Raw genomic sequence first — 113,095 nt, 5'->3', positions numbered from 1 at the left:
GCGCGGACTGAACGCGGCCGGGCCGCGCAGAACCCGGCCGGGTGGTGCACCGTCGCCCCGTGCCCGGCCATCACGTCCGGGGGACGTCTACTCGCATAGGGATTTCTGAGGGAACTCTGATCAGGCCCAGACCCATTCGTGATCTTGGCTTGATTCACTTGCTTCTCGGAAGCGCGCTCCCCGGCGCCTTCCGGCGACGAGGAAAGGCTCAGCCTCGTCAGACCTGTGCCTGAAGCCGGCTGAGGTGCCGATGGACATCGTCCAGCGCTCCCTGCCGACGCCCCGGAACGCGCAGGCGCAGGTCGGCCAGCGCGGGCCCGAGCTCACGGGCCCGCGCGGAGTCGCCGATACGGCCCCACTGGTGATGCGCCCGGTCCACGGCCGCCTCGACACCGGGTGCGCCCGGGTCCTGCCCCGCGGCCAGCCGTACGTCGGCCACCGCCAGCCAGATCCGGCAGCTGAGCTCCGCGTCCTCCGCGAACATGGCCAGATCCGCCCGTACTTCCATCCAGTGCACGACCTCGTCGGCGCCGGGACCGTGCGTCCTCAGCGCTTCCCGCTCCTGCCGCCCGGCCAGCTCCGCGGCCTCGGCGTGCCTGCCACTCTCGACGGCTGCGGTGATCTCGGCGTGGGGGTCGGAGGGCGGGGGCGGAGTCGGAGGAACCACGGGGGAGGCGGGGGCCGGCACGGATGCCGGTAGGGACATCGGGACGGGCACGGGCACGGGTACGGGAGGGGGCGCGGGCTGGAACCCCGGTACGGGCCGCAGGGGCGGCTGTGCGGGCTGTGCGTGCTGTGAGGGCTGTGTGGGGTCGACCGCCAGCACGATGTCCCGGCGGGCTGCCTCCGGGTCCTCGCCCGCCGCCCGTGTCAGCGCCTGCTGGTGGAGGTGCGCGAGCGGGGGACGGTGGCCGCTGCGGAGGATCGTGGCCACGGACTTCATGTACGTGGGCGACGCCACCGCGCGTCGCGGGGGAGGCGGGGCGACGCGGCCGTACAGCAGGGCGCCCGGTCCCACGGTGAGCGGCTGGGTGGCCAGGTGCTGCCAGGTCTCCGCGTCCGTGTGCAGGTCGACGACGACCGTCGTACTGCCCGGTGCGCGCAGCCGGAGTTCCTCGCGGATCCAGTGCCAGGGGAACCCGGTGTAGCGGACGGTCGCGGGGGTCGTACGGGCCAGCGCGAGGTGCGGAAGCCGTTGGCGGCGGTCGAGCTGGAGCTGGCCGGTGAGGAAGACCGTGAGCGGGCCGGGGGCCGTCGCGGCGGCACGCAGACGGGTGAGGACGGCCTGCGGTTCCAGGGGGTCGGCCAGCTCGACGACGTTCGCCGTGTCCGTGCCGGAGAGCACGTCGGGGGCGACGGCGGCGAGTATGGGGAGTACGGAGGCTGCGTCGACGAGGCAGCTCTTGCCTGTCGGCGACGCTGCGAGCAGCAATACGGTTCCTGGCATCGCCGTTGTCTCCTGCCCTTGGATCACCACGGTCTGCACGGTAACCGGTGCGGGTGCAAAGGGTGTTGGGGTGGGGGCGATAGGGGGTGGGTGGTGGGGGTTTGTTCGGCCTCCGCGGGTGCGTGGGGGCTGGTCGCGCAGTTCCCCGCGCCCCCTAGGGGGCGGCTCCGCCTGCCCTCACCGCGAAGATCGTCGTGTCGTCCGCCACGTGATCCGTGTGGTGGAGGGTGCCTTCGCGGACCAGCTCGACGAGGCGGTGGGGGTGGGCGGTCGTGGGGTCGGTGGAGACGGCGAGGGTCACGCGTTCGTGGAGGGGGAAGAAGACGCCGTCGGCGTCGCGGGCCTCGGTGACACCGTCGGTGACGAGGAGGAGGGTCTCGTCGGCGGCCAGGGGGACCCTGCGGACGGGCGGGACGCCCGCGCCTGACCCCGCCAGGCCGGAGAGACCGAGCGGCAGGCCGTCGCCCGGCGGCAGGACGCGTACGCCGCGCGGGCCCGCCACCAGCGGGGGTTCGTGGCCGAAGTTGACGACCTCGATGTGGCCCGTGGGGGAGCCCGGGGGCGGGAAGGCGACCAGGACCGCGGTCGCGAAGCGCTCCACGCCCCGTGCCGGGTCGCCTTCCAGGTCCTCGCCGAGGTCCGTGACGTACTGGCGGTGGCGGCCCATCCGTACCTCCAGCCGTTCGGCGACGACGGTCAGGGAGGCCTCGTGGTACGCGGACTCGCGGAACGTGCCGAGCAGGGCGGCGGCCGCCGCGACCGCGGGCAGGCCCTTGCCCTGGACGTCCCCGAGGAGGACCCGGGTGCCGTGCGGGCCGGGCTGGATGTCGTAGAAGTCGCCGCCGACGCGGGCCTCGCTGTCGGCGGCCAGATACACGGCCGCGTGGTCGAGCCCGCCCCACGGGGTGGGAAGGGGGCGCAGCACGGTTCGGCGGGTCGTGTCGGCCACGTCCCGCATGTGCAGCATCCGCCGCTCCTCCCGGACCCGTACGGCACACGCCAGGGTCGCCAGGACGCCGCCCATGGCGACCAGGATGAAGTCCGGCAGGCCGGTCTGGTCCTGATGCGGCCAGGAGGCGTCCACCTCGATGTACGTGAGGAGTGCGAGCACGGCGAAGGCGGCCGTTCCCCGGACGCCGCAGATCGCCGCGGCGATGCCGGGGACGAGGACGATCCAGGAGATGACCCTGAACTCGCCCGAGGTGTTCCAGTCGACCACCGCGATGGCGATGAGCAGGAGGAGGGGTGGTACCCAGGCCACGCTGCGGCCGCGTACCCGGAGAAGCTGCTGCCGCCGGGCGCGGCTGCCCGGATCCGCGCCGCTCACGTGCCCAGCGAAGCACGACCGGGTGCTTGGCGCACGCCGACTTCCTTACTTGCCTGCACCTTGGCTGGCGCCGGCTCGTTTTCGGGTGCGGGTGGGTGGGGGCTGGTCGCGCAGTTCCCCGCGCCCCTGAAAGCGGGGCTGCGCCCCTGGCTTTTGTCTTTCAGGGGCGCGGGGAACTGCGCGCTCAGCCCAAACGAACCCGCACCCGACACACCACGCCGAACCCCCACCCGCACCCGCACCCGCACCCGCACACGACTTGCCAGGGGCCTCCCCCGGGTGTGCTCTGGAAGGCAGGGGCGAAAGAGAGGAGTGCCCGATGACTCACGCGGCACCCGCACCACGTCGCACACCCACCGCCACAAGACCGGCGGTCTCCGCGAAACTCGCGATCCCAGCGATCGGCGGCATCGTCTACGGCTTCTGGACGTCCGGCATCGACCGCCACTCGGGCCCGATCACCGGCTGGAACGTCCTCCTGGGCGTGGTCTCGGCGGTCGTGTTCGCCGCGGTCGCCCACGGCATCCACACCGTCGCCCCACGCCTCCCCCGGGAGGCCCGGGCCCTCGCGTGGGCGGTGTTCGCGGGCATCGCTTTCGGGTTCCTCTACAGCCTCACGGACGCCAGCATCCTCAAGTCCGCGGGCCACTCCCTCGTGATCGCCGCAGGCGTGTTCGCGGTGGTGTTCTACCGCTACTACACGACCGAGGACTGAAGCGGCGCACGACGAACACGACGTACACCGGCCTGTGCCCGAGGGCACAGGCCGGTGTACGTGCGCGGGTGGCCCGGGCCTCACCCACATCTCCCCGTCCCGGGCCACCCGTTCTCCTCGGACTCACCGCTCGCCGGGCACCCACTCCCAGCCCGAGCCCGAGGCGTCCCAGGAGCCGGAGAAACTCCAGCTCCACGAACCGGACGCGCTCCAGGAGCCGGAGGAGCTCCAGGAACCGTCGTCGCAGCCGTTGCAGCCCCCCGAACCGTCGTGCCACCGGTCCTTCCAGGCCCCCTCGCAGGGGTCGGAGCACCGCGGCACCCCCGCCCCGCCGATGTCCACGAACGCGGCGCTCGCCCAGGCACGCGCCCCGACGAGCCAGTACCAGTGCGGGTTGCCGAACACGTGCGTACCCCTCGCCACGCAGGCGACGCGGTCCTGGCTGCCGGGCGAGAGCCGCCCGAGCACGGCCGAGCCGGTGTCGGGATGGGCCCGCAGATTCAGGTCGCCGCGGGAGACGACGGTGCCCCAGACCGGGTCCTCGGAGCCCCCGCTCCCGGAACTGCCCGCGGTCGAACCGCCGGAGGTCGTACCGCCCGCCGTCGCCGTACCGGCAGAAGCCGTACCGGTGGCGGCCACCGTCAGCACACCGCCGCTGACCAGGGCGATCGCAAGGGTCCGCAGGGCCGGAGTGATGCCCATGATCGGCCTCCTTCTCCCCCTCCGTCCCCAGAACCAGGAAACACCCGTTCGGGTGAACCCTCCACTGGAGCCCGGGGAGAACCGCGGAGAGCCATGGAGACCCGGCCCGGATCCGTCGCCCGCGGACCACGTGAAAATCTCCCGCCCCCGCACCGATGAGTTTTCGTGCGTCGCAGGGTCTGCATCTCGAGACCGATCGAGGACTGCGTCGACAGACCGATGCTCTTCGAGGCCGGCGGACGCACCCTTGAAGAGCTACGGAAGCGACGCGAGAGCACCCGAAGACTCGAAGACCTCGAACACCACGAGCAAACCGAGAGAACGACGCGGATGGGCGGACCGACATGACGAGCAAGAACCGCACCGGCCAATGGGCCGGGCCGGCCATCGAGACCGCGGGTCTGGTGAAGACCTTCGGGGACAACCGCGCCGTCGACGGTGTGGACCTGCGCATCGAGACCGGCACGGTGTACGGCCTGCTCGGTCCCAACGGAGCCGGCAAGACCACGACCGTGCGCATGCTGGCGACCCTGCTGCGCCCCGACGGCGGCGAGGCCCACGTCTTCGGCCACGACGTCGTACGGGAGGCGGACGCCGTACGGACCAGGGTGAGCCTCACCGGGCAGTACGCCTCGGTGGACGAGGACCTGACGGGCACGGAGAACCTCGTGCTGCTGGCGCGGCTGACGGGCCACAGCAAGAAGGCCTCGTACGACCGGGCGGCCCAACTCCTCGACGCCTTCGGCCTGTCGGAGGCGGCGGCCCGCCAGGTGAAGAACTACTCGGGCGGTATGCGGCGCCGTATCGACATCGCCGCGTCCATTCTCAACACCCCCGACCTGCTGTTCCTGGACGAGCCGACGACGGGCCTGGACCCGCGCAGCCGCAACCAGGTGTGGGAGATCGTCCGGGCGGTCGTCGCCCAGGGGACCACGGTGCTGCTCACGACCCAGTACCTGGACGAGGCCGACCAGTTGGCGTCCCGGATCGCCGTGATCGACAAGGGCAAGGTCATCGCCGAGGGCACCAAGGGCGAGCTGAAGGCGTCGGTGGGCGCGGGAGCCGTGCACGTACGGCTGCGGGACGCACACCAGCGCCCTGACGCCGAGCGGCTGCTGCGGCAGGCTCTCGACGCGGACGTACAGCTGGAGCCGGACCCGGTGGCGCTGACCGCCCGGGTCGGGAACGGCTCGTCGAACGGGGCCGGGGCCGCCGAGAAGGCTTCCCGTGCCCTCGTCGAGCTGGCCCACGCGGGCATCACCGTCGACAACTTCTCCCTGGGCCAGCCGAGTCTGGACGAGGTGTTCCTGGCGCTCACCGGCAAGTCCGACCACGTGGAGACGTCATCGCAGTCGCAGACGAAGCAGCAGACGAAAGAGGCCACGGCATGAGCACCGCGACCCAGACCACCGAAACCGCCGACCTCGCGCCGGTCAGTACCGAGAGCCTGGCCGCGCTGCTCGTCGCCACCGAGCGCCCGCCGCGGCCGAACGCGATCCAGACGTCCCTCACCTTCGGCTGGCGGGCGATGCTCAAGATCAAGCACGTGCCCGAGCAGCTGTTCGACGTGACGGCGTTCCCGATCATGCTGGTGCTGATGTACACGTATCTGTTCGGCGGCGCCCTGGCGGGCTCCCCGAGGGAGTACATCCAGTACCTGCTGCCCGGCATCCTCGTCATGTCCGTCACCATGATCACGATGTACACGGGCCTCGCGGTCAACATCGACATCGAGAAGGGTGTCTTCGACCGCTTCCGCTCGCTGCCCATCTGGCGTCCCTCTACGCTGGTCGGCTATCTGCTCGGGGACGCCCTGCGCTACGCGATGGCGTCGGTCGTGATGCTGTCGGTGGGCCTGATCATGGGCTTTCGCCCGGACGGCGGATTCCAGGGGGTGCTCGGCGGGGTGGTCCTCCTGCTGATCTTCTCCTTCGCCTTCTCCTGGGTGTGGACCATGTTCGGCCTGCTGCTGCGCACGGAGAAGTCGGTGATGGGCGTCAGCATGATGATCCTGTTCCCGCTGACCTTCCTGAGCGACATCTTCGTCCGCCCCGAGACGATGCCGGGCTGGCTGCAGGCCTTCGTCAACAACAACCCGATCACGCATCTGGCCTCGGCGGTGCGCGGTCTGATGGACGGCTCCTGGCCGAGCGCGGAGATCGCGTGGTCGCTGGGCTGGGCCGGACTGTTCGTCGCGGTCTTCGGCCCGGTCACGATGCGGCTCTACAACCGCAAGTAGCGCGGTTGCGCCACAGCACGCGCTCTCCGGGGGCCCTGTGTCCCCCGGAAGAACGCAATCCAGGCCCGGATGCAGTCACCCCGGCCGTGCCCCGATGGCGGGGGGCACGGCCGGGGTTCTTGCTTGAGGGGTGCGGAAAGTCCTCTCGGCGCTGCTGATCGTGCTCGCCTGCGTCCTCGTGCCGCTGGGCGGGCTTTCGGCATGGGCGAAGTACGAGATCGGCGACACCGGACGGTACGTCGACACGATGGCGCCCCTCGCCGCCGGGCCCGACGTACAGAGCGCGATCGCCGACTCGGTCACCGACGGGGTCATGAACCAGATCGAGGTCGGGCCGCTGGAGGGCGAGGTCCGCGCGTACGTACGCAGGGCGGTGCGGTCGTTCACCGGTACGGAGGCCTTCCGCGCGGCCTGGAACACGGCGAACCGGGCCGCGCACGACGCCGTCCTGCGGGCCCTGCGCAGCGGTCGCGAGGGTGCCGTCACGCTCGACCTGGCACCCGTCACCCAGCAGCTGAAGTCCCAGCTGTCCTACGACCGGGTGCCGTTGGCGAACCGCATCCCCGTCGAGCACACCGAGATCACGGTCCTTGAGGCTCAGGAGCTGAGCACGCTCCGAAAGGGGTTCCACGTGCTGGAGATCGCAGGCTTCTGGCTCCCTCTGGCGGCGGTCGCCCTGGCCGTCGGCGGCATCCTGCTGGCCGTACGCCGACGCCAGGCCGTCACGGCCACGGCACTCGGCATGGCCCTGGGCGCCGCCCTGCTGGCCCTCGCCACGGTCATCGGCCGCGCCCTGACGCTCGCCGACCTCCCCACCCATGTCTCCCGGGCGGCGGCCGGCACCGTCTACGACGCGCTGACCTCGACCCTTCGCACGGCCACCTGGTTCATCCTGGCCCTCGGCCTCACCGTCGCCGCCGCGACCTGGCTCATGGACCATCACGCGCGACGTCGCGCAGCGTCCGCAGCGCCTGTCCCAGCACCGGCACCGGAACCGACGCGAGCCCGAGCCTGACGGCGTCCGGCGCCCCGTGCGCCCCCACCGCGAAGGCGGACCCCGGCGTGACCGCGATCCCGCGCGCCGCCGCGGCCGCCGTGAAGGTGTCCGCGCGCCACGGCGACGGCAGCTCCCACCAGGCGTAGTACGCGGACGGGTCGGCGCGTACGGCGAATCCGTCGAGCAGTTCCGCGACGACCCGCTGCCGCCGGGCGGCGTCCGCACGCCGGTCGGCGACCAGCCGGTCCACGACCCCGTTCTGGATCCACCGCGTCCCCGCCTCCAGCGCGAACCGTCCCGCCGTCCACCCGCCCGACCGCAGCGCCCCCGCCGCCGCCTCGGCTCGCCCCTCGGGCACGACGAGAAAACCGACGGTCAGCCCGGGCGCGACCCGCTTGGACAGCCCGTCGACGACATGGACGCGCTCGGGGGCGTACGCGGCGAACGGCACACCCTCCTCATGGAGGAACGACCAGATCCGGTCCTCCACGACCGGCAGCTCCGACTCCCGCACCACATCGGCGAGTTCACGCTTGCGCGCGTCCCCCATCGTGGCCGAGGTGGGATTGTGCAGGGTCGGCTGGACGTACAGGGCGGAGAGCGGCGCGGAGTGGTGCGCGGCCGCGACAGCCCCGGGCAGCAGCCCTTCCCCATCCGTCTCCAGCGGTACGAGCACGCATCCGATCCGCGCCGCGATCTCCTTGACCAGCGGATACGTCAGCGCCTCGACCCCGACGCGCCCGCCGGGCCGTACCAGCGAGGCGAGCGCGCCCGCGATGGCCTGCCGCGCGTTCCCGGCGAAGAGCAGCTGCTCCGGGTGGGGCCGCCACCCCGATCCGGCCAGCAGCCCGGCGACGGCCTCGCGCGCGGCGGCGGTCCCGGTGGCGGGCACCGTACGGGTCGCCTCGCCCAGCACATCGGCCCGCAGCAACGGCACGAGCCCTTCGGCCAGCAGCTCCGACTGCCCTTCCACGGACGGGTAGTTGAGCTCCAGGTTGACCGCCGCCGTGGTCGCCGGTTCGGCGAGGGCCCGCCCCGACGGCACCGGCGCCGCCCGTACGAAGGTGCCGCGCCCGACCTCCCCGACGACGAGGCCGCGCCGCACCAGCTCCCCGTACACGCGCCCGGCGGTGGACCCCGCGATGCGGCGCCGCCGGGCGAACACCCGCTGCGGCGGCAGCCGTTCACCGGCCTTCAGCCGCCCCGTGAGGATCTCCTCGGCCAGCCGGTCGGCGATACGCCGATAGTCCTCCACGCCCACCCCTCCCTGGATTGCACCGAGGGCAAAGATCTTATTGCACCGAGGAGTTCCCGGAATCTAGGGTCCTGAACATGGCTCCCTTCCTCCTGTACGAGGACAAAGGCGCGCATGCCTCAACCTCCGTGCCCCTTGTCCTGATCCACGGCCACCCCTTCGACCGCACCATGTGGGCCCCGCAGGTGGCCGCCTTCTCCCCGGACCGCCGGGTGATCGCCCCCGACCTGCGCGGCTACGGCAGGTCCCCGGTGGTGCCCGGGGTGACTCCGCTCGCCACGTTCGCCGAGGACATCGCGGCCCTCCTCGACGACCTGGGCGTACGCGAGTTCGCGCTCGCCGGGCTGTCGATGGGCGGCCAGATCGTCATGGAGTGCTACCGGCAGTTCCCCGAGCGCATCCGGGCGCTGGTCCTGGCTGACACGTTCCCCGCGGCCGAGACCCCGGCCGGCAAGAAGTCCCGCAACGACATGGCCGACCGCCTGCTCCGCGAGGGTATGCGCCCGTACGCCGACGAGGTCCTCCACAGGATGGTCGCCCCGTACGCCCACCCGGACGTGGCGGCCCACGTGCACCGCATGATGACGGCCACGTCCCCCGAGGGCGCGGCGGCCGCCCTGCGGGGGCGGGCGGAACGCCCCGACTATCGCGAGCTCCTGACCCGCGTCACGGTTCCGACGCTGGTGGTGGTCGGCGAGGACGACGAGTACACGCCGGTGGCGGACGCGCGGGCCATGCACGCGGCGATCCCGGGCTCCGCCCTGGAGGTCGTCCCGCGATCGGCCCACATGCCGAACCTGGAACAGTCGGAGCAGTTCAATGCGGCCCTGTCGGCCCTCCTGGGCCGCCTCTGAACAGGCCGTATGTCGACTGCGGGCCGGTGGGGGCTGGTCGCGCAGTTCCCCGCGCCCCTAAAAGCGGGGCTGCGCCCCTGGCTTTTGTGTCTTTAGGGGCGCGGGGAACTGCGCGACCAGCCACGACGGACCCTCACCCGGCAGCAGCCCTCAACCGTCCCCCCACATCCCCCGTCTTTGAGAGAGGATCCAGCAAACGGAAGGGGGCGAATTTGCGCAACGCGACGGCTGAGGCGGACGAGTGGACGGATGACGTCCCCGTGGCGCGCCATGGCGGAACCCGGGCCGGCGCCTGGTTCGCCGCACTGCTGCTCGCCGGCGTGAGCACGGTCGTCGGGTGCCGCATCGCGGACACCGACGGCATCACCCCCGTACCCCAGCTGCTCGCGTTCCTGCCCTGGCTCCTCGCCCCCACCTCCGTCGCCCTCCTCTTCGCCGCCCTCTCCCGCTGGCGTCTCGGCCTCGTCTGGAGCGTGGCCGTGCTCGCCGCGCTCGCCTGGTACATCGAGCCGTACGGAAAGACCTCGCAGCCCAGCGGCACCCCGGTCGCCGAACTCCGCGTACTCACCTCGAACGTCGAGTTCGGCCAGGCCACGGACGACCTGATCGACGCGATCAGGGACCAGCGCCCCGACCTCGTCTTCGTCCAGGAATGCGAGTACACGTGCGAGGAGAAGCTGGAGCAGGCCTTCGGGAAGGACACGGGGGACAAGGGGAGCAAGGAAGGCGGAGGGGACGCGGAGGACAGTGGGAGCGGTGCCGTGGGCGAGGGCTCCTATCCCTATCGGCAGGCGGTCGAAGGCGCGGGCTCCGACGGTTCGGTGATCCTCAGCCGCCATCCCCTCAAGCCGGCCGCGGGCATCCCCGCCACCATGGGCATGCCCGGCGCCACGGCCGACGTGAGGGGCAACGAGATCCGGCTCCAGCTCGCCCATCCGATGCCGCCGCTCCCGGCCCACCTGTCCACCTGGCGCGAGGAGCTGTCCGACCTGCGCGACTACGCGGCCGCGAACCGCACCCGGCCCACCGTCCTCGCGGGCGACTTCAACGCCTCCCAGGACCACGCGGTCTTCCGCCGCGTCCTGGACGCCGGCTTCGGGGACGCCGCCCGCCTCACCGGCGACGCCCGCACGCCGAGCTGGCCGGCCATAACCGCCCCGCCCCTCGGCGCCCAGATCGACCACGTCCTGGTGTCCCGGGACTTCTCGGCGAACAGAAGCCGCTTCCTGGACCTCGGCAACACGGACCACCGGGCGCTCGTCGTCGACCTGACCCTCTTCAAGAGGACGTAGGGGGCAGGGGCGGAAGAAGAGGCGGAGGCAGGAGTGAAAAGGCGACGCGGGCCGCCCCTGTGCAGGAGGGACGGCCCACGCCAGTGGGGGGTGGGGTGGTACATCCAGGGGGACCTACCGGTCCTGGTTCACCTTCGCCAGCGCCTTCGCGAGACCGTTGACCCACAGCTGGTCGACGCGGGCCCGCTCGGCCGCGTTCGGGTTCGCGTTCGTGCAGGACGTGCCGGGGCCGCCGCCGGACATCAGCTCGCTGCACGGCCCGCTGTAGTGGTCGGGCAGCCCGAGCACGTGCCCGGTCTCGTGGGCGGTCACGCGCGTGGAGTCGTACTGCTCGTTCTGCGCGTAGTCGAGGAAGATGTAGCCGCTGCCGTGCCCGTCCGTGGAGGCGTACGAACCGCGTGAGTCGTTGCCCTCGCGGTACGTGAAGTCGGCGTTGGAGCCGGACTGGAGCTTCACGTTCGAGACGGAGCTGTTCCAGATCTGGGTGCTGCGGGCTATCTCGGCGCTGAAGGAGGGCGCGGAGGAGGCGTTGTAGACGACGGTGACGGCGGCGGCCTTCGGGTTCGCGGCGCGCTTCTCGGCCACGGACTTCAGTACCGCGTCGAAGAACGCCTTGTTGGCCTTGGCCTCCTCGCCGGAACCGTTGTAACCCGCGAAGGGAGCGGCCGGGGCAACGGGCGCGGGCGCCGCGGAGGCCGGGACGGCCCCGAGCACGGCGGCCGTGAGACCGAGCCCGACCGCGGCCGAGAGAACGGGTGTGGACAGACGTGTGGACAGTCGCATCGATGACTCCTTGAGTGGGGGGTGAAGTCGTCATCGGTGAGTGTCTGCGCCTGTGGGACGGCTGTGATGATGGCAATCGGAGATAGGACGCAGCTATCACCCGGTCAGAAACGATCATCAACAGTCGACTACTGATCATTTACCGATCGTGATCCAACCCAACTCGCCCCCTTCGGTCGGGGTTTGTGCGTCTGGTGCGGCTCGTGTGACCGTCCTAGGCTCACCGCATGGAGCTCGAGGTGAGGCACCTCCGCGCGCTGTGCGCCATCGCCGACACCGGCAGCCTGCACCGGGCGGCCCGGCAACTCGGCGTGGCCCAGCCCTCGTTGAGCACTCAGCTCAAGCGCATCGAGCAGGAGCTCGGCGGCCCGCTCTTCCTCCGCGAACGCACCGGCTGCCGGCCGACCCAGCTCGGCCGTATCGTCCTCGGCCGTGCCCGCCCGCTGGTGGCCGAAATGCGTGCCCTGGTCGCGGAGGCGCGGGCCGCCGCGAAGGACGACGACGGCCCTCAGCTCCGGATCGGCTCCACCGCGAGCCGCGCCCTCGCGGGCTGGCTGCGGCGGCTGCGCGCGCGGCAGCGGGAGCCGGTCCTCCAGATGGACGTCTCCCCGAACGCGCTGCTGCGCATGCTCGCCGACGGCCGGCTCGACGTCGCCTACGTGCACGAGGTGGAGGGCTGTCCGCTGCGGGTTCCCGAGGGGCTCGCCCTGCGCGTCCTGGTCGAACGCGAACCGCAGTTCGTCTCCCTGCCCGCCGACCATCCGGCGGCCGCCCGCGCCGAGGTCCGGCTCTCCGACCTGGCCGAGGACCGTTGGATGATCGATCCCACGGTGGACGGCGAGTGGGACGCGGTGCATCGGATGCTGCGGGCGGAGGGGCTCAACCCCCGCGTGCTGCACGGGGATTACCACACGGCCGCGTCACTGGTCGCGACCGGCGAGGTCGTCACGGTGTGCCAGCCGACGTGCCAGCCCGGGCCGGAGATGGCGGTGCGGCGGATTCAGGGGGATCCGCTGGGTGTGCGGCTGTTGCTCGCGGCGCGTACGGAGGGGGAGTTGGACTTCGTGTTTCCCGGGCTGTGGGAGGCGTACTCGGAGGTTGCCCGGGAGGCGCCGGGGTATCGGGAGTGGCTGGATCGAGTGGGTGTGTAGGTGCGGGTCGTGTGTCGAGTGCGGCGCCGTGGGGCTGGTCGCGCCCACGCGGCGGAGCCGCAAATCGATACAGCCCCGCGCCCCTGAGAGCAAAGGACCAGGGGTGCCCTCCTCCGAGGAAGGCACCCCCTGTCACCGTCGTTCTACATCACACGCCGATGTCGCAGCCGTCCTTGCGCCAGACCGCTACCACTGCCGGGCGGACGATCTTTCCGGGGCCGTCGGGCCAGACGCTCGCGGGGTTCTCGACGGTCGCCCCGGTGATCTCCCCGGGGTGCTGGACCGCCACGAGGACGCGGCGGTCCTGGACGATGGGGCCGCAGGTCTCGGCGCCCTTCGGCACGGTCAGGAACTGCTTCAGCTCACCGCGCCGGTCGCCCTTCGTCGCCACGCCGAACAGGCCGTCGTGGGAGCCGAGCTGGGCGCCGTCGGTGGAGATCCACAGGTTGCCGTGCGGGTCGAAGGCCACGTTGTCCGGGCAGGAGATCTGGCTGACCCTGTCCTTCGGGAAGCCCGCGAAGTACGTGGCCGGGTCCTTCGGGTCGCCCGCGACGAGGAACAGCGACCAGGCGAAGGTCGTGGCGTCGGCGCGGTTGCGGCGCTCGCTGAGCTCCAGGATGTGCCCGTGCTTGTTGGCGTTGCGCGGGTTGGCCTCGTCCGCCTTGGCGTTGGAGCCGACACCGCGGTTGGTGTTGTTGGTGAGGGCGACGTAGACCTTGCCGGTGTGCGGCGAGGGCTGGATGTCCTCGGGGCGGTCCATCTTCGTGGCGCCGACCTTGTCACCGGCGAGGCGCGTGAAGACGTACACCTCCTCGGCGGTCATGCCCTCGACGTGTGAGACGGCGCCCTTGGCGGTGGCGGTGGCCAGCGGGATCCATGTACCGCTGCCGTCGAACTCGCCGTCCGCCGGGAGCTTGCCCGTGCCGTCGATCTCGGTCGCCGGGGAGTCGCCGGTGAGCTTGGCGACGTACAGGGTGCCCTCGTCGAGGAGGGTCAGGTTGTGCTCGCGGGCGGAGCGGCTGTTGCCGTGGCGCATCCGCTTGCTGCCGACGAACTTGTACATGTAGTCGAAGCGCTCGTCGTCACCGGAGTAGGCGACCGGGCGGCCGTCGTCCGTGAGACGTATGGTCGCGCCCTCGTGCTTGAACCGGCCGAGCGCGGTGCGCTTGCGGGGCGTCGAGGTGGGGTCGTACGGGTCCAGCTCGACGATGTAGCCGAAGCGGTGCACCTCGTTCGGCTCCTGGGCGACGTCGAAGCGCTTGTCGAAACGCTCCCACTTGCGCTCGGTGGCGCCGGTGCCGATGCCGTAGCGGGCGTCCGTCGTCCGGCTCGCGTTGGCGAAGTACTGGTTGAAGTTCTCCTCGCCGTGCAGCGTCGTGCCCCAGGGGGTCTCGCCGCCGGCGCAGTTGTTGAGCGTGCCGAGGACCTTCTTGCCCGTCGGGTCGGCGGAGGTCTTGAGGAGGCTGGAGCCGGCCGCCGGACCGGTCACCCGGAACTCGGTGGTCGCGGTGACGCGGCGGTTGAGGTGGTGACGGGGTACGGCGGTGAGCCTGCCGCTCTTGCGGTCCTCCTCGACCACGACGACGCCCAAGCCGTGGGCGGCCCAGGCGATCTCCGCCTGCTCGCGGGTGGGGTTGGCGGCGTCGTAGCCCTTGAACATCAGGATTTCGTCCGTGTACTCGTGGTTCGCCACGAGCAGCTGGCGGCCGCGCTCGCCCGGCAGCGGGAGCAGGGCGAGGAAGTCGCAGTTGTAGCCGAACTGGCCCGCCTGCGCCTTGGCGGTCTGCTTGTCCGGGTCGAAGGCGGGGGCGCCGCGCAGGATGGGCTCGCCCCAGCGGATGACCACGTTCTGGCCGTAGCCGGCGGGGACGGTCACGGCGTCGGCGGTGTTCGGCGCGACGGGCGTGAAGCGGAGGCCGCGGGCGGCCCTGCCGCCGGTGAAGGCGGCGGGCGTGCCCTCGGGCGCCTGGGCGGCGGCCGGGGTCGTGCCCGCGCCGACGACCGCGCCCCCGGCTGCAGCCGTGACGGTCACGGCCGCCGCCGCGCGCATCATGGAACGGCGGCTGAGCGCTCCGGCGATGACGTCGCCGACGTATTCGTTGGCGCTGGTGTTGGGCGCCGGGTGAAAGCAGGCGTCACCGCAGCGGTACCGACAGGTCATCTCTGAACGGCCGCCCGGGTGTGAGCCGGTCGAGCCGATCAACGGCAGCAGGTTGCGCACGTTCCCTCCCCTATGTCTGTGTCCGGCGTGACGCTATGGGCACGCCGGTGCGGGGGCGCAGCCGCGAGATGAACGAGGGGTGAACCCCCGCCGTCCGCAGAGGGGCCGAGGCAAAGGGAAGGTAAGGGAAACCTAACTTGGAGGGCATAATCGACCCTGCCCAAGATCTCCAAATCCTGCGGCTAACCTTACGTGTCCGTCCTGGCCAGGGATTGACGGAACCAACTCATGCGAAGGGTTGCGCACATGGGCATTCTCACCCGCCTGCGGAATGCGTTCGGAAAGTCACGCAAGGGGGACGCTGCCGCTGCTGCCGCCACCCCTGCCGCCGAGCCGAGCGTGCCGGCGGCCCGACAGGAGACGGCTCCCGAGCCGGCGCCTGCGGCTCCCGAGCCGGAGGCCACAGTGCCGGCCCCCGCCACCGAGCCCAAGGCATCAGTGGTGGAGGACCTGGTTTCGGCGGCCTTCGACAATGTGACGGTCCCGAAGCAGTCGTCTCCGACGGCTGAACAGGAAACCAAGGCTGAGCCGACCAAAAAGGCCAAGGCCAAGCCGGTCGCAGAGGCCAAGGCAGAGGCCAAGCCTGCGGTCGAGGCTGAGCCGGTGGCCGAGCCGGCCGTCGAGACCAAGCCTGAGCCGGTGGCAGAGGCCGAGCCGGTCGTGGAAACCGAGCCCGAGCCGGTCGTCGAGGCCAAGGCCGAGCCCGTGGTCGAGCCTGAGCCGGTCGTGGAAGCCAAGGCCGAGCCCGTCGTCGAGCCCGAGCCCGTCGTCGAGCCCGAGCCGGTCGTGGAAGCCAAGGCCGAGCCCGTCGTCGAGCCCGAGCCCGTCGTCGAGCCCGAGCCGGTCGTGGAAGCCAAGGCCGAGCCCGTCGTCGAGCCCGAGCAGGTCGCCGAGCCCGAGGCCGAGGTGAAGCCCGAGCCCGTCGTGGAGGCGGAGGCGGAGCCCGAAGCCAAGGCCGAGCCCGTGGTCGCCGCCGAGCCGGAGGCCAAGGTCGAGGCCGAGGCCGAGGTGAAGCCCGAGCCCGTCGTCGAACCGGAGCCCGTTGTCGCCGACGTGACCCCGGAGCCCGAGCCGGTCGTCGAGCCCGAACCCGAGCCCGTGGTTGCCGAAGCCGTCCCCGAGGCCGAGCCCGTGGTTGCCGAGGTCGCCCCCGAGGCCGAGCCCGTCACCGCGCAGGTGGACGAGCCCGTGGCCGCCGACGGCGATGAGGCCCCACAGGGGCCACCGGCAGCCGACGACGAAAGCGTCACGGGCGGTGCGGGTGGGAAGACGGACGCGGACGAAGGCGAAGCCGAGTCCGAGGAGGTGGCCCCCGCCACCACCCTCGCCAAGGTCAAGGCCCACGCCCCCGGCCTCCTCACCGCCTACAAGGCCGCGACCTCCACGCTCGAAAAGCACAACCTCGCCGGCACGCGGGCCAAGGTCTACCTCGTCCTCGACCGCTCCGCGAGCATGCGCCCGTACTACAAGGACGGCTCCGCCCAGGCCCTCGGCGAGCAGACCCTCGCCCTGGCCGCCCACCTGGACCCCGCCGCCACGGTCCACGTCGTCTTCTTCTCCACCGAACTGGACGGCACCGGCGAACTCGCCCTCCCCGACCACGAGAACAAGATCGACGAACTCCACGCGGGCCTCGGCCGCATGGGACGTACGAGCTACCACGCCGCCGTACAGGAAGTGCTCACCCACCACGAGAAGTCGGACACCCCCACGGCCCCGGCCCTCGTGATCTTCCAGACGGACGGCGCCCCGGACGCCAAGACCCCCGCGACCCAGTCCCTCACGGACGCGGCGAAGAACCACCCCGGCGTCTTCTTCTCCTTCGTCGCGTTCGGCGAGCAGGACAACAAGGCCTTCGACTACCTCCGCAAGCTCAAGACGGACAACACCGCCTTCTTCCACGCGGGCCCGACCCCGCGCGAGCTCACGGACACGGAGGTCTACGAGGGCGTACTGGCGAACTGGCGCCCGTAGAACCACGTAGACCCGCAGGGAACAACACACAGGAACGACCCACAGGAACAACCCCCGGGCCGCCCGCCTCCCACCCCTTAAAAGGGGGAGCGGGCGGCCCACCCGTGTCGGCTACGATTTCAAGGTTCGTAAGACGGTCGACGATCGAAGCATCACCCACCGAACCGTCACCCCACGTAACGACCCGGGAGCAGCCCGCAATGGCTCGACACCTCATCACCAGCGCCCTTCCGTACATCAACGGGATCAAGCACCTGGGCAACATGGTGGGGTCCATGCTCCCGGCGGACGTGTACGCCAGGTACCTCCGCCAGCGCGGCCACGACGTGCTCTACATCTGCGCGACGGACGAGCACGGCACCCCGGCCGAACTGGCGGCGAAGGAGCAGGGCCTGCCGGTCGACGAGTTCTGCGCGCAGGCCCACGACGCCCAGAAGGCGGTCTACGACGGCTTCGAGCTGGCCTTCGACTACTTCGGCCGCAGCTCCAGCCCGCAGAACCGCGAGATCACCCAGCACTTCGCCCGCCGCCTGAACGAGAACGGCTTCATCGAAGAGCGCGCGATCCGCCAGGTGTACTCGCCGACCGACGGCCGCTTCCTCCCGGACCGTTACGTCGAGGGCACCTGCCCCCACTGCGGCTACGACAAGGCCCGCGGCGACCAGTGCGAGAACTGCACCCGTGTCCTGGACCCGACCGACCTGATCAACCCCCGCTCGGCGATCTCCGGTTCGACGGAGCTGGAGGTCCGGGAGACGAAGCACCTCTTCCTCCTCCAGTCGAAGCTCCAGCACGAGGTCGAGGAGTGGGTCGCCCGCCATGAGGAGGAGTGGCCGCAGCTGGCCTCCTCCATCGCCCGCAAGTGGCTGAACGAAGGCCTGCACGACCGCGCGATCACCCGTGACCTCGACTGGGGCGTCCCGGTCCCGGCGGACACCTGGCCGGAGCTGGCCGCCGAGGGCAAGGTCTTCTACGTCTGGTTCGACGCCCCGATCGAGTACATCGGCGCGACGAAGGAGTGGTCGGACAAGGACCCGGAGAACCGCGACTGGAAGTCCTGGTGGTACGAGTCCGACCAGGGCGAAAACCCCGTCCGCTACACGGAGTTCATGGCAAAGGACAACGTCCCGTTCCACACGGTGATGTTCCCCGCCACCGAGCTCGGCATCCGCGAGCCGTGGAAGAAGGTCGACTACGTCAAGGCCTTCAACTGGCTGACGTACTACGGCGGAAAGTTCTCCACGTCCCAGAAGCGCGGCGTCTTCACCGACCACGCCCTGGAGATCCTCCCCGCCGACTACTGGCGCTACTTCCTCATCGCCAACGCCCCGGAGTCGGACGACTCGTCCTTCACGTGGGAGCACTTCACGTCCACGGTGAACAAGGACCTGGCGGACACCCTCGGCAACTTCGTCAACCGGGTCCTCTCCTTCTCCAAGAAGCGCTTCGGCGAGGAGGTCCCGGCGGGCGCGGAGGCGGGCGAGCCCGAGACGAAGCTGGGCGAGGAGATCGCGGCCCTTCTCTCGGAGTACGAGACCCAGATGGAGGCCCTCCAGTTCCGCAAGGCCGCGGCCGCCCTGCGCGCCCTGTGGTCGGCCGGCAACTCCTACCTGGAGGAGAAGGCCCCCTGGCTGGAGATCAAGACCAACCCGGACGGCGCGGCCCTCACCCTCCGCGTCGCGATGAACCTCATCCACCTCTACTCGGTGATCTCCGAACCCTTCATCCCGGCCTCCTCCAAGGCGATGCGCTCGGCGTTCGCCCTGCCCGACGACACGGCGACCTGGGTGACGGCGGCCGAGGCGAAGTCCCTGGACTTCCTCCCCGCGGGCACCCCCTTCACGGTCCCCCCGGTCCTCTTCGCCAAGATCACGGACGAGGACCTGGAAACGTACAAGGAGCGCTTCGGCGGCGCCCCGGAGTAACCACAGCACGCACTCGGGAGGCGGGGAGAGACGCGCACGACGTCCCTCCCCGCCTCCTGCGTTCCTCCTACGCAGTCGACGTCAGGACACGGACGTCAGTACGCCGATCTTGTCGATGCGGTGTTCGGGATTGCCTCGGTCGTCGCGCCAGAAGTTCCCGGCCGCGTTGTCCTCGGGGGTCGCGCACGTGGAGATGGTGATCATGGCCTGGGTGGGGCTCCGGCCCGGGAGGCCCGGTACCGCCGCGCGCTGTTCGGCGAGCGAGCGCTCGGAGCGGAAGGAGGTCTCCCTGGTGCCGGTGATCTCGTACTCGTACACCGTGCCGCCGGACGTGACGACGACCGAGTCGTCCTTGTCGAGGGACGGGAGGTCGCGCAGCGGGCCGCCGGCCGAGAGCCGGTGGGCCGTCACGAGGTAGTTGCCGACCTCACCGGGCCCGACCCCACCACGACTCCCGTACGGGCTGGCTCCGACGCCGGTGTTCTGTAGCCGGGTGCCCGGCCAGTCGTCGGTCGTCCCCTCGTACGGGACCACGCGCAGGTCCTTGAGTCCGATCGCCGGGATGGCGAGCCGGGCGGTCCGGGCCCGGGCGTCGCTCTTCTGTGGTGGCGGACTCACGGAGGACGGACTCTCGGAGGACGGGGTGGCGGGAGCCGGAGTGGCGGGAGCCGTCGGTGCCTGGGCCGTCGCGGGGGTGGTGTCCCTTGGGGGCTTGGCAGAAGTGCCCGTCGGAACCGTCTCACTGGAACACCCCAGGAGCAGCGCGACGACCGCGCCCGTGAGCGCGCCGGAAAGTGCTCGGGAACGGGACATGGCACTCGGGATCGATAGCCGGGTTCGGGTCGTGCCGCCACGCGTGGCGGCTGCCCGACTCAACAACAAGAACGCCCGGACCCGCCCGGGCGTTCCCGCGTGACGCGACAGCAGAACGCCCTGGCCCGCTACTGGCCCACTGCGACGGAGATGTGCGGCGCCAGTGCGCCCAGGAGGTCGGAGGCGTCGAAGATCTCCCCCGCGGAGGCGACGCCGACCGTGCGGGTCCGGCCGGTGAGGATGCGGTGGACCGCTTCCACCGCGAGGGGTGCGGTGACGGCGTAGATGTCCTGGCCTCGCGCCACGGCGCGCCGTTCGCTGTCGCCCGAGCGGACGACGACGTCGACGAGGAAGGTCTGGTCGGAGCGGCCGTGCTCGTCGACCGCGGACGGTGCCGGGGTGTCCGGGGCGGCCAGGTCCCCGGCCGCCTCGACCGTCATGTAGGTGCGTACCTCGGGGATGGTCAGGTGACTGGGGACGGTGACGACGTCGGCCATCGTGAACTCCCCGATGACCGCCCGGGTGCCCATCGGGTCGGGGAAGGGCCACTTCAGGGTGGGCAGGGCGTCGTTGTGGTACTCCAGCTGCCCGTTCGTGTAGCGGACGCGTCGGCCGCGGCGCCGTTCCCCGGAGATCCGGCCCGCCTCGCGGGTCCCGGGCGTGGGGTGCCAGCTGTTCAGGCCGTACGCGATGTGTGCCTCGTCGGCCGTCGTCCAGTCGCCCATCGCCGCGGTGACCAGCAGGTCGCCGAGGCCGCCGTAGAAGGCCATCGCCGGGACGATCACCGCTCCGGCGGCGCGGGCGCGGTCCGTGAAGTGGGCGAACGTGTCGGCGTTGGCCTCGATCTCCGCCGCGACGTCCACGTACGGGATCCCGGCGCGCAGGGCCGCCTCGATCACGGGAGCGGCGGTCGTGGCGAAGGGCCCGGCACAGTTGATCACCGCCGCCGTACCGGCCAGGGCCCGGTCGAGCGCGTCCGCGTCGTCGACCGACGCCGGCCGGACGTCGAGCCCGGGACCGGACACCGCCGCCAGCTCCCTGAGCCGGCCGGCGTCACGGCCGGAGAGAACCGGGACGAACCCGCGCTCCAGCAACTGCGCCACCACGAACCGCCCGGTGTGCCCGTACGCACCGAACACCGCCACCGTCTGCCCCGACCCCGCCTCTGATCTCATACGGACATCCTGTCGGGGGCGGGCACCCCACCGTGAGTGTCCGGAACGCCACGCCCCATACAATTACGGACATGAACACGGTCAGGGGCACGGGCATGAGCACTGTCGCGCTGGCCGTCACCGACGGGATGCTGCACTTCGAACTGTCCGTGGCGTACGAGGTGTTCGACGCCGCGCCGGTCGGCGTGGCCGGTCCCTGGTACGACGTGGCCGTCTGCGGATCGGACGCCGTACGGGTCGGACGGTTCCGGCTGGAGCCCGACCAAGGGCTCGACCGGCTCCGTCGCGCCGACACCGTGATCGTCCCCGCCTGGGCGGACGTCGACGAGGGCCCGCCCGCCGACCTGATCGACGCGGTACGCGCCGCCCACGAGGCCGGCGCGCGCGTGGCCTCCCTCTGCACGGGCGCGTTCGTACTGGCCGCGGCCGGCCTGCTGGACGGGCGGCGCGCGACCACGCACTGGGCGCACACCGACGTCCTGGCCGCCCGCTACCCAGAGGTGGAGGTCGACCCGGACGTGCTCTACGTGGACAACGGCAGCGTGCTCACCTCCGCGGGCAAGGCCGCCGCGCTGGACCTGTGCCTGCACCTCGTGCGCCTCGACCGCGGCTCGGCGGTGGCCAACGCCGTCGCCCGCCGCCTGGTCGTGCCGCCGCACCGGGCCGGCGGCCAGGCCCAGTTCGTCGCCGCCCCGGTGCCCGCCCGGGACGACCACCCGCTCACCGACCTGCTCCCCTGGGCCGTGGACCGCCTCGACCGCCCACTGACCGTTGAGGACCTGGCCCGCCAGGCACGCATGAGCTCCCGCAACCTGGGCCGCCACTTCAGAGCGGCAACCGGCACCACCCCGCTCCAGTGGCTCCTCACCCAACGCATCCGCCGCGCCCAGGAACTCCTGGAAAACACCGACAACAGCATCGACACCATCGCCACAGCCACCGGAATGGGCACCGCCACCACCCTGCGCCGCCACTTCAACCGCACGATCGGCGTCCCCCCGGACACATACCGCCGCACGTTCCGCTCGCGCTCCTGACCCGTCGCAGCACGAACGGGGCCCGGGACATCGACAAGTCCCGGGCCCCTCTGAGCTGTTCAAGTCCTCAAGGTGAGGTCGAGGTCAGGAAAGAACCCCCGCGCCCGTCGTCTTCAGCAGCTCCGCCGGCAGGCTGTTCGCCGAGGTCTGGAGGCCCGCCGTCAGGGTCGGCTTCCAGTTGACGGTCGTCTTCAGCTTCTTCGAGTTCGCCGAGTTGTACGCGGCGACGATGTCGGTGGACTTGCCGTTGACGAGGTTGCCGGTGCCGGCGACGGAGCCCGTGCCGTCGCCGCTCAGGAGCTTGGCGACCTTCGCGCCGGACGGGAGCGTCCAGGAGTTGTGCTCGGCGACGACCTGGGCCTTGGCGCGGGAGTCGAGGCTGTACTTGGGGGCGTACCCGTTGAGGGTCGTCGTGTCGTAGACGTTGTTGTAGAGGTGGATCTGGCCGATGCGGGCCAGCGGGGCCCGCTGGGTGATGCCCTTCCACACGTTGTGGTGGATGGAGACGCGCAGCTTGCCGACGCTGTCGGTGTCGCTGCTGCCGATCAGCATCGTCTTGTCGTGGTTGGTGAACTGGTTGCGCTCGACGGTCACCAGGTCCGAGCCGTTGGTGATGTCGAGGGCACCGTCGTGGATCTGGTACTTGCGGCCGAAGTACGTCTTCTCGGACGAGTCGAAGAACGGCGCGTCGCTGAACGTGTTGTGGTCCGCCCACACATGGGTCGCCCCGCGCAGCGTCACCGAGTCGTAGTTGGAGTTCCACTCGCCCGAGGAACCGTCCGTCGGGTCCCACTGCGGGAAGCAGTCCTCGGTGGCGGTGAGGGAGAGGTTGCGGATGATGACGTTGTCGACGTCCTGCACCTGCAGACTGCCGCCGGTGATCCCGGCCTTGGTGCCCGGGACGCCCACGACGGTGGTGTTGGCCGGGACCCGGAAGACGATGTTCTTCTTCTGCTTGGTCTGGGCGGCCGCGCGCGCCTTCTCCTGCGTGCCCGAGGGCGCCTTCTTGCCGTACGTCGCCGGATCGAACGCCTTCAGGTACGCGGACAGCGAATAGCCCGTACCGGAGGCGTAGTCGGCGCAGGTCAGCTTCTTGCCCGCGTCGTCCGTGTTGGCGTCGATCGTGCCCTTGATCTTGATGATCTTCGGGGTGGAATCGGTGGCCGAGCCGAGCGCCTTCACCAGCTGGGCGCGGGTGCTGACGGTGAAGGTGTGCGCGGAGTCGGCCTTCGAACCGCCGGTCGTGCCCGAACCGGACGCCGCCCAGCCGTCCTTGGCGGGCAGAGCCTGGTGCGCCAGGTCGACGGCGCCCGCATTCGCGTTCATCACGAAGGGGACGGCGCCGAGACCCGCGGCCGCCACGGCAGCGGCGGAGAGGAGAGCGGTGCGCCGCTTACGGAGGGACCTGCGGTGGGAGGGGGATGCCACGGATGAGTCCTTACGTGGTTCTTGTGGGGCTCGTGCGTTGTGTGGAGCCCCTGTGAACGGGGTTCCGACTCATCTGTGGTCGCGGGGATCGGAAAGGTTGCCCTCTTCTTGCACGGCACCTTTCCGGACACCCTCCAGGACCCCCTCCAGGACCCCCCTCCAGGACCCCCTTCAGGGCACCTCCCCGTGCACTCCCGGTGCACCCCTCAGGACACGGCCGGCCCCGTGACGAACCGTCCCTTGGAGTCGTACGGCCAGACGTTGGGCTTGCAGCCGAGCATGCCCTTGATCTGCTGCATCATCGCCGGGGCCGGCTTCCCCGCCCCGGGGCAGGTCACATGACCGTGGCCGAGGAAGTGGCCGACCTCGTGGTTGATGATCAGCGCGCGGTAGGCGTCCACGTCGGCGGCGTACACCGGAGTCGCCAGCAGCCACCGCTTGAGGTTGACCACGACGTCCTTGCCCACGTTGCAGTTGACCTCGCCGCGCGTGTTCAGGCCGTACCTGCCGCAGATGGCGTCCACCGTTCCCGGCGTGGCGAGCCGTACGACGAAGTCGGCCGTACCGCTGGAGACGCGCCGGAAGCCCGAGCGGCCGTCGGCCGTCCAGCCGCGCGGGTCGGCGAGTATGCCCTCGACCTGCTCGGCGACATCCGCCGCCGACTGCGTGAGTCCGTCCTCGACGACGACCTTGTAGCTCAGGACCCGGCCGCCCTTCCCGACGGTCCCGCTCCCGCCGCCCGCGGTGGCGAACGTGCCGGGGCCCGAGGCCGGGATCTCGGGCGCGGAGGAGGAGGAAGCCGAGGGGCTGCCCTTTCCGGACGGCTCGCTGTCGCCCTTCCCACCGGCCTTCTCGCCGGGCTTCCCACTCGCCCCGGCCGACTCCGTCCCGCCGCTCGGTTCCGGTGTCCGGTCCGGCGCCGGACCGGACGGCGACGAGGAGGCGGATCCGTCCGCGGCGTCGGAGGACGGGGACGTCGTCCAGTTCACGGCCACGGCGGCGGCGATCACCAATGCGACCAGCGCCGCCAGGCCGCCGAGTAACGGGCCCTTGCTCTTCCGGCCACGTCCGCCGGACCGTCTGCCGGACCGCCCCGGACCACCGGACTGCGCGGATCCTCTGCGACGACGCCGGGACTGTCGGGAGGCGGAGGACTCCCTGGCCGAGGACGGCTTCGTGCGACGGGCAGTCGTGTTCATGGTCATCAAGAGTGAGTACGGCATGTGATGGGATATCGCTCAGTCGATAACGAAGAGATAACGGTCGATCACCCGTCCGGCCTATGTGATCGTCCCGTAACAGTTCCCCCACCGACGCCGGTGCCTGCCTCAACTCCCCTGAGCCGTACGGATACTGAGCACATGCCACGCGTCCTGCTGATCGAAGACGACCGCGCCGTACGGGAGGGCGTCCGGCTCGCACTGCGCCGCCAGGGGCACGACGTCACCGCCGCCGGAACCGGTGAGGAGGGACTTGCCCTGCTGCGGTCCTTCCGGCCGGACGTCGTCGTGCTCGACCTGATGCTGCCCGGCCTCAGCGGTCTCGAGGTGTGCCGCCGGATCCGTACCGAGGACCAGGTGCCGATCGTCATGGCTACCGCCCGGGGCGACGACACGGACATCGTGGTCGGGCTGGAGGCCGGGGCGGACGACTACGTGGTCAAGCCGGTGCAGGCACGCGTACTCGAAGCCCGTATCCGCGCGGTCCTGCGCCGGGTCGGCGGCGCACCGAACGCCGAGGGCATACCGAAGATCGAGACCCACGGCGACGACGGCGAACTGACCATCGACCGGGCCGGGTTGGCCATCACCCGGCGGGGTGCGCCGGTCGCCCTCGCCCCTTCCGAACTACGGCTCCTGCTGACCCTCTCCGCCTCGCCCGGCCAGGTGTTCTCCCGGCAGCAGCTGCTGGAGGCGGTCTGGGAGCACAGCTACCACGGCGACTCCCGGCTGGTGGACGCGTGCGTCAAGCGGCTGCGCACCAAGATGGGCGAGCCCGCGGGGCAGCCGCGCTACATCCAGACCGTGCGCGGCTTCGGCTACCGGTTCCAGTCCCGGTGAAGCGACCGCTGCGCGGTCTGCGCAGCCGGCTGCTCGTCGCCTTCGTGCTCGTCACCGCCGTCGCCACCCTCACCACGGGCGCCCTCACCTTCCGGGAGGCCCGCATCGCCGTGCTCCAGCAGAGCCAGGACACCATCATCAAAAGGCTGCGGGCACACGTCGACGGCCTGGCGCCCGGCATCTCCTACCCGCCGACCCAGAGCGACCTGGAGTCGGTCGCCCAGGAGGTGGCCGCCGCCGAACCGGCGCAGAACTGGCGGGTCCTGGCCACCTACCGCGATCTGCGGGCCACCTCCCGGCCACAGGACACGTTCACCGAGCTGACGGCCGGCATGCGGTCGGCCGTGGGCTCCCGGCGGGCCGCCGTCTTCCAGCGGGTGACGACGGACGGCCGCTCCTCGCTCGTCGTCGGCCTGCCGGTCACCTTCAGCGAGCCCGCCGAACGCCCCGCCTCCGGGGTCTCGGTCTTCCTGACGGTGCCGCAGACCGGCGAACAGGGATACGTCGACGCCCTGGTCACCGCCATAGGACGCGCCGTCGTACCCGCCCTCGGCCTCGCCGTCCTGCTCGCCCTGCTGGCCGCCCGCGGAGTACTGCGCCCGGTACGCGAACTGCGCCGCGGCACCCGGAGCATCGCCGAGGGCCGTCTGGACACCCGGCTCGCGGTCAACGGCTCCGACGAACTCGCCGACCTGTCGCACACGTTCAACGAGACCGCCGCCGCGCTGGAGGAGTCGGTCGCGGAGCTGCGCCGCATGGAGGCCCGTGCCCGCCGTTTCGTCGCGGACGTGTCGCACGAGCTGCGCACCCCGCTGGCCGCGATGTCGGCCGTCACCGACCTGCTCGACGAGGACGCGGCCCGGCTCGACCCGGACACCGCGACGGCCGTACGGCTCATCAGCGGGGAGACCGTGAAGCTGGCCCGGCTCGTGAACGACCTGATGGAGATCTCCCGCTTCGACGCGGGCGCGGCGGGCCTGCAACTGGACGACCTCGACCTCGCGGAGTCCCTGCGGCGCACCCTCGCCGCCCGCGGCTGGCAGGACACGGTGGACACCAGGCTCCCCGGGCCCGGCGAACTGCGTGGCCGGGTCGACCCCCGCCGCCTCGACGTGGCCGTCGCGAACCTGGTCGGCAACGCACTGCGGCACGGCGCACGCCCCGTACAACTGCGCCTGTACGCACGGGAGATGCCGGATGCCGCCGACGAAAGGGTGTGGGCCGTCATCGAGGTGACGGACAGCGGGCCCGGTATTCCCGCGGACGTCCTGCCGCAGGTCTTCGACCGCTTCTACAAGTCGGACACCGCCAGGACCCGGTCGGAGGGCAGCGGCCTCGGACTCTCGATCGCGGCGGAGAACGTCCGGTTGCACGGCGGTACGGTCCGGGCGGCGAACCGTGCGGAGGGCGAAGGGGCGGTGTTCACGGTCGAGATCCCCCTGGGCCAGGAGGAGAAGGAAGAAGGAGAGAAAGAGGAAGAGGTACGAGAGACATGAGACGGCTGCTCACGAGGCGCGGGCAGCGGGCGGTGCGGTCCGGGCTTTCGCTCACGGCCGCCGCGTTGCTGCTCTCCTCCTGCGGGATTCCCTCGACCGGTGTGGTGGAGGCGGGAGAACCGGCCACCGGCATACGGCCGGCCTACGTCCTCTACTTCGTCAGGCAGGACACCCTGCTCGGCGTACGCAGCCAGGTCCCCGGCACCTTCGACATCGGCACGGCGGTGGAGCTGCTGTTCCGGGGGCCGGACGCCCTGCTCGGCCGCAAGGCCCTGACCACGGAACTTCCGCGGCTGGCGTCCCCGGTGACCCTCCGGGCGAGCGGGGCGCGGGTGTCGGTCACGCTGCCCCCGGGCACCGAGCCCCTGAGCGGAACGGCCCTCGCCCAGCTGACGTGCACGATCGCCGATGCCCGTCTCGTCGTGTCCGCGGGCTCCGGAAGCGAGGGCGGTGGCGGAAGCTGGAGCGGGAACGACACGGCGTCGTCGACGAAGGTGACCGTGACGATCCCCGGCGTCCGGCAGGCCGAGGGCTCCGGCGAGATGTGCCCCGGGTCCGCGACGGCGGAGTGACGGGCAGGCTGCCCAAAGGGCAGCGGGTGCCGGGGTGCCGCGCGCGCCGGCTGTAGCCATTGCGCGCGCGGCGAACCGGGCTGGTGTCAGGGTCAGGAACCCTGCGCACCTGTCGGGACACGGTTGGGGTTAGCCAACCGGCGTCACCTGCTCGCCCTTCTCGCGGGTCGCGAGGTCGTCCTCCCGCGGCGTCTCCAGCTTCACCCAGTCGCTCCAGTTGAACTCGTCGCTGTCGCCCGGCCTGTTGCCCTCGGACTCATAGACGCGGCCGTTCTTGGTCAGCACCTTGACCGTGGCTTCCTGCCCGTTGTTCGAGACGACGATGGAGATAGCGCAGGCGTTCTTGGGGTAGTTGCTCTCGTCGCTGATCTCCTTCCACTCGTAGTCGTCGTCTGCCGGCGCCTCTCGCACTCCGGCGAACGCGTTACCACCGGTGAGCACGGCGCTGAGCTCCCAGTTCCCGGAGTTCGACCTCGCCGAGTCGATGTCCGAGCACTCCTGCTTGTCGCGGTCCCGGTCCTCGCACTTTTCGTGAAGCGGTCCGCCGGGGGTCTGAGCCTTCCCCTCCGGCTGGTACTTCTCGTGGTGCCCGTTCTCCTTCTTGCAGTCGTCGGTCGACGGGTCCGCCACGACGCTGTCGGCGGCCGGGGTGACCGAGGCCGACGCGGGAGTCGCGACGCCCGCGAACACGAGGGCGAGGGAGGCGACAGCGCCGCCGGTCAGCCACGCGCCACGGGTGGCAAGCGGGCTCAGAGAGGACTTGGCCCTGAGTACAGGACTCATGCATTGCTCCTTTGATCCGAATGTACAGGTGTGCGAGAGCACCGGAAGCGAGTTCGAGCTTCCCCTGCAAACATCGGGTCGCAGACGCAACGACTGAAGGACTTCTCCATACGATCAACACATCAGCCGACACGCGAAACTCCAATGGGTTCCTGCGCGAAAGCGAATCGGAAACCGGGTACCGGGCAAGCCGCGTCAAGGCGGACGGGGTCGCCCGCGGACGGTCTCCCGGGTCGAGTCGCCAGGAGTGGTGTTGCCGTGAAGCCGCCGATCTGCCTCGGCGCGATCGTGAGGCAAAACCATCGGAAACGAGTCGAACAAGGCGAACGTCTCGAACACACTTTGCATCTGCCCGGAGTCCGACCGGAGTCCGAGGGCTGTTACGGTGGCCCCGCCTGTGGCATGTCCACGATTCATCCGTATGGTTTCGCCATGGCAGTCCCCGAGGTCATCCCGATCGCCTACGAGCCGCGCCACCGCACCGAGGCCATCGGTCACTACGCGGAGGGGCAGTTCCTGGGGTCGATCACGTACGCGTTCCCCGAGGGGTACCGGCCCGACGACGGCTGGGAAGAGCACAAACGTCTCTACGCGGTGCTCCACACCTTCGACGCCGAGGGCCGTTACCAGGACTCGGACATCTGGTGCGCCGGCACCTGGGCCGAACAGCAGCGCGCCCCGGAGGGCCAGGACTCGGTCCTCGCCCGGGCCCAGGCCCACCTGGCCAAACTCCTCAGGAGCCTCCCCCGGCGCCGCTACACGGACATCGCGGTCCGCCCCTTCCGGCTCACCGTCGACGGCGTGCTGTTCGGCATGCTGACCGGCGAGGACGAAGGGGAGCCCTGGGCCGAGCTCTACCCGGAGCGGCTGGGCTTCGGCCCGCCCTGGGACGGGCTGTACGAGACCTGATCCGCCTGACGGGCGATGGCCCTAGCTCATCTGCGCCTTGACGTGGTCGATGACCTCGTTGAACTCCTTCGTCGGCGAGAAGTCGACGTACTCGCAGTCCTCGAGCGCCTCCGGTACGTGGCCGGGCGCCCAGTAGAAGGCCTGCCCCGCCTCGTAGACCTGGCTCCCGGCCTTGGTGCGCATCCTGAGCCGCCCCTTGAGGAGGTATCCCCAGTGGGGGCACTGGCACTGGTCGTCGGGAAGGCCCTTCACCGCCGGTCCCATGTCCGTGCCCTCGGGGAAGCTCGCGAAGGCGACGCTCATGCCTCCGCCGACTTCCTGCATGCGCAGTTCCACACCGTTGCCCTCGATCGCGACGGGTGTGTCGTTCCGCGTGGCTGCCGTCATGATTCCTCCATGGCCGGTCCGCTGCGGGGTATCGGGATCCGCGTCTCGGGAATCTCCGCTCATGGGATTCTCGGCGTCTCGGGAATCTCCGCCTCCTTCCAGTCTGACCCCGGGGGCTGCGGAGTGCGACAGGTCGCCTATCGCCGGCCGCCCCCGAAGCCTCCCTCCGGCGCCTCGCCCGCCGTCACCGTGGCGATGCGCTCGGCCGAGCCGAGGGTGCCCGAGGCCGCCAGACCGCCCGTACCGGTACCCGACTTCGTGCCGCCCGAGTAGATCTCGTACTTCTCGCCGCTCTTCACCGCGGAGGACGAGTACACGACGTTCTGGATCGACTTCGAGGTGACGTACGTGGCGACCACCTTGCCGTCGGAGTCGACGACCAGGGTGCCGCCGGTGACGGTCAGCTTGTACTCACCGACGCTCTCACCGCCGCCTCCGCCACCCGGGCCTCCGCCGAAGCCGCCTCCGCCCCCTCCGGAAGAACTCGTACCGCCCGCCGCGTTGATCCCGTCGTCGCTGGAACGGATGTCCACCGTGCCGCCGTTCACGGAGATGTCGGCGCCCTCGACACCCTCGACGCGGTGACCTTCAACGTCCCCTTGTCGACGGTCAGATCGCCCTCCGCGTGGACCCCGTCGTCGCCGCTCGCGGCCGTAATCCTCGCCCGACCGCTCACGCCCTCACCGGAATCGGACGCGGGCAGTTCGCCGATGCGGGCCGCGGTGTCGCCGGTCTGGGGGCAGACCCAGACCGCGTCCCCCGTAGAGCATGACCCGGCTTCGGCTCATCGCCATGCTTGCGGATGTCCGGCTGTACGGGGCACTGCGCGCGCAGGTCTCGCAGGACGGCTTTGAGGGCGTACGTGAACTCCTCGTGGTCGTCCACGGTCAGGGACGGTTGGCCCGGAGGTGATGGAGGAGGGCGGCGAGGCCGGTGGGGGTGGCGGAGAGTATTCGGGCGGGGTCATCGCTTTCACGGAGAAGCAACAAGCCGTCTCCGGGGGCGAGTTCAACGCACTCGTTGCCGTCTCCGCCACCGGAGAATGAGGACTTCTGCCACTGGATCACGGCTCACAGCTCCTTCGTCAGTCGGCTGATGTAGTCCCGGGACTGGGCAGGTGTCAGGGCTGCCGACTCCACCCTACGGAAGAGTGTTCGCATGGCCAGCAGTCGAGCAGAGGCGTCCAGGAACACCGAGCCGTACGGGGCGTCCCGCTGCACGGTGTCCAACGCCGGTACTCGGCCACCGGCGTAGAGCATCATCGCGCCCGCCCCGGCAAACCCATCGGCGTCGAACGGGATCACCCGCACGCTTACGTTCGACCGCTCCGACTGGCTCAGCAACTCGTCGAGTTGAGCACGGGCACCCCGGCGATCGGCAACGCGCGTACGCAGTACGGACTCGTGGAGCACCGCCTCGTAGGGGACTCCGGAGAGGATCTGCCGACGGCGCATCCGGTGCTCCACACGCAACTCCACCTCGTTCTCGGGAAGTTCCGGCACCACGTACGCGAACACCGCCCGCGCGTACTCCTCGGTCTGAAGCAGTCCGGGCACGTGGACGGTACCGACCACCCGCATGAAGGTGGCGTGGTGTTCCAGCTCCGCCAAGTCCTGGAAGACGGCGGGCAGCACACCTCGGTACTCCTCCCACCAACCGCGCGTACGGTCTGTCGCCATCTCCACCAGGGCGTCGATCAACTCGGTGTCGGAGCAGTCGTACTGCACCCCGAGCTTGCGCACACGTTCGCCGCTGACTCCCGCGTTGCCCGCTTCGATCTGACTCATCTGAGCCGGGTTGGTCCCCAGCAGCGCGGCCGCCTGCCGGGAGGTCAGCCCCGCCGCCTCCCGCAGTTTCCGCAGCTCAGCACCGAGGCGTACTTGCCGAGCGGTCGGCTGAATCCTCGCGGGCACACTGCCCCCACTTCCTGAACAACACGGTCCTCAGACGGGGTTGAACGTCCCCGATCGGGTGTCAGGGTACGCGAACGACTTGCCTGGGCGAAACATTTGGCCCTACCGTCGGTGACGCGACGCACACACTGCGGAACCACCGGGACCCCGGAAGCGCACCGCCCCGCCATGCCACGACGGGAGCGACACAGCCACCGCCCGACGACCGCGCCCCTCCCTCCCTGACCAGGAGTTCGTCATGCCCGCACCCGCATCCGAAGACCCGTTCGGCGAACCATGGCAGTACACCCTCTCCCTGCCCAACGACCCCCGGGCGGTGACAATCTGTCGCCGCACCCTCCGCCTGATCCTCACCCTCCACGGCCTGCCCCACCTCACGGAGGTGGCCGAGCTGGTCGCGACGGAACTCGTGGCCAACGCCGTACAGCACACGAAGGGCCCGGCGGCCATAAGGCTTCGCTGGGTGGCGCCGGTCCTCCGTATCGGCGTATGGGACACGGACCCCAGACCTCCCGCACCCCCAGCCCTGGCGACCACGCCGAACCCGGCCCTCGAATCGGGCCGCGGCCTCACCCTCGTGGAGGAGTGCACGGACAAGTGGGGTTGGTACTCCCTGGGCGCCGCCGCCCAACTACCCCACACCAACGGCAAGTTCGTGTGGTGCGAATTGGCTCAGACGGCGTGAACGCCCCGCTCACCCCCGACAAACGACTCGGCGCGTACTTCTGTGGATGGCTTCTACGTAGATTCAAACTACGTACTACGTCCGGACCTGATCTCTCTGGTGTCGGCGTTGGCCCGGGGACGGCATCCCCACGGACGGCAGGCTCGAGGGCGGGGCGATGCCCAACGCCCTGCGCGCCGCGCGGACATGGTGCATGCCCTCCAGAGCCGTTCGCGTCACCACCGCGTACTCGGCGGGGGTGTGGGCGGTGGCCAGTTGGTGGCGGGCGGTGCGGTGGCGTTCGGCGGCGGCCGAGAGTTCGCGGGCCGCGGTCCGGTCGGCGCGCGCCCCGGCGGTGAAGGCGGACAGGCTGCCGCCCAGCCGGACCACCCAGCGGTTGGCCTCGGCCTCCGCGTCCAGGTCGGACATGGCGCCCGCGCCGTTCGACCGCCGCTGTACGACGACCGCGGCCACCGCCCCGACGATCAGCAGCAGTGCGAGCGGCACGGCGAATCCCATGATCTCCTCCGGTGGTCTCCTCCGGCACTGCCGGTCTCCTGCGGGAGGTTCTCATCCCGCGGGACCCATGAGACTCCCTGCCGCTGTGCGTCTCCGACGAGAATCCTGTGCGCCACCTGATCAGATGCCCCCGGATTGCCGGTTCATGGCAGCCGAGCGGATGTCAGCGTGCCTCGCCGGTCGCCACCTGGCCCTTCACCAGGGCGGGACCGTCCGAACCGGAGCCCGACCCGGTCTCCGTACCGCCGCCGCTCCTACGGATCAGGGCCACCCCGATCACCGCGAGCACCGACGCCGCCGACAGCGTGTAGAGGCCGCCGTTCGTGCTGCCCGTCGAGTCCTTGAGGTAGCCGAAGAGGGTCGGGGAGACGAAACCGCCCAGGTTTCCGATGGAGTTGACCACGGCCAGACCAGGCGCCGCGATCTTGAGGTCGAGGCCGGACTGCGCCATCGGCCAGAACAGTGTGGCCGCGCACTTCCCGCCGACAGCGGCGAGCGTGATGGCGGCGAGCCCGAACCACGGGGAGCCCAGGGTGGCGAGGTACGTACCCGTCGCCGACAGGACCAGGGCCGCGGCGAGATACGGGCGCCGGTCCCGGGCCCGGTCGGTGAAGTGGGCCATCGAGTACATGGCGATCACGGCACAGATCCACGGGATCGCCGACAGCAGCCCCACCTGGAAGGGCGAGAGGCCGCCGATGTCGTCGACCAGGCTCGGCAGCCAGAACGTGATCGCGTACCCGGTGAGTGCCATCGCGAAGAAGACGGCGGTCAGCACGGCGACCTGGGGGTGCAGGATCAGCCTGATCCGCGACACCTTCGGCGCCCGGCTGCGGGCCTCCTCGTCACGCGCCACCGCCGCGCTCAGCGCGTCCTTCTCCTCCCGCGTGAGCCAGCGGGCGTCCTCGATACGGGAGACGAGGAAGAAACCGGCAACGATCCCGACGACGATCGAGAAGGCGCCTTCGAGCGCGAACATCCAGCGCCAGCCGGCGAATCCGCCCGCCCCGTGCAGCTCCAGCAGGGCACCGGTGATCGGACCCGTCACGATGTACGCCGTCGCCGAGCCGCCCAGGAAGATCGCGCTCGCCCGGCCACGGCTGGAATCCGGCAGCCACTGGGTGAAGTAGAGGAGCACACCGGGGAAGAACCCGGCCTCCGCGACCCCCAGCAGGAAACGCAGCGCGTAGAACATCGTCACGTTGTGGATGAAGCACATCGCCACGATCACCGCGCCCCAGGTGATCATGATCCGGGTGAGCCAGACCCGGGCGCCGAACCGCTCCAGGAGCATGTTGCTCGGCACCTCGAACAGGGCGTACCCGATGAAGAACAGGCCCGCGCCGAGCCCGTACGCGGTGGCGCTCACCCCGACGTCGGCCCGTAGCTCGTCCTGGACGAAGCCCACGTTCGTCCGGTCCATCTGATTGATCAGCAGCATCAGGACCAGGATGGGCAGCATGCGGCGCAGGAATTTGCTGACCGCACGGCGCTCGGCATCGGGTATCGCGACTTCCGACATCGTTGTCTCCCTCAGGTCGCACATGTACGTGAACCACAATCACGTACGCGGGAACCTGGGGAACGTAGCGGAAGCAAAACTTCCGGGTCAATGGGTTGTACTTGTAATCACGTATATGAACTCATACGAGAGGGAGGGGCGGGCCCGGCGTCCCGACTTTTCCGGGCCCGCCCTGCCGTCAGCTCGCCGAAGTGGACTCCGAGGCCGAGGCCGACGTGGTCGCCGACGCACCCGGCTGCACGGCGTCGTCCGTGCCCTCGTGGGTCGCGTCCGGGTCGACGCCCATGGTGATGGTGCCGATGACGCCCTTCGCGATGCCGTTCTTCTTGTACTTGAGCTTGAGGAGACCGCCGGCCGTGCCTGACTGGTCGTAGATGGTGTCCTCGGTGAGCGTGGTCCGCTCGGTGGTGCTCGTGGAGTACGGCTCGACCTCCGCCGAGGCGAGGACGGACTCCTCGTCGAAGAAGAACTGGCCGGTGTGGCAGGTGTTGCCACCCTCGTAACCGGCGTCCGTCCAGGTGCCGCTGACGTGCACCTTGGTGTGGATGTGGACGCAGCGGCCCTGGTACCAGCCCGGGAAGACCGTCTTGAAGGTGACGAAACCCTGCTTGTCCGTCCTCCACGTGCCGCGCAGGTAGCGCTTGTCGTCGGTGGGCTCCTGGTGGCCGCCACCGCCGCCGCCCGCGGGCGGGGAGCCGGTGGGGGTGCCGGACGGAACGTCGGTCGGCGTTCCGCTGGGCGGGGTGCCGCCACCGCCGCCACCGGAGGAGAGGTCCTCGTAGCCGGAGTACAGACCCAGCGCGTCACAGTGCCAGATGTCGACGGCCGCGTTTCTGACGGGCTTGCAGGTCTCGTTGTCGATCACCTTGAGGCGGAGGGTCAGCGGGATGCCTTCCCGGTCCTCGGTGATGTCCTGGCGAAGCTTGTCCGCGTCGATGTAGTACGGGCCCTCGGTGGTCTCCGACGTGAGCTTGTAGCACGTCTCCGAGGAGGTGGAGGAGGCGGTCGGCGAGGCGCCCTTCTTCGTCTGGCCGGCGTTCGCGGTCGCGGCGATCGTGCCGCCCACGCCCACCGCGGCGACTGCCGCGCCACCTGCCACGACGACCTTGCGACGCGTCACGTTCCGCTTGTGTTTCGGACCTTGGGCTGTCTGGTTTCCTTGGATTCCCGTCATGGACAGGGAAGTTAGGTAAGAAGACTGTCAAGGGCGTGGGCACGGACTGTGGGTTGCTGTGTCCATGAAGAACCTGGCGCGAATCGATCGAGACCTTGCGGCTCACGGCCGGAACTCAGCGGCTGCCGCGGGTACCGGGCGACCAGCCCCAACGAACGCGCGGACGAAACAGCGCACTCCAGCGGAGCGCTCGGCGGGCCCGGCCCAAGAGCCGGACCCGCAGGGCCCTACTTCGGCTGCGGCTTGCGCACCGAGAGGTGCAGCTCACGCAGTCGCGTCTCGTCCAGCTCCGTCGGCGCACCCATCATCAGGTCCTGCGCGTTGCCGTTCAGCGGGAACGCGATGGTCTCCCGGATGTTCGGCTCGTCGGCGAGGAGCATCACGATGCGGTCGACGCCCGGGGCGATACCGCCGTGCGGCGGGGCGCCGAAGCGGAAGGCGCGGAGCATGCCCGCGAACTGCGCCTCGACGGTCTCACGGTCGTAGCCCGCGATCTCGAAGGCCTTGAGCATGATGTCCGGCTCGTGGTTCCGGATGGCGCCGGAGGACAGCTCGACGCCGTTGCAGACGATGTCGTACTGCCAGCCGAGGATGTCCAGCGGGTCCTGGGTCTCCAGGGCCTCCAGGCCGCCCTGCGGCATCGAGAACGGGTTGTGCGAGAAGTCGATCTTCCCGGTCTCCTCGTCCTTCTCGTACATCGGGAAGTCGACGATCCAGCAGAACCGGAAGACGCCCTCCTCGAAGTGCCCGGCGCGCTTGGCGGCCTCGACGCGGACCGCGCCCATGATCTTCGAGACCTCGTCGAACTCGCCCGCACCGAAGAAGACGGCGTGGCCGGCCGCGAGCGACAGGCGCTTCGTCAGCTCGGCGACGTTCTCCTCGGTCAGGAACTTCGCGATCGGGCCGGTCAGCGAACCGTCCTCGGCCACCCGCACCCAGGCCAGGCCCTTCGCGCCCTGCGAGACCGCGTAGTCACCGAGCTGGTCGAAGAACTTGCGGGACTGCGCGGCCACGTCCGGCACCGCCAGGGCGCGTACGTGTTTGCCCGCGAAGGCCTTGAACTCCGAGCCCTCGAAGACGTCGGTGATGTCGGTGAGCTCCAGCTGGGCGCGCAGGTCCGGCTTGTCCGAGCCGTACTTCAGCATCGCCTCGCGGAACGGGATGCGCGGGAACGGGGACGTCACATTGCGGCCGTTGCCGAACTCCTCGAACAGCTCGGTCATGAGCTTCTCGATGGGCTGGAAGACGTCCTCCTGCTCGACGAAGGACATCTCCACGTCGAGCTGGTAGAACTCGCCCGGCGAGCGGTCGGCGCGCGCGTCCTCGTCACGGAAGCAGGGCGCGATCTGGAAGTACCGGTCGAAGCCCGAGATCATCAGCAGCTGCTTGAACTGCTGCGGCGCCTGGGGGAGGGCGTAGAACCTGCCCGGGTTCAGGCGGGACGGGACCACGAAGTCGCGCGCGCCCTCGGGAGAGGTGGCGCTGAGGATCGGGGTCGCCATCTCGTTGAAGCCCAGCGCCGTCATCTTGTGACGGATGGCCGAGATGACCGACGTACGCAGCAGGATGTTGCGGTGCATGCGCTCGCGGCGCAGGTCGAGGAAGCGGTACTCCAGACGCCGCTCCTCGTTCACACCGTCCTCGGCGTTGATCGTGAAGGGCAGCGGGGCGGCCGCGCCGAGCAGCTCGACCTCGCCCACCTCGACCTCGATCTCGCCGGTCGGCAGCTCCGCGTTCACGTTCTCCGTGCCACGCGAGACGACCTTGCCGTCGATGCGGACCGTGGACTCCTTGGAGAGCTTGTCCAGGGCCTCGTACGCGGGGGTGCCGGGGCGGGCGACGAGCTGCGTGATGCCGTAGTGGTCGCGCAGATCGATGAAGAGGATGCCGCCCAGGTCTCGGCGATTGTGCAGCCAGCCGCTCAGCCGGACGTCGCTGCCGACGTCAGAGGCGCGGAGCTCGCCGCAGGTGTGGGACCTGTACCGATGCATCGTCGTTTCATCCAGTCTTCGCGGTCGGGGGCGTTGTTTCACGTGAAACACCGCCAGCCTACCGGCCGCCCCAAGATCGCTGTTCGCAATAGTTCCGCCACTCGCCGGATCCGGGCGCTCACCCCGCGTCCCACCTGCCTCGGTGGCAGCCTTCGTTCTCCTCTTCATACAGTGGGGCAATGCGCATCGGTGATCCCCTTCCCTCAGTGGGGGACGTCCTCGCCACCCTCGCCACCGGCCTGTGGAGGTGGGACGACGCCGCCGGGAAGGTCACCCTCGACGCCGAGGCCTCCCGGCTCCTCGGCCTGCCCGCGGAGCCGACCGTGCTCACGGAGGCAGGTGTACGCGCCCGTTTCCACCCCGTCGACTGGAACGAGGTCAACGGGGTCGTCCAGCTGGCCGCCGCCGAGGGCACACTCGCCGAGCTGCGGCTGAGGGTCATGGACGAGCAGGGCCATGTGATCCGTACCGTACGCAGCCGTTCCAAGCCGTCGATCGACCCGAGCACCCGTTCGTACCAGCTGATCGGCACCATGCAGGAGGTCACCGAACCGCAGCCCGGCGCCGCCGCGCGTACGCCGGTCACGGGCGACTGGAGACGCTCACGCGAGGCGTTCCTGCTGGACGCGGGGCGGGCGCTGGCCGAGGCGCGGTCCACGGCGGAGGTGCTGCGGGTCGCGGCGGGCCTGTCGATGCCCGGTTTCTCACCGGACGGGCTCGCGGTCTTCGGCGCGGAGGGCGACCGGCTGACGGTCATCGGCCACCACGGGCACAACCCCGGGGACGAGGAGCCGTTCACCCAGATGCCGCTGGACACGGACTATCCGGCCGCGGAGGTCGTCCGCACCGGCCGTGCCGTCTATCTCTCCTCGCCCGACCGCTACCGCGACCGCTATCCGGCCGCCTGGCCGCTCGCCCAGCACTTCGACCGCCAGTCCTGGGCGTTCCTGCCGCTCACGTTCGCGGGCCGCACGATGGGCGCGTGGATGGCGGCCTTCACGTACCCCGTCACGTTCACGCCCGACGAGCGTTCCGTGCTGACGACGGTGGCGCGGATGCTGGCGCAGGCCCTCTCGCGGGCCGGGGTCGCCGAGTCCGAGCGGGAGCTCACGGACGGCCTCCAGCGCTCGATGCTGCCCACCCTGGGGCCGAAGATCCCGGGCATGAGCGTCGCGGCCCGGTATGTGCCCACCGGCGGCGGGCTCCAGGTGGGTGGCGACTGGTACGACATGATCCCGCTGCCCGGCGGCACCTCGCGGACGAGCCCCGGGGGCGGCCGCTTCGCCCTCGTCATCGGCGACGTCCAGGGCCATGACGTACGCGCCGCCGGACTGATGGGCCAGCTCCGGATCGCGCTGCGGGCGTACGCCTCCGAGGGACACCGCCCGGACGCGGTTCTCTCGCGTGCCTCACGCTTCCTGTACGGGATCACGTACGACGAGGAGGTCGCGGACCTGCGCTTCGCGACCTGCCTGTACGTGGAGGTCGATCCGGAGAGCGGGGTCCTGGAGATAGCCAGGGCCGGGCATCCGGACCCGGCGATACGCATGGCCGACGGGACCGTGCTGACCCGGCCGACCGCGGGCGGGCTGCCGCTCGGCATCGATCCGGACGCCGACTATCCGACGACACGGCTCGTCCTGGAGCCCGGCGAGACCATGCTGATCTGCACGGACGGGCTCATCGAGACCGGCGGACACGACCTGGACACCGGCTGGCGGCGGATCCGCAAGATCCTGGAGAGCCACGACGGCGACATGGAGGCGCTCGCCGACGCGCTGGTCCAAGCCGTGCACGGGCCATCCTCGCACCACACGACCGGGCCGCTGGTGGACCGCCGCGAGGACGACATAGCGGTGCTGCTGCTGAGCAGGGCGGGGGAGCACAGCGAGCTCGGCGGCACCCCGACCGAGCGGGCCTCCGTACGCCGGACCATGGTGACCGTCGCGCAGGCCGAGCACCAGCGGGTCGCGGGAGCCCGGCAGCAGCTGAGGGAGTTCCTGCACGACTGGGCCTCCGCCGACCAGGTCGACTCGGCGGTCCTGCTGGTCTCCGAGATGGTCACGAACGTCCTCGTCCACACCGACGCGGACGCGCTGCTCGTCGCCGAGATGACGGGCGTGGCCGGTGCCCGTCGGATACGGATCCAGGTGACGGACGGGAGCGACGACCTGCCCCACAAGCGGCATCCCGGCGAACTGGCGTCCTCCGGGCGGGGCCTGATGCTGATGGAGCTGCTCGCGGACGCGTGGGGGGTGGACCCGCGGGGCGAGGGCAAGAGCATCTGGTTCGAACTCTATGAGGAGGGGCCGGGTGAGGAGGAGCCGGGCGGCGAGGCCGAGCCCGGGGTTCCCGGCTTTTCCGGGGTCACCGATGTCACCGAGGTCTCCGGAGACGCGTAACGTCCCCGCAGTTCCGCGATCACGCCGAACGCCGCCGCGGTCAGGGGCACCGCCAGCAGCATTCCGAGGATGCCCGCCACCGACGCGCCCGCGGTGATCGCCAGCATGACGACGGCGGGGTGCATCTGCACGGTCCGGCTCTGGATCATCGGCTGGAGCACATGTCCCTCAAGGACCTGCACGGCCAGGACGACGCCCAGCGCCCACAGCGCGATCACGAAACCGCGGTCCGCGAGGGCCACCAGAATCGCCACAGCACCGGAGAGAAAAGCTCCCAGGTAGGGGATGTACGCGCCGACGAACACGAGCGCGCCCAGCCCGACGGCCCCCGGCACCCGCAGCACGAGCAGGCCCACGGTGATGCAGATCGCGTCGATGAGCGCGATGAACGTCGTCCCGCGCATGAACCCCTCGACGGCCTGGTACGCCCGCCGCGCCATCGCCTCGGTCATGTCGCCCGAACCCTGCGGCACCAGCGAACGCAGGGTCCCGGCCGCCCGGTGCGAGTCCCGCAGGAAGAAGAAGACGAGCAGCAGCGCGAGGACGGCCATGGCGATGGCCTCGCCCACGACGCTGATCCCGCTGATCACCCCGGACGCCGCCGTCCCGCCGAACTTGCCCAGCAATTCCTTGGCGTTGGATGCGAGGTCGTCGAGCGAGGTGCCGGCCGCCCCGAAGTGCTCGGACAGCGACTCGGCGGCCTGCTTGAGCGAGGCGATGATCTCGTCACCGGTGTCGATCAGCGCGGCCACCACGATGTACGTGGCCCCGCCGACGACGGCGAGCACCGCGGCGCAGGTCACGCCGGCCGCGATCGACCGGTTCACCTTCGCCCGCACCAGCCGCCGGTACATCGGCCCGAGCAGCGCGGTCCCGAGCAGCGCGAGCAGCACCGGCACCACAGCGGTCTTGAACTCGACGCACAGCCGCACCCCGACGACCACGACCCCGGTGACCAGCAGCGCGACGACGCACCAGGCGGCCACACGGCGCACGGGTTCGGGCAGGAGCCGGGCGGGTTCCGGAAGCAGGGGCTGCACGGCTCCACCTGACCATGCGTCAGGCGGGGTGGCGCTCCGTGAGGGCCGAAAGGGGGATCTGCCGGGGGACCCGTGCGCAATGATGCGAACCATGGCCGCCATCACTGAGATACCAGGACCCAAAGGCCTTCCCCTGCTCGGCTCGGCACTCGACCTCCGGCGCGACTCGCTGGACGTCTTCCTGCGGGCCCGGCGGGACCACGGCGACGTGGTGCGTCTCTCCGCGGGCCCGCCGGGAGTCCGCACTGTGCTGCACTGCGTCTTCTCCGCGGAGGGCGTGCAGCAGGTCCTGGCCTCGCAGGCGGCCAACTTCCGCAAGGACAACCACTTCTACGAGGAGCTGAGGCAGTCCGCCGGCAACGGCCTGCTCACCGCGCAGGACGCCGACTATCTGCGCCAACGCCGTCTGATCCAGCCGCTGTTCACGAAACGGCAGGTGGACACCTATGCCACGGCGGTGACGCTGGAGGCCGACGGCACGGTCGAGCGCTGGCGGGACGCGGCCGACGGCGTCGTCGACGTCGTGCAGGAGATGGACCGGCTCGCGCTGCGCACGGTCTCCCGCATCCTGTTCGGCGCGGACGTCGAGGCCGCGGTCGACGTCATCCACGACAACTTCCCCGTTATCAGCGAGTACGTGACGCGGCGCGGCTTCTCCCCCGTCAACCCGCCGCGCTCCTGGCCCCTCCCGTCCAACCGCCGGGCCGAGGCGGCGTCCCAGGCGGTGTACGCGGTCTGCGACCTGATCATCGCGGAGCGCAGGACGGCCGGCGCGACAGCCAAAACCGCCTCCTCCTCCGCCTCCTCCGCCGCGGGCGACGACCTGCTCTCCCTTCTCTCCCGGGCGAGCAGCGAGGAGGACGGCAGCCTCGACGCCGCCGAACTCCGCGACCAGGTGCTGGTCTTCCTGATCGCCGGCCACGAGACGACCGCGACGTCCATGGCCTTCGCGCTCCATCTCCTGGCCCGCGACCCGGAGGCCCAGAAGCGGGCCCAGGTGGAGGTGGACCGACTGCCGTCCGGGCGAGCGCCCTCGGCCGCCGACCTCGACGAACTCCCGTACCTGACAAGGGTGCTGAAGGAGTCCATGCGGCTGTACCCGGCCGCTCCGGTGGTCGGCCGCCGGTCCGTCGAGGCCGCGGAGGTCGACGGACACCTGATCCCGGCGGGCGCGGACGTCCTGGTCCTGCCCTGGGTCACCCACCGCCACCCCGACCTGTGGGACGACCCGGAACGCTTCGACCCCGACCGCTTCACCCCCGAGCGAGAGGCGGCCCGCCACCGCTACGCCTGGTTCCCCTTCGGCGGCGGCCCCCGCGCCTGCATCGGCCAGCACTTCTCGATGCTGGAGTCCGTACTGGCCCTGGCGGCCCTGCTCCGCTCGTACGAACTGGAGGCCATGGACACAGAGATCCCACTGACAGCGGGAATCACCCTCCAGGCAACGGGTCCCGCACGAGTACGGCTGCGGGCCCGCGGCTGACGGCACGCGGTGCCTCTGGGAGACCGACGGCAGAATCGATACCCCTCCCCCCTATCGGGTGAACATCCTTGCTGTGGACATGAGTTGCGCCTCCACCTGCCTACTTTCCGAGGCGGAGGTGATGCTCGATGTACGAGCAGAACAACATGCGGCCGGACAGTACGGCGGTGCGGGCCCAGGATGCGATCGAGATCAACGACTTCGTGTACGCGGCGACAGGAGCGCGAGTGCGGCGGCTGACGCTGCCGGACGGCTCGCACTGGTTTCCCGCGGTCGATGTGTGCAGGGAGCTGGGCTACATCCACACGGGCTCTGCTCTGCGCAATGTCGCGGACGAAGCCAACTTCGGAAGTGCCGAGAGTGTGCTCGGGAGGCACACTCTCAGCATTCCCGCAGGTCGAGAGTGGCGACGAGACATGAATCTCGTGAACCTTGAAGGGCTGATCCGACTCGTCAACGGCTGTACGAAACAGCAGTCTCAGCCGTTCAAGGCCTGGGTGGCCACCGTCATCGCATCAATCCAGCGCGACGGTTCCTACTCCCTGGAACCAGCCCCCGTCCAGCCCACGCCCGACGTCGCCACCGCATACGTCATGCCCCAGCAGATCGCCGACGCCATCGTGCGGCTCGAAGAACGGAACATCCGGGCGGACGAGTTGCTGCTCGCCTTCCAGGAGGAGCGCGGCGAACTGCTGCGGCAGATCAGCCGCAGCCAGACCGTGATGGCCGAGGCGCTGCAGCAGATCGCCGAGTCTCTCGGCCGCCCTCACGACCGCCCCCGGCCCACCGCGCCGTCGCCGGAGCCCGAGTTGACGCCCCAGGAACTGCTCGCCACCTGGAAGGCGAAGAATCTCGTCGTCACCGGGGACGTCCACGCGGTGGCGGCCTACCTGGCCCCGGCGCTTCTGCGTGGTGGTGCCCGTTACCGGCTGGAGGAGATCGCCACCCGTACGGGGCTGCCGCAGAAGCGCGTCCACGACTGCGTGCGAATGCTGCTCAAGCGGGGGTGTGTCCGGCAGACGGGCTGCGCGCCGGACGGAGCCCCGCTCTACGTGCTGCCGTAGTGCCGTTGTCCCGTAGTGCTGTACCAGGGACACAATGAAACAGGCCCGAAGTCGCAAAATGAAGTTGCGGCTTCGGGCCTTTCCATACCGTACCGGACCCAGCGACTGATCGCGGACCCGGCGTCAAACGGCGCCTACAGCCCACCCTCGCTCATCCCGTGAACCGCCGGAATCGTGCCCAGCCGGCCCTTCTGGAAGTCGTCGAAGGCCTGCTGGAGCTCCTCGCGGGTGTTCATCACGAACGGGCCGTAGTGGGCCATCGGCTCACGGATCGGCTGTCCGCCCAGGATGACGACCTCCAGGTCCGGGGTGTTCGAGTCCTGCTGCTCGTCCGCGCGGACGGTCAGCGACGAACCCGCGCCGAAGACGGTCGTCTGCCCGGTGTGGACCGGGCGACGGTCCGTACCGACACTGCCGCGGCCGGCCATCACGTACGCGAGGGCGTTGAAGTCCTCGCGCCACGGGAGCGTGAGCTCGGCGCCGGGCGCCACGGTCGCGTGGATCATGGTGATCGGCGTGTGCGTGATGCCGGGACCCTGGTGACCGTCCAGCTCACCTGCGATGACGCGCAGGAGCGCGCCGCCGTCGGGCGTGCTGAGCAGCTGGACCGAGCCGCCACGGATGTCCTGGTAGCGCGGCGCCATCATCTTGTCCTTGGCCGGCAGGTTCACCCACAGCTGGAGCCCGTGGAAGAGACCGCCCGACATGACGAGCGCCTCCGGCGGGGCCTCGATGTGCAGGAGGCCCGAGCCCGCGGTCATCCACTGGGTGTCGCCGTTGGTGATGGTGCCGCCGCCACCGTTCGAGTCCTGGTGGTCGAAGACGCCGTCGATGATGTAGGTCACGGTCTCGAAGCCGCGGTGGGGGTGCCAGGGGGTGCCCTTGGGCTCGCCCGGCGCGTACTCCACCTCACCCATCTGGTCCATCATGATGAACGGGTCGAGATGGCGGTAGTTGATCCCGGCGAACGCGCGGCGGACCGGGAAGCCCTCACCCTCGAATCCGCTCGGTGCGGTGGTCACGGTGAGCACAGGGCGTGCCACGGCCTCGGTCGACGCGGCCACACGGGGCAGGGTCAGCGGGTTCTCGACGGTCACTGCAGGCATGTCGGTACCTCCTTGTGCTCGAAGTTTAGTTGAATCTCGAACTTTCTGCCACCTGGAACGCAGAACGCCCGGAGGGCATTCCCTCCGGGCGTCACTCGCAGAGCCGGTCGTACGGGGCGGTCGTACGGAGCAGTACGCGCTTGCCGTCTGCGTGCGGCTCTACCGTCGGCCGTCCGTGGAGCAGACGCGGTCAGCCGTACATCCGGCGCATGGCGAAGTCGACCATCTGCTCGACCGCCTTCGCATCGAAGACGATGCGGTGCTCGCCCTCCATGTCGAGGACGAAGCCGTAGCCGGTGGGGAGCAGGTCGATCACCTCGGCACCGATGACCACGAAGTACTTGGACTCCTTGCCGGCGTACCGGCGCAGTTCCTTGAGCGAGGTGAACATCGGGATCACGGGCTGCTGGGTGTTGTGCAGCGCCAGGAAACCGGGGTTGTCACCGCGCGGGCAGTAGACCTTGGAGGTGGCGAAGACCTGCTGGAAGTCCTCGGGGGTCAGCGACCCCGTGGTGAACGCGCGCACCGCGTCCGCGAGCGACGGCGGCGACGGTTCGGGGTAGAGCGGCGGCTGCTGGCCGTATCCGCCGACCCCGCCGACACCACCGGGCATCTGCTGCTGCGGCGGCGGCTGGGACTGCGCGTACTGCTGCTGCCCCGGTCCCACGTTCTGGTCGTAGCCGTACATGAGGGCAAGAGTACTGGCGGGGCGGGCCGCCCGGTCGTCCCCGGCGGATTTCCTCGAACAGGTGGCGGAGCCGTGCACTCGCACCCGATGGTGGACCCCGAAATGTAGACCCTGCTCACACTTGGGCAATCAGGGGTTGATTCTTATTACCGACGGGTAGCATCATCGTAGCTACTAGTTGGTACGTGAACCAGATGCGCACCAGACTCGAACCAGGTACGAGGCCTCGTCACCGAGGACTCAACCACCTCCCCGATCTTTAACGGAGCCGTCGCCATGGGGCACTACAAGTCGAATCTCCGCGACATCGAGTTCAACCTCTTCGAGGTGCTCGGGCGCGACAAGCTGTACGGCACCGGCCCGTTCGCGGAGATGGACACCGAAACCGCCAAGAGCATCCTCGAAGAGCTGACCCGCCTCTCGGAGAACGAGCTGGCGGAGTCCTTCGCGGACGCCGACCGCAACCCTCCGGTCTTCGACCCCGAGACCAACACGGCGCCCGTCCCGGCGTCCTTCAAGAAGTCCTACCAGGCCTTCATGGACTCCGAGTACTGGCGGCTCGGCCTGCCCGAGGAGATCGGCGGCACCACCGCCCCCCGCTCCCTGATCTGGGCGTACGCGGAGCTGATCCTCGGCGCGAACCCGGCGGTCTGGATGTACTGCTCGGGCCCCGCGTTCGCGGGCATCCTCTTCGAAGAGGGCAACGAGGTCCAGAAGCACATCGCGAAGATCGCCGTGGACAAGCAGTGGGGCTCCACCATGGTCCTCACCGAGCCGGACGCCGGTTCGGACGTGGGCGCGGGCCGCACCAAGGCGGTCGAGCAGGAGGACGGCTCCTGGCACATCGAGGGCGTGAAGCGGTTCATCACGTCCGGTGAGCACGACATGTCGGAGAACATCCTTCATTACGTACTCGCCCGCCCCGAGGGTGCCGGCCCCGGCACCAAGGGCCTGTCCCTCTTCCTCGTCCCGAAGTACGAGTTCGACTTCGAGACCGGCGAGCTGGGCGAGCGCAACGGCGCCTACGCGACGAACGTCGAGCACAAGATGGGCCTCAAGGCGTCCAACACCTGCGAGATGACGTTCGGCGACCGCCACCCCGCCAAGGGCTGGCTCATCGGCGACAAGCACGACGGCATCCGCCAGATGTTCCGCATCATCGAGTTCGCCCGCATGATGGTCGGCACGAAGGCCATCTCGACGCTGTCGACGGGCTACCTCAACGCCCTTGAGTACGCCAAGGAGCGCGTCCAGGGCCCCGACCTCGCGCAGTTCATGGACAAGACCGCGCCCAAGGTCACCATCACGCACCACCCGGACGTGCGCCGCTCACTGATGACACAGAAGGCGTACGCGGAGGGCATGCGCGCCCTGGTGCTGCACACCGCCGCGCTCCAGGACGAGATCCAGGTCAAGGAGGCCGAGGGCGAGGACGCGTCCGCCCTCGAAGCGCTGAACGACCTGCTCCTGCCGATCGTGAAGGGCTACGGCTCCGAGAAGGGCTACGAGCAGCTCGCGCAGTCGCTCCAGACCTTCGGCGGCTCGGGCTTCCTCCAGGAGTACCCGATCGAGCAGTACATCCGGGACGCCAAGATCGACACCCTGTACGAGGGCACGACGGCGATCCAGGGTCAGGACTTCTTCTTCCGGAAGATCGTCCGCAACCAGGGCGCCGCGCTGAACTCGCTCGCCGAGGACATCAAGAAGTTCCTGGCGCTCGGCACCGGCGGCGAGGAGCTGTCCGGCGCCCGTGAGCACCTCGCCAAGGCGGCCGTCGAGCTGGAGGCCATCGTCGGCCTGATGCTCACCGACCTCGCGGCGACCGAGCAGGACGTCAAGAACATCTACAAGGTCGGGCTGAACAGCACCCGCCTGCTGATGGCCTCCGGTGACGTCGTCGTCGGCTACCTGCTCCTGAAGGGTGCCGCCGTCGCCGCCGAGAAGCTGGAGACGGCCTCGGCGAAGGACCGGCCCTTCTACACCGGCAAGATCGCCGCGGCGAAGTTCTTCGCGGCGAACGTCCTGCCGGGCGTCACCGGTGCGCGCAAGCTCGCCGAGGGCGTCGAGCTGGACCTGATGGAGCTGGACGAGTCGGCGTTCTGATGAAAGGCGGGGCGCGGCCCCCGCCTTTCATCAGGGGCGCGGGGAACTGCGCGACCAGCCCCCACGCACCCGCAGGGTCGGCGCTCAGGCCGTGAGCCGTCGCGTTCGCGCCGAACGTCCGGACCCGTCCCACTGTCTGTACACACCCCTCACGAAGGCCCGTTCCCATCCCCGGGAGCGGGCCTTCGTACGTCGTTAAGGTGAACCCATGCGCACACCCCCACGCTTCGACCGCGGACACACCGACGACCTCATGTCCTTCCTGGCGGCGAGCCCGTCCCCGTACCACGCCGTGGCGAACGCCGCCGAGCGGCTGGAGAAGGCGGGCTTCCGGCAGGTCGCGGAGACCGACGCGTGGGACGGGACGAGCGGTGGAAAGTACGTGCTGCGCGGGGGAGCGATCGTCGCCTGGTACGTGCCGGAGGGCGCCGAGCCGCACACCGCCTTCCGGATCGTCGGGGCGCACACCGACTCCCCCAACCTGCGGGTGAAACCACGCCCGGACAGCGGTGCGCACGGGTGGCGCCAGGTCGCGGTCGAGGTCTACGGCGGCCCGCTGCTCAACTCCTGGCTCGACCGGGACCTGGGCCTCGCCGGACGCCTTTCGCTCAGGGACGGCTCGACGCGGCTGGTGAACATCGACCGGCCGCTGCTGCGGGTGCCCCAGCTCGCCATCCACCTGGACCGTTCCGTCACCTCGGACGGCCTCAAGCTCGACAAGCAGCGGCATCTGCAGCCCATCTGGGGCCTGGGCAACGACGTGCGCGACGGCGACCTGATCCGCTTCCTGGAGGAGGAGTCGGGGCTCCCCGAGGGCGAGACCACCGGCTGGGACCTGATGGTGCACTCCATCGAACCGCCCGCCTACCTGGGCCGCGACAAGGAGCTGCTGGCGGGTCCGCGCATGGACAACCTGCTGTCCGTGCACGCCGGTACGGCGGCGCTGACGGGTGTGGCGACGGCCGACGAGTCCCTCTCCTACATCCCGGTCCTCGCGGCGTTCGACCACGAGGAGAACGGCTCGCAGTCGGACACCGGAGCGGACGGGCCGCTGCTCGGCAGCGTGCTGGAGCGTTCGGTGTTCGCGCGCGGCGGCTCGTACGAGGACAGGGCCCGCGCCTTCGCCGGTACGGTCTGTCTCTCTTCCGACACGGGTCACGCCGTGCACCCGAACTACGCCGAGCGGCACGACCCGACGCACCACCCGCGCGCGGGCGGCGGCCCCATCCTCAAGGTGAACGTCAACAACCGCTACGCGACGGACGGTTCGGGCCGCGCCGTGTGGGCCGCCGCCTGCGAGCGGGCCGACGTGCCCTTCCAGACCTTCGTCTCCAACAACTCCATGCCCTGCGGCACCACCATCGGCCCCATCACCGCCGCCCGCCACGGCATCAAGACGGTCGACATCGGCGTGGCCATCCTCTCGATGCACAGCGCCCGCGAACTCTGCGGCGCCACCGACCCGTTCCTGCTGGCGAACTCACTGGTGGGGTTCCTGGAGGGATAGGGATGCCTCAGGGGCCCCAATTTTGAACCTGTTCATGACAGACCCCTCCGGCATACGATGCCGTCTTGATCAATCACCTCGGTCAATCACCTGGTGAAACACCTTGGTCAATCATCTTGCCCACGGGGGGACTTGATATGAGACGGCGTTCCATGCTGCTCGCCTGCGCGTCGGTCGCGGCCGGGCTGCTGCTGGGGCCGGCGCCGACGGCGTCCGCCGCGACGACGGCACCCGAGCTGGTGATCGCGGGCGGCACCGGCGAACAGTCCACCGGGCTGGTCTCGGTCACCGCACGCTCGGACAGCGCGATCACCTCGATCACCGCTCATCTCTTTGCCGACGGAGGCTCCGAAGAGGTCGCCACCGTCAGCGAGTTCGCCCTCGGCTCGGGGAGCGAGTCGGACGGCCGCTGGACGGCGACCACCCCGCTGCGCCTCGCCGAGCTGGGCACCTACCGCGTCGTCGTCGACCTGACCGACGCCGACGGGGACACCTCCACGACACAGAGCGCCGCCGGATTCGACTACTGGCGCACGGCCGACCTGCACGACTTCGAGGTCACGCCGGAGCAGCCCGACTTCAGCCACCAGCAGGTGTCCGTGTCCGGCCGGTACACGATCACGGACCCGCGGACCGGGGAGACGACTCCCGCCGCGAACAGCGCGGTCGAGATCGCGACGTCGAACGTCGGCGAGACCGTCTCGGCGAGCACGGACGCCGACGGCCGGTTCTCCACCGCGTACACGCACACGTACGACGGCGGGGGCAGCGTCTCTCCGTGGCTCCAACTGGCCGCACCGGGGTCGCAGGACGGCGCGACGGTCTACGTGTCGCCGGTCAGGTCGGACACCCGGGTACTGCTCGACACCGACGAGCTGAGCACCGTCGAGGGCGACCCCGTGACGGTCTCGGGCCGCGCCGAGGTGTGGATCGACGACGACTGGCGGCCACTTGCCGGGGCCACGGTCCGCGCGCTGTGGAGCACCGACTCGGGAGCCGCCGCGGTGCGGCCCGTCACCGACACCGAGGGCCGGTTCTCCGGTGAGCTGTTGATGCCGCGCTCCGGCACCGTGCAGGTCAACGTCCTCCCGGGCACGTACCTCAACGCGAGCGCGGAGGAGCCCCTGAAGGTCGGGGTCGCCCGCGCCACCTCCATCGGTTCCTTCTCCGTGACCGCCGGCACGAACTCCTGGCTCACCGCCCAAGGACGCCTCTACACCGGTGAGAGCACACCCCCGGAGGACGTCCACAAGGTGCAGATCCAGTACTCGGCCGACGGCGCCACCGGCTGGACCACGGTGACGACGGTCGTACCCGGCTTCGGCGACCCGGAGGAAGGCTCCCTGTTCCAGGGCACGTTCACCGCTCCCGCCGGACAGGGCCACTACCGGGCGTACTTCGCGGGAGGCGCCGACTGGCAGGCCGCGTACAGCGAGCCGGTCTTCGTCCAACTCCCCTGACCCGTCTCCCTGATCGGTCTCCCGGGCCGGTCTCCCTGATCCGCCCCGCCTCATCCGCCCGCGGAGACCTCCCCTGCATGGAGGGGCCGGGTCCGGGTACTCGCCCCGGACCCGGGAACCGCACGGTCTCCGGGCCCGGAACGAACTGTGTTTCAAACAGGAGGCGACACCCATGGGCCTGGGCGGGTGCATCATTCTGATCGCCACAGGAGCGATCCTCACGTTCGCGACCGACTGGGACATGCAGGGGGTCAACCTCGACCTGGTCGGCATCATCTTCATGATCGTCGGTCTGATCGGTGTGGCGACGTTCAGCAGCATCGCCAAGCGGCGCCGGGTCGTGGTGCGGCCGGGTGCTCCGGTGGTCGACGAGGAGCAGCGCAACCGCAGCGGGTACAGCGACGGTTACGGCGTCTGACCGCCGACGCTCACGGCATCCGACCGCCGTACGGATCAGCTGTTCAACACATGCCCGGTGGTGGCGTCCACATGGTCGGGGACCTCCTCATGGCGGTCCCCGACCGTCAGCGTGCCGGTGGGTTCGATGAGGAGGATCGCGGCGCCGGAGGGTGAACTCGGCTTGTGCTCGGTGCCGCGCGGGACCGTGAAGAGCGAGCCCTTGGGCAGGACCACCGTGCGCTCGCCGCCCGCCTCGCGCAGGGCGATGCGCAGTTCGCCCTCCACGACCAGGAAGAACTCGTCCGTGTGGTCGTGGGTGTGCCAGAGGTGCTCGCCCTCGACCTTCGCGACGCGTACGTCGTAGTCGTTGACGGCGGTGACGATGCGCGGGCTCCACAGGTCGTCGAAGGAGGCGAGCGCGGCGGCGAGGGAGACGGGTTCACTGTTCTGGGCCATGGGTTCATCGTGCGGCGGGACGGCACGCGCGCACGAGTGCTAGAAATCGCACATGCCGCAAGGATCCTCGCAGCACGCGTCTCCGTCTCCGACCCTGCCTCCGAATCCGAATCCGAATCCGCGTCCGGCTTCATCTCCGGGACGCCGGACGCACCGCGTCGCGGTGATCGTCGACGAGGGCACCAACCCCTTCGAGGTCGGCGTGGCGACCGAACTGTTCGGACTGCCCCGGCCCGAACTGGGCCTCCCTGAGCCCCTGTACGAGCTGACGCTGTGCACCCCCACCCCCGGGGTCCGGATGAACCACGGCTTCTTCACGCTGAGCGGGGTGCCCGGGCTCGACGCGGTGGACGGCGCGGACACCCTCGTCGTCCCCGGCCGCCCCGACAACGTCGTGCCGCGCGGCGAGGCGGTACTCGACGCCGTCCGGCGCACCCACACCCGCGGGGCCCGCGTGGTGAGCCTGTGCACCGGAAGCTTCGCGCTCGCCGAGGCCGGAATCCTGGACGGGCGCCGGGCCACCACCCACTGGCGCTGGGCCGACCTCTTCCGGGAGCTCCACCCGAAGGTCCTGCTGGAGCCGGACGTGCTCTTCGTGGACGAAGGGGACGTGCTGACCGCGGCCGGCAGTGCGGCCGCGCTCGACCTCGGGCTGCACATCGTGCGCCGCGATCACGGAGCGGAGATCGCGAACGCCGTGTCCCGGCGGCTCGTCTTCGCCGCCCATCGCGACGGCGGGCAGCGGCAGTTCGTCGAACGCCCCCTGCCCGACGTACCGGACGAGTCGCTGGCGCCGCTGCTGGCCTGGGCGCGGGCCCGGATCGGCGAACCGCTGACGGTCGCGGACCTCGCGACGCATGCGGCCGTGTCGCCCGCCACGCTCCACCGCCGCTTCCGTGCCCAGCTGGGCACGACCCCACTGGCGTGGCTGACGGGCGAACGGGTGACGCTGGCCTGCCGGCTCATCGAACGCGGCGAGGAACGACTGGACGTCGTCGCTGAACGCAGCGGTCTCGGCACCGCCGCCAACCTGCGGGCGCGGCTGCGCCGCGAGACCGGACTCAGCCCGTCGGCCTACCGACGGCGTTTCGGACCGGCTGCCGGGGAACCGCTAGGAGCATGAAATTCCTCGTACGCGACCGACTCCTGGGCATCGGTGACGACTACTGGATCGAGGACGAGCACGGCCGGAAGGCCTTCCTCGTCGACGGCAAGGCGATGCGGCTGCGGGACACCTTCGAGCTGAAGGATCCGCAGGGGCGGGTGCTGATCGACATCCACAAGAAGATGCTCGCCCTGCGGGACACGATGGTCGTCGAGCGGGGCGGTGAGCCGCTGGCGACCATCCGCCGCAAGCGGCTGTCGCTGCTCCGCAACCACTACCGTGTGGCCCTCGCCGACGGGACCGAGCTCGACGTCAGCGGCAAGATCCTCGACCGGGAGTTCGTCGTCGAGTACGACGGCGAACTCCTCGCCCACATCTCCCGCCGATGGCTGCGGGTCCGCGAGACCTACGGCGTCGAGGTCGTACGCGACGACGCGGACCCGGCCCTGCTGATCGCGGTGACGGTATGCGTGATCCACCTGGCGGAGAGGGAACGGGACTCGGACTGACGTCATCCACTCACCCCCGCTGAAAATCAGCCCCTCCGGCGTTTGAGGAGCGGGGGTTCGGGGGCTGGCCCCCGAGTAGCGACGGGAATGGGTAGGGGCGGCGGGGGCTAAAAGGCCCCGGCGCCACCCCCCGGCGGACGGTTCACCGACGAGGCCGCTCAACCCCCAGCACCCGGTCCTTCAGCACCGGGAACTGCCCCCGAGTCGCACCCACCTTCGCGGGATCGAACTCCACGGAGAGGACCTCCTCACCCGAACCCGCCTCCGCAAGCACCTCACCCCACGGATCGACCACGATCGAGTGACCGGCCTGCGGAACCCCCGCGTGCGTACCGGCCGTCCCACACGCGAGCACGAACACCTGGTTCTCGACCGCCCGCGCCTGGGCCAGCAGCGTCCAGTGCGCCCTGCGACGCTCCGGCCAGCCCGCCGGGATCACCAGGGTCTCGGCGCCCACGTCGACGAGCCCACGGAACAGCTCGGGAAAGCGAAGGTCGTAACAGGTGGCGAGCCCGAGCACGGTCTCGGGCAACCGAACGGTGACCAGCTCCGCCCCGGCCCCCATCAACACGGCCTCACCCTTGTCGAAGCCGAACCGATGGATCTTCCGATAGGCGGCGGCCAGTTCACCGGCGGGGGAGAAGACGAGGGAGGTGTTGTAGAGCGGCCCCTCAGGATCCCGCTCGGGAATCGAACCCGCGTGCAACCACACACCCGCGTCACTGGCCGCCTTGGCCATCACCTCGTACGTGGGCCCTACGAGCGGCTCCGCCTCGACACCGAACGACTCGAAGGCGAAGGCCCCCGTCGTCCACAGTTCGGGCAGCACGACCAGGTCGGCACCGGCCTGTTCCCGTACCAGCGAGGCGACACGCTCCCTGCGGGAGTCGATCGATTCGCCCTCGTCCACGGCGATCTGGAGCAGAGAGGCGCGCACACTACCACCGTCCTGGCATTCGAGCCTTTGATACAGGCCTACGATCGTCACACCAAAGCACTGCCGGGGTGCCTCACAGCAGCGTAACTTAGCGTCCCAAGACACCCGCTGACTGTGCACTGCCCGCGTCCAACCGCCCGAGGGGTCCCGTTCCGTGAGTCTGCATCCCAGCCTTCAGTCCTACGCCGACGCCTGGACCCACTCCATCGACGCGATATCCGAGTTGGTGTCGCCGCTGGTGGAGGGGGAATGGAACCGGCGGACTCCCTGCCCAGGCTGGTCGGTGCGCGACCTCGTCTCGCATGTCATCGGCCTCGACTGCGAGATGCTGGGCGACCCCCGGCCGATCCACACGCTCCCCCGCGACCTGTACCACGTGACGAACGAACACCAGCGGTACATGGAGATGCAGGTCGACGTACGCCGTCACCACACCGCCCCGGAGATGACCTCCGAGCTGGAGTACACGATCATCCGCCGCAACCGCCAGCTGCGGAACGAGTCGCGGCAGCCCGACGCGCTCGTGCGCGCCCCGCTCAGCACCGAGGTCACGCTCGAAGAGGCCATGCGCAACCGGTCGTTCGACCTCTGGGTGCACGAGCAGGACCTGCGCACCGCCCTCGGCCGGCCGGGCAACCTCGACTCCCCCGGCGCGTACGTCGCCCGTGACGTGCTGCTCAGCAGGCTCCCGAAGGTCGTCGCCAAGGACGCCGGCGCCCCGCCGAACTCGGCGGTCGTCTTCGACGTACACGGCCCTCTCGAATTCCTGCGCACGGTCCGCGTCGACGCGGAGGGCGTCGGTTCGATAGACGGCGCCCCCTCCCTCGGCCCGGCCGCCACCCTCACCCTCGACTGGGAAACCTACTTCCGCCTGGCCTGCGGCCGAGTAACCCCGGAGGCGGTGGCAGACCGCCTCAAGACAGAGGGCGACCCGGAACTGACAGCGGCAATCCTGAGGAACTTCGCGGTAACGCCCTGACTTCAGCCCCTCCGGCGTTTGAGGAGCGGGGTCTGGGGCGGAGCCCCAGGTTCGGGACGGGAAGGGGCGGCGGGGGCGAGAAAACCCACCCCGCCCCACCCCCGCCGGGCCAGGCCAGGCCGGCCTACGCCGGAACGTGCACCGTCTCCACCCGGCTCGCCACGAGCCGCTCCCGCTCCCGCCGAGCCGCCTGCTTCCTCAACCGCAATATCTGACTCACCCCGAGCGCCTGCAGAACAAACACCACGGAGAACGCGACGGAGTAGTCACCCCCGGTGGCATCCAGCAGCACCCCGATCGCGAACAACGTCGTCATGGAGGCGACGAAACCACCCATGTTGGTGATGCCGGACGCCGTCCCCTGACGCTCCGGCGGATTCGCGGGCCGCGCGAAGTCGAACCCGAGCATCGACGCGGGCCCACACGCACCGAGGACCACGCACAACGCGATCAGCAGCCACATCGGCGCATGATCGGCGGGATAGGCAAGCGTCGCGCCCCACACGACGGCCGTCGACAGCACCGTACCGAGCGCCAGCGGCAGCCGCGCCGCATGGTGCCGGGCGACGATCTGCCCGTACACGAGGCCGATGAGCATGTTGGAGAGCACGACCAGCGTGAGGAGTTCACCGGCCGCGGCCCGCGACAGGCCCTGGGCCTCGACGAGGAACGGCAGCCCCCACAGCAGCAGGAACACCATCGCCGGGAACTGTGTCGTGAAGTGCACCCACAGCCCGAGCCGGGTTCCGGGCTCCCGCCAGGACGCCACGATCTGGCGGCGGACGTACGCGGCTCCGCGATGGGGGAAGGGCTCCGGCTCGTGTCCTTCGGGGTGGTCCTTCAGGAACAGCAGCATCAGGACGAGGACGACCACGCCGGCGACCGAGCTGCCCGCGAAGGCGGCCGTCCAGCCGACGCCGTGCAGCAGCCTGGCGATGACGAGCGTCGAGACGAGGTTGCCCGCCATGCCGACGAGCCCCGCGAGCTGCGCGACCATCGGCCCGCGCCGGGCCGGGAACCAGCGCGAGCCGAGACGCAGCACGCTGATGAACGTCATCGCGTCACCGCACCCGAGCAGCGCGCGCGAGGCCAGCGCCATCCCGTACGAGGGCGAGAGCGCGAAGCCCAGCTGCCCGATCGTGAACAGGACGACGCCGAGGGTCAGCACCTTCTTGGTGCCGAGCCGGTCGACCATCAGGCCGACGGGTATCTGCATGCCCGCGTAGACGAGGAGCTGCAGGATCGAGAAGGTCGAGAGCGCGGAGGCGTTGACGTGGAAGCGGTCGGCGGCGTCGAGGCCGGCCACCCCCAGCGACGTACGGAAGATGACCGCGACGAAGTAGACGGAGACGCCGACCGACCAGACCGTGACCGCGCGACGGCCGCCGGGCGGATCACCGGGGAGGGTGAGCGCCGAGGAGGAGGACGAGCTCATCGGACGTCCCCCCGCGCCAGGTTGGAGAACCAGCTGACGTGGCGGTGGACCAGGGAGACGGCCGCCTCCGCGTCGCCGGAGCGCAGCGCGTCGAGGATCTCCTGGTGCTCGGTGAGCGTCTTGGTGATCCGGTCGGGGTGGGCGTGCATCACGGCGACGCCCATCCTCAACTGGCGGTCGCGCAGCTGGTCGTAGAGGCGGGAGAGGATCTCGTTGCCCCCGCTGCGGACGATCTCGGCGTGGAAGCAGCGGTCGGTGACGGCGGCTCCGGACAGATCGCCGGCGGCGGCCTGCTCCTTCTGCTTCGCCAGGAGTTCGGTGAGGCGCTCGATCAGCGCGGGGGAGGCCGGGACCGCCTTGCGGATGGCGTGCTCCTCGACGAGCTGCCTGGTCTCCACCACGTCCGCGATCTCCTGCGCGGAGACGGGCAGCACGAGGGCACCCTTCTTCGGGTAGAGCCGGATCAGGCCCTCGACCTCCAGCTTGAGCAGCGCCTCGCGCACGGGAGTCCGCGAGACCCCGACCGCGTCGGCCAGTTCGCCCTCGGTGAGCAGGGTCCCGCCCTCGTAACGACGGTCCAGCACAGCCTGCTTGACGTGCGCGTAGACGCGTTCGGCGGCGGGGGGTTGCTTCACTGCCAAAGACATGGCGACATCATAGATACAACACGTACGCATGGTCGCGGGCCGTCCAGGATTCGGACGAGGCGGAAAGCCGGGCGAGGGGTCGAGTGACGGGCCGGGCAAGTGACGGGTAAAAAAGGGCACCCCAGTTCAGGAACCGCACATCCTTTTGTGCTACTCACATGTCACACAAGAAGGCGCCACTCTCAAGTGGCCGTCATACTGGGGTATTTGGCACTCTTCGGTGCTTTCAACCTAATCGGGGTAATCGACTTGATAACCGTCATAAAGGGCGCACGGATTCGCAGAGCTGCCGCAGTGGTCGTCACCACCGGAGCCGTGCTCGCGACCGGAGCCCTCACAGCGGCGCCCGCGCAGGCCCTCGCCACCCCCACGGTCGTCGCCAAGGGCGGCTACGTGATGAACAACGGCACGGCCAAGACGCTCTACACGAAGGCCGCGGACACCCGCCGTTCCACCGGCTCCACGACGAAGATCATGACCGCGAAGGTCGTGCTGTCGCAGCCGAACCTCAACCTGGACAGCAAGGTCACCATCCAGAAGGCGTACAGCGACTACATCGTCCGCAACAACGCCTCGTCGGCCCGCCTGATCGTCGGCGACAAGGTCACCGTCCGCCAGCTGCTGTACGGGCTGATGCTGCCGTCCGGCTGCGACGCCGCGTACGCGCTCGCCGACAAGTTCGGCGCCGGCTCGACGCGTGCCGCCCGTGTGAAGTCGTTCATCGGCAAGATGAACAAGCAGGCCAAGGACCTCGGTCTGACGAACACGAAGTTCGACTCGTTCGACGGCATCGGCAACGGCTCGAACTACTCGACGCCGCGCGATCTGACGAAGATCGCCAGCAGCGCGATGAAGAACAGCAACTTCCGCGCGATCGTGAAGACGAAGAAATACACGGCGAAGACCGTGACGAAGACCGGCGGCACCCGCACGATGGCTGCCTGGAACAACACCAACGGTCTGCTCAGCAGCTACAGCGGCGCCATCGGCCTGAAGACCGGCTCCGGCCCCGAGGCCAAGTACTGCCTGGTCTTCGCCGCGACCCGCAACGGGAAGACGGTGATCGGCACCGTGCTTGCCTCGTCGTCGATCTCGGCCCGCGAGTCCGACGCGAAGAAGCTGATGGACTACGCCTTCAAGAAGTAGGCGGGCCGCTCCGCGGAGGTGTTCGTCCGCGGGCTGTGTGTGGCTGATTGCGCGGTTCCCCGCGCCCCTGAAAAGGGGCGCGGGGAACCGCGCAATCTTTTGCTTTCAGGGGTGCGGGGAACTGCGCGGCCAGGCCCCCACCGCCCCGCAGCCAAGCCACTACCCCCAAGTAATCAACCGCTTGGGCTGCTCCAGGATCGCCGCCACATCCGCGAGCACCTTGGAGCCGAGCTCCCCGTCGACCAGCCGATGGTCGAAGGACAACGCCAACGTCGTCACCTGACGGGGCTTGACCTTCCCCTTGTGGACCCACGGCTGAAGCTTGATCGAGCCGACGGCGAGAATCGCGGACTCGCCGGGGTTGAGAATCGGCGTGCCCGTGTCGACGCCGAACACTCCGACGTTCGTGATCGTCACCGTGCCGCCCTGCATCGCCGCCGGTGACGTCTTGCCGTCGCGGGCGGTGGCGACCAGTTCCCCGAGCGATTCGGCGAGCTGGGGCAGGGTCTTGGCGTGGGCGTCCTTGATGTTCGGGACGATCAGGCCGCGGGGCGTGGCGGCGGCGATGCCCAGGTTCACGTAGTGCTTCTGGACGATCTCCTGGTTGGCCTCGTCCCACGAGGCGTTGACCTCCGGGTGGCGCTTGATGGCGACCAGCAGGGCCTTGGCGATCAGCAGCAGCGGATTGACCCGCAGCCCCTGGAGCCCGTATGTGTCGGGGGCCCGCTTGATCTCCTCGACCAGCTTCATCGTGCGCGTCACGTCCACCGTGACGAACTCGGTGACATGCGGCGCGGTGAACGCCGAGCCCACCATCGCCTGAGCCGTGGCCTTGCGGACACCCTTGACCGGGATACGGGTCTCCCTGGCGCCGTCGTACGTGGCGACCGGGGCCGGGGCCCGGACGGGAGCGGGCGCCGACACGGGCGCTGCCGCGGCCGGGGTCTCCTGAACGGGAGCGGCCGGGGCCACCGCCGCGTGCACGTCCTCGCGCGTGATGATCCCGTCGGGACCTGACGGCGTGACCGTCGCCAGGTCGACACCGAGATCCTTGGCCAGCTTGCGCACCGGCGGCTTGGCGAGCGGGCGTGCCGCCGGAGCCGCGTGCCCGTGTCCGTTCAGCTCGCTCTGGACGGCCAGCGCCGCCGCGGCGGCCTCGGGCTGCTGGGCCGGAACCCCCCTGCGGGGGCGGCGCTTCGTGGAGGACTCCGCGACCCCGTACCCGACGAGGACCGGGGTGCGGCCCACGGGCTTGGGCTTCTCCTCGGAAGCCGCAGGCTTCTCCGGAGGAGCTTCGGTCCGCTCGGCGGGAGCCGCCGGAGCGGACGGAGTTGCCGGAGCCGACGCGGCCGGGGCCTGCGCCTCGGCCGGCGGCGCGGCCGGAGCGGCTCCGCCGTCCACGTCCACCGCGATGATCACCTGGCCGACGTCCACCGTCGTCCCCTCGGGGAAGCGCAGCTCGTGCACCACCCCGTCGAAGGGAATCGGCAGCTCGACGGCGGCCTTGGCGGTCTCGACCTCGCACACCACCTGGCCGTCGGTGACCGTGTCACCGGCCTTCACGTACCACTTGAGGATCTCGGCCTCGGTCAGACCCTCGCCCACGTCGGGCATCTTGAACTCGCGAAGTCCCGAGGCAGTCTCAGTCATCGTCGTCACGACCCTCTCCTCAGTACGCCAGCGAGCGGTCGACGGCGTCGAGCACCCGGTCCAGGCCAGGCAGGTACTCCTCCTCCAGCCGTGCCGGCGGATACGGGGCGTGATAGCCGCCGACCCTCAGCACGGGCGCCTCCAGGTGGTAGAAGCACCGCTCCGTGATCCGGGCCGCGATCTCCGCGCCCGTCCCCAGGAACACCGGTGCCTCGTGGACCACGACCAGGCGGCGGGTCTTCTCGACCGAGGCCTGGATGGAGTCGAAGTCGATGGGGGACATGGACCGCAGGTCCACCACCTCGAGGGACTTGCCCTCCTCCTGGGCGGCGGCCGCGACCTCCTGGCAGACCTTCACCATCGGGCCGTACGCGGCCAGTGTGAGGTCGCTGCCCTCGCGCACCACGCGCGCCTTGTGCAGCGGGCCGGGGATCGCCTCGCGGTTCACCTCGGACTTGTCCCAGTAGCGCCGCTTCGGCTCGAAGAAGATCACCGGGTCGTCGCTCTGGATGGCCTGCTGCATCATCCAGTACGCGTCGGAGGCGTTCGAGGGCGAGACCACCTTGAGGCCCGCGACGTGCGCGAACAGGGCCTCCGGGGATTCGGAGTGGTGCTCGACCGCGCCGATGCCGCCGCCGTACGGAATGCGGATCACTACGGGAAGCTTGATCTTGCCGAGCGCCCGCGCGTGCATCTTCGCGAGCTGCGTGACGATCTGGTCGTACGCCGGGAAGACGAAGCCGTCGAACTGGATCTCCACCACCGGGCGGTAGCCACGCAGTGCGAGGCCGATCGCCGTGCCGACGATGCCCGACTCGGCGAGCGGGGTGTCGATGACCCGCTCCTCGCCGAAGTCCTTCTGCAGACCGTCGGTCACGCGGAACACACCGCCCAGCTTGCCGACGTCCTCGCCCATGATCAGGACCTTGGGGTCGGCGTCGAGGGCCGTGCGCAGCGATTCGTTGATCGCCTTGGCCAATGCCATCTTTTCCGCGGTCATCGCTACTTGCCCTCCCCTTCATCGGCGAACGACGCCTGGTAGGCGGCGAACTGGGCCCGCTCCTCGTCGACGAGCGCGTGCCCGTCCGCGTACACGTTCTCGAAGATGGCGAAGTGGTCCGGGTCCGGCATGGCGCGGACCACTTCGCGCACTCGCTTTCCCAACGCCTCGCTCTCGGCTTCGAGTTCCGCGAAGAATCCCTCGTCCGCGTGGTTTGAAGCCTCCAGGTACGTGCGCAGGCGCTGGATCGGGTCCTTCGCCTCCCACGCCTCGCGCTCCTCGTCGGCCCGGTACTTGGTCGGGTCGTCGGAGGTGGTGTGGGCGCCCATGCGGTACGTGTACGCCTCGACGAGGGTGGGCCCCTCGCCCCGGCGGGCGCGCTCCAGGGCCCACTTGGTGACGGCGAGGCAGGCGAGGACGTCGTTGCCGTCGACACGGACGCCCGGGAAGCCGTAGCCCTGCGCGCGCTGGTAGAGCGGCACGCGGCTCTGGCGCTCGGTGGGCTCGGAGATGGCCCACTGGTTGTTCTGGCAGAAGAACACGACGGGAGCGTTGTAGACCGCGGAGAAGGTGAACGATTCAGCGACGTCGCCCTGGCTGGAGGCGCCGTCTCCGAAGTACGCGATCACGGCCGAGTCGGCGCCGTCCTTGGCCACACCCATGGCGTAGCCGGTGGCGTGCAGCGTCTGCGAGCCGATGACGATCGTGTAGAGGTGGAAGTTGTTGCTGTTCGGGTCCCAGCCGCCGTTGTTCACGCCGCGGAACATGCCGAGGAGGTTGGTCGGGTCGACCCCGCGGCACCAGGCCACGCCGTGCTCACGGTAGGTCGGGAAGACGTAGTCGTCCTCGCGGGTGGCCCGTCCGGAGCCGATCTGGGCGGCCTCCTGGCCGAGCAGCGAGGCCCACAGGCCCAGCTCGCCCTGGCGCTGCAGGGAGGTGGCCTCGGCGTCGAAGCGGCGGGTGAGCACCATGTCGCGGTACAGGCCGCGGAGCTCTTCGGGGGTGATGTCGGCTACGTACGCGTCATATTCGCCATTCTTGACGCGCTTGCCCTCGGGCGTCAGCAGCTGTACGAGCTCGGGCTGGGCGCCCGGCGGCTTCTTCGCAGCGGTGCGCTTGGTACCGGCGCTGCGTCGCGGCTTGCGCGCGGCAGTGCTCTCCACGGTCACGTGTGCTCCTCCGTCGGTCCGGCCCCCGGGGTTGCCGGGTGGCCAGTGCGGCTCGCCTGATCTCCGTACCCGCGCACGGGGTGGGTGCACTCGGCCGGGAACAGGCGTGACAGGTGCCCCGGCGAGCGCCCTGCACATAGCACGTTACCCAGTGCTCCACATTTCTGTGAAACCCTTCCTGACCTGCGTTTTTGCTTGGATTTCCGAGTACTTTCCACTCGGACTCCCAAGTACTTCGCACACATCGGGAACAGCCGCTGGTCACAGCACTGGTTACAGCCTGGCAGGGGGCCGGAACACCGGCACGTTATCCCGGTCACCCCGGGGACGGGAAGAGTCCGACCGGGGCGGTCGGAAAGATCGTGTGTGAGACTGGCTCCGTGCGCGAAGAAGGAAAAATCACTGTATTTCTCCTCGACGACCATGAGGTGGTCCGCCGGGGTGTGCACGAGTTGCTCTCGGTGGAGGACGACTTCGAAGTGGTCGGCGAAGCCGGTACGGCAGCCGACGCGCTGGTGCGAATTCCGGCCACGCACCCGGACGTCGCCGTCCTGGACGTACGGCTGCCGGACGGCAGCGGGGTCGAGGTGTGCCGCGAGATCCGCTCCCGGGACGAAAGCATCAAATGCCTGATGCTGACGTCCTACGCCGACGACGAGGCCCTCTTCGACGCGATCATGGCGGGCGCCTCGGGCTACGTCCTCAAGGCGATCCGCGGCGACGAGCTGCTCTCGGCGGTCCGTGACGTCGCCGCCGGCAAGTCCCTGCTCGACCCGGAGGCCACCGCCCGCGTCCTGGAGCGGCTGCGCGACGGAGGCGGCGCCAAGGGCGACACCCGGCTCGCGAGCCTCACCGACCAGGAGCGCAGGATCCTCGACCTGATCGGCGAGGGGCTCACCAATCGCGTGATCGGCGAGCGGCTCCATCTCGCCGAGAAGACGATCAAGAACTACGTGTCCAGTCTGCTGTCCAAGCTCGGCATGGAACGGCGTGCGCAGGCGGCCGCCTATGTGGCCCGGATGCAGGCGGAGAAGCAGCGCTGAGTCTTCCGTGCTCTCCGTGGGGCCGTGTTGAGTTTTCCGTGCCCTCCGTAGAGGCCGATCAGCGCTCCGTGGACGCAGTCCAGCTCTCCGTAGAGGCCGCTTATTCGGGACTTATGTCCCGCCGTGGAGGGTCGGGCGCCCCTTTCTCCGTCTCCCGCGGTGCCGCACATTGAGAGGCATGCCGACCGACGAACAGCTCGCCGCCGGACTGCTCGGCCGCGTCGAGCACGGCCGCCTGGCGGCCAGCATGCGCGCGCTGCCCTTCCTGACCACGGCCCGCCACATCGTGGTGGGCGGCCGTGTCCTGCTGCGGATGCACAAGGGATACGGCCACCATCGGGCGTGCGCGGGAAGCGTCGTCGCGTACGGAGCGGACAGCCTGGGCTCCCCGCGCGCGGGCGAGGGCCACTGGTCCGTCCAGGTCGTCGGCGTGTGCGAGACCGTCGAGCCGACCTCCGCCCAGCTCGCGCTCTTTGGCCCGGCCCCGCGCCACGTGGACGACGCACCCTTCGAGCCCGTGTACCTGAAGGTCACGCCGGAGTTCGTCACCGTGCACTCGACGGACGGTGGCCTGGAGCTTGCACATCGGCACTGTCCGTGACAAGCCCGAGGTCAACGGCCTCTCCGGTGCCCTAACATCTGGCGCGTGCCGCGCTCATCTGTTTCGCCCGCCCTCTCCCCCGCACCCCCTCTGGGCGCCCTGCTGCGGCGATACGCCGCCGGGTCCCCGCTGGCCTGCGAACCCGTCGACGAGGGGCTGCTCAACCGCGGCTACCGCCTCGCCACCACCCGGGGCCGGTACTTCCTCAAGCACCATTTCGACCCCGAGACCGCCGATCCCGACGCGATCGCCCGCCAGCACCGCGCGACCCAGCGCCTGGCCGACCTCGGTGTCCCGGTGGCCCCGCCGCTGACCGGAACCGACGGCCGAACGGTCGCCGTCATCGGCGGCCACGCGTACGCCCTGCACCCCTGGATCGACGGACGCCACCGCAGCGGCGCCCAGCTCACCACCGAGCAGTGCCGACGCCTGGGGGCGCTCCTGGGCGTCGTACACGCGTCCCTGGAGCGGGTGATGCCGCCGCGGCGGTCCGAGGAGCGTGCGGAGAGCGCCGACCCCGCCGACACCTTCGCGCTCATCGACGACCTGCTCGCCCGGGTACGCCGCCACCACCCCGCCGACGCCTTCGACGAACTGGCCCGCCACCGCCTCCTGGAGCGCCGCACCCTCCTGGAACGGCACGCGGACCGACGGCCCCCGCAGGGCGGCTCGGTGGGCTGGGTGCACGGGGACTTCCACCCCTTCAACGTGCTCTACCGGGGAGACACCCCCGCCGCGATCGTCGACTGGGACCGGCTCGGAGTCCAGCCACAGGCCGAGGAGGCGGTGCGCGCCGCGGTGATCTTCTTCGTACGCCCCGCCGGCACGCTCGACCTGACGAGGGTACGGGCCTACGCGCGCGCGTATCGGCGCTCCGCGCGGGCCACCCCCTCCGAGCTCTCGGCCGCAGTGCACCGCGTGTGGTGGGAGCGGCTCAACGACTTCTGGATACTGCGCTGGCACTACGAGCGCGGGGACACCCGCGCCGACCCGCAGTTCCCCGCGGCCTCCGCGCTGGCCGTGTGGTGGACACGGGAGTACGACGCGGTGTGCGAGGCGTTCGTGGGGTGAAGCCGAGCCGACTCGACCGCCTCAGCCGTCTCACTCGACTCGGTCGTCCCAGCCGTGGGCCCCGTGAAACGGCACGCGCGCGTGGAGCCCGATTCCGGGTTCCACGCGCGCGTGAAGGATCGTTCGGAGGGTCCGGGTCAGCCGCCGGTCCCGCCTTCCGCGTCACCGACTTCGCCCGTCGGCTCGCCCGACGGCGTCCCTTCGTCCGTCGGAGTCGTCTCCGTGTCCGTCGGCGTCTCTTCGTCCGTCGGAGTCGTCTCCGGGTCCGTCGGCTCGCTCTTCGTGGGAGATGGGGTGTTGCTCGGCGATGGTGTGTACGACGGCGAGTAGTCCGGGTCACCGCCCGTGCCGGTGTCCTGGTCCGTGGGCTCGTCCGTGGGTTCGTCGGACGTGCTCTCGCTCGGTGTCGTTTCCTTCTCGGTCTGCGAGGTGGTCGGCGTCTCCTTCGTGCCGCCCCCGCCGCCGTCGCCGTTGCCGTTCTGCAGCGCCAGCGCGACCCCCGCCGCGATCGCGACCACCGCGAGGACCGCGAGGATCCACAGCTTGCCGCGGCCGCTGCCCCGGTTGCCGTGTCCCTCGAAACCTCCGTCGTCGCCGCCTCCGCCACGGCCGGGCGGCAGCATCGGTGACGGGATCTGCGTGGTGCCCGAGTCGCCGGGGTGCGGCAGCCCCGCGGAGCCCGCGAGGCCCATCGCGGGGGTGTTCACGGCCTCGTGCATCTCCACGGGACCGGTGTTCCAGGTCCCGGTGTGGCCGCCCTGGTCGTACAGCATCTGCAGGCCGTACTGGGTGAGCCCGCGCATCTCCTCCGCGGTCTGGAACCGGTCGTCCGGCTCCTTCGCGAGGGAGCGCATGACCAGGCCGTCCAGCTCCGGCGGCGCCGCGTCCGAGACCTCGGAAGGGGGCACCGGGATGTCCTGGACGTGCTGGTAGACCACCGACAGCGGGGTCTCACCGGTGAACGGCGGCCGCAGCGCGAGGAGTTCGTAGAGGAGGCAGCCCGTCGCGTACAGGTCGCTCCGGTGGTCGACCGCCTTGCCGAGCGCCTGCTCCGGCGAGAGGTACTGGGGCGTGCCCATGACCATGCCGGTCTGAGTCATTGTCGACTGGGCGCCGTGCAGCGCCCGCGCGATGCCGAAGTCCATCACCTTGACCGCACCGGTGTTGGTGATGATCACGTTCGCGGGCTTGATGTCGCGGTGCACGATGCCGTGCTGATGCGAATAAGCGAGCGCTTCCAGCACTCCGGAGACGATGATGAGTGCCTGCTCGGGCCCGGGCGCCTCGGCGTTGAGCAGCAGGTCACGGATCGTGCGGCCCTCGACGAGCTCCATCACGATGTACGGGACGACCTGGTGTCCGACCACGTCCTCGCCGGAGTCGTAGACCGCCACCACCGCATGGTGGTTGAGCCCGGCCACCGACTGCGCCTCGCGCGTGAACCGCGCCTTGGACACGGGGTCCTCGGCCAGGTCGGAGCGGAGCAGCTTGACCGCGACCGTGCGCCCCAGCCGGACGTCCTCGGCGGCGAACACCTCGGCCATGCCGCCCCGGCCGAGTCTGTGGGTCATCCGATACCGGCCGTCGCCGACCAGCCCGCCGTTACCCCAAAACTCCGGCGCATCTGACATACCGCCGCCAGTCGCCTCGGGGTCGGACGGGCCCTGAGCGCGCTGCTGTGCCATCAGTCCTCGCCGTCGTTTCTGTCCGCACCGGTCGAAGGTACGCGCGGTGATTGTTACGGTCTCCGTCGGGCCACGCTACAGCCTCCGCGTGAGAGGCCGACCCGAGATGGACCGGCCATGAAACCCGCAGCCGGTCCGCGGGTGCAAATTCTGTGTACCGGCCGTACGGCACCTGTAACGCTTCCGCGACTCTTCTTTCGCGTACGGTCACGGAACGGGCACCGAGCTTGACGTGTCAGTGGCCTCCGGCAGACTTGGCCGGGAATAACACTAAGGATCACCGCCGCGGGAGCCACACCAGCAGCTTCGGCCCGCGTGACGGCGCACGCCGATGGGGGACGCAGAGACATGAGCCAGGACGGCGGACACGGCCGGTACGCGGGGCGTTCGGTCGCCGGCGGGCGCTACCAACTGCGCGACCTGCTCGGCGAGGGCGGTATGGCCTCGGTCCATCTCGCGTACGACTCGGTGCTCGACCGACAGGTCGCGATCAAGACACTGCACACCGAGCTCGGCCGTGAGCAGGCCTTCCGCGAGCGCTTCCGCCGCGAGGCCCAGTCGGTGGCCAAGCTCACGCACACGAACATCGTCTCGGTCTTCGACACCGGCGAGGACGACCTGGACGGCGTGACGACTCCGTACATCGTCATGGAGTACGTGGAGGGCCGCCCGCTCGGCTCGGTCCTCGACCAGGACATCACCCAGTACGGCGCCATGCCCGCCGACAAGGCCCTGAAGATCACCGCGGATGTACTGGCGGCGCTGGAGATCAGCCACGAGATGGGCCTGGTCCACCGCGACATCAAGCCGGGCAACGTGATGATGACGAAGCGGAACGTCGTCAAGGTGATGGACTTCGGCATCGCCCGCGCCATGCAGTCCGGTGTCACGTCGATGACGCAGACCGGCATGGTCGTCGGCACCCCGCAGTACCTCTCCCCGGAGCAGGCCCTCGGCCGGGGCGTGGACGCCCGCTCGGACCTGTACTCGGTCGGCATCATGCTGTTCCAGCTGGTCACCGGGCGGCTGCCGTTCGAGGCGGACTCGCCGCTGGCCATAGCGTATGCGCACGTCCAGGAGGAGCCCGTCCTGGCCTCCTCGGTCAACCGCTCGCTGCCGCCGGCCGTGGACGCGCTGATCACCCGCGCACTGAAGAAGAACCCCAACGAGCGTTTCCTGAGCGCCGAGTCGATGCGCGACGAGTGCCTGCGCGTGGCCCAGTCGTTCCAGGCCGCACCGCCGAGCATCGTGCCGGGCGCCCAGACGTCGAGCGGCGCCGGTGTCGGCTCCGCGGTGTTCCCGCCGGTCGACCAGTCGGCCCAGGCTCCGCAGGGGAACGTACAGACGCCGTACCAGCCGGGCGCCTACGGCCCGCCGACCCCGGCGCACACGTCCACGCCCGCCCAGTCGTACGGCTATCCGCAGCAGGGCGGCTACCAGACGCCGGCCCAGACCGCCGCGTACTCCCCGCAGCAGGGCTACTCGACCCCGCCGCCGTACACGATCACCCCGCAGCAGTCCTCTGCGCCCGCCTCCGGTGGCGGCCGCAAGAGCAACATGCCGGTGATCGTGGGCTCGATCGTCGTCGCGCTGGCCGCCGTCGGCGGTCTGATCGCCGCGCTGCAGCTGGGCGGCGGGGGCGACGACGACAAGGGCGGCGGCACCGAGTCCAGCGCGTCGTCGTCCGCGGTGGCCGGGCACAAGGGGCCGGACACGACGAAGAAGATCGAGAAGACCGAGTGCACGGAGCCCGACGAGTCGTACAACGACGCCGACAAGATCAAGGTCCCGGACTTCAAGTTCAAGAACATGGACTCGGTGAAGGCCTGCCTGCAGGCCGCGGGCTGGCAGTACGAGAGCCAGCCGGTCGACGAGAACGCCTACGGCGAGGACACGGTCATGAGCCAGATCCCCGCCGCGGACTCGGACGTCGACCCCGAGAGCATGCCCAAGATCCAGCTCTATGTGTCGACGGGCAATCCCGCCTGATTGCTTGACCGTTCGGACACGCGAAGGGGCCCGGCATTTCTGCCGGGCCCCTTTCGTCCGCGCACTGTTCGGAGTGATGGGAGTCGTCGGAGTTACGGGTGCAGGTTCGGGTACGGACCGCAGTTACAGGTACGGACCCCCGACACGGCCGCCCGCACGCGGATCGTCGTCGTCCTCGCCGCCGCCCACGCCCGGCGGGAGCGCCCGGCGCATCGACTCCAGCTGGGCGCGGGCCGCCATCTGCTGGGCGAACAGGGTGGTCTGGATCCCGTGGAAGAGCCCCTCCAGCCAGCCGACCAACTGGGCCTGCGCGATCCGCAGTTCGGCGTCCGAGGGGATGCCGTCGTCCGTGAACGGCAGGGACAGCCGCTCCAGCTCATCGACGAGATCGGGAGCGAGCCCGTCCTCCAGCTCCTTGACCGAGCTGGCGTGGATCTCCTTGAGCCTGACCCGGCTCGCCTCGTCCAGAGGTGCCGCACGCACCTCCTCCAGCAGCTGCTTGATCATGCTCCCGATGCGCATGACCTTGGCGGGCTGCTCCACCATCTCCGTCACCGGGACCTCACGGGAGTCCTCGTCTCCTCCGCCACCGAGAGCCATCCCGTCCTGGCCAACGACCAGGATCTGGGGGTTCTCCGGCGACCTTTCGTTCCTCGGCATCTCCATGCCGCCATTCTCTCGCACCCGCACACTTCATCACCCTGGTGCCCCCTCCCGGGCGTGATCCACCATCTACGCACCGGTATGTACGTACGGGAGCCGAGCGTCAGACCGGCGGCTGCGGCGGATCCGTGGCAGCCGCCTCCGCGAGCCGCAGCAGCCGGGCCTCACAGTGGTCGAGCCACCGCATCTCGGCCTCCGCGCGGAAGACCAGGTGCTCCAGGACGAGCAGCCGGGCCACCTCGTCCCGGTGCCCGGGGCCCTCCGCGAGCGCCTGGGCCCGCAGCCGGGTGTACGTGTGCATCGCCTCCGACAGATACCGCCGCTGCGTCTCCACGATCGCCCGGATGTCGGCCCCCGGCGCCCCGACCGCCATGGCCAGCTTGATCGCCAGTTCGTCGCGCGGCAGGTTCGTGCGCTCCACGGGACGCGTGAACCAGGACCGCAGCTCGGCCCGGCCCTCGTCCGTCAGCGCGTACAACACGTGACCGGCCTCGTCCGCGCCCTGCTGAACGACCAGACCGTCCCGCTCCAGCCGGCCCAGCGTCGTGTAGACCTGGCCGATGTTCAGCGGCCAGGTGGAGCCGGTGCGCGCCTCGAACTCGGTGCGCAGCCGCGAACCGTAGCGGGGTCCACGCTCCAGAAGTGCCAGCAGACCGTGACGTATCGACATAACCCGTATCTGTACCCCGTACATCTGTGCACGCCAAGGGTGTCACTGAGGGTGACCGCGTCGGCACCGGACGATCGAGATGCCGGTACGGGCCCCCCGTGTGACTCTGGTGCCGTCGATCTTGGTTCCTTCGCACCAGGAGGGGGTCACCGACGTGGCTCCATGGCTCCGCCCCCTGCGCGTGACCGGCCTGCTGCTGGTCCTGCTGGCAGGCCCCGCACCGATGTCGTACGCCGTCCCCTGCGTCTCCTCGTACGAACCCGCGCCCGGCGAGTCACGGGCCGGCAGCCGGGCCGGAGAGGGACGCGAGCGGCCTGGCCGGCCCGCGCCGACGGAGGAGACAGAGGAAGAGGAAGCGGACGAGGAAGCGCAGTACGAGGCACAGGACGGGACTCGGGAAGAAGCGCGGGAGGAGGACGCCGGGGTCGGTCACCCGGACGGTCCAGCGGACAGCGAACAGTCGGAGGGCGCTGTCGCCCCCGAGACGCCCGGGAACACCGCGCCGGGGTCCCACCCGCCTGCCGACGCCGAGCAGGCCGCCGGCCGCCATGTACGCGCCTCGGAACCCGTCCTGCGGGTCCTGCCCCTCGGCAGCGGACTGGTCCTCATCGGTCTGGGCCTCGGCCTCGCGTTCGTCGCACTGCGCGTACGGCGGGGCTGAGGCGGGGCCGGCCCGCGGCCCGCCTCAGCCGTCGAGTCCTACGGGAGCGTGAGCAGCACCTTCCCGATGTTCCCGCTCTCCTCCAGCACCCGGTGCGCCGCGGCCGCGTCGCTCATCGGCAGCTCGCGGTCGACCACCGGACGTACGTGACCTGCGGAGACCAGCGGCCAGACATGCTCCCGTACGGCCGCGACGATCGCCGCCTTCTCCCCGGCGGGACGGGCGCGCAGCGAGGTCGCGGTGACGGCACCGCGCTTGCCCAGGAGCGTCGCGATGTTCAGCTCACCCTTGATGCCGCCCTGCATGCCGATGATCGCGAGCCGTCCGTTGACCGCGAGGGCCTTGACGTTGCGGTCCAGGTACTTGGCGCCCATGTTGTCGAGGATGACGTCGGCGCCCGCCCCGTCGGTGGCCGCCTTGATCTCCTCGACGAAGTCCTGCTCGCGGTAGTTGATCAGTACGTCCGCGCCGAGCTCGGCGCAGAAGTCCAGCTTCTCCTTGCTGCCCGCGGTGACGGCGACCTTCGCGCCGACGGCCTTGGCCAGCTGGATCGCCATGGTTCCGATGCCGCTCGCCCCGCCGTGCACCAGGAGCGTCTCGCCGGGCCGGAGGTGGGCGATCATGAAGACGTTGGACCAGACCGTGCAGGTCACCTCGGGCAGCGCGGCCGCCTTGTCGAGCCCGACCCCCTCGGGCACCGGCAGCAGCTGCCCGGCCGGCACGGCCACCTTCTCGGCGTACCCGCCGCCCGAGAGCAGCGCGCACACCTCGTCCCCGACGGCCCACCCCGAGACACCCGCACCGAGCGCCGCGATCCGCCCGGAGCATTCGAGGCCGGGGTACGGGGACGCACCGGGCGGCGGATCGTAGAACCCCTGCCGCTGCAGCAGATCGGCACGGTTCACGGCGCTCGCCGCCACCTCGACCAGTACTTCGCCCTCTCCGGGTACCGGATCCGGGACCTCGTCCCACACCAGCGCCTCGGGCCCACCAGGTTCAGGAATAGTGATCGCTCGCATGGTGGCGAGGCTACTCCGGGCCTCCGGGCCTGCCGCTAGTCCTGCCTCAGTGGCCTCATGTCCGGTGCGACCTGGGTGTGCGGGGTGACCCGAACGATGGTGATCAGGCGGTCCGTCAACTGCAGCTTCCCGACGGCCTGATCGTCGTATCCGAGCACGCGGTGTCCTCGTACGACGCTCACCACCAGGTCCTCGGTCTCGCGGACGCCCTTGCCCACCTCGGCCTTTATGACGGGCCGTTCGACGATGTCGAGGCCGCTGCCCTGCTGGATGAGGTCCTCCATGACCATGCCCGCGCTGGGGCTGAGCACGGAGAGACCGAGGAGGCGGCCGGCCGCGCTGGCGCTGGTGATGACGGCGTCGGCGCCGGACTGCTTCAGCAGCGGCGCGTTCTCCTCCTCGCGCACGGCGGCCACGATCTTCGCCCCGCGGTTGAGCTGCCGGGCCGTCAGCGTGACGAGCACTGCGGTGTCGTCGCGCTGGGTCGCGATGATGATCTGCCGGGCCCGCTGGACCTCGGCACGGATCAGTACGTCACTGCGGGTGGCGTCGCCGACCACGCCCGCGTACCCGTCCGCCGTCGCCGCGTCGATCACCTTCGAGTTGGGATCGACGACCACGACCTGCTCCTTCTTCAGCCCCGTCGCACACACGGTCTGAATCGCCGAGCGGCCTTTCGTGCCGAACCCGATGACAACGGTGTGCTCCCTCAAAGCGGTCCTCCAGCGGTTCAGTCGCCACTCCTCCCGGGTGCGTTCGGTGAGGACCTCGAGAGTGGTGCCGACCAGGATGATCAGGAACATCACGCGCAAGGGCGTGATCACGAAGATATTGGTGAACCGGGCGGCGTCACTGACGGGGGTGATGTCGCCGTATCCGGTGGTGGAGAGCGTGACGGTCGCGTAGTAGAAGGCGTCGAGCAGGTCGACCGAACCGTCGGAGTTGTCGTTGTAGCCGTCGTGGTCGACGTAGACGATGAGGGCGGTGCCGACCAGCACGAGCAGTGCGATGGTGACCCGTTTGGCGACCTGCCTCAACGGATGTTCCACCCGTCGGCGAGGCAGGTTCACCCGACGGGTGATGAGGCGTTCGTCCGCCTGACGGGCGATCGCGTCATGGCCCGGAAGTTTCACGTGAAACACACCCCGATCCCGGCCGTGGCCCAGGGCAGGTCGAGAATCTCCAGCTCCTGGCCGGGGCGCGCCCCGCCGGGCGGCACGACCGCCAGCGCGTCGGCCACGGCGATGCCCCGCAGCATGGCCGGTCCGTTGTAGTGCAGCGGCACGGCCCGGTCCTCGCGCAGGACGACGGGGATCAGCCTGGTGTCGTACGGGTGGCCGTGCACGGTCTCCTTCAGGGGCAGCGTGTATGTCTCCGGGGCCGCGCGTCCCGCGAGGGCGCGCAGCAGGGGTTCGGCGAGCGTGAGCAGGCCGGAGACGGCGGCGAGTGGGTTGCCGGGGAGCCCGACGAGGTGCTGGTTCTCCTTGGTGCGGGCCAGGAGCATGGGGTGGCCGGGGCGCACCTTGACGCCGTCCACCAGGAGCTCGGCGCCGATGCGGCGCAGGGTTGGGTGCACATGGTCGACGGGGCCCGCGGCGGTGCCGCCGGTCGTGACGACGAGGTCGGCGTCGGAGTTCTTCAGGGCCTTGCGGAGGGCTTCGGCGTCGTCACCGAGCCTGCGCACGGCGATGACGTCCGCGCCGAGCGCGCGCAGCCAGGACGGCAGCATCGGGCCGAGCGCGTCCCGGATCAGTCCGTCGTGGGGCAGGCCCTCGGTGAGCAACTCGTCCCCGAGGACGAGGACTTCGGCGCGGGGCCGGGGGAGGGCCGAGACGGTGTCGTATCCGGCGGCCGCGGCGAGCCCGAGCACGGCCGGGGTGACCACCGTGCCGCGCTGCAGCAGGGGATCGCCTGAGCGGCACTCCTGGCCCCGGGGACGGATGTCCTGCCCGGGCACGACCTCCCGGGTCGCGTGTAGCCGTTCCTTCTCGTCGGTGCGGCCGTGCTCGCTGCGGATCACCGCGGTGACGTCCTGCGGGATCCGCGCCCCGGTCGCGATACGGACGGCCTCGCCGTCGGTGAGGCGCTCGGGTTCGGCGTGGCCCGCGAGGACTCCGTCGGCCCGGACGTCCCAGGGGCCCGGCCCGGCGACCGCCCAGCCGTCCATCGCGGAGGTGTCGAACGACGGGAGGTCCGTGAGGGCGGTGAGGGGAGCGGCGAGGACGAGGCCCAGCGCGGCGTCGAGGGAGACGGAGACGGGGGTGTCCGGCCGACGGGGGGCCCGCCCGGCGAGGGCACGGGCCTCGGGCCATGGAGTGGCCCTGTGGTGGCCGTGCTTGGCCGTGTGGGCCCGGGATGTCCCGTCGGCGGTTCCCGCGGCGGTTCCGTCGGCGGCGTTTTCCCCGTGCTCACGGCTGCCGCCCCGTGGTGACGGCTGGGGCACGGCGGGAGAACCTTCAGTGGCTCCGGAGCCGTCGGGCACCTGGGCACCGCCTTCCTTGGCCAGGGCGAGGGCCTCCTCGACGTCGAGGTCGTCGAGGTCGACCTCCTCGTACCGCCCCGGGGCGGTCATCCGGCGTCCGGACGGGGGTCGGGAGCGGCGGTTCCGGTCCCGCTGTTGGTGCCGGGCCCGCTGCCGGTGCCGGTCTCGCTGCCGGTCTCGGTCCCGGCGCCTGTCCCGCTGCCGGTGCCGGACGGGGCCGTCGGAGGTGGTGCGGTGCCGTCGTCCGCCTCCGCCGCCCAGCGCAGCGCCAGTGCCGTCGCCTTGCGGGCGGCCTCCGCGACCGCCTCGGGGCCCCCCTCGGCCTGCGCCGCCGCGTACCCCACGAGGAACGTGGTCAGCGGCGCTGCCGGGCGGGCCACGCCGTGCGCGGCGTCGCGAGCGAGGTCGAGCAGGATGCCGGTGTCGACGTCCAGGTCGATGCCCAACTCGTCCTTGACTGCGGTAATCCATTCATCCAACACGTGCCCATGCTCCCTGATACGTGCCCGGGCGGCGGCGATGTCGTCCCAGGTGTCGCAGTCGAAGGACGCGACGGGGTCGGTGATACGGGTGAGTTCGAGCGCACCGGTGAGCCGGCGCAGCGGCAGCCCGGTCAGTTCGCCGTGCTCGGCACGGAGGGCCGCCAGCTCGCGGCGCAGCGCCGCACTCCGGTACGCGGCCACCAGCGGCTGGTCGCGGCCCCCGGAGTCGGTGAGCAACACGCCCTCCGTGTCTGCCTCTTGAAGAGCGGTCAGCAACTGCTGGACCGTGCCCTCGTCCAGGAACGGCAGGTCGGCGGAGAGCACCACGACGTACGCGGCGGCGGTGTGCCGGAGGCCGGCGTCGAGGGCGGCCAGCGGGCCCGCGCCGGGCGGGTCCTCGCGCGCCCACTCCACCGCGCGCGCGGTGGGCCGGGGCTCCGCGACGACCACGGTGACGGCCGCGCCGGAGCAGGCGGCCAGGACGCGGTCGAGCAGCGCGCGGCCGCCCACGCGAACGCCGGGCTTGTCCGCCCCGCCGAGGCGGCGGGCGGCGCCGCCCGCGAGCACGACGGCGTCATGGCTGTCCGTGTCCCGGCCGTCCGCACCGGGTGCGCCGGAAGAACCGGATGCGCTGGAGAAACCGGGTGCGCCGACGGAACCGGGTGCGCTGGGACGCTCGTACGCGGTCACCCCCCGAGTATGAGCGCCCGATGGATCATTTCCACCCCCGCGCACAGCATGTGGACGGGGGTGGTGACGAGGCCGTACGGGCCGAGGGGTTACAGGGTCCGCAACAGGACCGCCGGCTGTTCCACACAGTCCGCCACATACCGGAGGAATCCGCCCGCCGTGCCGCCGTCGCACACCCGGTGGTCGAAGGTGAGCGAGAGCTGCACGACCTGCCGCACCGCCAGCTCGCCCTCGTGCACCCAGGGCTTGGGGATGATCCGGCCGACGCCGAGCATGGCCGCCTCGGGGTGGTTGATGATCGGTGTGGAGCCGTCGACGCCGAACACTCCGTAGTTGTTCAACGTGAAGGTCCCGCCGGTGAGTTCCGCCGGTGTGAGCGTGCCGGTCCGGGCCGCCTCGGTGAGCCGGGCGAACTCCGCGCTGAGGGACTCCGCGTCCCGCGTGTGCGCGTCCTTCACCACCGGTACGACGAGCCCGCGCTCGGTCTGCGCGGCGAACCCGAGGTGCACCGCGTCGAGCCGGACGATCTCCCGGGCATCCATGTCGACCGTCGAGTTGAGCTCGGGGAAACGGGCCAGCGCGGCGGTGCAGATACGGGCGAGGAGGGCGAGGAGGGAGATCTTCGGCCCGCCGGCCTCGTTCATCCGCACGCGCGCGTGCATCAGTTCCGTGGCGTCGGCGTCGACCCAGCAGGTCGCGTCGGGGATCTCGCGCCGGCTCCGGGAGAGCTTGTCGGCGACGGCACCTCGGACTCCCTTGAGCGGGACACGGGTGCCACGCGCGTGCGTGGACGTGGACGTCGGGGCCGGTTGGGGCGCGGCGGCCGCGGCCTGTGCCGGCCGCGCGGCGGTCGGGGCGGACGCGGCGGCCCGCGCGGCGTGCTCGACGTCCGCGCGCGTGATCAGCCCGTCGGGACCCGAGCCCGCGAGCTCGCGCAGGTCGAGCCCGTTCTCCCGGGCCAGCCGGCGCACGAGCGGGGAGATCACCGGCACGGGGCCGTAGGCCCGGCGCCCCGCATCGGCACCGGTCCCGTCCGCGACCGGCTCCTCGTCCCGTACGGGACGACGGGAGGCCGCTCCGGATCCGGCGGGTCCGGCGGCCGGCGCAGCGGGCGCCGCCGCGACGGTCATGTCGGCGTCCGGGAGCCCTCCACGACGGCTTCCAGCCGATCCGGCTCCCGCTCCTGCCCCATCGGCATTGCCGAGCCGGTCAGGGCCCGGCCCGCCGACGGACGACGAATCCGGTGACCGTCGCCCGGGAGCCGCCCCGGCCCCAGGCGGCCGCAGCCTTCCGCGCCGCGCCGGAGGCGCCTGCGTGCCGTAGCCCACGAGCACGTTCCCGGAGCCCTCGTCCTCGGAGTCGGAAGCAAGCGGGCCGGAAGCAATCGGGCCGGAAGCCAGTGCGCCGGAGGCGGGTGCTCCCACCGCGACCGTCAACAGCGGGGAGCCGACGGGCAGTTCGGTGCCCTCTTCGCCGTAGCGGGCCGTGACCACGCCGCCGTACGGGCAGGGGACCTCGACCATCGCCTTGGCCGTCTCGACCTCGACGACGGGCTGGTCGACGGCGACGACATCACCGACCTGGACGAGCCAGCGGACGATCTCGGCCTCGGTGAGCCCCTCACCGAGGTCGGGCAGCTTGAATTCCAGGACCTGGGCCATCAGCTCTGTGCCTCCCACTGCAGCCGGGCCACCGCGTCCAGGATCCGGTCGACTCCCGGCAGATGGTGGCGCTCCAGCATCGGCGGCGGATACGGGATGTCGAACCCGGCCACGCGCAGCACCGGCGCCTCCAGGTAGTGGAAGCACCGCTCGGTGACCCGCGCGGCGATCTCCCCGCCGGGCCCGCCGAAGCCGCCCGACTCGTGCACGACGACGGCCCGCCCGGTGCGTCGTACGGACGCGGAGACCGTCTCGTCGTCGAACGGCACCAGGGAGCGCAGGTCGACGACTTCGAGGTCCCAGCCCTCGGCCCGCGCCGCTTCGGCCGCCTCCATGCAGACGGGCACCGACGGCCCGTACGTGATGAGCGTGGCGCTGCGGCCGTGGCGCCGCACGACCGCGCGGCCGATCGGGTCGACGGCCTGCGGCTCGTCGGGGTTCCAGGTGTCCTTCGACCAGTACAGGCGCTTGGGTTCGAGGAAGACGACCGGGTCGTCGGAGGCGATGGCGGCGCGCAGCAGCCCGTACGCGTCGGCGACCGTCGCGGGCGTGACGACATGGAGGCCCGGGGTCGCGATGTAGTACGCCTCGGAGGAGTCGCTGTGGTGCTCGACGCCGCCGATGCCGCCCCCGTAGGGCACGCGCACGGTGATGGGCAGCGGCATCGCCCCGCGCGTGCGGTTGCGCATACGGGCCACGTGCGAGATCAGCTGCTCGAAGGCCGGGTAGGCGAAGGCGTCGAACTGCATCTCTACGACCGGCCTGAGCCCGTACATGGCCATGCCGACGGCCGTGCCGAGGATGCCCGCCTCGGCGAGCGGCGTGTCCGTGACGCGGTCCTCGCCGAACTCCTTGGCGAGCCCGTCGGTGACGCGGAAGACGCCGCCGAGTGTGCCGACGTCCTCGCCCATGACGTGCACGGTCGGGTCGTCGGCCATGGCGTCCCGCAGGGCGCGCCCGAGGGCCTGCGCCATGGTGGCCGGCTTCACCGCGACGGTGGTCATCGGGCCGTCCCTTCCGTCTCGTGCTCGCCCTCGTGGTGGCGCGCCTCGGCGTCCAGCTCGGCCCGCAACTGTGCCTCCTGTTCCAGGAGTTGCGTCGTGGGCTGGGCGTAGACGTGCGCGAAGAGGTCCATGGGGTCGAGCGAGGGGTCCTGGTTCATGCGCTCGCGCAGGTCCGCGGCCATCGCGTCGGCGTCCTCGCGCGCGGCGCGCATCCCGGCCTCGTCGAGCAGTCCGCGCTCGGTCAGCTCGTGCTCCAGGAGGGCGATCGGGTCGTGCGCGCGCCAGGCCTCGACCTCGGAGTCGCCGCGGTAGCGCTTGTCGTCGTCGGCGTTCGTGTGCGCCTCCATGCGGTACGTGACCGCCTCCACGAGCGTCGGACCGCCACCCGCGCGCGCGTGGGCGATGGCGTCGCCGAGGACCTCGTGCACGGCGGCGACGTCGTTGCCGTCGACCAGGCGGCCGGGCATCCCGTAGCCGACGGCCTTGTGGGCCAGCGAAGGGGCCGCGGTCTGCTTGGCGAGCGGGACGGAGATCGCGAAGCCGTTGTTCTGTACGAGGAAGACGACCGGGGCCTGCCAGACGGCGGCGAAGTTCAGCGCCTCGTGGAAGTCGCCCTCGCTGGTGCCGCCGTCGCCGACCAGGGCGAGCGCGACCACGTCGTCTCCCTTGAGGTGGGCGGCGTGCGCGAGGCCCACGGCGTGCGGGAGCTGCGTCGCGAGCGGCGTGCACAGGGGGGCGATCCGGTGCTCGTGCGGGTCGTAGCCGGTGTGCCAGTCACCGCGCAGCAGGGTCAGCGCCTGGACGGGGTCGAGGCCTCGGGCGACGGCTGCGAGCGTGTCGCGGTAGCTGGGGAAGAGCCAGTCGCGCTCTTCGAGGACCAGCGCGGCGGCGACCTCGCAGGCCTCCTGGCCGGTGGAGGAGGGGTAGACGGCGAGGCGGCCCTGCTTGGTGAGGGCCGTGGCCTGCGCGTTGTAACGGCGGCCTCGCACCAGCTCCGCGTACAGCCGGCGCAGGAGCTCCGGGTCGACCCGCTCGGCCGCCTCGGTGCCGAGGACGCGGTGGGGCAGCGCGTCGGGCAGCAGCGGCGCGGGGTCGGTGCGGGGCTGCCAGGCGGGCGGCGGGGTCGGCCGGTATGCGCCTCGCTGCTCCATGACCGTCATGTCGGCACCTCCTCGTGGGGGCGGCTTCGAGAGGCGTGCCGAGAGTGACGCGCCTCACCTACCGATTGTTCGGTCGTCGGCACATTTTGGCTACAGGCACCTCCAGGCTGTGGACAAACGGTTCTCCACAGCCTGAGATGGACGCAGTACGTCCATGGTAGGGAGGCGGGGGGACATGGCACCTGAACAAATGGCCGAAGGGCCGGAGGCCGGATCCTCCCTGCCGCCGCCGCGCCCGCTGGACGCCATCGATCAGGACATCCTCCAGATGCTCCAGGCGGACGGCCGCGCCTCGATACGGTCCGTGGCCGAGCGCGTCCACGTGTCGCGCGCGAACGCCTACGCGCGCATCAACCGCCTCATCGAGGACGGCGTGATCCGTGGCTTCGGTGCCCGCGTCAACCACGAGCGCGCGGGGCACAGCACCTCGGCGTACATCACCCTCAAGATCGTGCAGAACTCCTGGCGCACGGTGCGCGAGCAGTTGAGGGCGCTCCCGGGTGCCTCCCACATCGCGCTGGTGGGCGGGGACTTCGACGTCCTGCTCCTGGTGCACACGCCCGACAACAGGGCGCTGCGCGAGCTGGTGCTCACCCGGCTCCAGGCCATCCCCGAGGTGCTCAGCACACGGACGCTGCTGGTGTTCGAGGAGGAGGACCTGGAGCCGCAGGGGTGACCTGACCGGTCCAGGGCCGCCCGCTCGGCCTTCGAAGCACCTCGCAGGCCTCGGAGAAGCCCTTGGAGGGCTCGGTCAGTCCTCCTGCCGGAGCCCTCCGAAGACCAGCCGCACCACCGCGTCGGCGACCTCGCGCTCGCCCATGCCCCGGCCGTCGGGGCGGTACCACTCCACGATCGAGTTGATCATCCCGAAGACCAGCCGCGTCGCGAGCCGGAACTCCACGTCGACGCGTACGTCCCCGTCGGCGGCCGCGGCCCTCAGCAGCTCGGCCACCCGGTGGTCGAAGTCCCGGCGCCGCTCCAGGGCCCACCGCTCGGCGTCGGTGTTGCCGCGCACACGCAGCAGCAGCGTCACGTACGGCAACTCGGCGGTGAGGACCTCGACCATGCGCCGGGTGACGTACTCCAGGCGCTCCACGGCACGCCCCACGCGCGCGTGCTCCTCGTCGAGGATCCCGAAGAGGCCGTCGAGCGCCCGGCTGACGGCCCGGCGCAGCAGCTCCTCCTTGCCCGTGACGTGGTGGTAGATCGACGACTTGGAGATGCCCGCCGCCTTGGAGAGGTGCTCCATGGAGGTGCCGTCGTAGCCGCGCTCGTTGAAGACCCGCACGGCCACGGAGAGCAGCGTCTCCGGGGTGTAGGTGTCGCGCTTGGCGGTGGTCATGGGGTGCCCTCCCGCTTCTCGGAGGCGTACGCGTGGCGGTAGAGAGCGAGGGACGGCGCGTAACGCCCCGACGGGTCGCGCATGTGCAGGTCGTCCAGGACGTCGTAGGCCCAGCTCCTGCCCAGCCTGCGGCTCCATTCGAAGGGCCCCAGGGGGTAGTTGACGCCCAGACGCATCGCCGTGTCGATGTCCTCCTCGGTGGCCACTCCCTTGGCGACGGCGTCGTGCGCCAGATCGACGATGCGGGCCACCGTGCGGGCGACGATCAGGCCGGGCACGTCCCCGATGACGCTGACGTCCTTGCCGAGCGCCTGGAAGAGCCCGGTGGCCTCGGCGAGGGTCTGGGTCTGGGTGTCCTGCGAGTGGGACAGGGCGATCCGGGTCGCCCGGCGGTAGTCGAGCGCGAGGTCGAAGTAGACGACGTCACGGAACTCGACGGCGGTCTGGCCGTCCGCGAGGGCCAGCTGGCCGCCGCTCGGCAGCACCAGCCGGGTGCCGTGGTCCTCCTCGTCCTCGCGGACCTGGATGCCCGCCTCGCGGATCAGCGCGAGCAGCTCGGACGCTGGGCCCAGATCGCCCTCGGCGACCACGTAGGCGGGCGGCTGGACCTTCTCCGCGGTGTGCGGCTCGGGACGCTCGCCCTCGTCCCCGTAGTCGTACCAGCCGTGCCCCGACTTGCGGCCGTGCCGGCCCGACTCGACGAGCCTGCGCTGGGCCAGCGAGGGCGTGAACCGCACGTCCTGGAAGAAGGCCTCCCACACGGAGCGCGTGACGGACTCGTTGACGTCCTGGCCGATGAGGTCGGTCAGCTCGAAGGCGCCCATCCGGAAGCCGCCCGACTCGCGCAGGACCGCGTCGATCGTGGCGGGGTCGGCGGCCTGCGCCTCGTAGACCGCGAAGGCCTCGGCGTAGAAGGGCCGCGCGATGCGGTTGACGATGAAGCCCGGGGTGTCGGCGCAGGCGACCGGGGTCTTCCCCCAGGCGCGGGCCATCTCGTACGCGCGCGTGGCCGACGTGACGTCGGTCGCGAACCCGGAGACGACCTCCACGAGGGGCAGCAGCGGCGCGGGGTTGAAGAAGTGCAGCCCCACGAAACGGCCGGGGTTGCGCAGGGCGCCGCCGATCGCGGTCACCGACAGGGAGGAGGTGTTGGTGGCGAGCAGGCAGTCGTCGTCGACGATGTCCTCCAGCTCGCGCAGCAGCTGCTGTTTGACGTCCAGACGCTCCAGGACGGCTTCGACGACCAGACCCGAGTCGGCGAGGTCGGCGAGGCTCTCCGCGGGGCGCAGACGGGCGCGGGCGGCGTCCCGTTCGGCGCCGGTCAGCCGGTCCTTCTCGACGAGCCGGTCGAGGCGGGCGGCGATCGCGTCGGCCGCGGCCCCGGCACGGCCCGGCACGGCGTCGTACAGCCGTACGGGGTGACCCGCGACGAGCGCGACCTGAGCGATGCCCTGGCCCATGGTGCCGGTACCGACGACGGCCACGGGGCCGGCGAGGTCGAGTGCTGTCATGCTCGCGATCCTCCCGCACGGGGTTGTCCACAGGTTCAGCGGACCCCCTTGTCCCGACCGATCGTTCGGTTACTCTAACTCTGTCCGCCCCTTCCTGCCCACGTCGTGAGCTCGACGGAGAGCTCATGAGACGAGGAGTTGGTCCCTCATGGCCGCCGAACTCACCGCGCACCGGCTGATCGCCCAGCACCGGCCCACCCTCGACCAGGCGCTGGAAGCGATCCGCACGCGCGCGTACTGGTCGCCCCACCCCGAACACCCCAAGGCGTACGGGGAGAACGGCAGCCTGGACATGGCGGCGGGCAAGGCCGCCTTCGACGCCCTCCTGGGCAGCCGCCTCGACCTCGGCCAGCCCGGCACCGACGACTGGGTCGGCGGCGAGGTCTCGCCGTACGGAATCGAGCTGGGCGTCACATACCCGCACGCGGACGTCGACACCCTGCTGCCCGCCATGCGCACGGGGCAGCGCGCGTGGCGCGACGCCGGCGCGGAGATGCGCGCGGTGGTGTGCCTGGAGATCCTCAAGCGGATCAGCGACCGCACCCACGAGTTCGCGCACGCGGTCATGCACACCAGCGGCCAGGCCTTCATGATGGCGTTCCAGGCGGGCGGCCCGCACGCGCAGGACCGCGGCCTGGAGGCGGTGGCGTACGCGTATGTGGAGCAGGTCCGCACCCCCGACGACGCCGAGTGGACGAAGCCCCAGGGCAAGCGCGACCCGATCGCGCTGACCAAGCGGTTCACGCCGGTTCCGCGCGGCATCGCGCTGCTGATCGGCTGCAACACCTTCCCGACGTGGAACGGCTATCCGGGCCTGTTCGCCTCCCTCGCCACGGGCAACGCGGTCCTGGTGAAGCCCCACCCGCGCGCGGTGCTGCCGCTCGCGCTCACCGTCCAGGTGGCCCGCGAGGTGCTCGCCGAGGCCGGCTTCGACCCGAACCTGGTGGCGCTGGCCGCCGAGCGCGCGGGCGAGGGCATCGCCAAGACCCTGGCGACACGCCCGGAGATCCGGATCATCGACTACACGGGCTCGACGGCGTTCGGCGACTGGCTGGAGGCCAACGCCCGCCAGGCGCAGGTCTACACGGAGAAGGCCGGCGTCAACACGGTGCTCGTGGAGTCGACCGACAACTACAAGGGGATGCTGTCGAACCTCGCCTTCTCCTTGTCCCTCTACAGCGGCCAGATGTGCACGACCCCGCAGAACCTCCTCATCCCCCGCGACGGCATCCGTACGGAGGAGGGCCCCCGGTCGTACGACGAGGTGGTCGCCGACCTCGCCAAGTCGGTCGGCGGACTCCTCGGGGACGACGCCCGGGCGAACGCCCTGCTGGGCGCGATCGTGAACCCTGACGTCAAGGCCCGCCTGGAGGCGGCCACCGGTCTCGGCGAAGTCGCCCTCGCCTCACGGGAGATCGCCAACCCCGAGTTCCCGGACGCGGTCGTGCGCACCCCGGTGATCGTGAAACTGGACGGCGCCAAGCCGGACGACCAGGCCGCGTTCATGAACGAGTGCTTCGGCCCCGTCTCCTTCGCGGTCGCGGTCGACTCGGCGGCGGACGCCGTGGCACTGCTGCGGCGGACCATCGCCAACAAGGGCGCGATGACGGTGGGCGCGTACACGACCTCGGAGGAGGTCGAGGAGGCCGTCCAGGAGGCCTGTCTGGAGGAGTGCGCCCAGCTCTCGCTCAACCTGACCGGCGGGATCTACGTCAACCAGACCGCCGCGTTCTCGGACTTCCACGGCTCGGGCGGCAACCCGGCGGCGAACGCCGCGCTGTGCGACGGGGCGTTCGTGGCCAACCGGTTCCGGGTAGTGGAGATCCGCAAGGAAGCGTAGAGGGCGCCCCAAAGGGGCGCGGGGCTGTGCACATATGCGGCTCCGCCGCGTGGGCGCGACCAGCCACAGCGGACCCGCAGAGACACGCCTACGGGGCACTCCAGTGGAACAAGGTCATCGCCACACTGGTGGCGAGGTTGTAGCTGGAGACCTGGGGCCGCATCGGCAGCGAGACCAAGTGGTCCGTGCGGGCGCGCAGTTCGCCGGACAACCCGCTGCGCTCGGAGCCGAAGGCGAGGAGCGCGTCGTCCGGGAGCTTCAGCGCCCGGATGTCATCGCCCTCCGGGTCGAGGGCGAACACCGGCCCGGCGGGCAGCTCGTCCACGGTCAGTCGCTCGACGGCCGTGGCGAAGTGCAGGCCCGCCCCGGCGCGCACGACCGTGGGATGCCACGGATCGAGCGTGCCGGTCGTGACGACCCCCGTCGCGCCGAAACCGGCCGCGAGCCGGATCACGGCACCCGCGTTGCCGAGGTTGCGCGGCTGGTCGAGGACGACCACGGGCGCGGTGCGGGGGGTGCGGGCCAGCGCGCGCAGGTTGGCGGCGCGCTCGGGACGTACCGCCAGGGCGGCCACGGCGGTGGGATGCGGGCGCGGGACGAGTGCTTCGTACGCGGCCCGCGGGACCTCCGCCAGGAGGGCGTCCAGCGTGGCCCGTACGTCCGGGGCCAGGTCGTCGGCGAGGGCGAGCGCGGCCCGCCGGTCGGTGGTGACCGCCACCGGGATCTCGGCCCGGAAGCGCACGGCGTGCTTGAGGGCGTGGAAGCCGTCGAGCAGCACGGAGGTTCCGACGAGCCGACGCCAGGCGCTCACGGGGTCGGGGTCGCGTGGGTCGACGGGATCGAGGTCGCGGGGTTCGTCCGTCACGCGGTGAAGCCTACGTGCGGGTGCTCGGCCTCCTCGGCCGTCTCCGGGCTGCGCGGGGGTTCCTTGCGGGGTCCCGGGAGCGTACGCGTACGGCCCAGACGCGAAAGCAGCCCTCCACGCGCGCGTGCCGCCCATCCGCCCACGCGGCGCAGGAAGGACGTCGGCAGGAACACGGCGTCGGCGGCGATCATCGCGAGCGAGAAGAACGGCAGGCCCAGCACGACGGCGATCACGGCGTGCTCGGTGATCATGGCGGCCAGCAGGATGTTCTTCACCCGCCGGTTGAACAGCGTGAAGGGGAAGGCGACCTGCACGATCACCGTCCCGTACGTCACCAGCAACATCAGCGCGCCGCTCGCGGACAGCAGGTCGGAGAGGGCCGGCCAGGGGGAGAAGTAGTCCAGGTGGAGGGGGTAGTAGACGGCGGTGCCGTCCTGCCAGCGCGAACCCTGGATCTTGTACCAGCCGGCGGTCGCGTAGATCAGACACGCCTCGGCCATGATCACGAAGAGAGCGGCGTTGTGGACGAGGTTGGCGACCACGTCGAGGAGGATGCGGGGCTGGACGCTCCGGCCGTACCGGCCGGCCAGCCACCACAGGCCCTGTACGGCCCACAGCCCCCAGTAGACCGTCCGCCAGCCGCCGAAGAACCCGCCGTCGATCTTCCCCGCGAGCGTGGCCGCGGCCAGGACGAGGCCGAGCACCGTCCAGAGGGCGGGACCGGCCCTGTCCGGGCCGACCCACTCTCCACGCGCGCGTGCGTCCCGGGCTCGGCGCTCCCGCCGCTCGTCCAGCGACCAGACCCGGCCGCAGCGCGTGAGCACCAGGTAGATCGCCATGAGGTGGATGACGTTGTCGCCGCCGTCCCCCATGAAGATGCTGCGGTTCTGCAGGGAGAGCACGCCGACCATGAAGAGCACGGACATGGTCCGGGTGCGCCAGCCGAGCATCAGCAGAAGGCTGGACAGTACGGCGAACGCGTAGACGATCCCGAACCAGACCTGGCCGTCGGCCCACATCAGGGCCGTGAAGGCGTGGTTGCTCGCGATGAGCTGCTGGGCGAGATCCCAGCTCCAGGGGCCGTCGGGCCCGTACATCTCCTCGCGGTGCGGGAACTCCCGCAGCAGGAACAGCAGCCAGGTCCCGGCGAAACCTATGCGGATCACGGCGCTCTGGTACGGGCCGAGCGCCTCGCCGGTGACGCGCGTGATGGCGTGCGCGAGCGTCCGGTCGACGCGGTGCTTCCGGTCGAACCGGCTTATCCGGCCGGCAAGCCGCTCACGGCCGAGGGCACGCGTCCGTTCACGGTCGGGGCTGCTCGCCCGGTCGCGGTCGGGGGTGCTCGTCGGGGCGACGGTCGAAGCGCCGGCCGTGGCGCCGGTCGGAGCGGGGCCGCGATCATGGTCGCCCGGCGGGGTGGGCTCGGGATCGTGGTCGCCCTTCGGGGCGGGCCGGGGGTCCTGGTCGCCCGTCGGGTCGTGGCCGAGGTCGCTCATCGGGCGCTCGCCTCCGTCCCCGTGGACTCAGCGGGCCGCGTCCCGGCCGCCCGGTCGGCCTCCGAGACCGGCCACCAGGGCAGCACGCGGACGATGGGCTTGTCGGACACCTGCTCCTGGCTCCACTTCGGCGGCGGCACATTGGTCGTACGGGAGCGGACCTGGACCTGTTGCACGACCGCGCCCCGGCCACCGGCCTCCTCGCGGTCGAGGCGCAGGACCACGATGCGGCGCAGATACTTCTCGGAGAGGGCGCCGCGCAGGCCGTTCGGACGGTTCGCGTTGTCGTGCGTGGCCACGAAGAAGTCCCAGGCCCGGCGCAGCTCGTTCTGCTGGGTGTGGCTGGGCAGCAGATTGCCGTCGATGGCGGCACCGTCCAGCGCGGAGAGGTCGTACCAGCGGGTCGTCTTGATGTCACCGTCCGCGGCCCGCACGTCGGCACGGACCTGGACCGCGATGTTCTGCTGCAGCGGGTTCGGCGCGAAGAGCTTCCAGTTCTGCTCGAACTCGGGGTAGATCCACTCGTCGATCGCCTGCCCGTGCTGCTTGGTGACCGTGTTCGACGGCGCGACATGCAGGAAGACCATGCCGACGTGCACACAGGCGGCGACCGCGACGACGGCGAGCGCGAGCGCCGCGGCGATCTGGTACGGGAGGGAGAGAGCGGCGATGCCGGTGGGAGGGGGGAGCGGGGGACCGGCGAGGACCGTGTCGCCGTACTGCTCGCCGTACTCGTGGCCGTATTGCTGGTCGTCGTACTGCTGCTCGCCGCTCTGCCGGGGGATCCGGGCGGGAGCCTCGCTGGAGGACGTGGTCTCGTGACCCTCCGGTGGAAGGCTGTCGGGGACGGCGGCCGCGGGCTCGCCCGGCACGGGCCGGGCGTTCGAGCCCTTGTCGTACGCGTCCATTCCGCCCCGTTCCCGAAGTCTGTCCGATTCCCGTCGCCGGTCCCGCGACAGTCGCACCGGCACGGTACTCAGGCCCGCCCGCCCAGCACAGTCCCATGGGACACAGAGGCCACGAGGTTATCCACAGCGGTTGACACCTTACGACCCTCGCTCCTCCCCGAATCGAACACACCGACCGATCGGTCGGCCCGCCGGTCGGCAGCCCTCCGGTGCTCCCCGGGACCGACCCACCCGCACCGTTCCCTTCTTGTAGAACCTGTTCTATCTTGACGCTCCGCCAGATCAACGGATCCGCCGGAAGGACAAGGTCGTGGACTTCACCTTCACCGAGGAGCAGCAGGCGGCCGTGGAAGCGGCGAGGGCCGTGTTCGCGGGGGTCGCGCCGGACGGTGTGCCGAGTCCCGCGCTCACCGCCGGCGCCGTCGCCGACGACTTCGACCGCGCACTGTGGGCGAAACTCGCCGACGCGGACCTGCTGAGCCTGCTGCTCGACGCCCGCCACGGCGGCGCGGGCCTGGACGCCATCGCGCTCTGCCTGGTGCTGCGCGAGTCCGCGAAGGTGCTCGCGCGGGTGCCGTTGCTGGAGAGCACCGCGGCCGCGGTGACCGTGCAGACGTACGGCGGCGAGGAGCTGAAGGCGGACGTGCTCGCCCGGGCCGGCCGGGGTGAGCTGGTCCTGACGGTCGCCGCGAACGGACGTACCGGCCATGACGGCGCCGAACTCGCCGTGACCGCACGTCCGGAGGGCGACCTGTGGGTGCTGGACGGGGTACAGACGGCCGTCCCCTGGGCACAGAACGCCGACTTCGTCCTCGTGCCCGCGCTGAGCACCGAATCCGGCCGCTCCGTGTTCGCCCTTGTCCCCCGCGTCCACGAAGGCGCGCTGCTCGCCGAGCAGTTCTCGACAACAGGTGAGCGGCTCGGCGAACTCCGGCTGGATTCCGTACGCGTTCCCGCCCGTGACGTCATCGACGCCGACGGAGCCTGGGAGTCGCTGCGTGCCCTGCTCGCCACCGGGACGTGCGCGCTGGCGCTCGGGCTCGGTGAAGGAGTGCTCGGGATGACGAGCGAATACACCAGCAAGCGGGAGCAGTTCGGGTTCCCGGTCGCCACGTTCCAGGCCGTGGCCGTGCAGGCCGCCGACCGCTACATCGACCTGCGCGCGATGGAGGCCACCCTCTGGCAGGCCGCCTGGCGGATCAGCTCGGGCGCGGGCGGGGCCCTGCCCGCGTCAGGCGACATCGCCGTCGCCAAGACCTGGGCCTCCGAGGGCGTACGCCGTGTCGTGCAGACCGCGCAGCATCTGCACGGCGGCATCGGCGCGGACACCGACTATCCCCTGCACCGGTACCACGCCTGGGCCAAGCACCTGGAACTCTCACTCGGCCCGGCGGCAGCACACGAGGAGGCACTGGGCGATCTGCTGGCGGCGCATCCCCTGGGGTGAGCGCGGCCTCGGGACGAACCCGAGGTTTCTGGGATGAGCGAGGGGCACTGAGACAAGCGGGCGGCCTTGAGACAGGCGGGCGGCCAGGAACCCGGCCGCCCCGGGTCGGCTAGAGAACGAACCCCGACTGCCCCTCCGCGTTCACCACAGGACGGCCCGCGGCCGCCCAGACCTGCATGCCGCCGTCGACGTTCACCGCGTCGATGCCCTGCTGGACCAGGTACATCGCGACCTGTGCCGAACGGCCCCCTGAGCGGCAGATCACATGGACCTTGCCGTCCTGAGGCGCCGCCTCGGTCAGCTCGCCGTAACGTGCGACGAAGTCACTGATGGGAATGTGCAGCGCCCCTTCGGCGTGACCCGCCTGCCACTCGTCGTCCTCCCGGACGTCCAGCAGGAAGTCACCGTCCGCGAGATCCGAGACCTCGACCGTGGGCACACCAGCTCCGAAACTCATGCCCCGACGCTACCCGACCGGGCCAGACCACAGCTCGACCCGGTGTACGCGGACGAATGCCACAGGTCACAGGGCCGACGACTCACCTCAAGGCGCGCCACTCGACTCCGAGGCGCGCCACTCAACCCCGAGGCCGACCGCGCATCCCGGGGCGGGGGCCGTACGTCCCGGGACGGGTGCCGCACATCTCCGGGTGGGCCCGCACATCGCAAGACCGGCCGCCAACCCGGAAGCCTGCCCTCAGGCCCCGCTGCCGAGCAGGCCCGCCAGCTCGGCCTCCCGCTCGCTCACCTGCGCCAGCAGCTGCTCGGCGATCTCCTCCAGCAGCCGGTCGGGGTCGTCCGGAGCGATCTTGAGCATCGCGCCGATCGCGCTCTCCTCCAGGTCGCGGGCGACGAGGGCGAGCAGTTCCTTGCGCTGGGCGAGCCATTCGAGACGGGCGTAGAGCTCCTCGCTGCGAGTCGGGCGCCACTCCTCGGACACGGGACCGGCGGCCCACTCCTCGGACAGCTCCCGGAGCAGGGGCTCGTCCCCACGGCCGTACGCCGCGTTGACCCGGGAGATGAACTCGTCGCGCCGCGCGCGCTCCGTGTCGTCCTGCGCCAGGTCGGGGTGCGCCTTGCGGACCAGCTCCCGGTAGAGCTTGCGGGCCTCGTCACTCGGCCGGACCCGCTGCGGCGGCCGCACCGGCTGCTCGGTCAGCATGGCCGAGGCCTCCGGGGACAGCCCGTCCGAGTCGAGCCAGTCGTGGAACAGTTCCTCGATCCCCGGCATCGGCATGACACGGGCCCGTGCCTCCTGCGCCTTGCGCACGTCCTCCGGGTCGCCGGTGCTCGCGGCCCGTGCCTCGGCGATCTGCGCGTCCAGTTCGTCGAGCCGCGAGTACATCGGCCCGAGCTTCTGGTGGTGCAGCCGGGAGAAGTTCTCCACCTCGACCCGGAACGTCTCCACCGCGATCTCGAACTCGATCAACGCCTGCTCGGCCGCCCGCACGGCCCGCTCCAGCCGCGCCTCGGGCCGCTCCTGGCCTTCACCTCCGGCGTCACCCTCGGACGAGTCACCCACGGACGAGTCGCCCACCGCCGGGTCGTCCGCCGTCGAGCCACCCGCCGCTGGGTCGTCCGCCGGCCGGTCACCCGCCGTGGAACCGTCCGCGGATTCGTCGCCTCCGGTCGCATCGCCTTCGGCCGCGTCCGGCAACGGCGCGTCGGCACCCGCCTCGGCGGATGTCTCGACCAACGACTCGGCGCCCGACTCTGCGGATGCCTCTACGGATGCCTCGGTGGACGGCTCGCCGGGCCTCCCGGTGTCCGACTCGGCAGACGGCGCCTTCTCGGCGCGCGGCTCACCGGAGCCCGGTTCCGCGAGGGGCTCGGGCGGGGGCTGATCAGCTTCCGGGGTCGTCACCCGCCCAGCCTAGGCCACGGCTCAGCCACCCATTCGAACCGCCTGGCCAGGGGCCTTTCCCGGACGCCTTCCCCGGGCTTTCACCGCCCCGTCAAACCCCCAGCTCCCCCACGATCCGCCCCGCGCGCACCGCCGCCACCAGCTCCGCGTGGTCCGCCTCGGTCCGGTCCGCGTAGGCCACCGAGAAGGTGGCGACCGCCTCGTCCAGTTCCTCGCTCTTGCCGCAGTACCCCGCGATGAGCCGGGGATCGGCGCTGTGCGCGTGGGCCCGGGCCAGCAGGGCCCCGGTCATCCGGGCGTAGTCGTCTATCTGGTCCGCGGCCAGCGCCGCGGGATCGACGCTGCCCTTGCGGTTGCGGAACTGCCGCACCTGGAAGGGGCGCCCCTCGACCGACGTCCAGCCGAGGAGGATGTCGCTGACGACCTGCATCCGCTTCTGGCCGAGGACGACCCGGCGGCCCTCGTGTGCCACCTCGGGCACCGCGAGGCCGACCGTCTCCAGATGCGGCACCAGGACGGACGTACGGGCCTCCTTCACCTGGAGGACGAGGGCCTCACCGCGATGGTCGAGGAGCAGCACCACGTACGAGCGCGTGCCCACGCTGCCCGTGCCGACCACGCGGAACGCCACGTCGTGCACCGCGTACCTCGCGAGGAGCGGGAGACGGTCCTCGGAGAGCGTGGCCAGATACTCCTCCAGCGACCGTGCGACCCCGGCGGCCTCTTCGTCCGGCACGCGCCGCAGCACCGGCGGGGCGTCGACGAAGCGGCGCCCGCCGTCCTCCGCGACCTCCGTCGACTTGGCCGCGAACCGCCCACTGGTGTTGCCCCGCGCCTTCTCCGAGACCCGCTCCAGCGTGCCGAGCAGGTCGTGGGCGTCGGCGTGCGAGACCAGTTCCTCGTCCGCGATGGCGTTCCACGCGTCCAGGACCGGGAGCTTGGCGAGCAGCCGCATCGTGCGCCGGTACGAACCGGTCGCGAAGTATGCCGCCTTGCGGCAGGTGTCCTCGTCCGCCCCCGCTTCCCGGGCGGCGAGCACCAGCGAGGTCGCGAGCCGCTTCAGGTCCCACTCCCACGGCCCGTGGACCGTTTCGTCGAAGTCGTTCAGGTCTATGACGAGGCCACCGCGGGCGTCCCCGTACAGACCGAAGTTCGCCGCGTGCGCGTCGCCGCAGATCTGGGCGCCGATACCGGTCAGCGGCGTACGCGCCAGGTCGTAGGCCATGAGTCCGGCCGAACCGCGCAGGAAGGCGAAGGGCGTGGCCGCCATCCTGCCGACCCGTATCGGTGTGAGCCCGGGGATCCGGCCGCGGTTGGACACGTCTACCGCGGTCACCGCGTCCGGGCGGTCGCCGTTCGTGTCGATGGAGGCGTGCGCACTGCGCGGGACCCGGCCCCGCAGCGCCTTGCCCTCCTCCTTGGGCGAACCCTGTCCCTTGGACGAGTCCTCCCCAAGCCGTCGCGCGAACCCGCGCACCTCCGGAACTCTTGCCGCCCCGGCCACCGCACCACCGGTCTCGCTCACCCGAACCGCCTCCCCCGCACACGAACATCAATTTCGAGACGACCGTACCGCCGGGCGCCGATCCTTGTGAGCCCCTGTGGACAACTCCACGCCTGTGGAAAACACCCCAGCTCAGCGCCGAACACAGCTCGCAGGTGCCGCTTGCGCCGGAACTGCTCCTGGCAGCGCCCGTCCTCCGCCGGATACGTCCACTCAGCCGGACCGGCACCCCAGGCCCTGCCCGCACGAGCCGCACGCGCAGGGCCGAAGGACATCGGTCCCGCCAAGGTCCTGCCGGCTCACCGGCCGGCGCTGCCCTGCTTCTTCTTCATCCAGGCCTGACAAACCCACCGGACAAGCACCCCGACAAGGACGGCGACGACGATCGCCCCCCAGTCGATGACATGCGGGAGCCCGGGGAAGAAGCCGAAGAAGGCCAGTGTCACCACCAGCCCCCCGACGAACGCCGCGGCTCCGACCCACCGCAGTTGCACATCCCGGGCCCGGTCCCGGCCCGCCTGCTGATCAATCATGAACGGCTCACTTCGTGATGTGGTGGCACTGACTCACCCGACGCACCCCGTTGACGTACAGATGCGCACACGCCTTTCCATAACGAGGCAGAGTCTGAGGAGAGTTGTTCCGCATCGGGTCGATCTTGCACTCGGGGTGCGTTCGCCCGCGGGACGTCCGGTATGTCTTGTTGTTGGTGTTGGCATACGTGAAGTCGATCCGCCAGTTGCAGAAGCCGCTGCCGAGCGCAGCGGCAAACCCACAGTCGACGCCTGCGTTCTGATAGGTGATCTTCCTCCCGCCACCTCGGATGATGTGGGTGAACATGCAGCCGGTAGGAACCTTCATCGCCATGCCGCCGACGCTGTACTCGAAGGTACGAACAGGGGTGGACCCGACAGCGCCGGCCTCGGCCACCGAGGGCACCATCAACACGAGTGCACCGGCAGCAGCAAGAGCGGCGGAAAGCCTGGATCCGGACAGCGCGACCATGAGTAAATCCCTTTCGGTGAAGCACCTCTTCCGAGCGGCAATAACCGGATTGCTCCGATCATGGTTCTGCCGGATAGAAGGGTTCACCGACCTGAGTGATCATGTAATCGTGCGCTGACCTGCTGATTCGTTTCCTCGATCCCGCCTGGGTGCCGGCAGGCGGACCAGGCGCCCAACAGGACACCCAGCGGAAAGCCGCTCGGCCAGGTCGCACAGCCCGCGACGCCACCCCGGCACTGCTCCAGCGAAGATGCAGCCCGTACACAGCAGACCCCCGACCGTGAGATACCTCACCGTCAGGGGCCTGGGCTGTCATGTCGTCGGCCGGGGTGCGGAGTCCGGCGTGGATGTTTCGGGGAACGAAGAACGGGCCCCCACCGGAACTTTCGTTCTGGTGGAGACCCGTCTCCTGTGGTGCGCGAGGGGGGAGTTGAACCCCCACGCCCTTGCGGGCACTGGAACCTGAATCCAGCGCGTCTGCCTATTCCGCCACCCGCGCATTGGGTGTGTCGTCCGTCTCTCACCGAGTGGGTGAGCGCCTGCCGACATGCAGAAGATTAGCACGCTGGATGGGGTGGATTCACATCCGTTTCCGAGGGCCGGCGGTGGGGCAACCGACCTCCGCGTCGGCCCGCCATCAGCCCCGCTTCACCCCCGGATCACCTGCGGGACCGCCTCGGACGGCACCCCGGATCCCTCCGTCCCCACCCTCCACGTATCAACGAGAACCGGTTCACGTATCAACCTCGTACCGGTCCGGGCCATCTCCCCAGGAGGGGGCCGAGGTCCACAGTCGGGTGCGGGACACTGTGGGGACGCCACCTCTACGATCCTTCTCATACGGAGTGCTCGGGGGGAGTTCGAAGAGGGGTTTCCGAGGGAACCTCGGGAGGGGACTTCAGTGGGCGTCGACATCTGTCGACCGGGCCGACAGGGGGAACCAGCCGATTTCCCGGCGCGTGGATACGATCAGTAAGCAGTACCAGGGCAACGACGACGGAGGAGGTGCCCCATGGGAGTCCTGAAGAAGTTCGAGCAACGTCTCGAAGGTCTGGTCAACGGCACCTTCGCCAAGGTGTTCAAGTCCGAGGTCCAGCCCGTGGAGATCGCAGGAGCGCTCCAGCGCGAGTGCGACAACAACGCCACGATCTGGAACCGCGACCGGACCGTCGTCCCGAACGACTTCATCGTGGAGCTGAGCACGCCCGACTTCGAGCGGCTCAGCCCCTACTCCGGCCAGCTCGGTGACGAGCTCGCCGGCATGGTGCGCGACTACGCCAAGCAGCAGCGCTACACCTTCATGGGCACCATCAAGGTGCATCTGGAGAAGGCGGACGACCTGGACACGGGCCTGTACCGGGTCCGCAGCCGTACGCTCGCCTCCTCCGCCAACCAGCAGGCCACTCCCGAGCGCGCACCCGCGGGCCCGCCCCCGGCGGCAGCCCGCGGCCAGGCAGGCGGCTACGGCTACCCGCCGGCGGCCGCTCCTCCCATGCCTGCCGCGCCGCCCCCCGGCGGCCGTCCGGGCGCCGCACCCGCGGGCCAGCGGCCCGCCGCGGCCCCGCAGCCGGGTGGACGTACGCGGCACTGGATCGAGATCAACGGCAACCGCCATCAGATCTCCCGCCCGACGCTGGTGCTGGGCCGCAGCACCGAAGCCGACGTGCGGATCGACGACCCCGGCGTCTCGCGCCGGCACTGTGAGATCCGGACCGGAACGCCCTCGACTGTCCAGGATCTCGGGTCCACCAACGGCATCGTGGTGGACGGGCAGCACACCACCCGCGCTACGCTCCGCGACGGCTCGCGGATCGTCGTGGGCAGCACCACCATCATTTACCGGCAAGCCGAAGGGTGAAGCGGGGGCAATGTCAGAGCTGACCCTCACGGTCATGCGGCTGGGTTTCCTGGCCGTACTGTGGCTGTTCGTGATCGTGGCCGTGCAGGTCATCCGCAGCGACCTGTTCGGAACGCGCGTCACACAGCGCGGCTCGCGCAGGGACGCCAACCGGCCGCAGCAGACCGCGCGCCAAGCCGCGCCGCCGCAGCAGCGCCAGCAGGCGGCACCACCGAGCGGCGGCGGCCGTCAGCGCCGTGGCGCCCCCACCAAGCTCGTCGTCTCCGAGGGCATCCTCACGGGCACGACGGTCGCACTGCAGGGGCAGACCATCACGCTGGGACGCGCACACGACAGCACCATCGTGCTGGACGACGACTACGCGTCCAGCAGGCATGCCAGGATCTACCCGGACCGTGACGGCCAGTGGATCGTCGAAGACCTCGGGTCCACCAACGGCACGTATCTCGACCGGAACCGACTGACGACTCCCACGCCGATCCCGCTGGGCGCGCCGATCCGCATCGGCAAGACCGTCATCGAGCTGCGGAAGTAGTGCTACGTCATGAATGAGCGCGAGCGGAGCGAGCGAGCAGCGGCGGTCCACACGACGGACCCCGGCACGCTCCCGACCGGAGGGTGGGCACCGTGCGGATGTACCCGGAGCCGACGGGCGAGGTGCGCATGAGTCTCTCACTGCGCTTCGCCGCCGGATCGCACAAAGGCATGATCCGCGAGGGCAACGAGGACTCCGGCTACGCCGGTCCCCGGCTGCTCGCGATCGCCGACGGGATGGGCGGCCAGGCCGCCGGTGAGGTGGCCTCCTCCGAGGTCATCTCCACCATCGTCGCGCTCGACGACGACGTGCCCGGATCCGACATCCTCACCTCGCTCGGGACGGCCGTTCAGCGCGCCAACGACCAGCTCAGGATGATGGTCGAGGAGGACCCCCAGCTCGAAGGCATGGGGACGACCCTCACCGCGCTCCTGTGGACCGGGCAGCGGCTCGGCCTCGTACACGTCGGTGACTCCCGCGCGTATCTGCTGCGGGACGGCGTGCTGACGCAGATCACGCAGGACCACACGTGGGTGCAGCGCCTCGTCGACGAGGGCCGCATCACGGAGGAAGAGGCGACCACCCACCCGCAGAGGTCCCTCCTCATGCGCGCGCTGGGCAGTGGCGACCACGTCGAGCCGGACCTCTCCATCCGTGAAGTCCGCGCCGGTGACCGGTACTTGATCTGCTCCGACGGGCTGTCCGGGGTCGTCTCCCATCAGACGATGGAGGACACCCTCGCCAGCTACCAGGGCCCGCAGGAGACGGTGCAGCAGCTGATCGAGCTCGCGCTGCGCGGCGGCGGCCCCGACAACATCACGGTCATCGTGGCCGACGTCCTCGACATCGACGGCGGGGACACCCTCGCAGGGCAGCTCTCCGACACCCCCGTCGTCGTGGGCGCGGTCGCCGAGAACCAGCACCAGCTGCACGACGACGGCGCCATGCAGACGCCCGCCGGCCGCGCCTCCAGCCTCGGCCGGCAGGTGCCCGGGCAGGGCGGCGGCGGAGAGTTCGGCCCGCCCGGCAGCGGCGACACCACCGGCTACGTACCCACCGGCGGTTTCGGTGGCTACTCGGACGACGACTTCGTCAAACCGCGCTCCGGGCGGAAGTGGCTGAAGAGATCTCTCTACATCGCGCTCGCGCTCGGCGTCATCGGCGGCGGACTGTACGGCGGCTACCGCTGGACGCAGACGCAGTACTACGTCGGCGCCAACGACGAGCACGTCGCGCTGTACCAGGGCATCAGCCAGGACCTGGCCTGGGTCTCGCTCTCGAAGGTGGAGAAGGATCACCCCGAGATCGAACTCAAGTACCTGCCGCCGTACCAGCAGAAGCAGGTCAAGGCCACGATCACCGAGGGCGGTCTGACCGACGCCCGCTCGAAGATCGAGGAGCTGGCCACCCAGGCGTCCGCGTGCAAGAAGGACGCCGAGCGCCGCGAGGCGGAGAGCAAGGAGAACGCGAAGACCGGTGAGGGCGAGGCCGGCGGTGTCACGGGAACCACACGGACCTCTGCCGCGTCCAAGGCGACACCTACGCCGACCCCGTCGGGGTCCGGTACAACATCGCCCGACCCGTCCAAGTCCACGACCGCACCCACTCCCACACCCGGCCCCAGCCTCTCCGACGAAGAGCAGAAGCTGGTCTCGCTGTGCGGTAAGCAGTAAGCAGCCGTGAGGGGCCCTGTCATACGATGAGCAGTACTTCCAACCCGTCGACGCAGCACACGTCCACGATCGGCGCTATCGGAGCACCGAGCCGACGTAACACCGAGCTCGCGCTGCTGGTGTTCGCCGTGGTCATCCCGGTGTTCGCCTACGCCAACGTCGGCCTGGCCATGAACGACTCGGTGCCGCCCGGGCTGCTGAGCTACGGCCTCGGCCTCGGCCTGCTCGCGGGCGTCGGCCATCTCGTCGTGCGGAAGTTCGCCCCGTACGCGGACCCGCTGCTGCTGCCGCTGGCCACGCTGCTCAACGGCATCGGGCTGGTGGTGGTCTGGCGCCTCGACCAGTCGCAACGACTGCAGCAGAGCCCCAACTTCTTCGAGGCGGCCCCCCGCCAGCTGCTCAACTCCGCGCTGGGCGTCGCCCTGTTCGTGGTCGTGCTGATCTTCCTCAAGGACCACCGCGTCCTGCAGCGCTACACCTACATCTCCATGGTCGCCGCGGTGATCCTGCTGCTCCTCCCGCTGGTCCCGGGCCTCGGCGTGAACGTCTTCGGCGCGAGGATCTGGATCAAGATTCCCGGCCTCGGCACGATCCAGCCAGGTGAGTTCGCGAAAATCGCCCTGGCGGTCTTCTTCGCCGGCTATCTCATGGTGAAACGCGACGCCCTGGCCCTGGCCAGCCGCCGCTTCATGGGGCTCTACCTGCCGCGCGGGCGGGACCTCGGCCCGATCGTCGTCATCTGGGCGCTCTCCATCCTGATCCTGATCTTCGAGACCGACCTCGGTACCTCGCTGCTGTTCTTCGGCATGTTCGTGATCATGCTGTACGTCGCCACCGAGCGGACCAGCTGGATCGTGTTCGGTCTGCTGATGTCCGCGGCCGGCGCCGTCGGTGTCGCCTCCTTCGAGTCGCACGTCCAGCAGCGCGTCCAGGCCTGGCTCGACCCGATGCGCGAGTACGAACTGAGCCAGGAAGGCGTCCTGGGCCACACCGAGCAGTCGATGCAGGCCCTGTGGGCCTTCGGCTCCGGTGGCACCCTCGGTACCGGACTCGGCCAGGGCAACTCCGACCTCATCGGCTTCGCCGCCAACTCCGACTTCATCCTCGCCACCTTCGGCGAGGAGCTGGGCCTGGCCGGTGTGATGGCGATCCTGCTGATGTACGGCCTGATCGTGGAGCGCGGCGTCCGTACGGCGCTCGCGGCCCGTGACCCGTTCGGCAAGCTCCTGGCCGTCGGCCTGTCCGGCGCCTTCGCCCTGCAGGTCTTCGTCGTCGCCGGCGGCGTCATGGGCCTGATCCCGCTGACCGGTATGACGATGCCCTTCCTGGCGTACGGCGGTTCCTCCGTCATCGCCAACTGGGCCCTAGTCGGCATCCTGATCAGGATCAGCGACACCGCCCGCCGCCCCGCGCCGGCCCCCGCGCCCAACCCCGACGCCGAGATGACCCAGGTGGTCCGACCGTGAACAAGCCCCTGCGCCGGATCGCGATCTTCTGCGGGCTCCTCGTCCTCGCGCTGCTCATCCGCGACAACTGGATCCAGTACGTCCAGGCCGACTCGCTGAAGAAGGACACGAAGAACCGCCGCGTCGCCATCGCGCGCTATGCCACACCGCGCGGCGACATCATCGTCGACGGCAACCCGATCACCGGGTCCACGAAGACGAGCGGCGGCGACTTCAACGACTTCGAGTACAAGCGCACGTACAAGGACGGCGCGATGTGGGCCCCCGTCACGGGCTACGCCTCGCAGGCCTTCGGCGCCACGCAGCTGGAGAGCATCGAGGACGGCATCCTCACGGGCAACGACGACCGGCTCTTCTTCCGCCGCACCCTCGACATGATCACCGGCAAGAAGCAGGAGGGCGGCAATGTCGTCACCACGCTCAACGCCGCCGCGCAGAAGGCCGCGTACGACGGTCTGCTGAAGCAGGGCAAGGGTGCCGTCGCCGCGATCGACCCCGAGACCGGCGCGATCCTGGCGCTGGCCTCCACTCCCTCGTACGACCCGTCGTCCTTCGCGGGGAACTCCACCAACGTCGACGGCAAGGCCTGGACCAAGCTGCAGAAGAAGAACAACCGCGACGACCCGATGCAGAACCGGGCGCTGCGCGAGATCTACCCGCCCGGGTCGACCTTCAAGGTGGTCACGGCCGCGGCGGCGCTGGAGCACGGCATCGCCGACAGCGCCGACGAGAAGACCGACTCGCCACTGCCGTACACCCTGCCGGACAGCACCACCGAGCTGAAGAACGAGGGGAACATCCCCTGTAAGAACGCGACGCTGCGCGAGGCGCTGCGCGTCTCCTGCAACACCGTCTTCGGCAAGCTGGGCGTCGATGTCGGCAAGGAGGACATGCTGGAGACGGCCAAGAAGTTCGGCTTCAACGAGGAGCAGTTCATCCCGATCCGCTCCAGCGCCTCCAACTTCCCCGAGAAGATGGACAGGCCGCAGACCGCGCTCAGCTCGATCGGCCAGTTCGAGACGGCCACGACGCCCCTGCAGATGGCCATGGTGGCCTCGGCCATCGCCAACGACGGCACGCTCATGAAGCCGTACATGGTCGACAAGCTCCAGGCGCCGAGCCTCGACGTCATCGAGCAGACCGAGCCCTCCGAGATGAGCGAGCCGCTGTCCGAGAAGAACGCCCAGATCCTTCAGTCGATGATGGAGACGGTCGTCAAGGAGGGCACCGGCACCAAGGGCCAGATCAACGAGGACGGCGTCACCGTCGGCGGCAAGACCGGTACCGCCCAGCGTGGTGTCGACAACAGCGAGAACCCGTACGCCTGGTTCATCTCGTACGCGAAGCTCGACGACGGCAGCTCCCCGGTCGCCGTCGCCGTGGTCGTCGAGGACGAGAGCGCCAACCGTGACGACATCTCCGGCGGCGGTCTCGCGGCACCGATTGCGAAGGACGTGATGAAGGCAGTCATCGACAGCAAGAAGTGACCCCGCTCACGTCCCCTTCACATCGGTGCACGTTGCGATACCGGTCCTGTATCGGGTGACGGTTGTGGCCAGGTCAGTCAAGGCGAGCCGGGTACGGTATGCCCGGACAGCACACCGCCGGACCACACGTGGTGTGGTCAGGACCGTCGGAGAGGGCTGGTAGGTAGCTATGGAAGAGCCGCGTCGCCTCGGCGGCCGGTACGAGCTGGGCCACGTGCTCGGCCGTGGTGGCATGGCGGAGGTACATCTCGCCCATGACACCCGGCTCGGCCGCACGGTGGCGGTGAAGACGCTGCGAGCGGACCTCGCGCGCGATCCGTCGTTCCAGGCCCGGTTCCGCCGGGAGGCCCAGTCGGCCGCCTCGCTCAACCATCCCGCGATCGTCGCCGTGTACGACACGGGTGAGGACTACATCGAGGGCATCTCCATCCCGTACATCGTGATGGAGTACGTCGACGGGTCCACGCTGCGAGAGCTGCTGCACTCCGGGCGCAAGCTGCTGCCCGAGCGCGCCATGGAGATGACCATCGGCATCCTCCAGGCGCTCGAGTACTCGCACCGCAACGGAATCGTCCACCGCGACATCAAGCCGGCGAACGTCATGCTGACGCGCAACGGCCAGGTCAAGGTCATGGACTTCGGCATCGCCCGCGCCATGGGCGACTCCGGCATGACGATGACGCAGACCGCGGCGGTCATAGGAACGGCGCAGTACCTGTCGCCGGAGCAGGCGAAGGGCGAGCAGGTCGACGCCCGCTCCGACCTGTACTCGGCGGGCTGTCTGCTGTACGAGCTCCTGACGGTCCGCCCGCCGTTCATCGGGGACTCCCCGGTCGCGGTCGCGTACCAGCACGTACGCGAGGAGCCGCAGGCGCCGAGCGTCTTCGACCCCGAGATCACGCCCGAGATGGACGCCATCGTCCTGAAGGCGCTCACCAAGGACCCGGACTACCGCTACCAGTCCGCCGACGAGATGCGCGTGGACATCGAGGCCTGCCTCGACGGCCAGCCCGTCGCGGCGACGGCGGCCATGGGCTCCGTGGGTTACGGCGGCTACCCGGACGACCGCCCCACCACCGCTCTGCGCTCCACGGACGCGCAGGCCACGTCCATGCTGCCCCCGATGAACCCGGACGACGGCGGCTTCGGCTACGACGACCGCGCCGGGCGACGACGCCAGCAGAAGAAGAGCAACACCTCGACGATCCTGCTGGTCGTCGCGGGTCTGCTCGTACTGGTCGGCGCGATCCTCATCGGCAAGTGGGCGTTCACCGGGCAGGGCGGGGCTGACGACGACACGTTCCCGGCACCGAACTTCGTGAACCAGACCCAGTCCGAGGCCGAGAAGCTGGCGACCAACCGCGAGCTGGAGCTGAAGATCGACTCCAAGCCCTGCGAGGACACCCCGAAGAACAGTGTCTGCGCCCAGAACCCGAAGGCGGAGACCCAGGTCAACAAGGGCGACACGATCACGCTGACCGTGTCGACCGGGGCGCCGAAGGTCGCGGTACCGAACGTCATCGACGATCAGGTCGAGGACGCCACGGACAAGCTCGAGGACGACAAGTACGGCTTCACGGTCAAGACTGAGTCCAAGGAGTCCAGCGAGGAGCCCGGCACGGTCCTCGAACAGGACCCGACGGCGGGCGACGAGGTGGAGAAGGGCTCCACGATCACCCTCACCGTGGCCAAGGAGAAGAAGCAGTCCACCGTTCCGGACGTGAGCGGCCTGAGCTGTGACGACGCCAAGGCGCGGATGGAGCAGAACGACCTCACGGGCAACTGCACCGACGTGGAGACCGACGACGACAACCTCGTCGGCAAGGTCATCGCCACATCGCCCACGGCCAACTCCCCGGCCGACCCGGGCTCCACGGTGACCATCCAGATCGGCAAGGCGGCGGAGGAAGAGGAAGAGCAGTTCGCCATGCCGAAGGTGACCCAGATGACCCTCGCCCAGGCCAAGCAGGTTCTCGCGCAGAACCAGCTCCAGGTCGGCAACATCCAGGGTTCGCAGGACGACAACGCCATCGTCCTCGCCAGCAACCCGCAGGAGGGCCAGCAGGTGAAGGCCGGCGACCGCGTCAACCTCGGCACGGTCGACGCCGGGCAGCAGAACAACGGCGGCAACGGCAACGGCGGTCTCTTCGGAGGCGCCGACGGGGCAGCGCTCCGCGAGGAGGACTGACCCGGGCGACCCGGACACGGGCCGCTGGTCCAACGTCAATGGGGGCTTGTACTGCTCGGTCGAGCAGTACAAGCCCCCATTTGCATGACCCTTGCGAGGTGAGGTCCGGTGCGGAATCACGCCCGTCGGGCGGGCGGGCTCATCACCGCGCGTCCCGCCGAGCGCTCAGCGCAGCTCCGCCGGCGGGGTCCGCTCGTCGTTGACCTTCTCCACTCGATCCAGCTCGCCCCAGACGACGTACCGGTAGCGGGACGTGTAGACGGGCGTGCAGGTCGTGAGCGTGATGTAGCGGCCGGCCTTCTGCTTCCCCGATTCCTTGGGGACGGGCGCGAGGACCTTGACGTTGAACTTCGACGTCTCGGGAAGGGTCGCGTAGACCTTGTAGACGTACCAGTCGTCCTTGGTCTCGAAGACGATCGCGTCGCCCTTCTTGAGCTTGTCGATGTTGTGGAACTTGGCCCCGTGGCCGTCGCGGTGGGCGGCCAGCGAGAAGTTGCCCTTCTTGTCCTGTGGGAGGGCGGACTTGACGGGGTCGGTGTAGTAGCCGGCGATGCCGTTGTTGAGGGACTTCGTGGAGGTGCCCTTCTTGACCAGCACCTCGCCGTTCTTCAGCGCCGGGACGTGCAGGAAGCCGATGCCGTCCTTGGTGTCCAGGCCGACCGGGCCGCGGTCCTCCGCCCAGTGGTCGCGCACCTTGTCGCCCTGCTTGTCGGCCTCACGGTCCGCCACGACGTTCGTCCACCACAGCGAGTAGGCGACGAACAGGCCGAGAACCAGACCCGCCGTGATGAGGAGTTCACCGAAGACGCTGACGGCCGCCGCGATCCGGCCGCCGCCGCGGCGCCGCGGCGCGGGCGAGGACGCCCGGGCGTCCGTGTGCTCTTCGTGGTCGGTCGTCGCTGCCACTGCGTTGCCCCGTCTGGTCTCTCAGGAATCTTGGAATGTCGTGAAGCTCGGGATGTCGTGAAGCTTGGGACGTCGTGAAGCTCGGGAGGTCTTGAAGCCCGGGGTCGCTGGTCGCCCGGGTTTCTCAGTCAACGAGGGCATCCGGTTTGCCCTTGTCTCGTGATCGTTCCTCGACCATCGTGCCCCAGACGATCATCCGGTACTTGCTGGTGAATTCTGGGGTGCAGGTGGTGAGAGTGATGTAGCGGCCCGCCTTGGTGAAACCCGCGTCCTTGGGAATCGCGTCCAGGACGGCCGTGTTGCTCGGCGACGTCACCGGCAGGATCGACGCCATCTTGTACACGAAGTACTTGTCCTGCGTCTCCACGACGATCGGGTCGCCCGGCTTCAGACGGTTGATGTACCGGAACGGTTCGCCATGGGTGTTGCGATGCCCGGCAAGACCGAAGTTGCCCGTCCTGGCGTCCGGCATCGCCGTCTTCACGCCCTCCTCGGCATAGTGGCCGACCATGCCTCGGTCCAGCACCCGCTTCTTGTCGGTGCCCTCGGCTATCGGCACGACCACGTCGAGCTTCGGGATGTGCAGGAGGGCGAAGCCCTGACCCGGCTCGAACAGCCCCGGGTTCCGCTTGCCGTTGGCCCAGTCGTCCTGGAGGCTGCTCGCCTCGTTGCCCGCCTGCGCGTGCGCCCGGACGTTCGTCCACCACAACTGGTACGTCACGAACAGCAGCATCAGTACGCCCGTGGTGATGAACACCTCGCCGATCGCCCGGCTGGCCATCACGGCCGCGCCCGGCTTCCGCGCCCGCGCCGCACGCCGCGCCTCCATGCGTGAGAGGGGCGCTCCGGCCACCGCTCCGCTCTCCTGGGCCTCCTGCCCCTCCTGTGCCCCACCGGCCCCACCATGCCGCCCATGGCGCCTGGAGGCCTTGCGACGGGCCGCACGGCCACCGCCCGGCACTCCCGCGCCGCCCGCGGCCCCTGTGGGCGGTACGGCGCGCCCAGCGGGTCCGGCGTCAGGCGTCGGAATCCCCGGTATGGACTCGACGACATCGGCTATGCGCAGCCCGACCGTCTCGTCGTCGACGGGGGGCGGCTCGTACGGAGCGGAGTAAGCCGAGGCAGGGGAACCCGCCGGGCTCATCGGTCCTGTAGAGCTCAACGGGCTCGTTGGACTCAGCGGGCTCGTCGGACTCAGCGGATCGGGCTGGGCGTATGCCCCGTCGTACGGCGTCTGCGGCGCCCCTCCATAGGACGGTCGCTGCTCCTCGTACGGGCGTTGCGGCTCGTACGGCCTCTGAGGCTCGTACGGCGGCTGGCGCTGCGGCTGCGGCTGCGGCTGCGGCTGCGGCTGCGGCTGCGGTCCGGCATACGACGACGGCTGCCCCGCTTCGGCGTACCCGTGTGCGGGCTCCGCCTGCGCGCGACGCACCGGCTCCGCGTACGAGGAGGCGGTCTGCCCGACGCTCCAGTCCCGCGAATACCCCTGGGGGTCGTACCACTCCTGCTCGGGCGCCGTGGGCGGTCGCTGCCCCGGCAGAGGGTCACTGAGCGGGTCCGCGAGCCCGTCGACGGCGGCCCGCATCGCGCCGTTCGGCCGGGCGTCACCATTCGGGGCCCCGAAGTCACGGGCCGACTCGAAGGCCGCCGCCCCCTCGAAGGCGCCCGGCGCCTCAAACGCCTCAGCGCCCCCGTACACGGCGTCCTCGCCGTACGGGGCGGCACTGTCGCGCTCGGGGCGCAGGGCGGTCACGCCGTGGCCCTGCCCACCACCGGGGCGAGCCCGACCGATCTGGCGACGGCTCCCTGGTCTCCGCACTCCACCAGCCAGTTGGCCAGCATGCGGTGACCGTGCTCGGTCAGCACGGACTCGGGGTGGAACTGCACACCCTCGACCAGGAGTTCACGGTGCCTGAGCCCCATGATGATCCCGTCGTGCGTACGGGCCGTGACCTCCAGCTCGACAGGGACGGTCTTCGGCTCGGCGGCCAGCGAGTGGTAGCGGGTGGCGGTGAAGGGCGACGGAAGCCCCGCGAAGACCCCCCTGCCCTCGTGCTCGACGAGTGACGTCTTGCCGTGCAGCAGCTCGGGCGCGCGGTCCACCACGCCGCCGTAGGCCACCTGCATCGACTGCATCCCGAGGCAGACCCCGAAGACGGGGATGCCGGTCTCGGCGCAGTGCCGCACCATGTCGACGCAGACGCCGGCTTCCTCGGGCGTGCCGGGGCCGGGCGACAGCAGTACGCCGTCGAAGCCGTCCTGTGCGTGCAGCGCCGACACCTCGTCGTTGCGCAGAACCTCGCACCGGGCACCCAGCTGGTACAGGTACTGGACCAGGTTGAAGACGAAGCTGTCGTAGTTGTCGACGACGAGAATCCGCGCGCTCACTGGTTGTCCACCGTCACATCGTTGAAGGGCAGCAGCGGTTCGGCCCACGGGAAGACGTACTGGAAGAGCACGTAGACCGCCGCGAGGACCAGCACCAGGGAGATCAGTGCCTTGATCCACGTGTTCCCCGGCAGATGCCGCCAGATAAAGCCGTACATGCCGTCCCTTCCGTCGCGCCACGGCACCAGACTCACGCCGTACCAGACCAGACTAACGGCGTAGGGCCTCCGGTTTCCCAGCCTCTACAGGCTGGGTCGAGTCAAGATGTGCCCAGACGATCAGCCGGTGGCTGTGGCCCCATTCCGGCTCACAGGTCGTCAGCGTCAGATAGCGGCCCGCACGCGTGTACCCCGACTTCTTCGGTACGGGGTCAATGACCGCTATGTCACTGGGCAATGTTTTGTAGGGCTTTGTGTCGATGCGATACGTGAACCAGGTCGTCCCGTCCGTCAGCACCACCGAGTCGCCCGGCCGCAGCCTGGGGAAATCCTTGAACGGGTCCCCGTACGTGCGCCGGTGGCCGGCGACGGCGAAGTTCCCCGGCTGTCCGAGCTGTGCGGTGCTCGCGTAGTGGCCGAGGCCCTTCTTGAGGGTGCCCGTCTTTGTGTCTTCGAGCACGGGCTTGTTCCACGTGAAACCAAGCCGCGGGATGTACATCACAGCGAAGGGTTTGCCGTCCTTGTACGGGGCGGGCTCCTCGGGGCTCGCGTCGGAGCTCGCCCCGGGGGCGTCCGTCGCCGTGGACCCCGGCTCCTTGGGCCCGGCGGCCACGGAACCCTTCGACCACTGCTCCTGGAGCTGCGCGATCTGGTCGTCCATCGCGGTGTCGGCCTTCACACCCGTCCAGAACAGCACATACACCACGAAGAGCACGATCACGGTGCCGACGGTGATGCACAGCTCGCTGAACGTCCTGACGACCACTCGCACCGACAAAAGGTCCCCCAGCGGCAGCGGCTCCACTACTCCATGGGCTCTTACCCCACGGGCTGCTACTCCACAGGCTTCGCGTAGTGGAGATCCACTGTGCCCGAGTAGCCGGGAAGAGTCACGGTCCCGTCCTCGTCGACTTTCCAGCCGAGCCCGTAGACGTTGACGTACACCATGTAGTTCTGGATCGCCTTGGACGCCGAGAGCGCCTTCTGGAGCTTCTCCGGGTCACCGACCGCCTGGATCTTGTACGGGGGTGAGTAGACGCGGCCCTGGAGGATCAGGGTGTTTCCCACACAGCGGACGGCGGAGGTGGAGATCAGCCGCTGGTCCATGACCTTGATGCCCTTGGCACCGCCCTGCCACAGGGCGTTCACCACGGCCTGGAGGTCCTGCTGGTGGATCACCAGGTAGTCGGGCTGTGGCTCGGGGTAGCCGGGGAGCTTGGCTGTGGCGTTCGGGGGCGCGTCGTTGAGGGTGACCGTGAGGGCCTCGCCCTTCAGCTTCTGGGTGCCCGCGTTCTTCTCCAGGGCGGCGAGCTTCGCCTCCTCCGCCTTCGTGCTGCCGTTGTCCCGCTCGGCGAGCGACTCGACGTCCTCACGCAGCGATCCGTTGCTCTCGTCGAGCTGCCCGTTCTTGTGGCTGCGCTCCTGAATCAGGTCGGAGAGCTTGAGCAGCGAGGCGTCCGTACGGATATTGGTGCCCTTGGCCGTGTTGAAGCTGGTGAAGAAGATCAACCCGGCCAGGGCGAACACGGCTACGGTCAGCACCCGCACCGGCCGGAAACGCCGGACGGTGCCAGGACTGGAACCCGGCTGGGGGGAGTCGGCAGAATTGCTCAACGTACCCTTATCTCCTTCGGCGCCGCGGAAGCACTACGCTAACGGACGCCCGGGGGAGCGCTAAGAGTCCCCTTGTACGCTGCCCCGGAGCCAGCCCACGTTCCCTGCGCGGCCACGCAGCGCATCGACAGGAGAGACCCTCGTGCCGAAGTCACGTATCCGCAAGAAGGCCGACTACACGCCGCCCCCGGCGAAGCAGGCGACCAACATCAAGCTGAACAGCCGTGCCTGGGTCGCCCCGGTCATGCTGGCCATGTTCCTCATCGGCCTCGCCTGGATCGTCGTGTTCTACGTGACGGACGGTTCGCTGCCGATCGACGCGTTGGGCAACTGGAACATCGTGGTGGGCTTCGGCTTCATCGCGGCGGGATTCGGCGTTTCCACACAGTGGAAGTAACGCGGCCATAAGGTGTCGGGAGCCTGTACCAGGGCTTCTGTGAGCCCGTGTCCGCAAGCCGTGGCCCAAGTTGTCCACTGAGTTATCCACAAGGGTTTCCACAGTGTGGATAGGTCTGAAGATCTGTGGATAACCCATCCGGTGTTGACGCCGGTGTGACTGACCTACCGGTATCCGTAAGTGCGTTCGCCCCCTGCCCCGCCTGGGGAAACCCAGGTCAGGGACAGGGGGCACACTTGTTCCTGCACAGCATGCACAAGATCCGCCACGGTCTGTGGACAACGTGGGCTCCCGCGGGATTCTCCGGCGGGTCGGTCGGCTCGGCTCAGGTGAGCTGGCCGGTCCTCACCAGTGTCATGACCACAACCACGATCAGCACGAGCGCGCACGCGCCGTACTGGATCAGAGCCCGCCGCTCGCGGGGTGCGTGCACCATCGCGTAGCCGATCACCACACCGCCGACCAGGCCGCCGATGTGGGCCTCCCAGGCGATGTTGCTCCACCCGAAGGTGAAGATCAGGTTGATCACCAGCAGGGCGATCACCGGGCGCATGTCGTAGTTGAGCCGCCGCATGAGGATGGCAGTCGCGCCGAACAGGCCGAAGATCGCGCCGGAGGCACCGAGCGACGGCTGGTTCGGCTCGGCGATCAGATACGTGAGCGCGCTGCCGGCGAGGCCGGACACCGCGTACAGGGCGATATAGCGGGCGCGGCCGAGGGCCTGCTCCAGAGGGCCGCCGATCCACCACAGGCTGAGCATGTTGAAGGCGATGTGGATATAGCTGCCGTGCAGGAACATCGCCGTGACCAGCCGGTAGTACTGCCCCTCCGCGACGCCTTCGACGCTTCCGAGGAGCGGCACAAAGGCCCGGCCGATGAGGTCGAAGCTGTCGGTGAAGCGGTCACCCACGGAGAGCTGGACCAGGAAGACGGCGAGATTGAGCCCCACGAGGATCTTGGTGATCAGCCGGGGGTCCGCGGTGACCGTGCCGCCGGCGAGGGTGCGGGGCTGGGCGGCGTCGGGGGCGTGGCCCGTCCCGGAACCGTTCCGCACACATTCCGGGCACTGGAAGCCGACCGAGGCGCTGATCATGCACTCGGGGCAGATGGGGCGCTCGCAGCGCGTACAGCGGACACCGGTCTCCCGGTCCGGATGCCGGTAACAGGTGGGCAGGCTCGCGGCACCCTGTGGTTCCTGCGGGCTGCCTGGCGCCTGGTCCATCGGGATCCCCTCATCCTCTGTACGCATTTGGTACGCAACGCACCGCCCCGCTCATCCTTACGGATGGGCGGGGCGTTTGGTTCCCTGCGGGAGACCTCTCTCGGTTTCTCCGAGCGGCCTCGGTTCCCTCCGGGGGCCTCGGTTCAGCGGGTCTCGATGACGACCGACTCGATGACCACGTCGCTGACCGGACGGTCGGTGCGCGGGTTGGTCTGCGCGGAGGCGATGGCGTCCACGACCTTCTGGCTGGCCCCGTCGCTCACCTCACCGAAGATGGTGTGCTTGCGGGTCAGCCAGGCCGTCGGGGAGACGGTGATGAAGAACTGGGAGCCGTTGGTGCCCGGGCCGGCGTTCGCCATGGCCAGCAGGTACGGCTTGTCGAAGCCGAGGTCCGGGTGGAACTCGTCCTCGAACTCGTAGCCGGGACCGCCGGTGCCGTTGCCCAGCGGGTCACCGCCCTGGATCATGAATCCGCTGATCACCCGGTGGAAGACCGTGCCGTCGTAGAGCTTGTCCGTGGACTTCGCACCCGTGGCCGGGTTGGTCCACTCACGCTCGCCCTTGGCGAGTTCGACGAAGTTCCGGACCGTCTTGGGCGCGTGGTTCGGCAGGAGCCGCACTTCGATGTCGCCGTGATTGGTCTTCAGGGTGGCGTAAAGCTGCTCAGCCACGATCTGCCTTCCGTTGTCCTTTGTGACTCCCCGATCCTCGCACGGACCGCGCCCCTCGTCTTCCGTCACCGCCGCTCCGAACCGCTTCAACCGCTTCGTACGGAAGCGGCGCACAGTCCGGGGATCCGTGACATTGTCGTGGCAAGCTCCCGTTGCACCGTATTGATCAGTTATTGCCCCGAGTACACCCGGAGTCGGCTCTCATGACCCGGATGCCCGCCCTCGCATGCCCCGGAGCTCTCCGGCAGGCATGATCCGGATAAGGGTGGAAAGGTGAACTGTGACTTGCTGGGGGATGGCCCCAAGCCCCCAAGTACGCCACCGAGGAGGAGGATCCCGTGACCCGCAAGGACAGCGTGCGCGCAGCGGCCGAGTCGGCAAAGGACAGCGTGCGGCACGCCGCGGAAGTGGTGGCGCCCTACGCCGACACGACCAGGGACCGCGCCACGCAGTACGCGCACGAAGCACGCGTCAAGCTCGCGCCGAAGGTGTCGGCCGCCGCGCTCCAGGCCGCTGAACAGGCACGCACGCAGTACGACGCCCATCTCGCCCCGCGTCTTGAGCAGGCGCGGACGCATGTGCCGCCGAAGGTCGACCAGGCCGCCCACGAGGCAGCTGTCCGCACCCGCAAGGCCGCCCGGCAGGCGGCGGACTACTCCCGGCCGAGGATCGAGCAGGCCAGGGTCGCGGCCGGCCCCGTTCGCGAGGAGGCCACGTCCCGCAGTGTGGCGGCGCTGGCGGCGCTGCGCGGTCAGGTCTCGGCCAAGCAGGTCGAGAAGCTGGTCCGTAAGCAGGAGCGGCGGGCCAGGGTCGGCCGCGTCGCCAAGGGCCTCGCCGTGCTGGGCATCCTGGCGGGTGGCGCCTTCGCCGCCTGGAAGTGGTGGGACAAGCAGGCCAACCCCGACTGGCTGGTCGAACCGCCCGCCGCCACGGAGGTTCCGGAGGGCGGCCACCTGACCTCGGTCGACGGCAGTGGTCAGGACGAACTCGACCCCGAGGTCCAGGCCAAGCAGGCCGAGACGGAGGCGGCGGAGCACAAGGACCGCGGCTGACGCGTCAGTAGGACATCGACATCGCGGGGGCAGGAGACCTGAGGTCTCCTGCCCCCGCGATGTTTCACGTGGAACCAGCACCGCCCCGTTTCACGTGAAACCGGCTTTGCGTGGAGTCGGGCGCTACGGGAGCCGGCTTTACGTGGAGCTGAGCTTTACGTGGAGCCGGTCGCGGTGCGGCGTGGGCGCCTGCGTTGCGGCAGAGGCTTGCGCTTGCGGGTGCGGCAGGGGACTTCCGCCGCACCTCCGACCGGTGCGGCCGGAGCCGAAGGGGCGGGGGACGCGGCCGTGAGGGCCGATAGGGCCCTGATGCGGTCGGTGAAGTCGGGGTCGGGGAGGGGAAGGTCCAGATCGTCGTCCACATAGGCGACGGCCGCGGGCACGTAGTGCAGGACCGCGTTGACCGGTTCGGGCACACGTGAGTCGTCCGGCTTGAGCGCGCGGAGAATGCGCAGTGTGGTGGTGATCGCGACCTCGGAGCCGGTTTCCTCGTCGGCCACTGCGTCGGCCACTGCGTCGGTCCGGGTGTGCTGGGTGTGCCACCAGTCGGCTGCTCCGTGCTCGCCCAGAGCCCGGTGGTGCAGGTAGAGGCAGTAGCTGGCGGCGGGGTCGCCGGCCCCGGCGGCGTACTGCCACCAGAAACGGGCGGACTCCTCGCGCTCGGAGAGCTGCAGCATGCACCCCAGAACACGGGCCCCGGATGGTTCGGGCAGTGCCCGTGCGAGAAAGATCCGGAGGTCGGCGAGGGCTCCGGTGTGGGTGATCACGGTCTCGCAGAGCGTCTGGAGATCGTCGGCGGCGGAGCTTTCGTCCACCGACCCCTCACGGGCCTGTCCTCCGCCTGGGGAGTGGTCGTCGGCCGGGGTCTCGTCGGCCGCCTCCCTCTCGCCCGGGTTCTTGCCGAGGACGCTCTCACCGACCAGGTCCGCGTCGGCCGGCCCGGAGGCGTTGTGAGTGTGGCGCGTGGGGCAGCGGCGTTCCTCGGGTGGGTCCCGCCGCGCCGCCGCTCGGGCAGCCAGGCGGGCGGCTGCCGCGTCGATGTCGGCCACTGTGTAGGGCTCGCGGCGCAGCCTGGCGCGGGCGAGCAGCTCGTCAATGTGCGATGTCATCGGCATGCCCTTCCTCGCTCTCGCTCCGCACGAGGCCATCGCCATCGCCCTCGTCCTGTGCGGCGCTCTCATGCCGCGTGGCGTCAAGCCGCCTTCTGACTCCGTACGTGTGCTCCAGCCGTCGCCTGGCGTGGCGGACGGTGGAGCGTACGCCGGCCGGGGTGATCCCGAGTGCGGACGCCACCTCCTCCACGGTGAAGCCCTGGCCGAACTGCAGGAGCATGACGTCCATCTGACGTGGCGGCAGCTGTCCGATCGCCTCGAAGAGGCTGAGGCTCTCCTCGAACTGTCCTATGGGGTCGACCGCTTGGCTGAGCGCCACCGTCTCGAAGGCTGCCTCGCCCATGAGAGCGGGACGGCGGTCCCGGGCCCTGGAGAAGTCGATGGTGGTGTGCCTGAGCACGCGCCAGGCGTACGCGGTGGGGTTCTCCTTGGTCAGGACAGTGGACCAGGCCCTGAGTAACTTCTCGAAGGCCGCGTCGACGGCCTCCTCGGCATCGGCCCTGCTGCCCAGCCGGATCTCCGCCCAGTGGACATAGATCGGCCGGTACATCCGGTGGAATGCCTCGAAATCCAGCGGCAGTTTCCTCATCGGCCGGGCGTCCGTCGCGGCTCGGGGAAGTTCCTGGCTCACGTCTGTCCCTCCGTACCGCTCTCGCGCCGCATCTCGCTGATGCCGGCCCGGACTCCGGCCGCGGCCACGCGGCGCAGCAGAGCGAGCACGTCGCGGCCGAACACCCGCAGGGCGAGCACCGCCAGGATCACATCGTCGGCAACGTCCAGATTCACGTGCGGTTTTGCCTCTCCTTACAGAAGGCGAGGCCTCGTGGCGTTTCTGACGGCCTCGGAAGGGCGCCTGTTTTACGCCCTCCGTTCACGATGACGTTTGCAACGGGCCAGGTGTGCAACACCCGCACGGACTTTCTTAACGGAGCGCAGTGTTCTGATTACGTATCTTCGTTCACAGCAGCTCACACAAGCCTTCACGACTTCTGCGCGCCACCCTCACGCCCCCTCGGCCACCTGCATGGCGACCGCGGCACCCCGGAACCGGGCATCTCTTTGCGCAAACAATCGCAAACATCGCCGCCCTCTCCTTGTGATGCACGTCACCGCACACACCCCCTGTGGCGCTCCGGCGCTCGTCGAGGGCAGGGCCAGTGAGCTTGACAAGGCCACGTCACTACAGGACAGACGGGCAATTCCCGGCCGCCTCACACCCGTTGATGAGCCGACCGCAGCGTGGAATCGCCCCCGAAGGACGCGAGGCCGAAAGGCCCGACGGCGGATGGCAGGCGGTGCTCACGGCGCCACCGCGGGACGGGCCGGCCCACCCCAGGAGTCCCCCGGGAAACGGATCCGCACCTCCCGGCCCGTACGCTGCACGGCATAAGAAAACCCCCTCTGACCTGCAACTAAGCCGATCTGAGGGGGTTCATCGTGTGGAGCCTAGGGGAGTCGAACCCCTGACATCTGCCATGCAAAGACAGCGCTCTACCAACTGAGCTAAGGCCCCGTAAGGGAGGCATCCGCCAGAAGGATCCCCTTCTGAGCAGCGCCGCAGACCAGAGTACCGGGTCACCCCGGGTATCCCGCAAAAAGATTGGGGGTCCCCGCGAACGACCACTCTCCGTAAGATGCTCGACGTGGTTCGCTACAGCGAACCACGGTACTTGGGGAAGCGATGGGGAGACGCGAATGGACGCCGCACAGCAGGAAGCAACCGCAAGAGCCCGGGAGCTGCAGCGGAACTGGTACGGGGAGCCGTTGGGGGCGCTCTTCCGTAGGCTCATAGATGATCTGGGGCTCAATCAGGCACGCCTCGCCGGAGTGCTCGGCCTGTCGGCGCCCATGCTGTCGCAGCTGATGAGCGGCCAGCGCGCCAAGATCGGGAACCCCGCGGTGGTCCAGCGCGTACAACTGCTGCAGGACCTCGCAGGGCAGGTGGCGGACGGCAGTGTGAGCGCTGCCGAGGCCACCGAGCGCATGGACGAGATCAAGAAGTCGCAAGGGGGCTCGGTGCTCAGCAACACCACGCAGTCGACGACGAGTTCGGGGGGCGCGCCCACGGTGAAGCGTGTGGTGCGCGAGATCCAGT

Annotated in this window: 105 protein-coding genes and 2 tRNA genes (2 of these 107 cut by a window edge); 45 read left to right on the top strand and 62 right to left on the bottom strand. The window is 70.1% G+C overall.

What is annotated here, in order from left to right:
* Nucleotides 1-11: the final stretch of a response regulator transcription factor gene (locus OG718_RS28965; protein ID WP_186001353.1), read on the top strand. It extends 688 nt beyond the left edge of the window; 11 of the gene's 699 nt are visible here — the last part of the coding sequence; its start codon lies off the left edge, out of view; its stop codon occupies nucleotides 9-11.
* Nucleotides 12-217: 206 nt separating this feature from the next.
* Here the strand turns inward: OG718_RS28965 and OG718_RS28960 are convergent, their stop codons facing one another.
* Entirely contained in the window at nucleotides 218-1,447 is a 1,230-nt protein-coding gene (locus OG718_RS28960; protein ID WP_328845558.1) for a hypothetical protein, read from the bottom strand.
* Between the two features lie 154 nt (nucleotides 1,448-1,601).
* Nucleotides 1,602-2,774 carry a PP2C family protein-serine/threonine phosphatase gene (locus OG718_RS28955; RefSeq protein ID WP_328845557.1) on the bottom strand — a complete coding sequence of 391 codons (1,173 nt, stop codon included), beginning with the start codon at nucleotides 2,772-2,774 and terminating at the stop codon, nucleotides 1,602-1,604.
* Nucleotides 2,775-3,093: 319 nt separating this feature from the next.
* Here OG718_RS28955 and OG718_RS28950 point away from each other — a divergent pair, with 319 nt between their 5' ends.
* Nucleotides 3,094-3,489 (top strand): hypothetical protein, encoded by a 396-nt coding sequence (locus OG718_RS28950; RefSeq protein ID WP_260695532.1) that lies wholly within the window; start codon nucleotides 3,094-3,096, stop codon nucleotides 3,487-3,489.
* A 123-nt stretch (nucleotides 3,490-3,612) separates the two neighbouring features.
* Here the strand turns inward: OG718_RS28950 and OG718_RS28945 are convergent, their stop codons facing one another.
* The gene (locus OG718_RS28945) at nucleotides 3,613-4,191 is read right to left on the bottom strand and encodes an SH3 domain-containing protein (protein WP_143641454.1); all 579 of its coding nucleotides are present in this window, start codon (nucleotides 4,189-4,191) and stop codon (nucleotides 3,613-3,615) included.
* Nucleotides 4,192-4,535: 344 nt separating this feature from the next.
* On the opposite strand from OG718_RS28945, the gene OG718_RS28940 reads away from it, so the two are divergent.
* From OG718_RS28940 to OG718_RS28930, 3 genes are all read left to right on the top strand, one after another.
* Nucleotides 4,536-5,582, top strand: a complete 1,047-nt coding sequence (locus OG718_RS28940) for an ATP-binding cassette domain-containing protein (RefSeq protein WP_306939022.1) — start codon at nucleotides 4,536-4,538, stop codon at nucleotides 5,580-5,582.
* A complete protein-coding gene (locus OG718_RS28935) occupies nucleotides 5,579-6,430 on the top strand; it encodes an ABC transporter permease (protein ID WP_143641452.1) in 852 nt (283 codons plus the stop codon). The genes OG718_RS28940 and OG718_RS28935 overlap by 4 nt, the downstream gene beginning before the upstream one ends.
* Before the next feature lie 130 nt (nucleotides 6,431-6,560).
* Nucleotides 6,561-7,445, top strand: a complete 885-nt coding sequence (locus OG718_RS28930) for a hypothetical protein (protein WP_260695531.1) — start codon at nucleotides 6,561-6,563, stop codon at nucleotides 7,443-7,445.
* Here OG718_RS28930 and OG718_RS28925 read toward each other — a convergent pair.
* Complete coding sequence (locus OG718_RS28925) at nucleotides 7,360-8,682, bottom strand: aminotransferase-like domain-containing protein (protein ID WP_143641451.1); 1,323 nt, start codon at nucleotides 8,680-8,682, stop codon at nucleotides 7,360-7,362. The two genes, OG718_RS28930 and OG718_RS28925, sit on opposite strands and share 86 nt — an antisense overlap.
* A gap of 77 nt (nucleotides 8,683-8,759) precedes the next feature.
* Here OG718_RS28925 and OG718_RS28920 point away from each other — a divergent pair, with 77 nt between their 5' ends.
* Nucleotides 8,760-9,536 (top strand): alpha/beta fold hydrolase, encoded by a 777-nt coding sequence (locus OG718_RS28920; RefSeq protein WP_328845556.1) that lies wholly within the window; start codon nucleotides 8,760-8,762, stop codon nucleotides 9,534-9,536.
* A gap of 212 nt (nucleotides 9,537-9,748) precedes the next feature.
* On the top strand, nucleotides 9,749-10,828 hold the full coding sequence (locus tag OG718_RS28915; protein WP_443055152.1) for an endonuclease/exonuclease/phosphatase family protein: 1,080 nt from the start codon (nucleotides 9,749-9,751) through the stop codon (nucleotides 10,826-10,828).
* Between the two features lie 114 nt (nucleotides 10,829-10,942).
* Here the strand turns inward: OG718_RS28915 and snpA are convergent, their stop codons facing one another.
* Complete coding sequence (gene snpA / locus OG718_RS28910; RefSeq protein ID WP_143641448.1) at nucleotides 10,943-11,611, bottom strand: snapalysin; 669 nt, start codon at nucleotides 11,609-11,611, stop codon at nucleotides 10,943-10,945.
* Nucleotides 11,612-11,838: 227 nt separating this feature from the next.
* On the opposite strand from snpA, the gene OG718_RS28905 reads away from it, so the two are divergent.
* Nucleotides 11,839-12,762, top strand: a complete 924-nt coding sequence (locus OG718_RS28905) for a LysR family transcriptional regulator (protein WP_143641447.1) — start codon at nucleotides 11,839-11,841, stop codon at nucleotides 12,760-12,762.
* A gap of 148 nt (nucleotides 12,763-12,910) precedes the next feature.
* Here OG718_RS28905 and OG718_RS28900 read toward each other — a convergent pair whose 3' ends face one another.
* A complete protein-coding gene (locus tag OG718_RS28900) occupies nucleotides 12,911-14,983 on the bottom strand; it encodes a PhoX family protein (protein ID WP_328845554.1) in 2,073 nt (690 codons plus the stop codon).
* A gap of 246 nt (nucleotides 14,984-15,229) precedes the next feature.
* On the opposite strand from OG718_RS28900, the gene OG718_RS28895 reads away from it, so the two are divergent.
* A complete protein-coding gene (locus OG718_RS28895) occupies nucleotides 15,230-16,957 on the top strand; it encodes a VWA domain-containing protein (RefSeq protein ID WP_328845553.1) in 1,728 nt (575 codons plus the stop codon).
* A 200-nt stretch (nucleotides 16,958-17,157) separates the two neighbouring features.
* Complete coding sequence (gene metG / locus OG718_RS28890; protein ID WP_328845552.1) at nucleotides 17,158-18,882, top strand: methionine--tRNA ligase; 1,725 nt, start codon at nucleotides 17,158-17,160, stop codon at nucleotides 18,880-18,882.
* Nucleotides 18,883-18,963: 81 nt separating this feature from the next.
* On the opposite strand, the gene OG718_RS28885 is transcribed toward metG, so the two are convergent.
* Nucleotides 18,964-19,695, bottom strand: a complete 732-nt coding sequence (locus OG718_RS28885) for a class E sortase (RefSeq protein WP_328845551.1) — start codon at nucleotides 19,693-19,695, stop codon at nucleotides 18,964-18,966.
* 128 nt (nucleotides 19,696-19,823) lie between these two features.
* Complete coding sequence (locus tag OG718_RS28880) at nucleotides 19,824-20,870, bottom strand: saccharopine dehydrogenase family protein (protein WP_328845550.1); 1,047 nt, start codon at nucleotides 20,868-20,870, stop codon at nucleotides 19,824-19,826.
* A 95-nt stretch (nucleotides 20,871-20,965) separates the two neighbouring features.
* Between OG718_RS28880 and OG718_RS28875 the strand changes: the two genes are divergently transcribed.
* On the top strand, nucleotides 20,966-21,907 hold the full coding sequence (locus tag OG718_RS28875) for a helix-turn-helix domain-containing protein (protein ID WP_328847847.1): 942 nt from the start codon (nucleotides 20,966-20,968) through the stop codon (nucleotides 21,905-21,907).
* 84 nt (nucleotides 21,908-21,991) lie between these two features.
* Here the strand turns inward: OG718_RS28875 and OG718_RS28870 are convergent, their stop codons facing one another.
* The gene (locus OG718_RS28870) at nucleotides 21,992-23,335 is read right to left on the bottom strand and encodes a pectate lyase family protein (RefSeq protein ID WP_328845549.1); all 1,344 of its coding nucleotides are present in this window, start codon (nucleotides 23,333-23,335) and stop codon (nucleotides 21,992-21,994) included.
* Nucleotides 23,336-23,541: 206 nt separating this feature from the next.
* Nucleotides 23,542-24,534, bottom strand: coding sequence for a DUF3152 domain-containing protein (locus tag OG718_RS28865; RefSeq protein WP_328845548.1), 993 nt, complete (start codon nucleotides 24,532-24,534; stop codon nucleotides 23,542-23,544).
* Nucleotides 24,535-24,696: 162 nt separating this feature from the next.
* Here OG718_RS28865 and OG718_RS28860 point away from each other — a divergent pair, with 162 nt between their 5' ends.
* From OG718_RS28860 to OG718_RS28850, 3 genes are read left to right on the top strand one after another with little or no spacing between them, the layout of a single operon-like run.
* Nucleotides 24,697-25,395, top strand: coding sequence for a response regulator transcription factor (locus tag OG718_RS28860; RefSeq protein WP_143641440.1), 699 nt, complete (start codon nucleotides 24,697-24,699; stop codon nucleotides 25,393-25,395).
* The gene (locus OG718_RS28855) at nucleotides 25,392-26,891 is read left to right on the top strand and encodes a sensor histidine kinase (protein WP_328845547.1); all 1,500 of its coding nucleotides are present in this window, start codon (nucleotides 25,392-25,394) and stop codon (nucleotides 26,889-26,891) included. Before OG718_RS28860 ends, OG718_RS28855 begins: the two co-directional genes overlap by 4 nt.
* Complete coding sequence (locus OG718_RS28850) at nucleotides 26,888-27,463, top strand: hypothetical protein (RefSeq protein WP_328845546.1); 576 nt, start codon at nucleotides 26,888-26,890, stop codon at nucleotides 27,461-27,463. The genes OG718_RS28855 and OG718_RS28850 overlap by 4 nt, the downstream gene beginning before the upstream one ends.
* 129 nt (nucleotides 27,464-27,592) lie before the next feature.
* On the opposite strand, the gene OG718_RS28845 is transcribed toward OG718_RS28850, so the two are convergent.
* Nucleotides 27,593-28,246 carry a hypothetical protein gene (locus OG718_RS28845; RefSeq protein WP_328845545.1) on the bottom strand — a complete coding sequence of 218 codons (654 nt, stop codon included), beginning with the start codon at nucleotides 28,244-28,246 and terminating at the stop codon, nucleotides 27,593-27,595.
* A gap of 432 nt (nucleotides 28,247-28,678) precedes the next feature.
* Between OG718_RS28845 and OG718_RS28840 the strand changes: the two genes are divergently transcribed.
* Nucleotides 28,679-29,155, top strand: a complete 477-nt coding sequence (locus tag OG718_RS28840) for a hypothetical protein (RefSeq protein ID WP_143641436.1) — start codon at nucleotides 28,679-28,681, stop codon at nucleotides 29,153-29,155.
* A 21-nt stretch (nucleotides 29,156-29,176) separates the two neighbouring features.
* Here the strand turns inward: OG718_RS28840 and OG718_RS28835 are convergent, their stop codons facing one another.
* On the bottom strand, nucleotides 29,177-29,542 hold the full coding sequence (locus OG718_RS28835) for a hypothetical protein (RefSeq protein WP_143641435.1): 366 nt from the start codon (nucleotides 29,540-29,542) through the stop codon (nucleotides 29,177-29,179).
* A gap of 137 nt (nucleotides 29,543-29,679) precedes the next feature.
* Nucleotides 29,680-30,090, bottom strand: coding sequence for a hypothetical protein (locus OG718_RS28830; protein ID WP_143641434.1), 411 nt, complete (start codon nucleotides 30,088-30,090; stop codon nucleotides 29,680-29,682).
* Between the two features lie 220 nt (nucleotides 30,091-30,310).
* On the opposite strand from OG718_RS28830, the gene OG718_RS28825 reads away from it, so the two are divergent.
* Nucleotides 30,311-30,454, top strand: a complete 144-nt coding sequence (locus OG718_RS28825) for a hypothetical protein (protein ID WP_328845544.1) — start codon at nucleotides 30,311-30,313, stop codon at nucleotides 30,452-30,454.
* Here OG718_RS28825 and OG718_RS28820 read toward each other — a convergent pair.
* The gene (locus OG718_RS28820; protein WP_079053342.1) at nucleotides 30,430-30,609 is read right to left on the bottom strand and encodes a DUF397 domain-containing protein; all 180 of its coding nucleotides are present in this window, start codon (nucleotides 30,607-30,609) and stop codon (nucleotides 30,430-30,432) included. The two genes, OG718_RS28825 and OG718_RS28820, sit on opposite strands and share 25 nt — an antisense overlap.
* Nucleotides 30,610-30,612: 3 nt before the next feature.
* Nucleotides 30,613-31,455: a helix-turn-helix domain-containing protein gene (locus OG718_RS28815; RefSeq protein WP_328845543.1), complete on the bottom strand. Its 843-nt coding sequence runs from the start codon at nucleotides 31,453-31,455 to the stop codon at nucleotides 30,613-30,615.
* 238 nt (nucleotides 31,456-31,693) lie between these two features.
* Here OG718_RS28815 and OG718_RS28810 point away from each other — a divergent pair, with 238 nt between their 5' ends.
* Nucleotides 31,694-32,140, top strand: a complete 447-nt coding sequence (locus tag OG718_RS28810; protein ID WP_328845542.1) for an ATP-binding protein — start codon at nucleotides 31,694-31,696, stop codon at nucleotides 32,138-32,140.
* A 75-nt stretch (nucleotides 32,141-32,215) separates the two neighbouring features.
* Here OG718_RS28810 and OG718_RS28805 read toward each other — a convergent pair whose 3' ends face one another.
* The 4 genes from OG718_RS28805 to aspS form a co-directional block, all read right to left on the bottom strand.
* Nucleotides 32,216-32,638: a hypothetical protein gene (locus OG718_RS28805; protein WP_328845541.1), complete on the bottom strand. Its 423-nt coding sequence runs from the start codon at nucleotides 32,636-32,638 to the stop codon at nucleotides 32,216-32,218.
* Nucleotides 32,639-32,801: 163 nt separating this feature from the next.
* The gene (locus OG718_RS28800) at nucleotides 32,802-34,160 is read right to left on the bottom strand and encodes an MFS transporter (RefSeq protein ID WP_143641429.1); all 1,359 of its coding nucleotides are present in this window, start codon (nucleotides 34,158-34,160) and stop codon (nucleotides 32,802-32,804) included.
* Nucleotides 34,161-34,338: 178 nt separating this feature from the next.
* Nucleotides 34,339-35,334: an intradiol ring-cleavage dioxygenase gene (locus OG718_RS28795; RefSeq protein WP_328845540.1), complete on the bottom strand. Its 996-nt coding sequence runs from the start codon at nucleotides 35,332-35,334 to the stop codon at nucleotides 34,339-34,341.
* A gap of 227 nt (nucleotides 35,335-35,561) precedes the next feature.
* Nucleotides 35,562-37,325 carry an aspartate--tRNA ligase gene (aspS, locus tag OG718_RS28790; protein ID WP_143641427.1) on the bottom strand — a complete coding sequence of 588 codons (1,764 nt, stop codon included), beginning with the start codon at nucleotides 37,323-37,325 and terminating at the stop codon, nucleotides 35,562-35,564.
* A 179-nt stretch (nucleotides 37,326-37,504) separates the two neighbouring features.
* Here aspS and OG718_RS28785 point away from each other — a divergent pair, with 179 nt between their 5' ends.
* Nucleotides 37,505-39,727 (top strand): SpoIIE family protein phosphatase, encoded by a 2,223-nt coding sequence (locus OG718_RS28785; RefSeq protein ID WP_143641426.1) that lies wholly within the window; start codon nucleotides 37,505-37,507, stop codon nucleotides 39,725-39,727.
* Here OG718_RS28785 and OG718_RS28780 read toward each other — a convergent pair.
* Nucleotides 39,622-40,767, bottom strand: a complete 1,146-nt coding sequence (locus tag OG718_RS28780) for an AI-2E family transporter (protein WP_260695528.1) — start codon at nucleotides 40,765-40,767, stop codon at nucleotides 39,622-39,624. The two genes, OG718_RS28785 and OG718_RS28780, sit on opposite strands and share 106 nt — an antisense overlap.
* Before the next feature lie 91 nt (nucleotides 40,768-40,858).
* Between OG718_RS28780 and OG718_RS28775 the strand changes: the two genes are divergently transcribed.
* A complete protein-coding gene (locus OG718_RS28775; protein WP_328845539.1) occupies nucleotides 40,859-42,250 on the top strand; it encodes a cytochrome P450 in 1,392 nt (463 codons plus the stop codon).
* Nucleotides 42,251-42,378: 128 nt separating this feature from the next.
* The gene (locus OG718_RS28770) at nucleotides 42,379-43,314 is read left to right on the top strand and encodes a BRO-N domain-containing protein (RefSeq protein ID WP_328845538.1); all 936 of its coding nucleotides are present in this window, start codon (nucleotides 42,379-42,381) and stop codon (nucleotides 43,312-43,314) included.
* A 134-nt stretch (nucleotides 43,315-43,448) separates the two neighbouring features.
* On the opposite strand, the gene OG718_RS28765 is transcribed toward OG718_RS28770, so the two are convergent.
* On the bottom strand, nucleotides 43,449-44,420 hold the full coding sequence (locus OG718_RS28765; protein ID WP_143641422.1) for a pirin family protein: 972 nt from the start codon (nucleotides 44,418-44,420) through the stop codon (nucleotides 43,449-43,451).
* Between the two features lie 190 nt (nucleotides 44,421-44,610).
* Entirely contained in the window at nucleotides 44,611-45,108 is a 498-nt protein-coding gene (locus OG718_RS28760; protein ID WP_055615632.1) for an SseB family protein, read from the bottom strand.
* Nucleotides 45,109-45,384: 276 nt separating this feature from the next.
* Here OG718_RS28760 and OG718_RS28755 point away from each other — a divergent pair, with 276 nt between their 5' ends.
* The 4 genes from OG718_RS28755 to OG718_RS28740 all read left to right on the top strand — a co-directional run bounded on the left by OG718_RS28755 (nucleotide 45,385) and on the right by OG718_RS28740 (nucleotide 50,596).
* Entirely contained in the window at nucleotides 45,385-47,211 is a 1,827-nt protein-coding gene (locus OG718_RS28755) for an acyl-CoA dehydrogenase (protein WP_143641421.1), read from the top strand.
* A gap of 208 nt (nucleotides 47,212-47,419) precedes the next feature.
* Complete coding sequence (locus OG718_RS28750; RefSeq protein WP_143641420.1) at nucleotides 47,420-48,718, top strand: M18 family aminopeptidase; 1,299 nt, start codon at nucleotides 47,420-47,422, stop codon at nucleotides 48,716-48,718.
* A 137-nt stretch (nucleotides 48,719-48,855) separates the two neighbouring features.
* The gene (locus OG718_RS28745; protein WP_328845537.1) at nucleotides 48,856-50,178 is read left to right on the top strand and encodes a hypothetical protein; all 1,323 of its coding nucleotides are present in this window, start codon (nucleotides 48,856-48,858) and stop codon (nucleotides 50,176-50,178) included.
* Between the two features lie 172 nt (nucleotides 50,179-50,350).
* Nucleotides 50,351-50,596 carry a hypothetical protein gene (locus OG718_RS28740; RefSeq protein WP_143641418.1) on the top strand — a complete coding sequence of 82 codons (246 nt, stop codon included), beginning with the start codon at nucleotides 50,351-50,353 and terminating at the stop codon, nucleotides 50,594-50,596.
* A gap of 35 nt (nucleotides 50,597-50,631) precedes the next feature.
* Here the strand turns inward: OG718_RS28740 and OG718_RS28735 are convergent, their stop codons facing one another.
* Nucleotides 50,632-51,033, bottom strand: coding sequence for a cupin domain-containing protein (locus OG718_RS28735; protein WP_143641417.1), 402 nt, complete (start codon nucleotides 51,031-51,033; stop codon nucleotides 50,632-50,634).
* Nucleotides 51,034-51,085: 52 nt separating this feature from the next.
* Between OG718_RS28735 and OG718_RS28730 the strand changes: the two genes are divergently transcribed.
* Together OG718_RS28730 and OG718_RS28725 are read left to right on the top strand one after the other, a co-directional pair.
* Entirely contained in the window at nucleotides 51,086-52,156 is a 1,071-nt protein-coding gene (locus OG718_RS28730) for a GlxA family transcriptional regulator (protein ID WP_443055151.1), read from the top strand.
* Nucleotides 52,153-52,647, top strand: a complete 495-nt coding sequence (locus tag OG718_RS28725) for an LURP-one-related/scramblase family protein (protein WP_143641415.1) — start codon at nucleotides 52,153-52,155, stop codon at nucleotides 52,645-52,647. The genes OG718_RS28730 and OG718_RS28725 overlap by 4 nt, the downstream gene beginning before the upstream one ends.
* A 142-nt stretch (nucleotides 52,648-52,789) precedes the next feature.
* Here the strand turns inward: OG718_RS28725 and OG718_RS28720 are convergent, their stop codons facing one another.
* The gene (locus tag OG718_RS28720) at nucleotides 52,790-53,584 is read right to left on the bottom strand and encodes a carbon-nitrogen family hydrolase (RefSeq protein WP_143641414.1); all 795 of its coding nucleotides are present in this window, start codon (nucleotides 53,582-53,584) and stop codon (nucleotides 52,790-52,792) included.
* Nucleotides 53,585-53,738: 154 nt separating this feature from the next.
* Here OG718_RS28720 and OG718_RS28715 point away from each other — a divergent pair, with 154 nt between their 5' ends.
* The gene (locus OG718_RS28715) at nucleotides 53,739-54,563 is read left to right on the top strand and encodes a maleylpyruvate isomerase family mycothiol-dependent enzyme (RefSeq protein WP_143641413.1); all 825 of its coding nucleotides are present in this window, start codon (nucleotides 53,739-53,741) and stop codon (nucleotides 54,561-54,563) included.
* A gap of 124 nt (nucleotides 54,564-54,687) precedes the next feature.
* Here OG718_RS28715 and OG718_RS28710 read toward each other — a convergent pair whose 3' ends face one another.
* The gene (locus OG718_RS28710; protein WP_328845535.1) at nucleotides 54,688-55,998 is read right to left on the bottom strand and encodes an MFS transporter; all 1,311 of its coding nucleotides are present in this window, start codon (nucleotides 55,996-55,998) and stop codon (nucleotides 54,688-54,690) included.
* The gene (locus tag OG718_RS28705) at nucleotides 55,995-56,645 is read right to left on the bottom strand and encodes a GntR family transcriptional regulator (protein WP_143641411.1); all 651 of its coding nucleotides are present in this window, start codon (nucleotides 56,643-56,645) and stop codon (nucleotides 55,995-55,997) included. The genes OG718_RS28710 and OG718_RS28705 overlap by 4 nt, the downstream gene beginning before the upstream one ends.
* Before the next feature lie 249 nt (nucleotides 56,646-56,894).
* On the opposite strand from OG718_RS28705, the gene OG718_RS28700 reads away from it, so the two are divergent.
* Nucleotides 56,895-57,791: a D-alanyl-D-alanine carboxypeptidase family protein gene (locus OG718_RS28700; RefSeq protein ID WP_143641410.1), complete on the top strand. Its 897-nt coding sequence runs from the start codon at nucleotides 56,895-56,897 to the stop codon at nucleotides 57,789-57,791.
* Between the two features lie 159 nt (nucleotides 57,792-57,950).
* On the opposite strand, the gene OG718_RS28695 is transcribed toward OG718_RS28700, so the two are convergent.
* The 3 genes from OG718_RS28695 to pdhA (OG718_RS28685) are packed head-to-tail and all read right to left on the bottom strand — an operon-like array spanning nucleotide 57,951 to nucleotide 61,610.
* Nucleotides 57,951-59,450, bottom strand: a complete 1,500-nt coding sequence (locus tag OG718_RS28695) for a dihydrolipoamide acetyltransferase family protein (protein ID WP_143641409.1) — start codon at nucleotides 59,448-59,450, stop codon at nucleotides 57,951-57,953.
* 10 nt (nucleotides 59,451-59,460) lie between these two features.
* Entirely contained in the window at nucleotides 59,461-60,441 is a 981-nt protein-coding gene (locus tag OG718_RS28690) for an alpha-ketoacid dehydrogenase subunit beta (protein ID WP_143641408.1), read from the bottom strand.
* A 2-nt stretch (nucleotides 60,442-60,443) separates the two neighbouring features.
* Complete coding sequence (gene pdhA / locus OG718_RS28685) at nucleotides 60,444-61,610, bottom strand: pyruvate dehydrogenase (acetyl-transferring) E1 component subunit alpha (RefSeq protein ID WP_306938988.1); 1,167 nt, start codon at nucleotides 61,608-61,610, stop codon at nucleotides 60,444-60,446.
* A 380-nt stretch (nucleotides 61,611-61,990) separates the two neighbouring features.
* Here pdhA (OG718_RS28685) and OG718_RS28680 point away from each other — a divergent pair, with 380 nt between their 5' ends.
* The 3 genes from OG718_RS28680 (at nucleotide 61,991) to OG718_RS28670 (ending at nucleotide 64,325) form a co-directional block, all read left to right on the top strand.
* Complete coding sequence (locus OG718_RS28680; RefSeq protein ID WP_143641406.1) at nucleotides 61,991-62,653, top strand: response regulator; 663 nt, start codon at nucleotides 61,991-61,993, stop codon at nucleotides 62,651-62,653.
* A 178-nt stretch (nucleotides 62,654-62,831) separates the two neighbouring features.
* Nucleotides 62,832-63,254, top strand: coding sequence for a pyridoxamine 5'-phosphate oxidase family protein (locus OG718_RS28675; protein ID WP_328845533.1), 423 nt, complete (start codon nucleotides 62,832-62,834; stop codon nucleotides 63,252-63,254).
* A 45-nt stretch (nucleotides 63,255-63,299) separates the two neighbouring features.
* Nucleotides 63,300-64,325, top strand: a complete 1,026-nt coding sequence (locus tag OG718_RS28670) for a phosphotransferase (protein ID WP_328845532.1) — start codon at nucleotides 63,300-63,302, stop codon at nucleotides 64,323-64,325.
* A gap of 137 nt (nucleotides 64,326-64,462) precedes the next feature.
* Here the strand turns inward: OG718_RS28670 and OG718_RS28665 are convergent, their stop codons facing one another.
* Entirely contained in the window at nucleotides 64,463-66,013 is a 1,551-nt protein-coding gene (locus OG718_RS28665; protein WP_143641403.1) for a protein kinase domain-containing protein, read from the bottom strand.
* Nucleotides 66,014-66,358: 345 nt separating this feature from the next.
* Here OG718_RS28665 and OG718_RS28660 point away from each other — a divergent pair, with 345 nt between their 5' ends.
* Complete coding sequence (locus OG718_RS28660; protein WP_143641402.1) at nucleotides 66,359-67,999, top strand: protein kinase domain-containing protein; 1,641 nt, start codon at nucleotides 66,359-66,361, stop codon at nucleotides 67,997-67,999.
* A 123-nt stretch (nucleotides 68,000-68,122) separates the two neighbouring features.
* On the opposite strand, the gene OG718_RS28655 is transcribed toward OG718_RS28660, so the two are convergent.
* Together OG718_RS28655 and OG718_RS28650 are read right to left on the bottom strand one after the other, a co-directional pair.
* Nucleotides 68,123-68,665 (bottom strand): bacterial proteasome activator family protein, encoded by a 543-nt coding sequence (locus OG718_RS28655; RefSeq protein ID WP_143641401.1) that lies wholly within the window; start codon nucleotides 68,663-68,665, stop codon nucleotides 68,123-68,125.
* A gap of 100 nt (nucleotides 68,666-68,765) precedes the next feature.
* Nucleotides 68,766-69,332 carry a PadR family transcriptional regulator gene (locus tag OG718_RS28650; protein ID WP_306938986.1) on the bottom strand — a complete coding sequence of 189 codons (567 nt, stop codon included), beginning with the start codon at nucleotides 69,330-69,332 and terminating at the stop codon, nucleotides 68,766-68,768.
* A gap of 154 nt (nucleotides 69,333-69,486) precedes the next feature.
* On the opposite strand from OG718_RS28650, the gene OG718_RS28645 reads away from it, so the two are divergent.
* Nucleotides 69,487-69,993, top strand: coding sequence for a hypothetical protein (locus OG718_RS28645; protein ID WP_306938985.1), 507 nt, complete (start codon nucleotides 69,487-69,489; stop codon nucleotides 69,991-69,993).
* Between the two features lie 38 nt (nucleotides 69,994-70,031).
* On the opposite strand, the gene OG718_RS28640 is transcribed toward OG718_RS28645, so the two are convergent.
* The 7 genes from OG718_RS28640 to pdhA (OG718_RS28610) form a co-directional block, all read right to left on the bottom strand.
* Entirely contained in the window at nucleotides 70,032-71,012 is a 981-nt protein-coding gene (locus OG718_RS28640; RefSeq protein ID WP_143641398.1) for an NAD(P)H-quinone oxidoreductase, read from the bottom strand.
* A gap of 35 nt (nucleotides 71,013-71,047) precedes the next feature.
* On the bottom strand, nucleotides 71,048-72,145 hold the full coding sequence (locus OG718_RS28635; RefSeq protein ID WP_143641397.1) for a potassium channel family protein: 1,098 nt from the start codon (nucleotides 72,143-72,145) through the stop codon (nucleotides 71,048-71,050).
* Nucleotides 72,142-73,584 carry a molybdopterin molybdotransferase MoeA gene (locus OG718_RS28630; protein ID WP_328845531.1) on the bottom strand — a complete coding sequence of 481 codons (1,443 nt, stop codon included), beginning with the start codon at nucleotides 73,582-73,584 and terminating at the stop codon, nucleotides 72,142-72,144. Before OG718_RS28630 ends, OG718_RS28635 begins: the two co-directional genes overlap by 4 nt.
* A complete protein-coding gene (locus tag OG718_RS28625) occupies nucleotides 73,581-74,666 on the bottom strand; it encodes an NTP transferase domain-containing protein (protein WP_443055149.1) in 1,086 nt (361 codons plus the stop codon). Before OG718_RS28625 ends, OG718_RS28630 begins: the two co-directional genes overlap by 4 nt.
* An 89-nt stretch (nucleotides 74,667-74,755) precedes the next feature.
* Nucleotides 74,756-76,327, bottom strand: a complete 1,572-nt coding sequence (locus OG718_RS28620; protein ID WP_328847845.1) for a dihydrolipoamide acetyltransferase family protein — start codon at nucleotides 76,325-76,327, stop codon at nucleotides 74,756-74,758.
* Nucleotides 76,327-77,331 carry an alpha-ketoacid dehydrogenase subunit beta gene (locus tag OG718_RS28615; RefSeq protein WP_200397093.1) on the bottom strand — a complete coding sequence of 335 codons (1,005 nt, stop codon included), beginning with the start codon at nucleotides 77,329-77,331 and terminating at the stop codon, nucleotides 76,327-76,329. Before OG718_RS28615 ends, OG718_RS28620 begins: the two co-directional genes overlap by 1 nt.
* A complete protein-coding gene (gene pdhA, locus OG718_RS28610) occupies nucleotides 77,328-78,491 on the bottom strand; it encodes a pyruvate dehydrogenase (acetyl-transferring) E1 component subunit alpha (protein ID WP_306938981.1) in 1,164 nt (387 codons plus the stop codon). The genes OG718_RS28615 and pdhA (OG718_RS28610) overlap by 4 nt, the downstream gene beginning before the upstream one ends.
* 175 nt (nucleotides 78,492-78,666) lie before the next feature.
* Here pdhA (OG718_RS28610) and OG718_RS28605 point away from each other — a divergent pair, with 175 nt between their 5' ends.
* Nucleotides 78,667-79,167, top strand: coding sequence for an Lrp/AsnC family transcriptional regulator (locus OG718_RS28605; protein WP_372505488.1), 501 nt, complete (start codon nucleotides 78,667-78,669; stop codon nucleotides 79,165-79,167).
* A 75-nt stretch (nucleotides 79,168-79,242) separates the two neighbouring features.
* On the opposite strand, the gene OG718_RS28600 is transcribed toward OG718_RS28605, so the two are convergent.
* Both OG718_RS28600 and OG718_RS28595 read right to left on the bottom strand, forming a co-directional pair.
* Nucleotides 79,243-79,833 (bottom strand): TetR/AcrR family transcriptional regulator, encoded by a 591-nt coding sequence (locus tag OG718_RS28600; protein ID WP_055613049.1) that lies wholly within the window; start codon nucleotides 79,831-79,833, stop codon nucleotides 79,243-79,245.
* Entirely contained in the window at nucleotides 79,830-81,344 is a 1,515-nt protein-coding gene (locus tag OG718_RS28595) for a 3-hydroxyacyl-CoA dehydrogenase (protein ID WP_143641392.1), read from the bottom strand. The genes OG718_RS28600 and OG718_RS28595 overlap by 4 nt, the downstream gene beginning before the upstream one ends.
* 148 nt (nucleotides 81,345-81,492) lie before the next feature.
* Between OG718_RS28595 and paaN the strand changes: the two genes are divergently transcribed.
* Nucleotides 81,493-83,184, top strand: coding sequence for a phenylacetic acid degradation protein PaaN (gene paaN, locus OG718_RS28590; RefSeq protein WP_328845530.1), 1,692 nt, complete (start codon nucleotides 81,493-81,495; stop codon nucleotides 83,182-83,184).
* An 88-nt stretch (nucleotides 83,185-83,272) separates the two neighbouring features.
* On the opposite strand, the gene OG718_RS28585 is transcribed toward paaN, so the two are convergent.
* From OG718_RS28585 to OG718_RS28575, 3 genes are read right to left on the bottom strand one after another with little or no spacing between them, the layout of a single operon-like run.
* Nucleotides 83,273-84,049, bottom strand: a complete 777-nt coding sequence (locus OG718_RS28585; protein WP_328845529.1) for a TrmH family RNA methyltransferase — start codon at nucleotides 84,047-84,049, stop codon at nucleotides 83,273-83,275.
* Nucleotides 84,046-85,545, bottom strand: a complete 1,500-nt coding sequence (locus OG718_RS28580) for an HTTM domain-containing protein (protein WP_328845528.1) — start codon at nucleotides 85,543-85,545, stop codon at nucleotides 84,046-84,048. The genes OG718_RS28585 and OG718_RS28580 overlap by 4 nt, the downstream gene beginning before the upstream one ends.
* Nucleotides 85,542-86,453 carry a DUF5819 family protein gene (locus OG718_RS28575; protein WP_306938976.1) on the bottom strand — a complete coding sequence of 304 codons (912 nt, stop codon included), beginning with the start codon at nucleotides 86,451-86,453 and terminating at the stop codon, nucleotides 85,542-85,544. Before OG718_RS28575 ends, OG718_RS28580 begins: the two co-directional genes overlap by 4 nt.
* 310 nt (nucleotides 86,454-86,763) lie before the next feature.
* Here OG718_RS28575 and OG718_RS28570 point away from each other — a divergent pair, with 310 nt between their 5' ends.
* Entirely contained in the window at nucleotides 86,764-87,900 is a 1,137-nt protein-coding gene (locus OG718_RS28570) for an acyl-CoA dehydrogenase family protein (protein ID WP_328845527.1), read from the top strand.
* A 109-nt stretch (nucleotides 87,901-88,009) separates the two neighbouring features.
* Here OG718_RS28570 and OG718_RS28565 read toward each other — a convergent pair whose 3' ends face one another.
* The 6 genes from OG718_RS28565 to OG718_RS28540 all read right to left on the bottom strand — a co-directional run bounded on the left by OG718_RS28565 (nucleotide 88,010) and on the right by OG718_RS28540 (nucleotide 92,772).
* Nucleotides 88,010-88,339: a rhodanese-like domain-containing protein gene (locus OG718_RS28565; protein ID WP_055613055.1), complete on the bottom strand. Its 330-nt coding sequence runs from the start codon at nucleotides 88,337-88,339 to the stop codon at nucleotides 88,010-88,012.
* A gap of 258 nt (nucleotides 88,340-88,597) precedes the next feature.
* Nucleotides 88,598-89,437, bottom strand: coding sequence for a J domain-containing protein (locus tag OG718_RS28560; RefSeq protein ID WP_260695552.1), 840 nt, complete (start codon nucleotides 89,435-89,437; stop codon nucleotides 88,598-88,600).
* Nucleotides 89,438-89,855: 418 nt separating this feature from the next.
* Nucleotides 89,856-91,289 (bottom strand): DUF2252 domain-containing protein, encoded by a 1,434-nt coding sequence (locus OG718_RS28555; protein ID WP_328845526.1) that lies wholly within the window; start codon nucleotides 91,287-91,289, stop codon nucleotides 89,856-89,858.
* A 278-nt stretch (nucleotides 91,290-91,567) separates the two neighbouring features.
* On the bottom strand, nucleotides 91,568-91,801 hold the full coding sequence (locus OG718_RS28550; protein WP_143641386.1) for a hypothetical protein: 234 nt from the start codon (nucleotides 91,799-91,801) through the stop codon (nucleotides 91,568-91,570).
* Nucleotides 91,802-91,808: 7 nt separating this feature from the next.
* Nucleotides 91,809-92,273 (bottom strand): hypothetical protein, encoded by a 465-nt coding sequence (locus tag OG718_RS28545; protein WP_143641385.1) that lies wholly within the window; start codon nucleotides 92,271-92,273, stop codon nucleotides 91,809-91,811.
* Nucleotides 92,274-92,685: 412 nt separating this feature from the next.
* A tRNA-Leu gene (locus OG718_RS28540) sits at nucleotides 92,686-92,772 on the bottom strand.
* A gap of 513 nt (nucleotides 92,773-93,285) precedes the next feature.
* Between OG718_RS28540 and OG718_RS28535 the strand changes: the two genes are divergently transcribed.
* The 6 genes from OG718_RS28535 (at nucleotide 93,286) to pknB (ending at nucleotide 101,480) form a co-directional block, all read left to right on the top strand.
* A complete protein-coding gene (locus OG718_RS28535; RefSeq protein ID WP_143641384.1) occupies nucleotides 93,286-94,131 on the top strand; it encodes an FhaA domain-containing protein in 846 nt (281 codons plus the stop codon).
* A 10-nt stretch (nucleotides 94,132-94,141) separates the two neighbouring features.
* Complete coding sequence (locus OG718_RS28530; protein ID WP_143641383.1) at nucleotides 94,142-94,666, top strand: FHA domain-containing protein FhaB/FipA; 525 nt, start codon at nucleotides 94,142-94,144, stop codon at nucleotides 94,664-94,666.
* 98 nt (nucleotides 94,667-94,764) lie between these two features.
* The gene (locus OG718_RS28525; protein WP_186001362.1) at nucleotides 94,765-96,339 is read left to right on the top strand and encodes a Stp1/IreP family PP2C-type Ser/Thr phosphatase; all 1,575 of its coding nucleotides are present in this window, start codon (nucleotides 94,765-94,767) and stop codon (nucleotides 96,337-96,339) included.
* Between the two features lie 26 nt (nucleotides 96,340-96,365).
* On the top strand, nucleotides 96,366-97,805 hold the full coding sequence (locus OG718_RS28520; RefSeq protein ID WP_143641381.1) for an FtsW/RodA/SpoVE family cell cycle protein: 1,440 nt from the start codon (nucleotides 96,366-96,368) through the stop codon (nucleotides 97,803-97,805).
* Nucleotides 97,802-99,292: a peptidoglycan D,D-transpeptidase FtsI family protein gene (locus OG718_RS28515; RefSeq protein ID WP_143641380.1), complete on the top strand. Its 1,491-nt coding sequence runs from the start codon at nucleotides 97,802-97,804 to the stop codon at nucleotides 99,290-99,292. Before OG718_RS28520 ends, OG718_RS28515 begins: the two co-directional genes overlap by 4 nt.
* A 169-nt stretch (nucleotides 99,293-99,461) precedes the next feature.
* Nucleotides 99,462-101,480: a Stk1 family PASTA domain-containing Ser/Thr kinase gene (gene pknB / locus OG718_RS28510; RefSeq protein ID WP_143641379.1), complete on the top strand. Its 2,019-nt coding sequence runs from the start codon at nucleotides 99,462-99,464 to the stop codon at nucleotides 101,478-101,480.
* Between the two features lie 165 nt (nucleotides 101,481-101,645).
* Here the strand turns inward: pknB and OG718_RS28505 are convergent, their stop codons facing one another.
* The 6 genes from OG718_RS28505 to OG718_RS28480 all read right to left on the bottom strand — a co-directional run bounded on the left by OG718_RS28505 (nucleotide 101,646) and on the right by OG718_RS28480 (nucleotide 106,546).
* Entirely contained in the window at nucleotides 101,646-102,386 is a 741-nt protein-coding gene (locus OG718_RS28505; protein WP_143641378.1) for a class E sortase, read from the bottom strand.
* A 124-nt stretch (nucleotides 102,387-102,510) separates the two neighbouring features.
* Nucleotides 102,511-103,818: a class E sortase gene (locus OG718_RS28500; protein ID WP_443055357.1), complete on the bottom strand. Its 1,308-nt coding sequence runs from the start codon at nucleotides 103,816-103,818 to the stop codon at nucleotides 102,511-102,513.
* A 317-nt stretch (nucleotides 103,819-104,135) separates the two neighbouring features.
* Nucleotides 104,136-104,774 carry an aminodeoxychorismate/anthranilate synthase component II gene (locus tag OG718_RS28495; protein WP_143641377.1) on the bottom strand — a complete coding sequence of 213 codons (639 nt, stop codon included), beginning with the start codon at nucleotides 104,772-104,774 and terminating at the stop codon, nucleotides 104,136-104,138.
* Entirely contained in the window at nucleotides 104,771-104,968 is a 198-nt protein-coding gene (locus OG718_RS28490) for a hypothetical protein (protein ID WP_186001365.1), read from the bottom strand. Before OG718_RS28490 ends, OG718_RS28495 begins: the two co-directional genes overlap by 4 nt.
* A 16-nt stretch (nucleotides 104,969-104,984) precedes the next feature.
* Entirely contained in the window at nucleotides 104,985-105,704 is a 720-nt protein-coding gene (locus OG718_RS28485; RefSeq protein ID WP_328845525.1) for a class E sortase, read from the bottom strand.
* A 62-nt stretch (nucleotides 105,705-105,766) separates the two neighbouring features.
* Nucleotides 105,767-106,546 carry a DUF881 domain-containing protein gene (locus OG718_RS28480; RefSeq protein WP_143641375.1) on the bottom strand — a complete coding sequence of 260 codons (780 nt, stop codon included), beginning with the start codon at nucleotides 106,544-106,546 and terminating at the stop codon, nucleotides 105,767-105,769.
* Between the two features lie 142 nt (nucleotides 106,547-106,688).
* On the opposite strand from OG718_RS28480, the gene crgA reads away from it, so the two are divergent.
* Nucleotides 106,689-106,943 (top strand): cell division protein CrgA, encoded by a 255-nt coding sequence (gene crgA / locus OG718_RS28475; protein ID WP_055613069.1) that lies wholly within the window; start codon nucleotides 106,689-106,691, stop codon nucleotides 106,941-106,943.
* A 325-nt stretch (nucleotides 106,944-107,268) separates the two neighbouring features.
* On the opposite strand, the gene OG718_RS28470 is transcribed toward crgA, so the two are convergent.
* Nucleotides 107,269-108,165 (bottom strand): rhomboid family intramembrane serine protease, encoded by an 897-nt coding sequence (locus OG718_RS28470; protein WP_328845524.1) that lies wholly within the window; start codon nucleotides 108,163-108,165, stop codon nucleotides 107,269-107,271.
* A gap of 143 nt (nucleotides 108,166-108,308) precedes the next feature.
* Nucleotides 108,309-108,836: a peptidylprolyl isomerase gene (locus OG718_RS28465; protein WP_143641373.1), complete on the bottom strand. Its 528-nt coding sequence runs from the start codon at nucleotides 108,834-108,836 to the stop codon at nucleotides 108,309-108,311.
* A 338-nt stretch (nucleotides 108,837-109,174) separates the two neighbouring features.
* Between OG718_RS28465 and OG718_RS28460 the strand changes: the two genes are divergently transcribed.
* The gene (locus OG718_RS28460) at nucleotides 109,175-109,888 is read left to right on the top strand and encodes a DUF5324 family protein (RefSeq protein WP_143641372.1); all 714 of its coding nucleotides are present in this window, start codon (nucleotides 109,175-109,177) and stop codon (nucleotides 109,886-109,888) included.
* A gap of 155 nt (nucleotides 109,889-110,043) precedes the next feature.
* Here the strand turns inward: OG718_RS28460 and OG718_RS28455 are convergent, their stop codons facing one another.
* The 4 genes from OG718_RS28455 to OG718_RS28440 form a co-directional block, all read right to left on the bottom strand.
* Nucleotides 110,044-110,997 carry a hypothetical protein gene (locus OG718_RS28455; protein ID WP_328845523.1) on the bottom strand — a complete coding sequence of 318 codons (954 nt, stop codon included), beginning with the start codon at nucleotides 110,995-110,997 and terminating at the stop codon, nucleotides 110,044-110,046.
* Complete coding sequence (locus OG718_RS28450) at nucleotides 110,981-111,631, bottom strand: sigma-70 family RNA polymerase sigma factor (protein ID WP_328845522.1); 651 nt, start codon at nucleotides 111,629-111,631, stop codon at nucleotides 110,981-110,983. Before OG718_RS28450 ends, OG718_RS28455 begins: the two co-directional genes overlap by 17 nt.
* Nucleotides 111,628-111,786 carry a hypothetical protein gene (locus OG718_RS28445; protein WP_186001351.1) on the bottom strand — a complete coding sequence of 53 codons (159 nt, stop codon included), beginning with the start codon at nucleotides 111,784-111,786 and terminating at the stop codon, nucleotides 111,628-111,630. The genes OG718_RS28450 and OG718_RS28445 overlap by 4 nt, the downstream gene beginning before the upstream one ends.
* A 654-nt stretch (nucleotides 111,787-112,440) precedes the next feature.
* Nucleotides 112,441-112,513 (bottom strand) — tRNA-Ala (locus OG718_RS28440).
* Between the two features lie 182 nt (nucleotides 112,514-112,695).
* Here OG718_RS28440 and OG718_RS28435 point away from each other — a divergent pair.
* A protein-coding gene (locus OG718_RS28435; RefSeq protein WP_143641370.1) for a helix-turn-helix domain-containing protein crosses the window boundary here: on the top strand, nucleotides 112,696-113,095 show its 5' portion. 152 nt of this gene lie beyond the right edge of the window; the window shows 400 of its 552 coding nt (coding positions 1-400); the start codon lies at nucleotides 112,696-112,698; the stop codon falls past the right edge of the window.

It is taken from the genome of Streptomyces sp. NBC_00258, assembly GCF_036182465.1.
Classification (GTDB): Bacteria; Actinomycetota; Actinomycetes; order Streptomycetales; family Streptomycetaceae; genus Streptomyces.
The sequence above is the reverse complement of the archived record's forward strand: the minus strand, read 5'-3'. Positions and strand labels throughout refer to the sequence as shown.

Bases quoted from the DNA above. Each gene is read 5' to 3' on its own strand.
- OG718_RS28805 (WP_328845541.1), bottom strand. From the start codon at position 32,638: ATGGGATTCGCCGTGCCGCTCGCACTGCTGCTGATCGTCGGGGCGGTG.
- metG (WP_328845552.1), top strand. From the start codon at position 17,158: ATGGCTCGACACCTCATCACCAGCGCCCTTCCGTACATCAACGGGATC.
- OG718_RS28765 (WP_143641422.1), bottom strand. From the start codon at position 44,420: ATGCCTGCAGTGACCGTCGAGAACCCGCTGACCCTGCCCCGTGTGGCC.
- OG718_RS28580 (WP_328845528.1), bottom strand. From the start codon at position 85,545: ATGAGCGACCTCGGCCACGACCCGACGGGCGACCAGGACCCCCGGCCC.
- OG718_RS28545 (WP_143641385.1), bottom strand. From the start codon at position 92,273: ATGGTCGCGCTGTCCGGATCCAGGCTTTCCGCCGCTCTTGCTGCTGCC.
- OG718_RS28710 (WP_328845535.1), bottom strand. From the start codon at position 55,998: ATGAGCTCGTCCTCCTCCTCGGCGCTCACCCTCCCCGGTGATCCGCCC.
- OG718_RS28960 (WP_328845558.1), bottom strand. From the start codon at position 1,447: ATGCCAGGAACCGTATTGCTGCTCGCAGCGTCGCCGACAGGCAAGAGC.
- OG718_RS28690 (WP_143641408.1), bottom strand. From the start codon at position 60,441: ATGACCGCGGAAAAGATGGCATTGGCCAAGGCGATCAACGAATCGCTG.
- OG718_RS28725 (WP_143641415.1), top strand. From the start codon at position 52,153: ATGAAATTCCTCGTACGCGACCGACTCCTGGGCATCGGTGACGACTAC.
- OG718_RS28650 (WP_306938986.1), bottom strand. From the start codon at position 69,332: ATGTCGATACGTCACGGTCTGCTGGCACTTCTGGAGCGTGGACCCCGC.
- OG718_RS28885 (WP_328845551.1), bottom strand. From the start codon at position 19,695: ATGTCCCGTTCCCGAGCACTTTCCGGCGCGCTCACGGGCGCGGTCGTC.
- OG718_RS28760 (WP_055615632.1), bottom strand. From the start codon at position 45,108: ATGTACGGCTACGACCAGAACGTGGGACCGGGGCAGCAGCAGTACGCG.
- OG718_RS28770 (WP_328845538.1), top strand. From the start codon at position 42,379: ATGTACGAGCAGAACAACATGCGGCCGGACAGTACGGCGGTGCGGGCC.
- OG718_RS28950 (WP_260695532.1), top strand. From the start codon at position 3,094: ATGACTCACGCGGCACCCGCACCACGTCGCACACCCACCGCCACAAGA.
- OG718_RS28455 (WP_328845523.1), bottom strand. From the start codon at position 110,997: ATGACATCGCACATTGACGAGCTGCTCGCCCGCGCCAGGCTGCGCCGC.
- OG718_RS28705 (WP_143641411.1), bottom strand. From the start codon at position 56,645: ATGTCTTTGGCAGTGAAGCAACCCCCCGCCGCCGAACGCGTCTACGCG.
- OG718_RS28875 (WP_328847847.1), top strand. From the start codon at position 20,966: ATGAGCACTGTCGCGCTGGCCGTCACCGACGGGATGCTGCACTTCGAA.
- OG718_RS28655 (WP_143641401.1), bottom strand. From the start codon at position 68,665: ATGGAGATGCCGAGGAACGAAAGGTCGCCGGAGAACCCCCAGATCCTG.
- OG718_RS28470 (WP_328845524.1), bottom strand. From the start codon at position 108,165: ATGGACCAGGCGCCAGGCAGCCCGCAGGAACCACAGGGTGCCGCGAGC.
- OG718_RS28755 (WP_143641421.1), top strand. From the start codon at position 45,385: ATGGGGCACTACAAGTCGAATCTCCGCGACATCGAGTTCAACCTCTTC.
- OG718_RS28935 (WP_143641452.1), top strand. From the start codon at position 5,579: ATGAGCACCGCGACCCAGACCACCGAAACCGCCGACCTCGCGCCGGTC.
- OG718_RS28835 (WP_143641435.1), bottom strand. From the start codon at position 29,542: ATGACGGCAGCCACGCGGAACGACACACCCGTCGCGATCGAGGGCAAC.
- OG718_RS28675 (WP_328845533.1), top strand. From the start codon at position 62,832: ATGCCGACCGACGAACAGCTCGCCGCCGGACTGCTCGGCCGCGTCGAG.
- OG718_RS28860 (WP_143641440.1), top strand. From the start codon at position 24,697: ATGCCACGCGTCCTGCTGATCGAAGACGACCGCGCCGTACGGGAGGGC.
- OG718_RS28745 (WP_328845537.1), top strand. From the start codon at position 48,856: ATGAGACGGCGTTCCATGCTGCTCGCCTGCGCGTCGGTCGCGGCCGGG.
- OG718_RS28825 (WP_328845544.1), top strand. From the start codon at position 30,311: ATGACCCGGCTTCGGCTCATCGCCATGCTTGCGGATGTCCGGCTGTAC.
- OG718_RS28520 (WP_143641381.1), top strand. From the start codon at position 96,366: ATGAGCAGTACTTCCAACCCGTCGACGCAGCACACGTCCACGATCGGC.
- OG718_RS28595 (WP_143641392.1), bottom strand. From the start codon at position 81,344: ATGACAGCACTCGACCTCGCCGGCCCCGTGGCCGTCGTCGGTACCGGC.
- pknB (WP_143641379.1), top strand. From the start codon at position 99,462: ATGGAAGAGCCGCGTCGCCTCGGCGGCCGGTACGAGCTGGGCCACGTG.
- OG718_RS28530 (WP_143641383.1), top strand. From the start codon at position 94,142: ATGTCAGAGCTGACCCTCACGGTCATGCGGCTGGGTTTCCTGGCCGTA.
- OG718_RS28845 (WP_328845545.1), bottom strand. From the start codon at position 28,246: ATGAGTCCTGTACTCAGGGCCAAGTCCTCTCTGAGCCCGCTTGCCACC.
- OG718_RS28865 (WP_328845548.1), bottom strand. From the start codon at position 24,534: ATGAACACGACTGCCCGTCGCACGAAGCCGTCCTCGGCCAGGGAGTCC.
- OG718_RS28810 (WP_328845542.1), top strand. From the start codon at position 31,694: ATGCCCGCACCCGCATCCGAAGACCCGTTCGGCGAACCATGGCAGTAC.
- OG718_RS28525 (WP_186001362.1), top strand. From the start codon at position 94,765: ATGTACCCGGAGCCGACGGGCGAGGTGCGCATGAGTCTCTCACTGCGC.
- OG718_RS28945 (WP_143641454.1), bottom strand. From the start codon at position 4,191: ATGGGCATCACTCCGGCCCTGCGGACCCTTGCGATCGCCCTGGTCAGC.
- OG718_RS28600 (WP_055613049.1), bottom strand. From the start codon at position 79,833: ATGACCACCGCCAAGCGCGACACCTACACCCCGGAGACGCTGCTCTCC.
- OG718_RS28800 (WP_143641429.1), bottom strand. From the start codon at position 34,160: ATGTCGGAAGTCGCGATACCCGATGCCGAGCGCCGTGCGGTCAGCAAA.
- OG718_RS28795 (WP_328845540.1), bottom strand. From the start codon at position 35,334: ATGACGGGAATCCAAGGAAACCAGACAGCCCAAGGTCCGAAACACAAG.
- OG718_RS28740 (WP_143641418.1), top strand. From the start codon at position 50,351: ATGGGCCTGGGCGGGTGCATCATTCTGATCGCCACAGGAGCGATCCTC.
- OG718_RS28660 (WP_143641402.1), top strand. From the start codon at position 66,359: ATGAGCCAGGACGGCGGACACGGCCGGTACGCGGGGCGTTCGGTCGCC.
- OG718_RS28775 (WP_328845539.1), top strand. From the start codon at position 40,859: ATGGCCGCCATCACTGAGATACCAGGACCCAAAGGCCTTCCCCTGCTC.
- OG718_RS28895 (WP_328845553.1), top strand. From the start codon at position 15,230: ATGGGCATTCTCACCCGCCTGCGGAATGCGTTCGGAAAGTCACGCAAG.
- OG718_RS28840 (WP_143641436.1), top strand. From the start codon at position 28,679: ATGGCAGTCCCCGAGGTCATCCCGATCGCCTACGAGCCGCGCCACCGC.
- OG718_RS28730 (WP_443055151.1), top strand. From the start codon at position 51,086: ATGCCGCAAGGATCCTCGCAGCACGCGTCTCCGTCTCCGACCCTGCCT.
- aspS (WP_143641427.1), bottom strand. From the start codon at position 37,325: ATGCATCGGTACAGGTCCCACACCTGCGGCGAGCTCCGCGCCTCTGAC.
- OG718_RS28620 (WP_328847845.1), bottom strand. From the start codon at position 76,327: ATGGCCCAGGTCCTGGAATTCAAGCTGCCCGACCTCGGTGAGGGGCTC.
- OG718_RS28940 (WP_306939022.1), top strand. From the start codon at position 4,536: ATGACGAGCAAGAACCGCACCGGCCAATGGGCCGGGCCGGCCATCGAG.
- OG718_RS28880 (WP_328845550.1), bottom strand. From the start codon at position 20,870: ATGAGATCAGAGGCGGGGTCGGGGCAGACGGTGGCGGTGTTCGGTGCG.
- OG718_RS28640 (WP_143641398.1), bottom strand. From the start codon at position 71,012: ATGCGAGCGATCACTATTCCTGAACCTGGTGGGCCCGAGGCGCTGGTG.
- OG718_RS28920 (WP_328845556.1), top strand. From the start codon at position 8,760: ATGGCTCCCTTCCTCCTGTACGAGGACAAAGGCGCGCATGCCTCAACC.
- OG718_RS28735 (WP_143641417.1), bottom strand. From the start codon at position 51,033: ATGGCCCAGAACAGTGAACCCGTCTCCCTCGCCGCCGCGCTCGCCTCC.
- paaN (WP_328845530.1), top strand. From the start codon at position 81,493: ATGGCCGCCGAACTCACCGCGCACCGGCTGATCGCCCAGCACCGGCCC.
- OG718_RS28750 (WP_143641420.1), top strand. From the start codon at position 47,420: ATGCGCACACCCCCACGCTTCGACCGCGGACACACCGACGACCTCATG.
- snpA (WP_143641448.1), bottom strand. From the start codon at position 11,611: ATGCGACTGTCCACACGTCTGTCCACACCCGTTCTCTCGGCCGCGGTC.
- OG718_RS28850 (WP_328845546.1), top strand. From the start codon at position 26,888: ATGAGACGGCTGCTCACGAGGCGCGGGCAGCGGGCGGTGCGGTCCGGG.
- OG718_RS28615 (WP_200397093.1), bottom strand. From the start codon at position 77,331: ATGACCACCGTCGCGGTGAAGCCGGCCACCATGGCGCAGGCCCTCGGG.
- OG718_RS28785 (WP_143641426.1), top strand. From the start codon at position 37,505: ATGCGCATCGGTGATCCCCTTCCCTCAGTGGGGGACGTCCTCGCCACC.
- OG718_RS28550 (WP_143641386.1), bottom strand. From the start codon at position 91,801: ATGATTGATCAGCAGGCGGGCCGGGACCGGGCCCGGGATGTGCAACTG.
- OG718_RS28630 (WP_328845531.1), bottom strand. From the start codon at position 73,584: ATGACCGCCCCGGGGCGGTACGAGGAGGTCGACCTCGACGACCTCGAC.
- pdhA (WP_306938981.1), bottom strand. From the start codon at position 78,491: ATGACGGTCATGGAGCAGCGAGGCGCATACCGGCCGACCCCGCCGCCC.
- OG718_RS28535 (WP_143641384.1), top strand. From the start codon at position 93,286: ATGGGAGTCCTGAAGAAGTTCGAGCAACGTCTCGAAGGTCTGGTCAAC.
- OG718_RS28605 (WP_372505488.1), top strand. From the start codon at position 78,667: ATGGCACCTGAACAAATGGCCGAAGGGCCGGAGGCCGGATCCTCCCTG.
- OG718_RS28905 (WP_143641447.1), top strand. From the start codon at position 11,839: ATGGAGCTCGAGGTGAGGCACCTCCGCGCGCTGTGCGCCATCGCCGAC.
- OG718_RS28575 (WP_306938976.1), bottom strand. From the start codon at position 86,453: ATGGACGCGTACGACAAGGGCTCGAACGCCCGGCCCGTGCCGGGCGAG.